The organism is Gammaproteobacteria bacterium (genome assembly GCA_013214945.1).
Taxonomy (GTDB): domain Bacteria; phylum Pseudomonadota; class Gammaproteobacteria; order Enterobacterales; family Psychrobiaceae; genus Psychrobium.
Genome location: JABSRT010000022.1, coordinates 1 through 98174, shown reverse-complemented (window position 1 = coordinate 98174; position 98174 = coordinate 1). Strand labels below are relative to the sequence as shown.

Here is a 98174-nt window from a genome sequence, read left to right as displayed (position 1 = left end):
TCCGATGATTGCAATCATCGGATTTTGATCTCATTTACAAAAAAAGCAAGAAATTTAGTCTTAACTGATCTGCATTAACCGCTAGCCGGTGGTTTTTTTTTGCTAATTTTTAGCCCCGCCATTGCTGTACTAGCCTAAAGTTTGCTAACGTTAATAAAGGATTATACCAATTTGGCAGTCGTTTAACGCCGATGACTGTGAACATAGGAGCGCAATGAAATCGGAGCCAGCCTTAGCTAAAAAACCTAAAATAGCCTTATTACTGAGCGGCGGTGGCGCTCGTGGTGCCTATCAAGTTGGGGTGTTAAAAGCGATCGCCAGTTTTTACCCGCGTAATCATGGCATTCCCTTTCCGATTTTATGTGGCACGTCTGCTGGCGCGATGAATACCACGGCTCTGGGGTGTTACGCCCCCTGTTTTCATCTGGGCGTTAAAAAGCTCGAGTGGATTTGGCGTCATATGCACACCAATCAAATTTATCGCTCCGACCTTAGTCATGTCTCGCGTTATATGTTTAATAACCTCACTAAATGGATCCGCAGTGATTTAAATCGAAACAGGCCTAGCTCATTGCTCGATAACAGCCCCTTACGAGAACTGTTAAGCCAATTCATTCCGTTTGAACGCCTTGAACGTAATATTTCTGCGGGTCATTTGCACGCACTATCTATTACGGCATCGAGCTATCAGACTGGCAACTCGATGTCTTTTTTTCAAGGTCATCCGTCAATCAACGATTGGAAGCGTTCGAAAAGAGAAAGTCTGCGCGGTACTTTGCATTACGATCACCTGATGGCGTCGGCTGCGATCCCATTGCTATTCCCCGCTATTGAGGTTCGTCAAGCCTATTACGGTGACGGCTCAATTCATCAGCTATCACCGCTCAGTCCACCGATTCATTTAGGCGCTGAAAAAATATTATGTATTGGTCTCGCTTCCACGCCAAAACCTTCGTCACATGCCCAACTTCACCACCCTAGCGCTTCTTCCATTGCCGGACATTTACTCGACAGTATCTTTAGTGACACGCTAACCTCGGATCTTGAGCGCTTGTCTCGAATTAATGACACCTTAGAATTGATACCTGCCGCAACGCGAGCACAATTACCGCTGCGAAAAATTGAAACCTTATTGATCAATCCAAGTATCGACATCGATCTGCTCGCACACAAGCATTTTGAACACATGCCGTTGGCGATCCGGTTATTACTAAAATCTATTGGCATCGACAAAACCAGTGAGTCGAGTTTAGTCAGTTACTTGTTATTCGAAAAGTCTTTTTGCTGCGCGCTAATCGACGTTGGTTATCGTGATGGCATGGCTCACAAACAACAATTGCTTAAATTTCTTGAAATAGAAGAACCAAGCCATCGCAGCCATGCCAGAGACTTTAGCCAACAACCATAACCGCGGAAAATTCCTTCTTATTTATTCGTCGACATCTCCTGATCACTGTAATGGCTGGGTTTTACCTGTTAATAACACAAAATCCCCACATTTATTAATGTTGGCATGTGAATTGCTTTATTAATACCATCGGATAGTTAGTCAAAAAAATATTGTTTTTTCTATGCACTAACCTAGTAATAATCCGTACCGTAAATTATGGATGAAACGGTCATTATTAACAGATTGAGAGAGAAGCAATGTCACAGTTATATCGTAAAACTCATCAGGTTAGCCCTTTCGAAGTAAATACAATCACTTCTGAAGCTAGCAACAATGACAAAAAACCACTTCGGCGTAGTGAGGATAAACTGGCATTTCTAGAAAAGCTCAATATGACTATCGAGCTTGAGCCACTATTAGCTACTTACACAGCGGAAGTTAGCCGCCTAATAGCAGTTACCGGCCTAGAATTCGAAAGTCCTAACCACAAGTTGCAATTGAAATACTCTAAAGCTAGCGCCAACAAGCTGACACATCAATTGATCTTTAACAATACAGTACTGGGAAATATTATTTATCTCAGTACGCAGCCACTGAACAACCATCAGCGGCAATTACTTGCCAATGTCGAGCAACAATTGTTGCAGTCGTTGCATAATGTATTGCGTTTTGAACATACCCGAAAAATGAGTATGAGAGATTACTTAACGGGGTTGGGTAATCGTAATTACTTTGAAGAGGCGCTTCGTCATATGACCGCAACAGCCGAAAGGGAAGATCGGTCGTTCACTTTATTATTTATTGATTTAGATAATTTCAAAGCGGTTAACGACGAGTGTGGTCACCTTGCGGGCGACCAAGTCTTAATCGAGTTTTCTCGATTATTAAGATTTGCGGTACGTGATAATGATCATGTCTTTAGATTTGGTGGCGACGAATTTGCCATTTTATTGTCTCACAGTGATCATCTACATCCAGAGTTTGTTGCCCAACGGATAGTAAGCGCAACCGCTACCAGTCAACTTTTGCTTGAGACAAACGTGACAGCGAGTATTGGTTATGCTAATTGGCAGCAAGGTGACAATAGCACCGTATTGACTAATCGCTCAGATAAAGCCTTATACCACGTGAAAGGTGCTGGGAAAAATGGCTACCACGGTGCAGCCTAAACTAACACGACCGTATAACGGGCCGTATTAATCGGATTTTCGCCAGCTGATCATCATGTTTGGTTGATTAATACAGCCCTGATAGCCTTGTTCGACCCACACGCCAAGCGCAGCAACCAATTGCTGGTCGAAAAATACTAATGGAATTTGGGATCGTTGCCAAGTAGGGATACTAAACTCCTGCCACAGCTTTTTTACCGCACGGCGCTTGTCCCGGCCAATAGGCCAAGCTTTATAGCTGCCTACTACACCAAACCGAATTTCAACTTTTAGCGCTTTTGGTGCGATTAATCGAATCACAAATTCCGAATCAGAATCTGTCTCCTTGAGCTCGCTGTGCTGACTAAATTCGAGTTCCCCTAACTGGTTAGGCAAAGAAATCGTCGACTCGCCCCGCCAATTAATAACCTGCTCCGAGATATCAGGTTGAGGCATAACGACCATCATCACTCCCTGAAATCGTCTAATTTGCGCCCCTGAGACTTCGACAATCGGATCGCTGTCTAAGGTGGCAGCTAACATTTGAGCCGTAATTTGTTGTAATTGGGCTTGCGATGGCATCGTTAGTTGATGCTGACGCAGCCAATAACGGATTAAGTTGTTTTGTCTCGCAACCGATAACTGACCAACTACCGCCACTAACAAGCCCCCGGCTCGGGCTTGCGCCTTGTCGTAATCAATCTCAGCCAGCTCGTCGAGCAACTCAATGCTTTGTCCCAGCAAACTAGCACTGCGGGCAAGGTTGTCACTAAAACCTTGCCAACGTTGATTCAATTTAGGCATTATTTGATGGCGTAAATAATTTCGGTCAAAGCGGCAATCGAGGTTGCTATCGTCTTCAATCCAGTTCAACTGGTGACGATGCGCATAACGCTCAATCTCTTTTCGGCCAATACCAAGTAGTGGCCGATTGTGGCTTCCCTGATTAAACGCTAACGAGCTAGGCATTGCAGCTAACCCAAGCACTCCTGCGCCACGTTTTAACGCCAGTAAAACCGTTTCAGCCTGATCGTCAAGATGTTGAGCAGTCACTAAAATGTCATCAGTTGCAACATAATTAGCGAGCGCCTGGTAACGTGCTTGGCGGGCCTGCGCTTCAATATTACTGTCGCTGGCTAGATGGACGGGTTCAAGCGCAAAGGTTATTGCATAATTTGCACATAACTGCTGGCAAAAAAGTCCCCACTTGTCAGCTAGTTTATTTAAGCCATGATCAACATGAACCGCGATAATTTGTTGGTTATCGACCGTTGACTTAGCCAACAAATCAAGCAACACTACAGAATCAACGCCGCCACTTAAGCCGATAACGATACGAGTCGTTGGCTGATAATAGTCGGCGATAAAACGTTCAATTTGAGCTGGAAGGTTCATTATTTTGATCTATAAAAGCGATGAAAGATAATACCAAGATTATAAATTTACTAAATTGGTATAAAAAGTGTTACCAACACTAAATTTATCGTATCAGCAGGTTGTCGGCGCGGTATAGTACAGTATACTGGCGGCAACTAACGTTAACTAATTTTATTGAGATATTTATGAAAATTCAAGATCTAGCGGTTTCAAACAATCTAAAAAAGAAAGTCATGACTACACTAGCTGATGATACCCTGTATATGCAAGAAGAGAATGGCGATTTGGTGATTAACGTCGCTGCTTACCTAGCAAGAAAAACCAACAGCAAAACGGTTACTTTAGAAGATATTCTTGGCAAAGACTTGTTAGACTTTGACGCCGATTATATTGTTCTAAGCTAATCAGCTAAGACCTAACGCAAGCAGTGGCACAATTATCGTCGCGACGATATCCCAAATATCCCATAAACCATCGCTAACCCATGCATCATAGATTTCTTTCATGATGCCAGCGATGGTCGCTGCAATAAGGGCAGGCCAATATCCAGCCAGCCCCACGCAGCTTGCCACTGCTGCTGCAACTAGCCCAATGACTGCGCCGTATATAACATGTGTCACTTTATCAGCATGTTTAAACCCACGCAGTTCGGGTAAATAACCCAAAAAACCAATCTCTATCACTTTGCCTCCAAACTGCTGAGTTTAAGCCATGCTACCAACTAAACAGCCAATGCTCTAATTAACCTGAGTACCGGATAAGCGAATTTACCCAGAATTCAGGTTAATTAGCGGGTGCTTTATACCTCGTACTAAGCAATAACTCCTAGCCAGTATGCCCCACTGTCACGCTTAATAAACCAGCAATAGTTAAGTTTGACTTATCAAGGTCAAAAAAAACCACCCGAAGGTGGTTTTAGCAATCAATAATTAGCGCGGTAACGACTTAACAATAACCAAATGACATTAAACGGTCATAACGCTGATTAAGTAAAGTATCGACATCAAGGCTCTTAAGCTCACTCAATTGCGATAACAATTGCTGCTTAACATTTTGCGCGATAACATCGTAATCACGATGCGCGCCACCCAATGGCTCTTCGATAATACTGTCGATGAGATCTAGCTCTTTTAAGCGCTTAGATGTAATGCCCATCGCTTCAGCGGCCAATGAGGCTTTGTCGGCACTCTTCCATAAAATAGATGCACAGCCTTCCGGAGAAATAACCGAATAAGTGCTGTATTGCAACATGTTAACGCGATCGCCGACCCCGATAGCTAATGCGCCACCTGAACCGCCTTCACCAATCACGGTACAAATCACAGGCACTTTAAGTCCGGCCATTACTTTTAGATTGCGAGCAATCGCTTCAGACTGGCCACGTTCTTCAGCACCAACGCCAGGGTAAGCACCCGGGGTATCGATAAATGTCAGGATCGGCATCTTAAAACGTTCTGCCATCTCCATTAAGCGTAATGCTTTACGGTACCCTTCTGGACGCGGCATACCAAAGTTACGCTTCACTTTTTCAGGTGTTGTACGTCCTTTTTGATGACCAATAACCATCACTGATTGGCCATCGAGGCGAGCGATGCCACCAATAATTGCTTTATCATCCGCAAAAGCACGGTCACCATGCAATTGGTCGAATTCATCAAAAATACGATCGATATAGTCAAATGAATACGGGCGTTGTGGGTGACGGGCTAATTGACTTATCTGCCACGGGCCTAATGACGAAAATATTTTTTGCGCCATGGTGACACTTTTAGCTTCCAGCTTGTCGATCTCTTCAGCCAAATCAATATTTAACGAGCTATTGTTGCTCACGTTGCGAAGCTCATCAATTTGAGCATGTAGCTCAGCAATTGGTTTTTCAAACTCTAAAAAATTCTGACTCATCAGTGATTCTCTTTATTGTATATGGCTAGTCCATTTCAGCTCATTGTAGCTGAATATAAACTGAAATTAGCTAAATTTTAAACGAACTTGCTTGTTACCAAGCAATATTCTCAAATTGTCTAACAGCTCATCATCGGGTGTAACGCGCCATTGGGTGCCTAGTGTTAACTGAGCCGTCGCTTCAGCTCGCGAGTAAAAGACAGTAACTGGCAGCGCACCAAATTGATGAGGCTCTAAGATTTGGGTAAAGCGACCAAAGAATTCATTATTAACTTGATCCTGTGATACTTTTATTTCCAATGCGGTGGCAAAACGTTCTCGTGCCGTAGCAATGTCATAAACTTCTTTGGCGGTCATTCTATTACCCCCGGAAAAATCATCAAAGCTGACCTCTCCCTCTAACACCAATATTTTGTCTTTTTGGAGCAAATCTTGATATTTTTCGAGCGCTTCGCTGTATAACATTACCTCTAAACGACCACTTTTGTCATCTAGCGTCAAAATTCCCATTTTAGAGCCACGTTTAGTGATCATCACGCGAGCCGCAATAACGAGACCTGCCGCCTTAACCATTTTACCGCGCCCCGTTGGCACCACATCTTTAAGTCGACTACGAGTATAGTGTTTTAGCTCAGCCAAATATTGATTAATCGGGTGGCCAGTTAAATATAAACCTAAGGTTTCGCGCTCACCTTCTAGCCAAATTTTATCAGGCCACGGCGGCGCATCGATAAATTGGTGAGTCACTTCGTCATCATGACTGGCCAGTAAACCAAACAAATCATGCTGACCGACCGCGCGATCTTTAGCGTGCTGCTCTGAAGCTTTAACCGCCTCAGGCAACGACGCCATTAACGAGGCGCGATGTGGGCCAAGGTTATCAAGTGCCCCGGCTTTAATCAGCTTTTCGAAAATACGCTTATTAATTTTCTTGGTATTAACTCGACCACAAAAATCGAATAAATCTTTAAACGGGCCACCTTCGGCGCGAGCTTGTAAAATAGCCTCAACCGGCCCCTCACCAACCCCTTTAATCGCGCCAATACCATAGATAATTTCGAGTTTGTCATTGACACTGAATTTATACTGACCGGCATTAACATCGGGCGGATGCAGCACAATTTTCATCCGCTGACATTCGTCAACTAGAGTCACGATTTTATCGGTGTTATCCATATCTGCTGACATTACAGCGGCCATAAAATAAGCACCGTGATGGCATTTCATCCACAGCGTTTGATACGATACTAAGGCATAGGCGGCCGAGTGAGATTTATTAAAGCCATAACCAGCAAATTTCTCTACCAAATCGAAGATTTTCATCGCCAATTCACCATCGATACCGTTATTAATCGCGCCTTCTTCAAAACTCGAACGCTGCTTGGCCATCTCTTCTGGCTTTTTCTTACCCATAGCACGACGCAGCATATCCGCGCCACCTAGGGTATAACCAGAAAGTACCTGAGCAATCTGCATGACCTGCTCTTGATACAAGATAATGCCATAGGTTGGCTCTAAGGTCTCTTTTAACGACTCATGCTGCCATTCGATGTCGGGATAAGATACTTCTTCACGACCGTGCTTACGGTTGATAAAGTTGTCTACCATGCCCGATTGCAATGGCCCCGGTCGAAACAGCGCCACGAGCGCGATAATATCTTCAAAGCTGTCGGGCAACAGCCGACTAATCAGTTCTTTCATGCCGCGCGATTCGAGCTGGAATACCGCGGTGGTTTCACTGCGCTTAAGCATCGAAAAACACGCGGGATCTTCGAGCGGAATCGATTCAATTCTTACGGGTTCGAGCCCTTCTTTGGCCCGTGATTCGTTGAGCGGGTCAAGCGCCCATTTAATGATGGTCAGCGTTCGCAGACCCAAGAAATCAAACTTAACCAAGCCGGCAGTTTCAACATCATTTTTGTCAAACTGAGTAACCGGGTTTTTACCTTCCTCATCACAATAAAGCGGCGCAAAATCGGTAATGGTCGTTGGCGAAATAACGACACCACCGGCGTGTTTACCTGCGTTTCGGGTGGTACCCTCTAAACGCCGCGCCATGTCGATAAGCTCACGAACATCGTCATCGATCTGATACAGCTGGTCAAGTTGTGGCTCAACTTCCCACGCCTTGGTCAGTGTCATGCCCGGCTCTGCCGGAATAAGTTTAGTAATACGCTCGACAAAGCCATATGGGTGACCCATGACACGGCCAACATCTCGTACTACGGCTTTGGCTGCCATCGTACCAAAAGTAATGATTTGCGATACCGCATCACGACCGTATAACTCGGCAACATGGTCGATAACCCGATCGCGGCCTTCCATACAGAAATCGACATCGAAATCGGGCATTGAGACACGTTCTGGGTTAAGAAAACGCTCAAACAGTAAGTCGTATTCCAACGGATCGAGATCGGTGATCTTAAGTGCATAAGCGACTAATGAACCAGCACCCGAACCACGACCGGGGCCAACCGGCACATCGTTATCTTTACTCCACTGAATAAACTCCATTACGATCAGGAAGTAACCAGGGAAACCCATGGTATTAATAACACCAAGTTCAATGTGTAAACGCTCTTCATAAGCCGGTCGTTGCCGCTCACGTTCCTCAAGTTCAGGAAATAGAAAGTTAAGGCGGTCTTCTAAGCCATCAACTGAAACCTTGACTAAAAAGTCTTCTATTTTAAGATCGCCAGTTGGGTAATCTGGTAACACAATTTTATCGAGCTGAACCGTGGAGTTACAGCGTTTGGCTATTTCAACACTGTTCGCTAACGCAGAGGGAATGTCGCTAAACAGCTGACACATCTCTTGCTCGGTTCGTAAATATTGTTGCTCCGAATAACGTTTAGGTCGCCGCGGGTCGGCCAAACCAAAGCCATCGTGAATCGCAACGCGCACTTCATGTGCGTCAAAATCTTTTGCTGCTAAAAATACCACTTCATTGGTCGCAACCACCGGGATACCCGTATCACTGGCTAACGCAACCCCAAGTTGTAAATAGCGTTCTTCATCTTCACGGCCAGTACGCAGCAATTCAATAAAGTAATTTCGCTCAAAATATTGCTGATAAAAAGCTAAACATTCTCGTGCTAACTTATCATTGCCTTTAAGCAAGGCCAGGCCAACATCACCTTCACGTCCGCCAGATAAAATAATTAAACCAGCAGCATGTTCAACTAACCATTGCTTATCAATCACCGCTTTATCAAATAAGCGGCCACGCAAATAGGCCTTTGAAATAAGTAAGGTTAAATTTTTATAACCTTGATTATCGCTACACAAAATGGTCAGGCGCCAAGGTGCTTCGTCAAACTCGTCACTAACTACCCACATATCTGCGCCGATAATGGGTTTAAGGCCATTACTTTGGGCACTGCGGTAATATTTGACTAGACCACAGAAATTGACTAAGTCGGTCAACGCCATCGCAGGTGCGCCTTGCTCGGCGACTTTAGCGACAATTTTACCGACCTTAGCCACGCCGTCGGCCATCGAGTAATCTGAATGTACCCGTAAATGAATAAACTTTGGATCTGTCACTTTACGCCCTTATTTACCATAAGTTATGCCAAACCTAATACTTTTTTGACCGGCTTAAAGCTGCGCCGATGCTGTGGGGTAACACCGTGTAAAGCCAACATTTCAAAATGAAGTTTTGTCGGATAACCTTTATGCTTGGCAAAACCAAATTGCGGGTATTGCTGGTCGAGGATCAACATTTCACGATCACGTGTCACTTTAGCAATAATCGAGGCCGCACTTATTTCTTCAACGCGCGCATCACCTTTTACCACTGCTTGTGAAGCCATGTTGAGTTCTGGGCAGCGATTACCATCAATTAGCACCAACTCAGGCGTGATATGAAGCCCCGCCACTGCCCGCTGCATCGCCAACATCGTAGCATGCAAAATATTAAGCTGGTCAATTTCTTCAGGGTTAGCTCGCCCGACTGCCACACTTAAAGCGTTGGCCATAATCAAGTCAAACAAGGCTTCACGCTTTTTGTCTGATAATTTTTTAGAATCGGCCAATCCGACAATAGGTTTGCTCGGATCAAGAATAACCGCAGCGGTTACCACATCGCCCACCAGTGGCCCACGGCCAACTTCGTCGACTCCGGCAACTAATAGATCAGGGAAAATAAATTCTGGTTCTGTTGGCATTAGCTTCTACTTTTGATTAATTGGCGTTGATGAATCGTGGGTTATTAGCGATAACACCGCATCGGCAGCGCGCTCACTGGCGTTGCATTTTAACTGCTGATGTATTTCGTTAAACTGCGCTGTCAGCGCTTGGTTATCGTCAGCAAGCAACAACTTAACTTCTTTTACGATATTATCAACCGTCGCATCATCTTGAATTAACTCACGCAGCAACGGTTTGCCGGCCAACAAATTAGGCAACGAAAAATGTTCAATTTTCATCAGTGGTTTAAATAACTTATAAGTTAGCCAATTAACTTTATAAGCCACCACCATCGGGCGATTAATCAATAAACCTTCAAGCGTTGCTGTGCCAGACGCCAGTAAAATCACGTCACTTGCGGTCATTACTTCTCGTGATTGGCCATCGATTAGCACGCAGTTAAGGTTTGGTGCAACTCGCTGTTTTATTTCTTCAAACTGCTGGCGTCGCTGTTGATTAACCAATGGAATGAGCAGTGTTAAGCCGCTAAATTGCTCGACTAATTTTTGTGCGGCTAACAAGAATGGTTCAGTTAAATATTTTAACTCACTGCCACGGCTGCCAGGCATCAGCGCTAAATATTGTCCTTCGGTCGGTAAATTCAACTGCTCGCGGGCCGCTGACTTATCATTAACCAGCGGAATTTGGTCAGCTAAAGTATGGCCAACAAAGGTACAAGGAATTGAATGTTCGTCGTAAAAAGCTTTTTCAAATGGCAGCAGTGCCAAGACCATGTTGGTCGCTTTCGCCACTTTAAATATTCGCTTCTGGCGCCACGCCCAAATCGATGGGCTAACGTAATGAACGGTTTTTATGCCCGCTTGTTTAAGTAGCAGTTCTAGGCGCAAATTAAAGTCTGGCGCATCGATGCCAATAAAAAGGTCAGGCGGGTTAGCGATGAAATGTTCGGTCAATTGTTTTTTAATCGATAGTAAGCGCCGTAAGCGAGAAAAAACTTCTACTAAGCCCATCACCGAGAGCTCTTCCATATCAAACAAACTCGTCGCGCCCACAGCCATCATGCGTGGACCGGCGATACCTTCAAAGGTAGCGTTTGGAAAGCGTTTTTTAACCGCGATAATAAAATCGCTACCTAAAATATCGCCGGAGATTTCTCCGGCGACAATACCTATGCGAATAGGTCTTAAATCAATCTGATTCGTAGTTCGTAGTGGATCCAAGGCTGTTCCCTAAGGACTATTTTCTGATGATGAATATCTTAACGAATAATACCGCGAGTCGACTGGTTAATAAAATCAGCCATCACAGTAACACCAACAAACTCAGATTCAGCTAACTCAGCAACTGCGTCAGTTAATGGTAATTGTTGTTTATAGAGCGTTTTAAATGCACGTCGAATGGCCATTATCTCTGGTTTGTCGTAACCACGGCGCTTAAGGCCTTCAACATTAATTCCGCGCGGCTGGCATGGCTGGCCTGAACAAATGATATAAGGCGGCACATCTTGATTAACATAAGAAGTGGCCCCAACAAAGCAATGCGCACCAATTTTAACAAACTGATGAACGCCGGTCATGCCACCAATGATCGCATAATCATCAACCACAACATGGCCTGCAAGGTTAACACTATTGGCCAAAATGCAGTGATCACCAACGATGCAATCGTGGGCCACGTGCGCATTAGCCATCAAGAGGTTATTATTGCCGATGCGCGTGATCGCTTGATCTTGAACTGTGCCACGATGAATGGTGACACCCTCACGAACAATATTATCATTGCCCATGATCAAGTAAGTTTTTTCACCCGCATATTTTTTATCTTGGCACTGCTCACCAATGGATGAAAATTGGAAAAAATGATTGCCCGAGCCAATAGTTGATGGCCCTTTGACGACCACATGTGACTCAATAATACAGTTATCACCAATAACGACGTCGCTACCGATATAACTCCACGGCCCAATAGATACATTGTGACCAATGGTGGCACTAGGGTGAACAAATGCTTGCGGATCAATCACTATTTAGTCCTTTCTTGCACACATAATTTCGGCACTACATACCAACTTTTCATCCACAAAGGCTTCGCAATAAAATTTACCGATGCCTCGACGCTCTTTTAAATACTCAACATGGATATGAATCACATCACCAGGAACCACAGGCAGTTTAAAACGCGCCTTATCTATCCCTGCAAAGTAATACAAGGTATCTTCACTTTTTTCAACTGTTTTAAAGCCAAGGATCCCAGTAGCCTGAGCCATGGCTTCGAGAATAAGTACACCTGGCATAATAGGTTTAATAGGGAAATGACCCTGAAAAAATGGTTCGTTAATCGACACATTTTTAATCGCATGCAGGCTTTTTCCTACTTCAAAACCAATCACTCGATCAATCAGTAGAAATGGGTAACGGTGCGGCAATAGTGCCATTATTTCGTTAATTTCGATTGCTGAAATATCGTTAGACAAAATACTATTCCTGAAAATTAATTAAATACAGCGCTCCCAGTTTAGGAGCAAAGGTAACAGGCAACGATTAGTGACCTAATTATTGCCAGCCATGCTTCGAGCTTTCATTACCTAGTCGGCAGCGCGTTTGCGCAACCAAGGTTAAACTCTCAATCAGCCTCGCTGGGCAATAATGATTGAGCGTTGTCGCTCACGATTATACGCTAATCTTTAAGTTTGGCTTCAAGCACCTTAAGCCGTTTTGACATTTCGTCGAGTTGACGATAACGGGCGGCGTTCTTGCGCCATTCACGATTAGTTTGCGATGGCATTCCTGATGAATATACCCCAGGTTCGGTGATATTCTTAATCACCATTGTCATTCCTGTGATGGTAACCCCATCGCAAATAGTCATATGACCATTAATCGCGCAGGCACCACCAATGATACAGTTTTTACCGATGGTGACACTGCCCGCTAAGACCGTGGTACCTGCTATTGCTGTATTATCGCCAATAATGTCGTTGTGCGCGATCTGAACCTGATTATCAATGATAACACCATTGCCAATCACTGTGTCGTCAAGCGCGCCACGATCAACGGTAGTGCCAGCACCAATCTCAGTATCGTTACCAATGGTGACACCACCCGTTTGGGGAATTTTCAACCACTGGCCATTGTCCGGTGCGTAACCAAAACCATCGCTGCCAATGACACTGGCAGAGTGAAAAATACAACGCTGACCAATAGTGACGCCATGATAAATAGTAACGTTGGCCCATAATTTGGTGCTGGCGCCAATTTTACTATTTTTACCAATAAAACAACCTGGACCAATTTGGCAGTTATCACCAATCTCGGCGCCAGATTCAATCACCGCATTAGCCCCAACAACGACTTGTTGACCTAATATGGCGCTTGGTGAAATCACAGCAGACTCGGCGATTGAGTCTGCTGCATCAGGCGTAGTATCGAGCAATTGAGCTAATTTTGCGTAACCTAAATAGGGGTTACTCATGATTAACGCATTGCCTTGATAATCACCGATGTCTTGTGCACGCACAATAACCGCACTGGCCTGAGTCGTTTGCAACTGACTACGGTACTTAGGGTTTGATAAAAAAGATATTTGTCCGGCACTAGCGGCTTCAAGCGTCGCAATGCTGGTGACAACACATTGGTCATCACCTTGAACATCTGCACCTATTTTATTGCCTAACTCAACTAACGTATAACACTTCATGGGTAATTACTTAGCCTTGCTTACTTTAGCTGCTATTTTAGCTGAAATATCGAATTTTTTATCAATATATGCAACAGCGCCAGATTGTAAAATAACATCGTATTTTTCGGCTTTAGCGATTTCATTAATCGCTTGACGAATTTTTTGCAGTAGTTTGTTTTCTTCTTCGCCTTGACGACGACGCACATCTTCTTGCAGTGCCTTGCCTTTCAGCTTGTATTCGCTTTGCAATGCTTCAGCACTACGCACCAATTCAGTCTTTTGGGCATCATTCATTAACGCGCCATCACGCTTACGCTTTTCTTCAAGTTTAAGTAGTTTAGATTGGATCTTTTTAACTTGATCGTAACGGTCACTAAATTCTTGTTGTAATTGTTGTTGGATAACTTCACGTTGCGGCAATTTTTGGAAAATGCTTTGCATGTGAATTACGCCAATTTTTTGTTCCGCTGCCTGAGCAAGCGAAGCAAACGTAGTTCCAGTCATTAGCGCGCTAACTGTTAAAGCACAAAGTAATTTTTTCAATTGTTTCTCCTAGTTTAATATATTCTAGTTTTTAAATTAGAATGTCGTTCCAATATTGAATGAAAAGACCTCAAGGTTGTCGCCTTCGACTTCCCGAAGTGGTCGCGCTAAGCTAAAGACCATTGGGCCCATCGGTGACAACCATTGCACTGAAATACCATAAGATGCTCGAAATTCAGTCGGATCTGAATAGTCATAAATTTGTTCAGCGCCATCTAAGTTTTTATATTGATCATAGTCAAATGTGGTGTCCCAGACATTACCGGCATCAACAAAAAAGCTGGTTCGCAATGAACTGGCGCTATCATCACTGATAAAAGGTAGCGGCACAAACATTTCTAAGGTCGCTAATGCCATCGCATTGCCGCCAATCGAACTGCTTGCTTGTTCAATTTCAGACGAATCAGTCGATAAGTAAATGGCTCGAGGGCTAACCGTACTTGACTTAAAGCCACGTAAGCTGCCACTGCCGCCGGCTTTAAAATTATCCCAAAATGCAAACAGATGATCGTTATCGCCAGAATTGCCATAACCGTCACCGTAACCTAAGCGTACCCGACTCATCAATGAAAAAGTGTGACTATCATTAAGTGGCAGGTAGTGGCGATTTTCAAAGTTTAATTTAAAGTATTGAATTTCGCTACCCGGCACGGTCATTTTGCCATTTAGGCTAGTTGACATGCCTGAGGTTGGGAACGTGCCGCGGTTAAGGCTGTTACGACGCCAACCGGCACTTATTTCAAAACTATTAAAAGTAATATTACCGCCGGCCGCCTCACCATAGACATTATAAAAATCATCTATTTGTTCATAGGTATTTAAGTCTGAAATCTCGTTATGGCGATAAGCCACCCCAACCGATACTCGGCTTAGTGGGTTAATCGGAAAACCTAAATCAAACCCAATGCCATAAGCATTATTGTCATAATCTTCAAAATCTGTGGTCGACGAATAATCAATCTCTGACCAATAAGCACTGTACGAAGCACTAATGCCATCGTTGGTAAAGTAAGGGTCACGGAAAGACAAGTTTACGCTTTTGGTGGTTTCATCGGTATTTAAGCTAATGCCGACTTTATTGCCCGTGCCAAGGAAGTTGCTTTGCTGTAAGCCAAGTTGCAGACTCAAACCACCTGAGTTACCGTAGCCGATGCCAGCTTGAAAAGAACCAGATGCCTGTTCTAGTAGTGATATTTCGACATCAACCCGATCGTCAAAACCAGCGACCGGAATTATCTCACTTTCAACTTTTTCGAAATAACCAAGACGATTTAGATAAGTTTTAGAGCTATCTATCAAGCGATTATTTAACCAACTGCCTTCAAGCTGACGCATCTCGCGGCGCAGTACCTGATCTTCAGTATTGGTATTACCTTTAAAACGAATTTCATTTACATAAACCCGTTTACCCGGCTCAATATTAATATTAAGCACAACTTCTTGAGTTTCATCATCGATTTGCGGATAGGTCGACACCTTAGGGTAAGCATAACCAAAACGACCAAGGTAGCGTGCGATCATTTCTTCACTAAAGGTAACTTGGGCACCGTTATACACATTGCCCAGCTTCAACGGCACAGTTAGCTCTAAGACTGAGCGGTATTTTTCAATATCACCAACCAGGTTAACCCCTGCAATTTTGTAGACCTGCCCCTCATCAACATTAAGGGTAATATACAGGCCTTGTTTGTCAGGCGACATCGACACTTGCGTGCTATCAACATTAAAGCGGATATAACCGCGGTCTTTATAAAAGCTTTCTAAGGTTTCAATATCACCTTGGAGTTTTTGCTTTTGATAATTACGGTCACCAAACAGGCTCCACCAAGGTACTGTATCGGTTAATTCAAATTGCTCTTTAAGTTCTTCGTCACTAAAGGTAGTATTGCCAACCAAGTTAATTTGCTTAATTTCAGCGGCATCACCTTCGGTAAACTTAAAGGTTAAGCCAACCCGGTTGCGCGGCTGTGCTGTGATTACGGCTTCAACTTTAGCCGAGTACTTACCGACACTGTAGTAAAAATCTTCCAGCCCTTTAGCGATTTCAGTTAATTTAGTACGATCGAGCGTTTCACCAAGACTAACTCCAGAGCCCGTTAAGCTTTCTGATAATTGCTCGTCTTTTAAATCGTTGTTGCCTTCAAAATCAATACTAGCAATCGTGGCGCGCTCTTTGACTTTAATCAATAACAGGCCGTTGTCGTTAAAGACCTCAATATCTTCAAAATTACTCGAACGGTATAGATTTTTTATTAAACGGGCCACTGCAACATCATCAATCGTATCACCAACTTTTACTGGCAGATTTAACAACGCAGCACCTAGTGCAACCCGTTGTAACCCTTCAATACGTATGTCGGAAACAACAAAGGGGGCGGCGGCCAATGAGGTATAGCTAGTGCCTAACAAGGCAATCGGAGCCAAAAGCTTAAAGAACTTCATCATGCTGTATCTTATTATCCTTTTCGTTCGACAGCTGTCACAGTCGAGTAAAATCATTAAAAATTGCAATGCTCATTAACATGAACAACAAACCGGCCCCAATCTGAAACCCAAGCTGTTGAATACGTTCTGGCACTGATTTTCCCGTCAAAACTTCAACAAAATAATACATCAAGTGACCACCATCAAGTACCGGCAAAGGTAACAAATTGATAATGCCCAAATTAATACTAATTAGTGCTAAGAAACTTAAAAAAGCCACTAAACCGTAATTGGCACTTTGACCTGCGCCTTGCGCTATCGATATCGGTCCGCTTAGGTTTTTTACTGATAAGTCACCAGTAACCAACTTACCTATCATGCTAAAACTTAATGAAATCAGCTGGCCAGTTTTATCTAACGCTAAGCCCAACGCATCAATTGGCCCATATTGCAGTGTAAGTTTCATACTCTCAGGCCAAGGTGTCGCTGTCGGACTAAGCCCAGCAAACCCACTGACAGAGCCGTCTTTATTGGTGCGAATTGCAGGGGTCAATGACGTAGTATATTGTTGAGCCCCTCTTCGATAGGTCAAAGCTAAAGAAGTTCCACCACTTTGTTTGACTATTTCAACAAAGTCTTGCCACTGAGCTATTTTCAGACCATTAACGTTCAATAATTGGTCTCCCACTTGCAAGCCGGCACGCTGCGCAGCCGAGTTGTCGGTGATAGCACTGAGAATTAACTCAATTGGCGGGTAATAGGGTTTTATCCCAATTGAGCTTAATGAACTTTGCTGCTGGGGATCAAATAGCCACTGGCTAATATCGAGATTTTTGCCGATGACATGACTCGACGACGCTGTAATCACTTCTACTGACAGTTTTTCATCGCCAAGCGCGCCAACAAAAGCCAAATTAACATCTTGCCAATCAAGTATTTTCTGGCCATTAATCGTTGTTATTTGCTGCCCAGGGCTTAAACCAGCGTCGTCAGCAATTGATTGTACGGTGACCTGACCAATCACGGGTTTAACCGTATTAACTCCAATTAAATACATTAACCAGAACGCAAAAATAGCAAAGATAAAATTGGCAATTGGCCCAGCAGCAACAATAGCGATGCGCTGCCATACTGATTTACGGTTAAAAGCGCCATCAAGTTGCTCCGTCGGGACAGGTCCCATCCGCTCATCGAGCATTTTGACATAACCACCTAAAGGAATCGCGGCAATGACATATTCGGTTCCGTCTTTAGCCGTGCGACGCCACAACGCTTTACCAAATCCAATTGAAAATCGTTCAACCACCACGCCACAACGGCGGGCAACCCAAAAGTGACCAAATTCATGGACGGCTACCAGCAGGCCTAACGCCACAACAAAGGAGGCGAGATTCCACATAAAGGTCATTAGCATTAATACATTCTCTTAATATGACGTTGTTGCTTAATTATATTTTGTGCCGAGTTACGCGCTTGACGGTCCACCTCAAGTATCAACTCCAAGCTAGAAGCTTGTGTCGTACTTAATGACGACAATACTTGTTCATTGACTATCGCAATATCGGTGAATTTTATTTGCTGATTTAAAAAAGCAGCAACCGCAACTTCATTAGCAGCATTTAAGGCCGTAGTAGCACCTTGCCCTTGATAACAGGCATCAATGGCCAGTTTTAGACAAGGAAACCGCTGATAATCGACTGGATTAAATTCTAAATTTGATAACGCCGGAAAATTAAGTGGTTTAACCCCACAAGTAATCCGCTCGGGATAAGACAATGCATAAGCAATAGGTGTGCGCATGTCAGGTTGGCCCATTTGAGAAATGACCGAGCCATCAATATATTGCACCATCGAATGAACGACGCTTTGCGGGTGAATAACCACTTCGATTTGATCTTGATTGGTATCAAACAGCCAACGGGCTTCGATGTACTCGAGCCCCTTGTTCATCATGGTCGCCGAGTCGACTGATATTTTTTGGCCCATCGACCAATTAGGGTGTTTGCATGCTTGGGCTGGCGTTACTTTGCTTAACTCGCTCAGAGGGGTCTTTAAAAACGGCCCACCAGAGCCCGTTAAAATGAGGTGATTAACACCTAATTCATTCAACGGACAATAACCAATTTTTTGTTGCGCACTGACAGGTAAGCACTGAAAAATCGCGTTATGCTCACTGTCGACCGGCATCAGAATTGCCTTAGATGCACGCAAAGCATCAATAAATAGCTGCCCTGTCATGACCAGCGCTTCTTTGTTCGCCAGCAAAACTCGTTTATCTGCTTTGATCGCGGCTAATGTTGGCAGCAGTCCTGCGGCGCCGACAATTGCAGCCATCACAATGTCGGTACGCTCATCACAACTGATATCGGCTAACGCTTGCTCGCCACTGAGCACGATAACGCTATCATTGTTATCAAGTTGCTTTATGAGCGTTTTCGCAGCATCAGGATCAGACATCACGGCATATTGCGGTGAGAATTCACGACAAATTGCCAGCATAGCAGTGACATTGCGATGCCCTGAAACGCCAAAGAGTTTAAATTGTTCAGGATGACGTCGTAACACATCAAGGGTGCTAGCGCCAATCGAGCCAGTCGCCCCCAAAATGGTAACTTGCTGCAAATTCATTAAGCCACCAATACCATGTAACATAATGCAAACACTGGTACCGCCGCAGTTAAGCTGTCAATACGGTCTAAAATCCCACCATGACCCGGCAAAATTGTGCCGCTGTCTTTAATGCCAGCACTGCGCTTATACATGCTTTCACTAAGATCGCCAAAGACCGATGCCAAGCTTGTTATTATGACCAACAGTAATAATGACACAGGCTCAATATGATAAAAATAGCTATTGGCAATCATCGAGGCTAGCAACGCGGTCACCATGCCACCGGCTGAACCTTCGATTGTTTTGCCAGGGCTAACTTTTGGCATTAATTTGTGACGGCCAAATTTTCGGCCAACAAAATAAGCGCCAACATCGGCTCCCCAAACAATCACAAATACCGCTAACACTAAGATAGCGCCTTGGTTCTGGTCATTATCATAACCAAACGCACGAATAGCCATTATTCCGACCCAGAAAGGCACCAAGGTAAGTTGACCAAATAGCGCTTTAACAAAATCGTTATCTGCCCAACGTCCTTCCCCTTTAGGGTATTTAAATACCATCAATATACTGCAGGCCCACCACAGCGCGCCAATCAGTAAAACGGCTAAATACAGAGGGTGCAATTGACTGCTACGCCAAATTTCTTCGGTCGGCACAACAACAGCCAAACTGAGCAGCGTTAGCGCTAATGAGACGGTAAAAATACTTCTGCTTAATGTATCATTTGGGCGTGACTCAAGTGGTTGATTCGATTTAGCGGCGACAAAAGCGCCCCATTCCCATGCGCCAATTAATGAAACCACACCGACCATTAGGCCAAACCAAAATAGCGGCAGTAAAAAAACACCAGCTAGCGCTAATGGCGCCAATACCAATGCCGTTAAAATACGTTGTTTTAACAAACTTATTTCCTTTAGTTATTATTATCAGTCTGCAGTATTTGCTCACCGGTACAGCCATAACGGCGTTCGGTTTTAACATATTCAGTCAGTGCTCTCGCGAATTGTTCCTGACCAAAATCAGGCCATAAACACTCGGAAAAATACAATTCAGTATACGCACATTGCCACAGCAAAAAATTACTAATACGGCAATCACCACCAGTCCGGATCAAAAGATCCAATTCAGGTAAGTGAGCCATTGAAATATGCTGACCAATCAGTTCTTCTGTAACTTGCTCGGGCTCAAGCAGACCTTGTTTTACTTTGTCAGCGACAATTCGACACGCTTGGCTGATGTCCCAACGGCCACCATAATTAGCCGCAATATTAAGTACCAAGCCAGTATTATTAGCCGTACGTAATTCAGCATTTGCAATTTTATCTTGGAGTTTTTGACTAAAGCGGGAGGTATCACCAATTATTTGTAACTTAACATTGTTACGATCGAGGCGCTTAACCTCTCTTGAGAGTACCGTAAAAAAAAGCTCCATTAACAACGAGACTTCAGCTTGAGGACGTTGCCAATTTTCGCTACTAAAAGCAAATAACGTTAGGGCTTCTATTTTAAGTTCACTGGCAAACTTCACTGCGTCACGCACTTTATCGACACCAGCCTTATGACCGATGACTCTCATTTTTCCTTGCCGCTGAGCCCACCGCCCATTGCCATCCATAATAATTGCAACATGACGTGGCAGGCAATCACTTGCCGATAATACCTTTTTTAGCTCTGCGATCATTGAGACTCCGTCTACTTATAATTTCAATCTACAACTAACAACGTTGTCATCGGATTATTCGCAGTAATTCAATTGAGTGATGGTTAGCATACACGATGCGAGCCATCCGATAAACTCATCCAGTATTGCCTGTCGATAAACAACACCGCTGGTATGCTTGGCGTTGAAGTTGGTGAGAAATAGTAGGTTTGAGTCCCTAAGAATTGGGGAATAAAGCCTATATATTAACTATCTAAAAAACAACGCGCTTAGGAGTATACACTCGCTAAGCGCGCTAACTCTAGTGATTATGCACAATTTCGGCGATAATCACGTTTAACATGTCAAAAAACAGTCAGTTGAATTAAACTTCCATCAATTCTTTTTCTTTTTCCGCTAATAAATCGTCCATTTCTTTAACGTATTTATTAGTCAGTTGCTGAATATTCTCTTCCCCTTTACGGGCGTCATCTTCACCAACTTCTTTTTCTTTTTCAAGTTCTTTAATATCGCCATTGGCATCACGACGAATATTACGAATTGCAACACGTCCTTGCTCCGTTTCACCGCGCACAACTTTGATTAAGTCTTTACGACGCTCTTCCGTTAGTGGTGGTAATGGAATGCGAATAAGTGCGCCAGCAGAGTTAGGGTTTAGCCCTAAATCAGAACTCATGATCGCTTTTTCAACAGCTGCAATCATTGAGCTATCAAACACAGTAATTGTTAGCGTACGCGCATCACCAACACCGACATTACCAACTTGGTTCAGCGGCGTATCACTTCCGTAATATGGCACCATTATTGAATCTAAAAGGCTTGGGTGCGCACGACCAGTACGAATTTTTTTCATTTGATTTTTTAGTGCTTCAACACTTTTAGCCATGCGTGCTGCTGCATCATCTTTGATTTCGTTAATCACAATTTTTTCCCGTTAATTTTGTCTATATTGAATTAGGCTGGTTGGGCACAAATTAAAGTACCGACTTCTTCACCCATAATCACACTGCGTAGTGCACCAGGTTTGTTCATATTAAATACTCTAATTGGCATTTTATGATCACGTGCCAAGGTAAAGGCACTTAAATCCATTACCTTTAATTCTTTGTCAAGCACTGTAGCATAGTCAATGGTTTTATACATTTCTGCATCAGGGTTTTTAACTGGGTCTTCAGAATAAACACCATCAACTTTTGTGCCTTTTAACACCACGTCAGCTTCAATTTCAATGCCGCGTAAACAGGCAGCAGAATCAGTGGTAAAAAACGGATTACCAGTACCTGCAGCAAAAATTACCACCCGGCCACGTTTAAGTGAGCTAATCGCATCGGCCCAATTGTATGAATCACAAACACCTTTTAAGTCAACTGCAGACATTAAACGAGCATTAACATAAGCGCGGTGCAGTGCGTCGCGCATCGCTAATCCATTCATTACCGTGGCCAACATACCCATTTGGTCACCAACGACACGATTCATGCCGGCATTAGCCAAACCTTCACCGCGAAAAATATTACCGCCACCAATCACAATACCAACTTGCACACCTAGCTCAATCAGTTCTTTAATTTCCTGAGCCATGCGATCAAGTACTTTAGGATCAATACCAAAGCCCTGCTCACCTACCAGTGCTTCACCACTTAATTTTAAAAGAATACGACGATATACAGGTTTTGGATTTGCAGTCATTACAGGTACCTTAGAATTGTTACTGAACTAAAATCTAAAAGCCACAGCGATGGCACTTAGATTTTAACTCATTGGTTTAAACAAACTGGCTTAAAAAAGACCGCAGTTGATCAAAATCCAAACTGCGGCCTTCTAAATACTTAATGCGATGCATTAAGTAAGAAATTACTTCTTAAGTGCAGCGATAGTCGCTTCAACTTCAGCCGCAAAATCTTCTTCTTTCTTCTCGATGCCTTCACCTAGTTCAAAACGTAGGAAACCAGTTACGTCAGCGCTGCTTGCTTTAAGCAAATCGCCAACTAGCTGTGAAGGATCTTTGATGAATGGTTGACCTGTTAAGCTAATTTCGCCAGTGAATTTCTTCATGCGACCAGCAACCATCTTTTCAGCGATTTCTTGTGGCTTACCAGACTCAACTGCGATTTCGATTTGAAGCTTACGCTCACGTTCAACAACGTCTGCAGAAACTTCAGAAGGCTTAGTGTACTGTGGGTTAGCAGCAGCAACGTGCATCGCAACGTCTTTTGCTAATGCTTCATCGCCGCCAACTAGGTTAGCGATTGCGCCAATCTTGCCACCGTGTACGTATGCTGCTAGGTTGTCGCCTTCGATTGATACAACACGACGTACAGTCATGTTTTCACCGATTTTAGCTACAAGTAAAGCACGAGTCGCTTCAACAGTGTTATCACCTAGTGATAACTCGTTTAATACAGCAACATCGTTCGCTTTAACAGCGTGAGCTGCAGCAACAATTTCGTTACCTAAGGCTAGGAAGCTTTTGTCCATGCCTACAAAGTCTGTTTCACAGTTGAATTCAAGCATAGTAGCTACGCCGTCTGCAACTTTAGTGAAGATTGCGCCTTCAGCTGCAATACGACCAGCTTTTTTAGCGGCTTTTGCTTGACCATTTTTACGCATAAGATCGATTGCTGCTTCGATATCACCGTTTGTTTCAGTCAATGCTTTTTTACAATCCATCATGCCCGCAGCTGTGCGGTCACGTAGTTCTTTTACTTGCTTAGCTGTAATTGCCATGTTAACAATCCTTAATCATTTTAAAAAAGGTATCAGCGCCTTAATTCAAATTATTTGAATAAACCCCTGACACCTCAAAGATAGGTATTTAAGTGACTAGCACTTAAATGCTGAATTACTCAGCTTCAACGAAACCATCTGTTTCTGCTTGAGCAGCAACAGTGTTGTTACGACCTTCGTTAACCGCTTCAGCAACAGTTTTAACATAAAGCTGAATAGCGCGAATCGCATCATCGTTACCAGGGATTACATAGTCAATACCATCTGGGTTAGAGTTAGTATCAACGATAGCTACCACTGGGATACCTAGGTTGTTAGCTTCTTTAACAGCAATGTGCTCGTGATCAGCATCGATGATGAAGATTACATCTGGAAGACCAGACATGTTCTTGATACCACCTAGAGATTTCTCTAGCTTTTCCATTTCACGAGTATTCATTAACGCTTCTTTCTTAACTAGCTTATCGAAAGTACCGTCTTGTGATTGTGCTTCAAGATCTTTTAGACGCTTGATTGATTGACGAACTGTTTTCCAGTTAGTCAACATTCCGCCTAACCAACGATGGTTTACGTAGAACTGGTCACATGAAAGTGCCGCTTCTTTGATCGCATCACCAGCAGCGCGTTTAGTACCAACGAAAAGGATTTTGCCTTTCTTTGATGCCGCGTTCGCTAGCACAGCAAGTGCTTCGTCGAACATTGGAACAGTTTTTTCTAAGTTGATGATATGTACTTTATTACGAGCACCAAAGATGAACTGCTTCATCTTTGGGTTCCAGTAACGGGTTTGGTGACCGAAGTGAGCACCAGCTTGTAACAAATCGCGCATTGAAATTTTAGCCATTATATAATTCCTCTTGGGGTTAGGCCTCCACGTATCCTAATTTTCGAACAACCAGCCAATATTGACTTAGTAGCACCCCGAAAATAGTTATAAATACGTGTGTGATTTAGATTAAATAAAAATTTTATTTGGTTCTTTCATCCAACACCATTAAAATCAATGGTCATTGTTAATCGCTTGCTCAAATCCACCGATAGAAGTTAAGATTTGCTGCGACGAATGAAATCCCCGGCGCGCTTTATACCAAAAAAGCTGACAAAATACAAGTTTTAGATAACTTAGCGCCAATAAAAATAGAGAAAAAATTAATGAGTATTACGATAAAAACCAGTGAAGAAATTGAGAAAATGCGCGTTGCAGGTCGACTAGCGGCTGAGGTCCTTGAAATGATCGTGCCGTTTATTAAAAAAGGCGTCACGACCAATGAGCTGGATCAAATTTGTCATCAGCATATTGTCGAGCAGCAGCAGGCTATTCCTGCGCCCCTTAATTATCATGGCTTTCCAAAATCGATTTGTACTTCGGTCAACCATGTAATTTGTCATGGCATCCCGAGCGATAAAAAACTCAAAGAAGGTGACATTGTCAATGTCGACATTACCGTGATCAAAGATGGCTATCATGGTGATACCAGCGCAATGTTTACGGTTGGTAAAGCAAGCATTTTGGCCAGTCGACTCATCTCGACCACCCAAGAAAGTCTGTATTTGGCGATTAAAATGGTCAAACCAGGCGCGCGCTTAGGCGATATCGGTGCTGCCATTCAGCAATTTGCTGAAGGTTACAACTATTCAATCGTGCGTGAGTATTGTGGCCATGGCATCGGTAAAGAATTCCATGAAGACCCTCAAGTAATGCATTATGGCAAAGTAGGCACTGGTGAAGTATTAAAAGAAGGCATGTGTTTCACCATTGAGCCAATGGTAAATGCGGGTAAACGTCACAGTAAAATGGCCAATAACGATGGCTGGACGGTTGTAACCAAAGATCGCAGCCTGTCAGCACAGTGGGAGCATACCTTACTCGTTACCGCTACTGGGGTTGAAGTATTAACCTTGCGTAATGACGAAGAGTTACCACGGATAATAGAACACTCATAACCTCAAGCTAATCCTGTCGTGAACCGCCTTTAGCGCGGTCGCGACGGGATCAAGCGAGACGCTGTATTAAATCATCTGATTATTTAGAGAGAGACTGATGGCGCCACCTGATAATACTGTTACTGCACCAACGCAAATTTCGCAATTAAAACAACACTTGGCCGATGCGGCAAGCGTTTGTTTTGTTAAATTTCAAGATCAAGGGGATATTCGCCAGCTGCTGCATTCACGCTGCCGGACTGTCGACCAGCTGTTGCAACAATTATGGCAGCAGTTTGACCTCAACCAACAAGATATTGCGCTGATCGCCGTTGGTGGTTATGGCCGTGGCGAACTTCATCCGCACTCCGATATAGATTTATTACTGTTGTCTAAAAAACCGCTCAAGCAATGCCAGCAAGAAGCGATCGGTCAATTCATCACCCTGCTGTGGGACATTAAACTCGATATTGGTCATAGCGTTCGTACCCTCACAGATACCATTGCACTGGGTAAAGAAGACATCACGGTGGCAACTAACTTGATGGAATCGCGGCTACTCGGTGGCTGCGATTTATTATATCAGCAACTGCTAACCGCAATAGAGAAACCAAACTTCTGGCCCAGCAGTGAATTTTATCTGGCCAAGCGTGAAGAACAAGTCTCACGACACCAGTCCAATAACGCCTTTGATTTAGAGCCTAATATTAAAACCTGCCCTGGCGGCTTACGTGATATTCAAACTATTGGCTGGATTGCTAAGCGTCATTTTAAAACAATGTTAGTCGAGCAACTAGTTACTCATGGTTTTTTGTCGGAAGAAGAGCTGGCTGAATTATTTTGCTGTCAAGATTTTTTATGGCGCTTACGATTTGCGTTGCACCAAGTTGCAGGGCGTGGTGAAGACAAATTACTGTTTAATTACCAAGCCGACGTCGCATTAGCTTTAGGGTATTGCGATAAAGATCAGCTCGCGGTCGAACAAATGATGAAGCAGTACTACCAAACTGTCCGTCAGGTCGGTGAGTTATGTGACATGCTGTTACAATTATTTAAACGCGCATTTCTCGGTAAGATTAAAGATCTTCAAGTTTTCGATATCGACAGCCATTATCAACGCCGTGACCGTTTTCTCGAAGCAAAATCTGATCATATATTTGATCAACCCGAGCAATTAATTTTACTCTATCTTAATGTCGCAAACGAGCCTGAAATTACGGGGATTTACGCGCCAACCCTACGACTATTACGCCGAGCTCGCAATGGTTTAGATCAACCACTGAGTACGCTGGAACCCTGCCGTCGTGCTTTTATGGAGCTGTTAAAGCACCCCAATGGGATCAAAGCATTTTCAATGATGCACAAACACGGAATTTTAGGCAGCTATCTACCCGCTTGGCAAAATATTACCGGTCAAATGCAGTTTGATTTATTTCATGCATACACCGTTGATGAGCATACCCACCGCTTGTTACTTAATATTGGTCGGTTTTCGATGCCTGAGCACAAAACTGAATTTCCATTGTGCAGCGTATTAATAAAAACAATTGCCAAAAAAGGCCTGTTGGTTCTAGCGGGTATATTTCATGATATTGGCAAAGGGCGTGGCGGCGACCACAGCAAATTAGGGCGCCAAGACGCGCTCGATTTTGGTAAAAGTCATAACTTAAATCAACACGATAGTAATTTAGTCGCTTGGCTGGTTGAAAATCATTTGTTGATGTCAATTACCGCTCAACGCCGCGACATTCATGATATCGATGTTATCAATACTTTTGCCGAAAAAGTCAGAGACGAAACCCACCTAGCCTACCTGTATTGCTTAACCGTGGCTGATATTTGTGCCACCAATAACAATTTATGGAATAGTTGGAAAGGTTCTTTATTACGCGAACTGTATTTTTATACCCTGCGGGCGTTAAGACGAGGAAAAGTCACAGAAGTTGATGCCGATGGCCGGATAAACGAGTATAAAGCCAAAGCATTGCAACTGATTGCTAACAATGTAAACTGCGCAGCCTCCACTGAGCAAATTACCGATTTATGGGAGACTTTTCAACCAGATTACTTCCTGCGCCACTCACCGAAATTGTTAGCGGGTCATTGCGAAAAGATTTTTTCGACCACAGTAAAGAAACCGCCATTAATTTCGCTGATTAATTATAATAATCAGTCCAGCAGTGAATTATTTATTTATACTCCTGATAAACCTCATTTATTTACGACCGTGATGCGCGTATTGGGCAGCAAAAATGTCCAAATCAATGATGCCTTTATTATGGTTTCGGATAAAGGGTTTGCGCTAGACACTTTTACCATTTCAGAATTTGACGGCAGCGCGATCATCGATACCCGACGGATCAACTCGATTGTACAAACATTAAGCAAGCGGCTAGCCAGTGAAAACGTAAAAATCAGGACACCGCGACGGATATCGAGACAGGTTCAGCATTTTCATGTGCCGACTCAAGTTAATTTTATTCAAAATCAACCAACTGATACGACAGCCTTCGAATTAGTCGCCCGTGATATACCCGGCTTGCTTGCTAATCTCGGTGACGTATTTTACAAAAATAAAATTTTATTGCTCAGCGCTAAGATCACCACCATTGGCGAACGGGTTGAAGACTTTTTTATTATATCAACAACGCAAGGTACTGCTTTGACATTAGAGCAGCAAGATTCATTGCAACACGCATTAATTAAAGCGATTGAGAAACTCAATCAATAAGGGGATTTAATGAGTACATTACAACAAGTCATCGAACATGGCTTTGAGACCAAAGATCAATATACCAGTGCCACAGCCAGCACCGAACTAAAGCAAGCTGTTACTCAAGTGATGGCGATGCTAGATAGTGGTGAAGCACGTGTTGCCGAAAAGATTAGCGGTGAATGGGTTGTTCATCAGTGGCTTAAAAAAGCCGTGTTATTGTTTTTTAAATTACACGACAACATCATTATCGATGGTCAAGAAACTAAGTATTATGACAAGGTACCGCTAAAATTTGCAAACTACACCAGCGAGATGTTTGCCGAACAAGGTATCCGCGTCGTGCCGCCGGCAACAGTGCGCCAAGGTTGTTACGTCGCAAAGAATGTTGTGCTAATGCCATCATATACCAACATTGGTGCTTACATTGATGAAGGTACTATGGTTGATACTTGGGCTACTGTCGGCTCTTGTGCTCAAATAGGTAAAAATGTTCACTTATCAGGTGGCGTTGGCATTGGTGGCGTTTTAGAACCACTGCAAGCAAACCCTACCATTATCGAAGACAATTGCTTCATCGGCGCCCGTTCTGAAATTGTTGAAGGCGTTATTGTTGAAGAAGGCTCGGTGATTTCAATGGGTGTATATATCAGCCAAAGCACCCGAATTTTTGATCGCGAAACTGGTACAATTTACTACGGTAGAGTACCTGCAGGCTCAGTAGTTGTTTCTGGAACTTTACCTTCAAAATGTGGCACTTACAACCTTTATGCCGCTATTATTGTTAAGAAAGTAGATGCTAAAACACTCGCAAAAGTTGGGGTTAATGCCCTACTGCGCGGCGTAGAATAGTCCGATATTACTTGTCTCTACCATGTAAAGCAGCTTGGTTAAACTAAGCTGCTTTAAAATAAGCCGAAATTGTGTTTCACATCACAACAATTTAATGGGATATTGATAGAATCAAATGGATAATCAATATTTTATAAGGCTAATTATGACCCATACTAACCAATTACAGACATTTAAAATCATTTGTCCCCATTGCGGCGATAAACAATTACGCACGACTCAGTGGTTACTTGCACAGCAGCATATCAAATGTAGTTGCGGCCAAGAGACTTTATCAACTGAATTAATTACTGAAGCGGTCAACGACTTAAAATAACATAGCGGTTCAATGTCACATTAACTCTATTGCCGTAGCACCGACACCGGATCCTGATGGATCAAGATATCAGATTGTGGAAACTGGGCCAGTAACCTCGTCTCGACATCTTCGGCTACTCGATGAGCCTCTATTAACAGCAATTCATCCGCAAGCTCCAAATGTAATTGAATAAAACGGGTCTCTCCCGATCTTCGCGTGCGCAACTGATGAATGCCCATCACTTGATCTACTTTTAAAGCGATCGACTCAATTTGTATTAATTCATTTTCAGGCAGCTGATGATCAAGCAATGACTGAATCGCGCCTTGCCCGATGTTAAACGCGCCATACATGATAAAAAAACCGACCCCGATCCCAAAAATAACATCAGCCATTGGCCAACCTAAATGGCTTAGCAATAACGCCAGCATAATTGCGCCATTCATTAACAAATCAGATTGATAGTGTAATGAATCTGCCTCGATTGCTTGCGAACCAGTTTCGCGCACCACTTTCTTTTGATACAGCACCAGCACACCAGTAAGCGCGATAGCAAACAGACTGACCCAAATACCTAACTCAGGTTGCACCAACGGCTGCGGATGGAAGAAACGCTCAATGCCCGATAACACCAAAAACAGCGCTGATGCCCCGATAAACGCCGATTGAGCTAATGCTGCTAGCGCCTCGGCTTTTCCATGGCCAAAACTATGCTCATAGTCCGCAGGCTGCAACGAATAGCGCAAGATAAAGAAACTAGCCAGCGATGCACCAAGATCTAACAACGAATCAACCAGTGAGGCTAACAGAGCTACTGAACCGGTTTGCCACCAGGCTAATAATTTAATCAGCAACAAGATACTAGCCACTGCCATCGCAGCGCTAGCAGCACGTTTTACCGCGGTTGCATATTGTTGAGTCATCGGATCACCTTTGAGATTATCTAGCAAGATTAGATAACTCAAAATATTAACTTAGTTTGCTATAAAATCAACTAGATAGAACATATTAATATTCGCGCATTGCTTTTTTAACCTTACTAGCCATACTTAAGGTTGGATAAAAAGATACGGACGGTCTTTTTGGTCCATCGACATGACACTCACCAAATAGCATGGAGCACCAAATGACCCGAACAGCCCTAGCCATAACAGGCTTTCTTTTTAGTGTGCCATTAGTTTTCACTTGTCAAGCTGAGCAAAAAATCCAAAATCAGATCATTACTGCGTTAAATATTCAAACAACTCAACACCGGATTGATTATCTTAATCAAATAAACACCGACCGCGCTTGGACCAAGCTTAAACTAAAAACGCTGCTAAAGCGTGGTCAGTCTCACCCGCTTATTCCCCAGATAACTCAGCGCCTAACCGTGTTACAAGATTTAGATGTCGAATTGGATTTACCGCCGATAAAGCAAGACAACCTTTACAGCCACCGCCTAAAATGGGCGGTTATTTCGTTTCAAAAACGCCACGGCTTAAAACCCGATGGCATCATTGGTCGCAGGACCATCGCTTGGTTAAATGTATCACCAAAACGTCGAGCAGAGCTGCTAAACCGTAATATGGAACGCCAACATCACTTTTTTGCTAACGTCAGTGACAGCTATTTGTTAGTTAATATTCCACAATTTCAGCTGAGTTTGATTGAACAGGGTCAAAAAGTATTAAACTCGCGGGTAATTGTTGGTAAAAAAAAACGCCCAACACCTGAAATTCAAGCTCAAATAAAAAATGTCGTGCTTAACCCAGCATGGAACGTGCCTCGTACTATTATTGACAAAGATATCCTGCCTAAAATTCGCGATAATAATAATTATTTGGCTGAGAGAAATTACGAAGTATATGATTATTCTGGCAATCAGCTCGAACTGAAAAATTTTGACTGGTCAAATCTCGCTACCGGACAATTTCCCTATCGATTACGCCAAAAACCAGGGCCGACTAATGCGTTAGGGCGAGTCAAATTTTATTTTGATAACGACCAAGCAATTTATTTGCATGACACGCAAAATAAACGACTATTTAATCGGTATGAACGGGCATTTTCATCCGGTTGCGTCCGGGTAGAAAAAGCCGATGAACTGGCTAATTGGTTTGGAGAACAACGCGTGATTAGTAAAAAACATTGGCGCAAAGCAAAAAAAGATCCCTACCTTAATCAATGGTTAAGATTAAATGAACCGCTGCCTGTGCACCTAGTCTATTGGACCGCGTGGTTAGATAAAAGCAACAACGCCCAATTTAGAACCGACATTTATAAAAAAGACCGCGAACAATACGAAGTCCACAATCATAATGCAACGAAAATAGTGGATAAAAAGACCACAGCCCCAGCTGAAAACATTGCGATCTCGCTCAAAAGTTAAACAACAAAAACTTGACTCTATACCCTATAAAAAGATACTGTTCGCTCGTTTTTTGATCGATTATTAGGGTTAGTTGTAAGATGTCTCAAACTTGTACTGTACGAAGAAATTTTCTCAAGAGCCTATGTGGTGTCGTTGCTACAAGCGTCGTTCCGGTTAGCTTACATGCCAAAGAATTCAACATGGGCACTCGATCTCTGAGCCTGTTTAACCGTCATACCAGTGAGCGCGAGCATGGTGAATTTTGGATTAATGGTGATTATCAAAATGATACTCTATTGAGTTTTAATCAAATTTTACGAGATCACCGCCGTAATGTTGCTGCACCAATGGACAAACGCTTATTTGATTTATTATTCCAATTGCAAAAGACCATTGATAATAAGTCTGAGATCCACATTATTTCAGGTTACCGCTCACCACTCACTAATGCGATGCTCGCCTCAAAAAGTCACAAAGTAGCCAAGAAAAGCTATCATATGCGTGGCATGGCGATGGATATAGCGATACCGGATGTCAACCTAGCATTATTAAAAGACGCGGCCCGTAGCCTCAAGCTCGGCGGTGTCGGTTACTACCCGAAATCGGGATTTATTCATGTTGATACCGGTCCAGTCAGAAGTTGGTAGTTGGTAGTTGGTAGTTGGTAGTTGGTAGTTGGTAGTTGAAAATACTGTCGTGAAATGACTAAAGTTGCACCATTTCTTATGCTCATCAGTATAAAGCGTACATCGTAGTTGCGATTTTCACCATGGGCTTTTAAAATAGCCCTTTAATCTTTTGGGAACTTATCCATGTCTTCAGACAGAAATGGCACGTCATTAAATTATAAACGTGAGGAACAAGGTTATCGCGACAAAGCCTTAAAACTATTCCCGTGGCTGTGTGGTCGTTGTACCCGTGAATTTGTTTATTCTAATTTGCGTGAATTGACCGTGCATCATATGGACCATGATCATAGTAATAATCCACAAGATGGTAGCAATTGGGAACTATTGTGCCTTTATTGTCATGACAATGAGCACGCAAAATATACCGAACATGATCAACACCCGACTCGGGTTGACGCTGGTGATAATAATCAGGATACCGCAACTTATAACCCGTTTGCCGATTTACAGGCGCTGTTAAAGAAATAACACCGATAACGCCAATCTCAATTGCTACTCTCATACCTGTGAGCAGTAATTGCTTTGACCAAAATATTACGACTTAAACAGCAAACTTTGATCGAGCAAGTAATGCTCAAACAGAGGTAGGCAAGCACTGCCTACCACGCGCGGATCGTGATTAATAGTCGCCTCTTTGACGCTAGGTACGACAATACCTTGCAGGTCTATCTCTTGTACTGCTTGGGCGATAGCGGCAACAATTTTTCCTCTAATATTCGCTGGAAAAGCACCGTCAATCACCACATGTTTAAAGTCGATCACACTACAGCTCGACACTATAGCGATGGCTATATATTTAGCAATATAGTCGATCCAGTGCTGGATATGCGTTTCATGCTGGCGCCAATCGTTCAAGCTCTGCCATAAAAATTCAGGTGAGATATCCGCCTTTTTTAACTGCTTTTCAAGTAAAGCAACTGAAGCATGATCGATTAACTGTGCGAGTTTGCCGTCAGGGCCAATAATTGGCATCGAGCCAATGGCGCCAGCATTGCCTTGAGGGCCAGAGAAAATTGAGTGGTTAAGCACCAGCCCGCCACCAATAAAAAATCCGATAAATATGTAACTAAAATCGGTTAATTGCGAGCCAAGGCCAAAAATTAACTCAGCACCACACGCTGCTGTTGTATCGTTTTGTATCGTAATCGGGTAAGTGCAGAATTTACCAATTTCATCGGCTAAATCAATTTGATGCCAGGAATCGATATCTTGTTGTGGCGCCCCGATTTCTTCCGACCAGTTCCACAATTCATCAGGCATGGCTATACCTAAGCCGAGAATCTTTTTTCTTTGATCGGTGCTTAAATACGCGATTATATCCGGCAGCTTTTTTTGAGCAAAGGCAATGATATTTTCAGTAACAGGGTAAAGATAAGTAATAAATTTTGAACAACGAATATCACCGCTAAAATCCATCAGTACAATTTCAGCTCGGCGTCGGCCAATCTTCAGGCCCAAGGTAAAAACACCGTCCGGGTTAAGTGCCATTGGCACCGACGGTTGACCGACCTTACCCTTTAAAGATTTTCCACGTAGCAACAGACCCTCTTGCTCGAGACCCCGCATAATCACCGACATTGACTGGGCTGACAAACCAGTAAGCTTTGCTAGTTCCGCTTTAGCTAGTGGCCCATGGCGGCGTATAAGGGAAAGTATCGCGCGTTCATTGTATCGACGAAGCGTCGATTGATTAGCCCCACCACCCTGTTTTATATATTTAATTTTTCGTCTCACTTCTCAGCCCACTTTATTATGGCGCTTATATTAACACCCGAAGTAATTTCAGCGACCAACAGATTGATTAATTGATCACCGATTTGTAGTTATTAAACTACCAGAATTAATTAATAAATCAATTTGATTTATTAATTGACATCATGCTTTTCTAGCGGTAATTTTAACCACAGCGTTTAGGACGTTCAAAAAAAACGCAGTAACCACACTGAGTACCAGAATGATTTCAATTGAACTATGCCAATGCAGGTTCAACATAAATAACTAATCAAATGTAGGGAACAAGATGAAAAAAACAATTATTGCATCTATGGTCGGCGCTATTACATTAACCAGTATTTTAAGCTTCAATGCTCAAGCAGGTATCGGCGCTTGTCTTATCACTAAAACTGATACCAACCCTTTCTTTTTGAAAATGAAAGAAGGTGCTAAAGCTAAAGCGGCTGAGCTTGGTATCGACCTTAAGACATACGCAGGGAAAATTGATGGTGATTCTGAATCTCAGGTTGCTGCGATTGAAACTTGTATTGCCGATGGCGCTAAAGGCATTCTGCTAACGGCCTCTGATACAAGCGGCATTGTTCCTGCAGTTAAGCAGGCGCGCGACGCTGGCATTTTGGTTATTGCCCTAGATACACCACTTGATCCGGTTAGCGCTGCTGATGCAACGTTTGCTACTGATAACTTTTTAGCCGGTGAGCTAATCGGTCAATGGGCTGCCGCTGCACTTGGCGACAAAGCTAAAACAGCTAAAATCGCGATGCTTGATTTAGCAGTAAGTCAGCCGTCAGTAGGTGTTTTGCGCGACCAAGGTTTCTTAAAAGGTTTCGGTATTGATTTGGGCGATCCAAATAAATGGGGCGATGAAACTGACCCACGAATTATCGGTCATGAAGTAACAGCTGGTAACGAAGAAGGTGGCCGTAAAGCGATGGAAAACTTACTTGCGCTCGATTCTGGCATCAACGTGGTGTACACCATTAACGAGCCTGCTGCAGCGGGTGCTTACCAGACGCTAAAAGCTTTCGGTAAAGAAAAGGATGTTTTAGTGGTATCTGTCGATGGCGGTTGCCCTGGTATTCAAAACGTGGTTGACGGTGTCATCGGCGCAACAGCACAACAGTATCCATTATTAATGGCTTCTAAAGGTATCCAAGCAATAGCAACTTGGGCCAAAGATGGCACTAAGCCAGCGAATACACCTGGCAAAGCTTTCTTTGATACCGGTGTCAACTTAGTAACGGACCAAACCGCCGCTGGTGTTCAATCAATGGACACCAAACAAGGACTAGCGCGCTGTTGGGGCTAATTTAGCCTAACTTATCCTAAACAGAAAGCAAGCTCTCTGTTTAGGATAGTAACTATTGGGTGGCGCACGCTACTACCCTTTAGCTGATTGAACCATTAGATTACTGAAATTAATTAGTTTATAGAATTAAGCGAGAATCTCCATGACTGAACCAACCGCGATCTCAACTGACCAGACGTCGCTCAAGCTTGGCGCTAATGAAAAAGTTGCCAATTTCGACAACGACAACCGCAGTTTTATCAATAAAATACAACACACATTACACCGTACCCCATCGCTAGTCCCGCTCGTGGTACTGATGTTATCTTTACTCGTCTTTGGCATCCTGTTAGGCGGTAAATTTTTCTCGCCATTTGCTTTAACCTTGATATTACAACAAGTAGCAATCGTCGGTATCGTTGGCGCTGCGCAAAGCTTAGTCATTCTAACCGCAGGTATCGATTTATCGGTCGGCGCTATTATGGTGCTCTCTTCAGTCATTATGGGACAAATGACATTCCGCTATGGCCTGCCCGCAGAAGCCGCGATAGGAATTGGCCTTGCTTGTGGTACTTTACTCGGCTACATCAACGGCTGGCTCGTCGCCGTAATGCGTCTGCCCCCTTTCATTGTCACCTTAGGTGTCTGGCAAATCGTATTAGCGACTAACTTTTTGTACTCTGGTAACGAAACAATTCGTAGCCAAGACATAGAGAAAACAGCACCCTTGTTCCATTTCTTTGGCGAAAAAATAAATATTGGTGGAGCTATATTTACCTATGGCGTTATCGCTTTTGTCTTAATAGTCGTCATTTTAACCTATGTGCTAAATAACACAGCTTGGGGTCGACACGTTTACGCCGTAGGTGATGATCCGGAAGCGGCAGAACTAGCTGGCGTTGAAACTAAAAAAGTGTTGATCTCGGTCTACATGCTCGCTGGGTTTATCTGTGCCTTTGCAGGCTGGGCGCTAATCGGGCGCATCGGTTCTATCTCACCGACTTCAGGTCAGTTAGCTAATATTGAATCCATTACTGCCGTGGTAATCGGCGGCATCTCGCTCTTTGGCGGTCGCGGCTCGATTATGGGCATGCTGTTCGGCGCACTAATTGTCGGCGTATTCTCACTAGGACTTCGTCTGATGGGTGCTGATCCGCAGTGGACTTATCTGCTTATCGGGGTATTAATCATTAGTGCAGTAGCAATAGATCAATGGATTAGGAAGATTTCATCATGAGTAAGCCTGTTTTAAGTGTTCGTAATTTAGTTAAACGCTACGGCAGAGTAACTGCCTTAGATCACTGTGACTTTGACCTATACCCAGGAGAAGTCCTCGCGGTGATAGGTGATAATGGTGCAGGTAAATCGTCCTTAATTAAAACGTTATCAGGCGCAGTCCAACCTGATTCCGGTGATATATTTTTAGATGGTGAAAAGGTTAACTTTGCCACTCCTTTAGCCGCACAAAATGCTGGCATCGATACGGTATATCAAACATTAGCACTGTCGCCATCATTGTCGATTGCCGATAACATGTTCTTGGGTCGCGAACTGCGCAAGCCCGGTATACTCGGTACAGTATTTCGTCAATTAGACCGCCCTAGAATGCAGCAAATAGCCCGTGATAAACTGACTGAACTTGGCTTGATGACGATTCAAAACATCAACCAAACTGTTGAAACACTCTCTGGTGGCCAGCGCCAGGGGATCTCGGTTGCTCGAGCGGCGGCTTTTGGATCTAAAGTAATCATCATGGATGAACCAACGGCCGCACTTGGGGTAAAAGAGTCTCAACGGGTATTAGATCTGATTGTCGAGGTAAAATCAAAAGGCATTCCTATTGTGCTTATCTCTCACAATATGCCGCATGTCTTCGAAGTTGCAGATCGTATTCACGTCCACCGTTTAGGTCGTCGCCTGTGTACCTTAAACCCTAAGGAGCACACGATGGAAGAGGCTGTCGCTTATATGACTGGTGCTAAAGAGCCTCATCCGTCACTAACATAAACGTTATCAGCCAGCTAGCCGTTACTAAGCTGCTAGCTGGCTTTTTGGTGCCCTGTTGCGCTTTTAACGACTAAATTATAAGTGAACTATGAATCATCAGCGCTATGACAAGTTAGAACAACTCGCTAACCGCATCATAAAAGATGCAGCCAACAAGTCTCGTTACCTCTTCGCCATTGCCGGCGCGCCCGGTTCTGGTAAATCGACCCTAGTGCAATCACTACAACTACTGTTACAGACCAAGCATCAATTGAGTTGCCAAATCGTTGCAATGGACGGTTTCCACTTAGATAATGAGACTTTACAGCAACAAGGCTTGCTGGCGGTAAAAGGCTCACCACAAACCTTTAATTTAACGGCATTAGAACAGCTATTAGCCAAGGTAAAGCTCAATCAAGCAACAGTGCTCGCCCCAATCTTTAACCGAGATATCGACGCAGTCGTCAACGATGCAATTGCAATAAGCAATGACACTAAAATTATTTTGATCGAAGGAAACTATTTGCTATTAAAGCAGCTGGGGTGGCAAAGACTCGCGCAGTATTTTGATGCCAGCGTCTTGTTAGACGTACCAATTGAAGTTTTACGACAACGATTAATCACACGTTGGCTCGATCAAGGCTTCGACCTCAAAGGTGCTACCACCAAAGCAGATTCTAATGACATACCCAATGCACAGCTGGTGATAGATCACTCAGATACTCGGAACATAATCAGCAATCAATAAACAATAATCTATTAGTAGACTAGCAACCTTTTCGTTGGTATTAGCGACCAATACGCACTAACTCACTCTCGATTAAGTGCTTTATTTTATAAACTGCCTGTTCACCTGCCAAGATAGACTCTGAGGCCCGGTTAAACTCCATTGAACCAATATGAGCCACTTGAGGCTGGATTAGTACTTCTGGTGGGTCGCCTGCTAAACGCGATTTTTTTTGTCGGTATTCTAAAATTTCCAGTGCACTGGTCATTACCGCAAACATGTTGAGTTCACTGCGGTTACTGCGAACAAACCGCTTGGTAAAATCATTGAAGTAATCACGAGACTGATTAATTAAGTGATTAAAATGACTGCGCTCATTGTCTGATTTAAGCGCATTTTTACCACTGCGCATCACTGGATGGCTATCAGTAACAACCTCGGGATAACCATATAAATCAACAGCTATAACAACGTCTGCTCCTAACGCCCGACAAACATTAATCGGAATAGGGTTAACCACCGCGCCATCAATAAAATAACGCTCTCCTAAACGCACAGGTGCTAACAAGCCGGGGATAGCGCAAGAAGCGCGTACCACATCTTGCAAACAACCACGTTTTAACCACACTTCGTTACCGCCGTACAAATCTGTTGCCACCGCGATAAACGGCAACTCGAGATCTTCAACATTTATATCACCAATCATCGATTTGGCTTGCTCAAACACTTTCTCACCAGACATCAAGCCACCGCGCCGTAAGCTTATATCGAGCATGCTAACCAGATCCCAGCTCGAAAAGCCATTAACCCATTGTTCTAGCTCTGCTAAGTTATCAGTCGCGTAAGCTGCACCAACAAATGCGCCAACTGAACAACCGGCGACGACATCGGGTTTAACCCCTAATTGGGCCAACGCTTTAAGCACCCCAATATGAGCCCAGCCTTTGGCTGAGCCACTGCCTAATGCAATGCCTATTTTTGCCATATTGTGATCTTAAGTTTCAGCATATTTATCACCATAACCTTAATATATACAATAAAATTGTCGACAGTAATAACGAACCACCCACGATTATCAATCTAATCGTGGGTGTGACTGTTAATCTGGTTTTTTGTATAGCTCAATAATGCTTGAAAAATCTTGGCTGCCGGCACCACTGCGTGCATGTAAAGCAAATAAACTCCTTGCTAACGTCCCGAGTGGTGTACTCGATTGTGATAGTTGAGCTGCCTCAGACGCTAAGCCTAAATCTTTAAGCATTAAGTCGACCATAAAGCCACCTTGATAATCATTACTAGCAGGTGCGTGTTCCATCACCCCAGGTACCGGATTGTATAACTCTAAACACCAGTTTTTACCTGAGCTTTTGACCATGATATCGGACAATATTTTAGGGTCTAAACCATTGTCGATGCCCATTTGCAAAGCTTCTGAGGTGCCTGCCATTAAAATGGATAACAACATATTGTTACATATTTTAGCGACCTGACCCGCGCCAACTGCGCCAGCATGGAAAATGTTTTTTCCCATGTCATTTAATACCACTTGGGCGTGGTCAAAATGATCAACTTCGCCGCCACAAATAAAGCTTAAAGTACCTGCTACGGCCCCACCAACGCCACCAGAAACAGGCGCATCAATAAATGGAATACCACGCTCTTGCGCGTCTTGCGCTACCAATCTCGCTGTCGCTGCATCAATCGTACTCGAATCGATCATCAGGGTGTTATGATCAACCACGCTCAATAAACCCTGCTCGCCTAAATAAAGTCCAACCACATGCTTGCCAGCAGGCAGCATAGTGATTACAAACTGCTTATCAATTGCCGCATCATTAGCGCTTGATGCTGCCACCGCGCCATGCTCAACCACACTGGCCATTGCACTGGTGCTTAAGTCAAAAACCTCGACTTGATGCCCAGCTTTCACTAAATTGATTGCCATTGGGCCACCCATGTTGCCTAGGCCAATAAATCCAACTTTTGCCATGATATTCTCCTTGTTATAATGCGTTTAGTGGATGATCTTCATCACTCCAAATCGGGCTAAATAATTGGTCAATAATCTCATTGTCGACGTCAGCGACCGTATTAAAACGCCACGCGGGTTGATTGTCTTTTTCAATCAGTAAAGCGCGGACACCTTCTGCAAACTCGCCCAGTTGACCACAGCGCACCGACAGTGACAATTCAAGCTGAAAACATTGCGCTAATGTCAGTTTTTTGCCAATGCTAAGCTGCCGCGCCACAATATGTGCCGAAATAGCACTGCCACGGCTTAGTGATTTTTGGGCTTTAAGCAGCCACTTGTCTGGGGTCTCTAATTCGGTAATTGCCTGTACGACATCAAGCAGCTGATCGCTGCTTAATATCTCGGTTAATGTACTTCGATGCGCCTCAATATTGCCCACCGGTATCTCAGCGATAACACGAGCACTGAGCTGAGTTAATAATGCGGTCACTATTGTCGCGGCATCGCCGCTAAAATCATGCTCGGTCATCAATTGAATTAACTGACTTTTTTGCTGATGTAATAAAAAGTGATCAGCGAGCTGTACTTCGAGACAATCTGCCGCATTGATTTGAGCTGCCGTCAGCCCCAGAAAGAGCCCTAGCTGGTCTGGCATTCTATTTAAAAAATAGGTGCCGCCAACATCAGGATATAAACCAATGCTTACTTCTGGCATCGCAACTCGTGAATTTTCAGTGACTACCCGATGGCTAGCACCTGCCATTAAGCCTAGTCCGCCGCCCATTACAAAGCCATTGCCCCATACAATAATGGGTTTGCTATAGGTATGAATGAGATAATCGAGTTGATATTCCTTGGTGAAAAAGTCTTCGACATAGGGCACGGCACAACCTGGCTTCGCCGCCATTTCATGGTACATTTGAACAATGTCGCCACCGGCACAAAAGGCTTTGTCTCCAGCGCTATCGAGTAAAATAGCAACGACTGACGGGTCTTGTTGCCACGCGACTAACTGCGGTAATAACGAATCAACCATCGCTTGGCTTAAAGCATTAAGTGACTTTTCACTGTTAAGCGTTGCCTGAATAAAGGTTTTATCATCCGCTATCCGGTGGTGAGTATAAATTACGGCGCAATTATTAGTCATTAGCCATTAATCCATTGTGGTTTACGTTTCTCAAGGAATGCCGCCACCCCTTCTTGTTGATCTTTTGTATCAAAAAGCGCGACAAATCTCTCGCGTTCTAGCGGCAAGGCACTATTAATTGAGCCATCTCGCCCCTGCTGAATCAATGTTTTACATGCACTAACGCTCGACGGTGATTGGTTTGCTACTTTTTTTGCTAAGGCTAAAGCAGCCGTTAATGACTCACCTTTAGCAACAACCTCTTCGACTAAACCAATTTGCTCTGCTTTGTCAGCGCTAATGCGTTCTCCACATAAAATCATTCGCTTAGCCCAACCTTCTCCCACCAGTAAGCTCAAGTTTTGAGTGCCACCAGCACAAGGCAATAAACCCACACTCGCTTCCGGTAATGCCAGTTGTGCTTGTTGCTCTGCAATTCTAATATCACAAGCCAGTGCAACTTCTAAACCACCACCCATCGCATAACCATTAATTGCAGCAATCGACACCCCGTTAAAATTAGCCAGGGTTTCAAATGCCTCACCAAAAATACGTGACATATCTGATGCGACTCCCTTATCACCATCAGCAAATAAATTCAAATCGGCCCCGGCAGAAAAGAATTTTTCACCAGCACCCGTTAGCACCAGTGCATAAATGTTTTTATCGGCGTTAAGTTCGACAACAATATCTCGTAGTTGTGCCAAACTAGCGGCGGTCCAGGTATTAGCCGGCGGGTTAGCAATAGTAATTAATGCGGTATGCTCTTGATATTCGACTTTTAATAAATCTGTCACGATAACTTCCTTCAATTGTGATAGTAATCCCGATACAACCGGGATTGTTATTATTTATAAAATAGCGCTGGCGTCTTGATCTAACAAACGACGAGCAATAATCACCCGCATAATTTCGTTGGTGCCCTCGAGTATTTGGTGCACTCGTACATCACGAAAGTAACGCTCTAAAGGATATTCTTTAATGTAACCATAACCGCCGTGAATTTGCAGTGCTTGGTCACAGACCGAAAAACCAACATCGGTGGCAAAGCGTTTCGCCATCGCGCAATATGCGGTTTTTTCCGGATCATTTTGATCTAATTTAAACGCAGCTAATCGTACCAGCTGACGTGCTGCAACGAGCTCGGTGGCCATATCAGCTAGCTTAAATTGCAAGCCCTGAAATTGAGCCAACTCTTTACCAAATTGTTTGCGGTCGTGCATATAGCTTGTTGCTGCATCGAGCGCCGCTTGCGCTGTACCGATTGAACAAGTGGCAATATTAATGCGACCACCATCAAGACCAGACATTGCTAAGGTAAACCCTTGGCCTTCTTTGCCCAATAAATGATCGACCGGGATTCTTACATTATCAAAGGTAATAGTCCGAGTTGGCTGGGCATTCCAACCTAATTTTTCTTCCGCTTTACCGTAACTCACGCCAGGGGCATCAGCGGGGATCACGAGCGCCGAAATTCCTTTAGCCCCAGCTTGACCAGTTCGTACCATCACAACAAGTACTTGGGTCGCCCCAGCGCCAGAGATAAACACCTTGGCACCGTTAATAATATAATAATCGCCTTCGCGTGTTGCTGTCGTTGTTAGTGATGCGGCATCAGATCCCGCCCCGGGTTCGGTCAAGCAATATGAAGCCAATTGCGTTCCAGTGGTTAATCCCGGGCACCAGGTTTGTTTTATCTGCTCGGTGCCCCAAGTCGCGACCATCCAAGTAGCCATGTTATGGATAGTCAACATGGCTGTCGTCGCGGTGCATCCCGTGGCTAACTGCTCAAAAACTATCGATGCATCTAACCGTGACAACCCCAAACCACCAGCCTCTTCGGGCGTGTACAGTGCACAAAAGCCAAGTTCTCCGGCTTGCTTCATCACGTCTATTGGAAAGAAATGATCGCGATCCCATGCGGCGGCATGAGGGGCTAATTCATTATCAGCAAACTGTTTTGCTGTTTCACTAAACATGATTTGATCTTGGCTTAAATTAAAATTCATTAATGTTCCCCTTGCTTCTCTTACACAACTTGCTTTGAACAACTTTGTATTAAACAGCTGTATTGAATAACGGTATTGAACAATTCAGCTTTCACTGCTTATCGTCATACAACTACAGCGCACAGCAGTGTCGTTACAGCATTTCAACCGCAATCGCTGTCGCTTCGCCACCGCCAATACACAAACTAGCAATGCCCTTAGTTAAACCGCGCGCTTTAAGCGCATGCAATAACGTGACAATAATCCGCGAGCCACTCGAGCCCAACGGGTGGCCTAACGCACAGGCACCACCATTAACATTAACCTTAGCGTGATCAATAGCCAGTCCTTTCATACCCAGCATCGTCACCATGGCAAAGGCTTCGTTAATTTCGAATAAATCGACATCAGCGACCGACCAACTTGCTTTAGCTAACAACGCGGTCATGGCACCAATTGGGGCGACGGTAAACTCACTCGGTTGTTGGGCATGCGTTGCATGAGCGACAATTTTCGCCATTGGGGTTAAACCCCGCTGAGTTGCTTCGCTTAGCCGCATAATTAACAAGGCCGATGCACCATCGGAAATAGAACTTGAGTTTGCCGCGGTGATCGTGCCTTCTTTTGCAAACGCAGGACGGAGCGAGCCGATTTTATCGATACGGGCATTGCCCGGCTGTTCGTCGGTATCGACCACGATATCGCCACGGCGATTAGTCACCGTTACCTGAGCGATTTCATCGACAAACGCTCCCGAGCCAATCGCGTCATTGGCACGGTTAAGCGAGCTTATTGCAAACTCATCCATTTGCTGACGAGTAAAACCTTCACTGTCGGCCGTTTCTTGGGCGAACGTGCCCATTGAACGAGCAGTGTATGCATCTTCGAGTCCGTCGAGAAACATATGATCTTTAACTTCACCATGACCCATTCTATAACCGCTGCGTGCCTTAGGCAGTAGGTAAGGTGATTGACTCATATTTTCCATGCCACCAGCAATAACGACTTTAGCACTACCTGCTAGCACAAAGTCATGCGCCATCATTACCGCTTTCATGCCCGAACCACAGACCTTATTGATTGTGGTACAAGCGGTACTTTTGGCTAAGTTGGCTTTCAACGCTGCTTGGCGGGCTGGCGCTTGACCCAGCCCAGCGGGTAAGACACAGCCCATAATAACCTCATCAATCTGATCGTTGCTCAAGCCGGTGTTGACAACCAACTGCGCAATAGCAACGCTGCCAAGTTCAGGGGCACTGACACTGCTGAAGCAACCGCCAAATCCGCCCATTGGGGTACGGGCTGCAGCAACAATAACAATAGGATCGAGATTGGTCATAAGATCACTCCATAAATTAATTTATCCGAAAAGGATAACATCTAACCTACTTATACCTTCCGTTTACGCCAACGTAAAGAAAAAGCCACTATAATCGCCAAAATAAACAATCGTTATTCAAATCTTTCGAATATCCAACTATGCACTATAGTTTGTAGTTATTAATAGCTGTACAAAAGTAGTAACTTGGCTCGTGCTGTAATCGAAAAGTTACTACCATAAGGAATAATATGGATCCAATTAATCGAAGAGATGGCGTTAGAGTAGCCGTTAATAGAGATATTAAAGCCGTTATTTTAGATACTAAAATACCTTGTGAAGTATTCTCAATCAATCTGGCAGGGTTACGGTTAAGTCATAAAATAACCAGCGAACTACCGAACTTAGCCGTTGAGTTATCCCATCGAAATGGCAGTGTCGTTATTATTGAGTGCCAAGTGGTCAAAATTGAATCTGACAGCTCTATTTTAAAGTTTTCACCGTTAACTGAAACCCAACATACTGTTTTACATAGTATGTTGCAACTGCAGCAAGCGTGTTTACCGGGAAAAAAATAAGCGGCGACTGTTTGAAATTGCAACAGAACATTAGTTATGTTCATGCTGACTTATAGCCTAATAACAGCGCTGATGTTATTTTTATCACTGAGCTAACTTATTGATTGCTTTTTATTTATCGAAAGCTAATAATGCTGCCACTGATAAAGGCAAACCATCCGAAAGGTTGGGACGCAAAGCCACCGGTCTAATGAATCAATTAACTTAATTCAACGATAGCGGGGTTACCAAAAGATCCAAAATACACTCGTATTTTGTCCTGGTGCGTTGTCTTCCTCAGTTTTTAGGTTGGTTATAAGAACTTGTTTGGGGATTAGATAAAATGGTACAACAACGGCGTAACTGTACAAAAAAATTGAAGCGATTAAAGCTCGGTATTGCCGTTTCTTTGGCACTCGTATTAACGAATTGTGACAGCGATTCAGCCGCAATAAACTCTTTTTCGAGTCAAGCGGGCGATGGCCAGCTTAAAGGCGCTTTAGTCTGTTTAGATATTAACAATAATGCTTTGCGTGACAGCAATGAACCTTGCGCGATGACAGATGACCATGGCGCTTATCAATTTAGTCAGCTAGACCCTAGCATCGATTTATCGAAAGTACAGCTGTTGGTCAAAGCGATGCCTGGTCAAAATCAGGATGAGGATTCACACCACTGGGTTGCCTTAGCAGAACCGTCTGACACAGAGCCTAAACAGCCGCCAAAAATTATTGCCGATTCAACCAATACCAAACTATTGCAAGGGAATAGTTACTTAATTAACGATGACGAAGAAACGCTGTTAGTTAATTTTTCTGCTGACTCAATACTTGAGGTAATGAATATAAAGTATCAGTTCGATCATCAAAGTTCTGATCGGCAACAAGCGCAATGGACCATTGATAAAGATAAAAATTTGCTGATCGTTTTTGACGATCAATGGTTTACTCTCAAACTGACCAAAGGATTAGGTACTGATACTATCTTCGCCATCGAGCAAGACGAAAACGGCATGCAACGTGACACGGTGCTTAATCTGATAACACCCATCACAGTAACGTCACCAGCACTGCTGCAACCGTTATTACTGACCCGCGATGAGCAATGCAGCCTAACCATGACACTTAATGATCTCGCGCAGCAACAAGGCTCGGTGATAGTTGACGCGACCCATTGTAGCGACATCAGTCAAGAAATGGCGGCCGATATCTTTGAAACTAGCTGGTTTGGTGATGAAACAAAAAAACTGACCTTAGAAATAGCCTCTCCCGCTAATAACTACGCGCCGACAACACTGCTATTTTCTGACTTAACGCTAGCTAAGCAGCCATATGTCTTAATGACTTTCGAACATTTCGCCCCCGATTCAAGCCAAGACTCGTTACTCGATTTTGTATTATGGAAAAAAGAGTCTGCTGGTGTGCAATTCACTAACCCTAAACAAGCCATCAGATTGTAGTCGTGGCTATTTAAACGATTTATTACCACGTAAAAAGCCAGCATTTAATCAATGCTGGCTTTTTATCGTTCACGAGATATTTTACTTAGTTACTTACCATGTTTGATTTCTTTGTAATATTTAATCAAATTAAAGGTCGATGAGTCGTGTTTTGCTATCTCGCTGTCTTGATGCAATTCCTGATTAATTTTAGCGGCCAGACCTTTGCCAAGCTCAACGCCCCACTGATCAAAAGAACAAATTTGTAAAATAATGCCCTGAACAAAAATCTTTTGCTCATATAATGCAATAATTCGGCCCAAGCTATGCGGATCAACCCGATCGAGCAAAATGGTGTTGGTCGGGCGATTACCCTGATGGACCTTATGCGGTGCTAACTGATCAATATAGGCTGGCGTACGTCCTTTAGCTTTTAAGTCTTCTCGAACATGCTTTTCATTAACACCACTCATTAGTGCCTCGGTCTGAGCAAAGAAGTTGCTCATTAAGGTATCGTGGTGGCTGCCAATTGGGGTTGAACTTTCAATTGAACCAATAAAGTCGGCTGGTATAATGTTTTTGCTCTGATGTAAATACTGATAAAAGGCATGCTGACCATCAATGCCCAATCCGCCCCAGATAGAAGGCACTGTTTGGTAGTTTATATTCTGACCTTCCCAGTTAACTGACTTACCGTTAGACTCCATCTCTGCTTGTTGCAGATAAGCTGCCAGCATATGCAGCGTTTGATCATAGGGTAAAATGGCTTGTGATTGCGAGCCTAAAAAAGTGGTATTCCATAAACTGATTAACGCCAGAATCACTGGCGCATTTTGCTCTAAAGGTGCATCACAAAAATGCTGATCCATTTGATTGGCACCGTCGAGCAATTGCAAAAACTTTTCAAATCCCATATCTAACGCAATGGGCAAACCAATCGCTGACCACAAAGAGAATCGGCCACCAACCCAATCCCACATCGAAAAGATGTTCTCGGCATCAATACCAAACTTAACGGCATTTTCGACATTGGCGGTTACCGCGACAAAATGGTGCTTGGTGGCATCATCATCAAACGAAGCAGCCCTTAGCCAGTTTTTAGCGGTATTAGCATTAGTAATAGTCTCGGTGGTGGTAAATGTTTTAGACGAAATAACAAACAATACCGTTGCCGGATCTAATGGCCGCAGCACTTCAGCAATTTGGGCAGCGTCGACATTAGAAACATAATGTACCCTAACGCTATTATCGCTATAATGTTTTAACGCTTCGGTGACCATTTGCGGCCCAAGGTTCGAACCGCCGACACCAATATTAACCACATCAGAAATTCGCTTGCCCGAATAACCTAACCATTGCCCTTGTCGGACCTGCTTAACAAAAGCTTCCATCTTATCAAGCTGGCCAGAAATAGCGTCGGTAACATTCTCGCCATCAACAATTAGTTCTTTGCCTGAACGATCGCGCAATGCGGTATGCAACACCGCACGGTTTTCGGTCATATTAATCTTTTCACCGGCAAACATCTTGTCACGCCATTGTTCAACATCGCACTCTTTAGCCAGCTTAATCAAGCCTGTTAAGGTTTGCTCGGTCACCAGATTTTTTGAATAATCTAATAACAGCTGTGGTAGTTTGAGGGAAAATTTATCAAATCTTGCTGGATCATCAGCAAAAAGATTATTTAGGTGGCACTGCTTCATCTCTTTAGCGTGCTCGGTCAAAAACTGCCAGCTTGCTAATTCGTCACGATTTTTCATTGGTTGACCTACATTAATAGAGTTACAATAAGACACTTAAGCTCTCATACTAAGTGAAATACCTAAACCATGACAACCGATTTATGTAATAAAATTACAAAAAATAGTCATTTGGCCATCAAATGCGTCAATTAACTGTTTTTTTATTACGCCACGGTCAAACGACTCATAATCAGCATTTACTCGGCCGCACTGACGTTCCATTATCAGCGATAGGCTGGCAACAAATGAGTGACGCATTAACTACATCGTTGCACTTTGATCAAATTATTACATCACCGCTAATTCGTTGTCATGACTTTGCCACTGAATATGCAAAATCAAACGCTTGCCCTTTATTAATTGAGCCGATGTTGCAAGAACTCGATTTTGGGATCTGGGATGGCCATACTCACGATGCCCTTTGGCAGCAACCTAATGCTCAGCTCGAGGCCTTTTATCGCGATCCTTGGCAACAGACCCCACCTAACGGTGAGGCAGTCGCAGATTTTTGCCAACGCCTCGATAGTGCTTGGCAATCGTTACTGCAACAATCAGGCTCAAGCCTCGTTATTTGCCATGGCGGCGTTATTCGATATTTTATCGCCAAAATATTAGGGATGCCCTTGCCCGGCACTCGTCATTTAACCGCACTTGATATTCCCCATGCTGCGCTGATTAAAATTAGCATCACAGTCGATGATGATAATGTAGTGTGGCCAACTATTCATTGGTCAGTGCATTAATAATTGAACTTAACTCATCAAAGTAAATGCTGTTATTTGTCGCTGGTTGCATATTCTTTTTACTCAGTAGATTAAAGCCCAACCTCCTTAATCACTAGGCTTTGAGACATAAGACTGATACTCTTAGCCATTACAATTTTGTTGGTCGCACCGGCTCCGTTTTGCTACGGCAATGCCTAGCAACAACGAATAGCTAATATCATTGCTAAGCATAGGGATTTGTAATAAAGCGGCTTAGTTAAGCGCGAGATCCCATACTTAAACCGACGGGTTGGCGATTATACTGCCACATACCAGTTTGTGCGGTAAAGTGATCCTTTGCTTACTTTATTGGTATTGGTTCACCAAAAATTATTTACACATAAAGAAATAACACTTGGCATGATTAGTCTGTTCTTGCTGCCTATTTCTCTTATCCATATTTTAGCCACTAAGTACCACACTGTGAGATATTATGTTTTCAATTGAGCCGCTAGCCACTGATAATTTATCTAAAATTGAGCACCAGATAAATACAAAAACCAAACCATTAGGGTCACTGGGCAAGCTAGAATCATTAGCACAACAACTGGCGCTAATTTTAGGCGGTGACACACCTGTGTTAACCAAACCAACGCAACTTATCTTTGCTGGTGACCATGGCGTGGCAGAGTTTGGTATTTCCATTGCGAGCAGCGAAGTTACAGGCCAGATGATCAGCAACTTTTGTGCCGGTGGCGCTGCGATCAATGTATTTTGTCGTCAATCGAAAATGGATTTAAAAATTATTGATTGTGGCACCGAGTTTGAACAAGTTGAACATCCACTATTAGTCAAACAGCGTTTAGGTGATTGCACTGAACCGTTTAACCTAACGCCAGCAATGTCCGATGAGGATGTAATGGTTGGATTAGATTTTGGCGCTAAAATCGCTAATCAGCAATTGAATAATGGCGTTAACATCATCGGCATCGGTGAAATGGGCATCGGTAATACCACATCAGCTTCGGCAATCATGATCGCATTAACAGATCTTGATCTTGAATACTGTGTTGGCCGTGGCACAGGCGTTAACAACGATTGCCTTGCCCGCAAGAAAGAAATTATTCACACTGCCTTATTGTTACACAGCGATAGTTTAACGTCTCCCATTGCGATTATGGCCGCCGTAGGTGGTTTTGAAATAGTGCAAATGACTGGGGCAATTCTAGCCATTGCTCAAGCCAAAAAAGTTATCCTAATTGACGGTTTCATTTCCAGTGTTGCCGCCCTGCTCGCGGTAAGAATGTACCCCGCCGCGCGAGATTACATGATCTTTAGCCATTGCTCTAAAGAGCTTGGTCATCATTTGTTGTTAAAAGAACTGCAAGCCGATCCGCTGCTCAATCTTGATTTGCGTCTTGGTGAGGGCTCAGGTTGTCCGCTCGCACTGCCGCTATTGCAAAGCGCGTTGGCTTTTTATAACGAAATGGCCAGTTTTGAACAAGCTGATGTTACCGACGTAATATAAAATATGAAAATCAAAGCGCTACTATGCCAGCAATGGACGTTGTGGCTAGTTGCCTTAAGCTTTATGACCCGAATTCCGGTGCCAACATTTAAAAACTTCGAAGCTCGCTGGCTTAATCAAGCAAACAGTTACTATGGCGTGGTTGGTCTGCTCGTTGGCTGTCTTAGTGGCTTAGTATTATTGAGCGCAGGTCTGATATTACCCGCGAGCATCGCCATTATTTTGGCCATGATCGCCAGCATTATGTTAACAGGTGGCTTTCACGAAGATGGTCTGGCCGACACCTTTGACGGCTTTGGCGGTGGTTGGACTGTTGCTAAAAAACTCGCCATCATGAAAGATTCTCGCCTGGGCACCTACGGCGCATTAGCTTTAGCGCTGGCCTTATTGCTGAAATTTTTCTTATTGCTCGAGCTCAGTCACCTTAGCTCCGTCTTAACGGGTGTCGCGCAGGCCTTAATCATTGGTCACTGTCTTAGCCGTGTCATGGCCGTTAGTTTGATGTATGACCAACCTTATGTCAGAGACGACGACTCAAGCAAAATTAAACCGCTGACCGAGCAGCTAACCTCGTTGCAATTGGCGATTTTATTGCTAACTGCGACCCTGCCGTTGCTCTTTTTATCACTTAATTTAGCCCTATTGATGATAGTAAGTGTTTGGCTGCTGCGGGGGTTGTTAATTCGCTGGTACCGTCAGCAAATTGGTGGCTATACTGGTGACTTGCTTGGCTGCGCTCAACAACTTTGTGAGCTGTTGTGTTATCTCATTTTACTTGTAGCTTGGCGTTAATTACCTAGCTATTCGCTAATTAATACCAAACTAATACCAAACAAGTCACAAAATTTTAGCAAACAAATACCAAGCTAACTCTAAAGTATGATTAATCAGGAATAACTATGTCGCAAGATAACCAACAACGTCATCAGGCACGCCAACAAAAACTCCAGCAAAGTGTTAACGAAAAAATTGCTAAAGCGGATCAAGAGCAAGGCATTTTTATGATCTTGACCGGTAATGGCAAAGGCAAAACAACCGCTGGCTTTGGTACGGTATTGCGTTGTGTTGGCCATGATCAACGCGCCAGTGTCGTGCAGTTTATCAAAGGCCAATGGCCTTGTGGCGAGCGCAATATATTAGAAAAACTCGGGGTTGAATTTCATGTCATGGCCACAGGTTTTACTTGGGATACTCAAGATAAAGCTGGCGACACCCAAGCAGCTCAATTAGCGTGGCAACATGCGACACGCATGCTGAGCGACCCGAGCATTGATCTGGTGCTGCTCGACGAAATCACCTACATGCTGAGTTACCATTATATTGATGTTGATAGCGTTGTTAAAGCAATTTTAAATCGGCCAGCGTCTCAGCATGTCATCATAACAGGGCGCGCTTGTCACCGCGCCCTACTCGAGATTGCAGATACTATTAGTGAAGTGAAACCCACTAAACATGCATTCGACAATGGCATTAAAGCCCAAGTTGGTTTTGACTACTAATGCCTGCTATCTAGTCTTTACCCTATTATCCTCGACTATTGTTGCAGCCATAACACGCAACAATAGCGGACAGCCGTTAGTTACCTAAACCACTGTAACCCCAACCGAATCAATCAATTAGTATTAGTTAATTCTTTATTTTTCATACTGTGTACAATAGAGCTTATCTTAAGTAATGGATGAGCATGTTATGGCCCAAGTATTAAGCCAACTATTAGATTTATTAAGCTTAGAGAAAATTGAAGATGGCATTTACCGAGGCAACAGCCAAGATTTAGGTTTTGGTCGGGTCTATGGCGGTCAAGTTATTGGCCAAGCACTAAGCGCTGCCAAACAGACTCTTGACGAGCAGTGGGCAATTAATTCGTTTCATTGTTATTTTTTACGGATGGGTGATTCAGCCAAACCCATTGTTTATGATGTCGAGTCAATTCGTGATGGCCGCTCCATCGCAACGCGCCGAATTAAAGCGATTCAGTATGGCAAGCCTATTTTCTACCTGACTGCCTCGTTTAATTTACCCGACCAAGCATTTGACCATCAGGCCCCCATGCCTGAGGTGGCTCCACCTGAAGGGCTAATGTCTGAAGTTGAAATAGCACGTAAATTTGAGCATTTGATTCCAGAGCCCGTCCGTGCTCAATTTACCTCTGATAAGCCAATCGAAATCCGCCCAGTTGAACCCGTTAACATTGCCAATCCGCAAAAAATGGCACCAGTGCGTCATGTTTGGATGCGTGCCAATGGTCAACTACCTGACGATTTACGAGTTCATAAAAGTTTGCTTGCTTATGCGTCTGACTTTTCGATGTTAGCCGTTGCCGCACAGCCCCACGGTGTTTCTTTCATGACGCCAAAGTTGCAAATGGCCACCATCGACCACAGCATGTGGTTTCATCGTGATTTTCGGTTCGCCGACTGGTTGCTCTATCAAATTGAAAGCCCGAGTGCCAGTGGTGGTCGCGGTTTTGTTACTGGCCGGATCTATGATCGCCAAGGCCGTTTGGTTGCCAGCACCGCTCAAGAAGGCGTATTACGCTGGTCAAAAAAATAACGGGTACTCATTTATAACCTCTCGCTGTAGGCGCTAACACTATGCTCAAAAAATCTTGGCAAAATGAACAAACATTTTTAATCATTGCCACCATTATTACCGCACTGTGCTTCTCAGCTTGGGGCGCGCTGTTAAATAATTTTGCGATTGAGCAAGTCAATTTTGGCGGCGCGCAAATCGGATTATTGCAAAGCCTGCGTGAAATACCTGGATTTTTAGCCTTTACCGCCATCTTTTTATTGCTGGCGATGACCGAGCAAACCTTAATTTTATTAGCCTTGTGTTTACTTAGCATTGGCGTAGCAATTACCGGTCTTTTCCCCTTTGAATATGGGTTATATGCGACGACTGTTTTAATGTCGATTGGTTTTCATTATTTTGAAACCATCAATAATTCATTAACGTTACAATGGATTGATAAAGAAAAAACCCCGTCATTTTTAGGTAAAATGATTGCGATAAAATCAATGACCTCGCTGGCGACTTACGCCGCTATCTGGTTGGCTGTTTCAGTCTTAGCTTGGCAGTTTTCCACCATCTATTTGGTCTTTGGTTTACTGGGCTTGGCCCTCGTACTATCGCTCGTGCTGGTGATGCCAACGTTTAATAATCGAGTCAGCCAACATAAAAAACTCTTGGTACGAAAAAAATATTGGCTTTACTACTTATTGGTCTTTTTAAGTGGCGCTCGCCGTCAAATCTTTGTCGTATTTGCTGGTTTCATGATGGTTGAGAAGTTTGGCTATGATGCATCTGACATGGCGTTACTTTTTATTGCCAACCACTTGGCCAGTCTTTATTTCGCGCCAAAGCTTGGGTCGTTAATTGAAAGAATTGGTGAAAAACGAACGCTGACTTTCGAATACATTGGTTTAATTTTGGTCTTTAGTGGTTACGCTCTGGTAGAAAATCAATATATTGCCAGTGGCCTCTATGTTATCGATCACCTATTTTTTGCCATGGCAATTGCCCTAAAAACCTACTTTCAAAAAATAGCTGATCCGCGAGATATAGCGGCAACCTCAGGGGTTAGTTTTACCATTAACCATATTGCAGCCGTGGTGATCCCCGCCTTTTTTGGGGTGATTTGGCTAACCAATCCATCATTGGTCTTTATAACTGGCGCTGCCATTGCGGTTTGTTCACTGGTATTAGCCCAGCTAATTCATATTCCAGACCTTAGCGCAGCTAAGGCTGAGCCAGCCAAGCAATAAAGAGATTTAATCTAATAGAATCGACGCCAGTTTACGGCTGGCACCGATTAAATTACGCTAAGATGTTATCGGGCAAATAGCTCCACTTTACTGTGACCATTGCCTTGTGCGGTGATTTGAACGCGTGTGCCAACTCGCTCGACCAAGCCTTGAACATGTGAAATTAAGCCAATTTGACGACCACTGGCTTGCAAAGAATCAAGGCAACTTAACGCAATTTCTAAGGTGTCGGGATCTAACGTACCAAAACCTTCATCAATAAATAATGTTTTAATATGCGTTTGCAAGCTGGTAATCGAGCCAAGTCCCAATGCTAGCGCCAATGACACTAAGAAAGTTTCACCACCAGAAAGACTCTCGACCGAACGCACATCGTCACCCATGTCTTGATCAATCACTTGCAAGTCTAGCTCAGCGCCAGGCACCCGCTGCAGTTGATAACGCGGGGCCAATTCTTTAAGGTGATGATTGGCCGACACCAACATTTGTTCCAAGGTTAAGCTTTGGGCGAAAGTTCGAAACTTAGAACCATCGGCCGACCCAATTAACTCTCTCATCTCGATCCATAAATGCGCATCATTGCGCTGTAACTCTATTTCTTGTTGTAACTCACCATGGCGGATCATCGCTAGATTATGGCGTTCAAGGCCGCTGCGTAATTCAAATTGCTGCTGCTCTTGTTGTTTTATCGCCGCCTCAATGGACAATTTAAGCATGTTACGCTGCTCTGAACTACTTTGGGCTGGCTCAGGGGCAAGTTGCGGTAAAGCGCCAAGTAACTGTTGGTGATGACTTGCTAATTCATCCCTAAGCTGAACAACGCTGCGTTGCTGCTCGGCTAATATGGCTTGGTATTGGTGATGCTGCTGCAGTACTTGCGCCTGATGTTGGCGCTGCTCAATAATCCACTGGTGATCATAAGTGAGCAGTTCGACCAACTGTTCATGACTTAAAACCAGTTGATGAAGCCATTGCTGCCATAGCTCGGTTAGTTGCGATAATTTCGCGGCTAAATCTTGTGCTTGCTCGCTTATTTGCTGCTGTTGATTTTGAATCACTAACAACTGATTTTTAGCTGTTACTAGCGCTTGCTCAGCATTATGAAATGCGGTATTTAATTGATCGAAATGGCTCATCAATTCGGTTTTTAATTGCTTAGGATCTTGGCCCTGACAGACACTTTCAATTTCTTGCTGCCATTGGTTAATCTGTTGCTGTGCTTGCGTTAACTGCTGTTTTAACGGCTGCAACACACTTTCAAAATGGTTAAACTCTTGCGTTAGGGCAATGTGCTGTTGTTCAAGCTCACTTTGTTCGGTATTTAATTGACTTTGATAATTCGATTTTTCAATGAACTGCTCGATATCAGTCGCTAATTTTTTCTTAAATGATTCGAGCTGCTCAGGTTGCTGCAATAACTGCGACCAATTAGCTTGCGGGTACAGCTCGGTTAATTGATTAACTCGCGCTTGCATTTGCCCGTTAAGCTGGTCTTGATATTGACTATTTAGCGCCAGATCATTGTTACAGCTTTGCAACTGCTGCTGACACTGCTCGATACTTTGATTAACCAGGTCAATTTGGTGCTGTGATTCAAGCAACTGCTGCTCAAGCGCCCGCCGTTGCTCGGCGGTTTCAAGCAACGCCTGATGCTGTTGCTTATCATGGGCTAATTGCTGCTGTACCCTCGCCATATCATGTTCAATTTGAGCCAGCAATTGCGGCGTTATCGGCTGTTTTGAGAGCGCTTGCAACAAGCCATTAAGTTCATCAACCTCGGCGGTAATAGTACTCTGTTGTTCATTAAGCTGGTTGCCTACGGCTTCGAGCTGCGATAAAGCACTGGTTAGCTCATGGCTTTGCTGTTGTAACTGTTTATAACGCTCGCTTAGCTGATCAACCAAACGTTCTCCTAAATTGACTTCACCAGCATATGGATGCTCGGTACTGCCACATAAAGCACAAGCTTGGTGCGGCACCAATTGCGAGCGATGTTCTGATAATGACATGATCTGTTGCGCATTTAACAACGCATGCTCGGCTTCTTGCAAGGCCGGTAACAGCTGCTCTCGTTGCTGACGGCGAGCATGATAATCAATTTTAGTTTGCTCTAATTGAGCGGTGGTTTCTTGATAATGTTGTTGCTTAACCGTGACCATTGATTGGTATTGCAATGCCTGAGTAACCTGCTGCTGGCTAGTCGCTAACTGCGCCAGTTGCTGCTGATGGTGTTCCAGTTGTTGCTCAAGCGCTGCGATTGCCGGCTCAGACGAAGCCAAGCCATAAGCCTGAATTTGCTGCTGGTAGCCTTGCTGATGTGCACTTAGCTGTTGCAGTTGTTGATTAAACTGCTGAAATTGCTGCTGTGTATCGGTGGCCGTGGTTTTAATGTTGGCCATTTGCTGGGCATATTGCGCAAAGTTAGTCGCCGCCTGCTGATGGTCATTAATGCCTTGCTCTAACAGCGTAATTTGGTTAACGACCCCAGAAATATGCTGTTGCTGAGCCAAGTCAATTGCTAATTTATTGAGTAACGTCGCCTGACGTTGCTGATTGGCCTCATTGCCAGTCAGTCGCCGCGTAATGGCGTGTTGCTGCTGCTCGGTGTCCGTGAGTTGCTGATGTTTTTCATGATAGATTTGCTGCAAGTTGTTCATTTCGAGCTGGCGCATCACCGCCGATTCTAACAAGGGTAATTGTTGTTCAAGGGCTACGCCTGCTTGCCCCTTGGCATTGCTTAATTGACTAACCTGTTGCGATATTTCGGTAACGTTGGTCTGCCCACTGCGTAAGGTGCCATCTAGCGCTTCTAGCTGCTCATATTGTTGGCGTTGTTGCAATTTGGTGGCATTAATTTGTTCGTCCACCGTGCGCGCGCGCTGCGCGTGCTCAACCTGTTCAATTTTTTGCGCCAGCGGCTGCTGACTCGCTAAGGTTTGCTCGGCAATAACACACTGCTCGGTTGTATCAACTAACTGCAGCTCAATCTGCTTACTTTTGGTTAAACACTGTTCCAGCCACTGCAATTGACTGGCTTGGTTGTTCATGCCCGACATCGACTCATTAATCTGACCCAGCTGAGCAATTAATTGCTGCTGCTCTTGACTCGATAACAAGGTCACTTCACCTTGACGCTCGGTCAACAACGTCAGTTGCTGCTCTTCTTCTTTAGCCCGAACAAAAGCGAGTTTAGACAGCGCTGAATACAACTTGGTCCCGGTGATCCTTTCTAATAACTCAGATCGCTCTTTCGCAGGTGCTTTTAAAAACGCGGCAAAGTCACCTTGCGCCAATAATACCGAACGACGAAATTGATCGTAATTAAGCCCAATCAACTGTTCGATGGCTGCCAGTACCTCGGTTTTTTTAGTCGCAATCACCTTATCATTTGCCAGTGCAGTCAAACTCATTTCTTGAGCTTGGATTCGGCCAGTGGCGCTATTTCGTGCGCGTTTAACCGACCATCGAGCACAAAATTGGCGTTGGTCTTCAAGCTCGAATATCACTTCACTAAAAGCACTCGCTGCGCCTCGGGTTAAAATATGACGAACATCGTTACTTTTTAACCGTTCACTCTCTTGGCTTTGACTATGGCCAATAGCCGGGCCGCGACGCGCACTGCTAAAACGGGGCATCGCGTCAAATAAACTTAAGCAAATGGCATCAAGCAAGGTACTTTTACCCGAGCCAGTATTGCCACAAATTGCAAATAAACCAGCGTCAGCCAAAATGCCACTGGCAAAATTGATATCAAAAGGGGCCGCTAAGCTCGCCAGGTTTTGACCTTTAAGACTAATAATTTTCATCGATGTTTAATGATCTTGTTGTTGATAGCTGGTTAATAATTCACTAAAAGCCTGAGTATACTTGGCCGGCGGTTTATCATTAAATTGAGCTTGATATTTGAGTGAAAAAACTTGTTCCGGTTCCAGCTGATTTAACATCTCATCGGGAAAATTGGTGTTATTTTCACTGACATTGAGATAACTGGTGGTTATTTTGACCAAACGCACCGCTTTATCGGCAATAACCTCGGCAATCTTGTCACGCAGCATGGCTTGCGGTTGCTCAAGTAATACCAGAACTTCAAGCAAGGGTTGTTGTTCAAGCGGTTGGTCTATCACCGTTAAGTCTTCTAATAGACTTAACACTTGCGACAAAGGCAATGGCGTTGCTGGCACCTTTATCAACTCGACCCGTCTTGGCACTAGCAATGGGTCAACGCGTAATAGCTCACCATCTTTAAATTCAAGCAACTTAACTTGATGCTTATAGTCAATCTCGGCCAGCGACATCGCAATGGGCGAACCACAATAATAAACAGCCTGGCCACCTAACTGCTGCGGGCGATGCAAATGCCCTAAACCAGCGTAATCATACCCCTGAGTTAGCATGTCGATTGGTAAAGCATGCTGATTACCACCTAAAATACGTCGCTCTGACATTTCGCTAATCTGGCTCGAGACCATATAAGCATGACCTAGCGCAATGCTAGCTTGAGTAGGCTGGTTTAGCTCGGTGATTTTAGCCGCCAACTGCTGATAAATTCGCTCGACTCCGGCAATTAGTTTATCAGGAACCTCATCGTCAAAGGAGCCAAGTTCAAGATCGCCTGCACGCAAAAATGGCACCGCGGCAACGCGGGCAGCGACAACGCCCTCTTTATTGGTGAGTTCAACAATCAGCTTATCAAAATCAAGCTGATTGTTTTCCAAACGCGGTAACGAACCAATTAAATGAATATCAAACGCCTTAAACAATTGGTCGGGGGCATCGAGCTTGCTTGGTGAATCATGATTGCCAGCGACCAAAACTAAGTCTAATTGCGGTAATTGCTGTTTGACCCTGGCTAAAAAACGATACAACAATTGCCAAGCCCAAGCCGGCGGATTAGCACTGTCAAAAATGTCACCGGCCACTAGTAAGGCATCAATTTTTTGTTGAACTAACTGCTCAAATAACCAATCGAGAAACTGCTGTTGCTCGAACTGACGAGAGATCCCCAGTAACTGATGACCAAGGTGCCAATCTGAGGTGTGAATAATGCGCATATCGCTCCAAGCTGCAACGGCATGACGTTGCTATTTTTTAGGTTATAAACTATGTTTAATGCAAATTATTGCACACCCTAAATTGTGATAGAAGCGGGAGACAAACACAATGCAGATGGTAAGTATTTCTCATAAACTTCTTACCAAGGTATTAACCTCATTCGTGATCTTGACCTTTTTTATCTTTATTATCCAATTGGTTTTAGGTTATTTCACTGTTCGCTATGAGATAGAGCAAGAGTTAAAACAATTGCACTCCACCATCAACTCTAGTCTTAGTCAGGCGATTTGGGAATTAAACGATAACCAGTTAGTGGCCATCGGTTACAGCTTGTCTTTAATGCCAACCATTAAAGCAATTATTATTCACGATGAAAGCGCCAAAGTCATCTATCAAGGTGGCCAATTGATCAACCAAATAAATCAAACGAACGAACAAACGCCTCGCTCACCGACAGACACTACCAGCTACGATAACGGCTCGTTATTTGGCTTTACCTCAACCCTTAGTTTTAATTTGGCCAATAATGCCCAACTCAATACCACTTATCGGGTCGGTGCTTTGAGCTTGTACTCGAGCAACACCACAGTGATCACCCGAGTTATTACCCAAGCTATCATTCCGACCGTTGGCATGATGGTGGGCATGGCATTGCTCATTTATCTCGTTAATCGACTTTTTAACCGATTATTAACCACGCCGCTAGAGAAATTAAGCCAAGATATTAGTCGCTTGGATCTCGATAAATTACACCAATCAAAATTAAATGTCTCATCAACCCAAAATGATGAACTGAGTTTATTGGCCAATTCATTTAATTTAATGTTGGTTAAACTTGAGGAGTATCAAGACCACTTAAAACAGACTCAGCAAGAACTGATCGACGCCAATTTTCAACTTGATCAGCAAAACCTATCACTGGAACAAGAAGTCACTCGAAAAACGGCAAGTTTAAGTCAAATTATCAGTGAATTAGCCCAGCAAAAAGAAGATCTAGAACAAAGCAAAGATGAATTAAAGGCCTCACTAAAGCAGTTAGAAGATACTAAAGATCAATTAGTCGAATCAGAAAAAATGGCATCTTTGGGCAGCTTGGTCGCCGGTATTGCCCATGAAATAAATACCCCAATTGGCATCGGTGTCACGGCGGTTAGTTATTTGGCTGATGCGATTAGCGAACTCGATCTCGCTGTTACCAACAAATTACTAACCAACAAACAAATGAACGAATTTCTCAAAACAGCGAAAGACAGCTCAAAGCTAGTTGTGGCCAACTTACAAAAAGCCTCTAAATTGATTCAAAGTTTCAAAGAAGTTGCGGTTGACCAAACCAGTGAAGCGTATCGTACCATCCATTTACCCGCTTATTTGCAAGAAGTAATCCAGTCATTACAACCGATATTAAGACCAACTCAGCATAAAATTATCGTCAATTGCGATGAAGTAGTCGCAATAAATTGCCAAGCAGGTTCATTGGCGCAAATATTTACCAACCTAATTTTAAATTCATTGACCCATGCTTTTGAAGGTATAAGCAAAGGCCAAATAGTGTTTAATATTTCGCAAACTAGTGATTTAATTACCATTGATTATCACGATACTGGCAACGGTATTTCCCAAAAACATTTAGATTCCTTATTTGAACCCTTTTTCACCACCAAACGAGGTCAAGGCGGCAGCGGACTAGGCACTCATATCGTCTATAATTTGGTGACTCAATCGCTTCATGGCACTATCGTTGCTGCATGCAAGCCTGACCAAGGTTTAAGTTATAGTATTCGCTTGCCACAGACTAAGCCAAAATAACCTTAGCGGCCTATCATTGTTGCGCTTAGCACTAATTTTAAATACACTCTGATTTTACTAATTTCATAGTGACTATTATGTGGTTCAAAAACCTGATTATTTATCGTTTATCCAATCCTATTGATTTAAGCCCAGAGCAACTAGAAACACGACTTGAAGAGTTTGCTTTTCATCCCTGCGGTTCTCAGGATCTAAGCAAATATGGTTGGGCCAAACCTATGGGTAAAATTGGCAGCTCATTACTGCATGTCACTAACGGCAACATCATGGTATGTGCGCGTAAAGAAGACAAGATGTTACCCGCATCAGTGATCAAAGAAGCACTCGACGAAAAAGTCGAACAAATCGAACAAGAAACAGGCCGCCCGGTTAAAAAGAAAGAAAAAGACGCAATGAAGGAAGAAATTGTTCATACCTTATTGCCGCGCGCCTTTAGTCGAATTGGTTCTACCTTTGCTTATATCGCACCGGCACAAGGGCTAATTTTCGTCAATGCCTCAAGCCATAACAAAGCCGAAGATTTACTCGCTCTGCTTAGAAAATCGATTGGCTCATTAGCGGTATTACCGGTCCAAAGTAAAAACCCGCTTGATGTCACAATGACCCAATGGCTAACCGATAACTCTGCCATTGCGCCATTTGAGTTACTTGAAGAAGCTGAGTTAAAAAGCCCACTTGAAAATGGCGCGGTGATCCGCTGCAAAAATCAAGAATTGATCTGCGATGAAATAAAAGCCCATATTGAAAACGGTATGTTTGCAGTAAAAATCGCAATGAACTATAGCCAGTCATTAAGCTTTGTATTAAATGAAGACTTAACGATTAAACGGGTAAAATTTAGCGATGTAGTTTCTGAGCAACAAGAAGATCAAGACAAAGCCGATAAAGCCGCATGTTTTGACGCTGATTTCGCCATTATGGCGGGTGAGTTTGAACATTTTATCCCCGCGTTATTTGATTTACTCGGTGGTGAAGAACGCACAGCTTAGATCAGCTATTTATCTAACAACTCAAGCCTAAGCTAGCCAAAATACGGTTGGTTTAGGCTTCGTATTCTGTATAATGTTTTCGCGTCGCACAACAAGGTGTGAGTGGAAATGAAGCTATTGCTTTTTAAAAAGAATGTAACTATCTTAGGGGTTATGCCTTAAATATTATGTCTTAACCATCTCGCCATATCATTAATTGACGGATATGTATTTCAGCATTAGACCTAAAAGACTTCATCGGCGCTGCGTGACGATAGAGTCACTTCGATCTCATCCCTAATTTTTAAATGGAAACGTTATTACCAATGCCTGATAAAATAGCTGAGCGGAAAAAACGAATTGCAACAAGCCGCAATAATGAGCAACAAGCTCCGTTATTGAAGTATCAAGGCGTGCTTGGTCATGTAATTAGCGACTTACAACAACTAAGCCACATTTCTGACGACCTTCAGCAGCAATTAGCGCCAATCCCTGAGCAATTTAAAGCATTAACAAATACTAATGACCAGCTCGATTCACTGGTTGAAGTCTTAAATTTATATCAATCTGCGGTTACTGAACTTGATAATGCACTGGGTTTAATGCACGAAAATAACGACCAGTTAATAAAAGATTACGTTGAGCAATTAACCAGTATCGCCAATGACTTCCATCTGACTCCGGCACTGCAAGGTGAGTTAGATAACATCTATTTACAGCTGACAGCTATCACATCAACAAATAGTCTTTTTGATAGTTTTCAAGAAATTATTAAGTTACTAATCTTAAATAACAAGGGTGAAAAAGAAGCGTCAAAATTCTTTTTAGAAGCCTTAAATAGCGCCCTACTCGATGTTAAAAATATTGTCGCTAACGGCTCATCATTAACGAAAGTCTCATCTCAAGATCGAAAATCATGGGACAGTGCATTAAAGTCTCGGATCAAGAAAATTTGTGTCTTGACCAAAAGCGAACTCAGCCCCGCGCCCCAGTCACCAATAATTAATGAACTGGCTCATATGTTGGCGGCGCTTAAAATAAAAGAAAAATTCGATAACAAAGAAGCGCAACAATTATTAAGTAATTTTGCACAAATGGAACAACAATTAAAAGCTGTTGAAGCCGAAGCGCAAGGTTATAAAACCAGACTCGAGCAACAAGAAGTGCTGAGCATGCAAGATAGTTTAACTAAACTACCTAATCGTGCTGCGCTTGATAAGCGATTTGAAACCGAGTTTAATCATGTCAAAAACAGTGGTATGTTGCTATGGGTCGTTGTTGCTGATCTTGATTTCTTCAAAAGAATCAATGATAGCTATGGCCATTCGGCTGGTGATAAAACCTTGCAAGTCATTTCCTCGGTGCTAAGCAGTTCGTTACGTAATAGTGAATTTGTTGCCCGATTTGGCGGTGAGGAATTTGTTATTTTAGTGCCTGAAATCAACAAAACGACCTTAAGCAATATGCTGAATCGAGTTAGAAATAAAGTTAAGTCAGTGCCGTTTAAGTTTAAAGACGATAATGTTCAAATCACCGTTTCAATGGGCGCTACCCAAGTAAAGCTGAGCGATCCTAGCGAGTTATTTGCTTTTGAGCGTGCCGATCGGGCATTATATAAGGCGAAAGCTCGAGGTAGAGACCAAATAGTTATCGATTAATAATTTATTACCGATTAGCAATATTCAACCAAAAAGCAGGAGGCTTTATGATTGTAAAAATCAGCCCCAGAGGGAGTTTAGAGCAACTATCACAACTTGAAGCAGAGCAACTAAAACAACACGCCAATAGTCATCTGTATCAACTCTTTCGCAAGTGCGCCTTAGCAGTATTGTGCTCTGGCATTCAAACGGATGACGGCCAAGAAATTTTAACCACTTACCACAGCTTCGACATTAATGTCTTAATTCGCGAGCGCGGTGTGCAACTCGAGTTAATTAACCCACCGGAACTCGCTTTTGTTGATGGTGAGATTATCACCGGTATTCAAGAACATCTATTTTCGACCCTGCGCGATATTATTTATCTCAATGATTATTTTAAGCAACCCTTGCTTACTGACAATCCTGATGGCGATTTTATCACCGACAGTGTCTTTCATGCCATGCGTAACGCCAAAACCATTACTCAAGCGATCGATCCAAATATTGTGGTGTGCTGGGGCGGTCATTCAATTAATGATACCGAGTACCAATATACCCGAGACGTTGGTTACGCATTAGGCTTGCGCAAACTTAATATTTGTACCGGCTGTGGTCCTGGCGCGATGGAAGGCCCAATGAAAGGTGCAACTATCGGCCATGCCAAGCAGCGGGTTGAACAGCGCCGCTATATTGGGCTGACCGAGCCTTCAATTATCGCAGCAGAACCGCCGAATCAACTGGTCAACGAATTAGTTATCTTGCCAGATATTGAAAAACGGCTTGAAGCCTTTGTCAGAGTTGGCCATGGCATTGTCATTTTCCCAGGCGGTGCTGGCACTGCTGAAGAGTTATTATATATCTTAGGAATTTTACTCGACCCTGCCAATGCACAACACCCATTTCCGTTAGTATTAACAGGTCCAGAGCAAAGCAGAGAATATTTTGAAGTTGTGGATCAGTTTATTGCTAATACACTGGGATCACAGGCACAGCAATTGTATCAAATTATAATCAATGACCCGCAGCAAGTCGGCCAAGTCATGAAGCAAGGACTGCAAAAGGTTCGAGATTATCGTAAACAGTCTGAAGATTCCTACCAATTCAATTGGTCATTGTCGATCCCGGTCGAATTTCAGCGTCCTTTTGAACCAACCCATGCTAATATGGCGCAATTAAACCTTAGCAGTAATCAGCAGCCCCAAGCCTTAGCTGCTAATTTACGCCGCGCTTTTTCAGGCATAGTAGCAGGCAATGTTAAATTTGACAGCATTAAAGCAATTGAACAGCTTGGTCCGTATTCTCTGAGTGGCGACCCGCAATTAATGGAAAAAATGGATGTCTTATTACAACGTTTCGTCGAGCAACAACGCATGAAATTACCCGGTACTCAATATATCCCATGTTATAAAATTATTAATAATGAATAAACCAGCAACACCTCACCTCGTCATCATTGATGCCCTAAATCTTATTCGCCGAATTGATGGGGCATTACGAGGCTTTTCGGCTCAGGCAACCCTAGATACTGCGCAACTTATCTCATTAACCAACCAAGCAGTCACTCGCTTGGCCAGAGGCCACTGCCCGAGCCACATTGTGGCTGTATTTGATGGCGACGGTAATAATTGGCGTAAAAAACACTACCCGGCTTATAAAGAAAACCGTAAACCTATGGCTGATGATTTAGCGCTGCAACTCGAGCCCATTCGCCAGCAGTGGCGTCAGTTAGGGGTCAGTTCATTACTAACTGACCATGATGAAGCCGATGATCTTATCGCCACGTTAAGTATAAAAATGCTCAATGCCGGCGGTCAGGTTACCGTGATCTCAACCGATCAAGGATTTTATCAACTGCTGCCATTGGGACTAAAAATTTGGGATCACTTTTCAAGTCAGTGGGTAGACGAAAAAACAGTCTCACAAAAGTATGGCATCAAATCAGAACAACTACTTGATTACTGGTCGATTGTTGGTCAAAGCGGCAACAAGATCCCAGGGGTGAGTGGTTTAGGCCCGAAAGCAGCGCTGAAGATATTAAGCCAATACGATAATTTAAAACTCGCCTTTGCTGCCACTCCTACCGCGACCGAAAAGCCACTGATAAAATTACAACAAAACAAAGACCAAGCACGATTAAGTTATAAACTCGTCAAGCTAAGAACTGACTTAGAGCTGGCTATAAATTTAAAAAGCATTCGATATCAGCCCGCTGGCGCCGATGTTCAAAGACCAAGCGAAGAGACTCATGAGCCGCGATAAATCACTGCTAACTTGTGTGTTTGAGCACCGTCAACATTTAAATAATACCATTGACGCCGCTATCTCGGGGCTGTCACTAGCGAGTGCCAATCAACTCAAAGCCCAAGTTTTAATCATTTCGCAATGGTTATGGGAATTATCGCCCAGCAATAGCGACCTAGTCAGTTCGTTATCCTTATATCACCCAGATAAGTACTCAGACTTATCTAATCGTGCATTTTGCAGCGCAATATTAACCAGCCGGTTATGTCACCAACTGAACTGGCATGGTCTGAGTGCCAAGGCGCTGATTAGTTGTGCGTTGACCATGGATATCGGCTTAGGTTTTACGGTGCCGGCACTGGTAAATCAACCAATTAAAGTCAATAAGTTAACTAAGCAACAGCTTCAGCATTATCGTAATCATCCGCTAACCAGTGCGAGTTACTTGCACAAATATAATATCATTAGTAAAGCTTACCTTAAGTATGTCATTGAGCATCAAGAATTATTAAACGGTCGGGGTTTCCCTAAAGGCTTACGCCATCATCAAATATCCACGCCGAGTAAAATGCTGTCTCTGGTGGCCAAATTTAGTGAGTTAATCAATCTGGGGCATCATCAGTCTGGTAGCAATTTACGCCAAATATTGAATATGTTAGCCCAAAGTGATGCCTTATATTGCCCGCAACTACTGCGCTTACTGGCGACAATTATTAATCAACCTAAACCAGCGATGATTATTACCTATAGCGGGCAACAGCAAGGCCTCGTAATCAACCAAAATCTAGAGAGCGATACTTTATCGGTGCTTGAACTGGTAAATCATGAGCAGCAAGGGCTATTTTTCGGCCAGAGTATTAACCAGGTAAAGTTGTCCGCTGTCAGCCAACTAACAACGAACAATGCGCTATATAACGAAACAATTTTTACTCAGCATTGGGCTCAAATAAGCGATGAACAGGTCGCAGATCGCAGCAGTTGTGGTTCGCGCCTAAAACCACAATCGGCGTTAGCGCAGCTGCGTAATCACCTCAGTAGCTCACCACCCGATAAACAAAAGATTGAAGATTTAATTAATCAACAAACTGAAATTGGTCAGCAATTGATTAACCAATTAAGTCAACAGCACCCAAATCGCCAATTCAATAGCAGTTTTCATGCCCTAAAAATGGCGGGGTTCGAGCAGTCCAATGCACTGATTGGCCAATTAGGTTTAGTGCAACAGTTAAATAATTATGACTTTCCTGTCCGCACTATGCTCAGTGCCAAAGTAAACTGTGTCATGGCTATTTGCCGCCTGACCACCACATTTACTAGTTGTGTTTTACCGCATCAAGCAGCAATGTTTGCCTTAATAAACCTGGCTCCACTGTATTTTGAACGGCGCGTTATCGAGATGCCAGCGCGCCCGGCAATCAAATTGGACAACCTGCTATTAAACCAAGGTTATAGCTTAATGGCATTAACGGCCACCAGCCAACAAACCAAAATTAGTGCCAGTTTAGCCCAGCATTGGGACAATCGTGCATTAACCCACAATTCATTAGCGCTGTTAGCGAATCCAGAGCCGAACTCAAACTTATACCAACAAGAAATTATCAAGATTTTCCAATTAGCGTTGTGTTTAACTCACCATATATTTCATGGCATCAGTGTCGACGCGCCCAAACTGAACCGACACGCCAAACCTTTATTTAAGCAATTGAAACTGGTTAATCAAGATATCAAACAATTGGTCGATGGCGCGCTAGAACAAGCCCCCTACTGCACGCTTTAACGAAGCCAATTACTATGGCAACACCTTATTGCTATCACGCTGCGCGACGGCTTCTTGTAATTGGGCAAGGGCTTGCTCATTGCCCTGATAACGATGTGATGCGCCGTGTTGATAGTGATAACTAAAGACGTCAAACCACAAATCTAAAATTGCGCCATTATCATTTTCACCGAAACTATTTAATACCTGCGCTGCAACTTCGGCTGTGGCCATCTGACCGTCAGCTATCGCTTTGCGTACTCGATAGCGGTCACTGTGACTTGAGGTATTGATCGATAACAGCGGTAAATTACTCAAATATGGGCTGCGTCGAAACATTTTTTTTGCTTCGCGCCAAGTGCCATCAAGCAAGATAAACAGGGGGCGCTTGTTTGCGGCGAGCTTAGGAACCTGATTAACAACTTGTTGTTCTGGATGGGCATATTCTTGCGGAAAAACCACAAAAGCTTGGTATTGAGGATCATTGATCAACGCTAGTAACGCGGGATCAACCTCGGTTCTCTGCCAGATAAACGCATGAGTATCGTCAATTAAATCGGCAATTAAGCGCCCTGTATTACTAGGTTTTAATACTTCGTCGTCCCACATTAACAACAGAAATGCCGCCTGGCTGTGACAAGTTGGACAATGTGGGCAAATACAATGCTTGCGTGAAATTCGACAGTTAGGACAACGATCAGTTTTGTAACCTCGTCCTTTAAATGGTCGGGTGCTAATACTTTCCCGATATTGATGTAAACGCTGAACCGCGTGCATAAACTACCTTAATACGACAATAAAAATCGCCGCATTATACCTATTACCCAAGCTTTTGTTTAGGAGCTACACCAACTGATTTATTAATAATCCTTTGCGTTCTTGATCATTACGTTGGGTAATCAACGCCGCTTGCAATAATAAGTCATTTTTTTGCTGCTCACTGGTCGCGCTGGCGTAGTCGGTATCTTGAATCCGCGAACGTGAAGCACTGCTATTATCACGGGTCACTTGGTAAGTACTTATCTCGCTCGCAAGGGCGTTGGTGTCTGCGCCATTACTTGTTGCTTGCTCGCCAATGGCACTTAATACCTGCTCAATCGCTGCTTGTGTTGCAGCAGGGTCGCCAGCGTCTAAACCTGCGATAAAGTTTGATTGGCCCAGCGCTTGCTCAGCAATCGCATTAATTTCGCCAGTCAGTTGGTCTAATTCACCCTGAATCGCACCATTACTGCCGAGCGGACTGCCCGATTGAATGGATAGCTCATTAGCGCGCTGCAAGCTTTGGGTTATTGAACTATATTGGGCATCTGCAACATTATTTAAATTAACTTGATCGCGCGCATTGTCCGCTAATTGGCTTAGCCCTGATATTTGCGATGACAAACGATTAGCTATCTGTAAACCAGCGGCATCATCGCTGGCTTTATTGATCTTTAAGCCAGAGCTAAGCTGCTCAGTTTTATCATCGCGTTCCTTTTGGATACGCTCAATGAAACTAAGTGAAGTTGTCGATTGATTAATAGAAATCATTTGTCGCTCCTGCCTAAAGTTTGACCACTAATATTAAAGATTTAATTAGTAACAGTACATCAGGGTAAAGTATTAGTTTAATTTCCCTCTAGTCTGTTAACAACTCAATTCCATCAAGGTAATATCATCTAATGGCACCACAGGACCACAAAATTGCTGCATCGATTGATACACCATATCAATCTCGCCCTCTTGTGCTAATAACGTCGCTATCACCCGCTCAAGCCGAAGTTGACCATATTCCTCTTGATTGCAATTCATCGCTTCAGTGACGCCATCAGAGTAACAATAAACACGGTCGCCCTCTTGCATTGACAATTCGATCGGAGGTAATAACTCTTTATTAACGATGCCCAAGGCAAAGTACGTTGATGAGACACGTTGCACTAACTCATCGTGGCGGTAAATTAAGATGTCAGGCATGCCACAACTCCAAATATGCAGTCGATTATCAACCGGCTCAATTTCAATAAATATTGCGGCTAAGAATAAATCTGCTGGTAGTTTGTCAAAGACATGGCGATTGACTTCGTTAACAATATCTTTGAGAGTTATGCCTTTTTGAGTCATCGCATAAAATGTATCTGAAATCACTGGCCCACCAATCGCGGCAGTGATGCCATGCCCCGTAAAATCTCCTAACATAATGTGCTGGCTACCATCCGGGCGATGAGCACTTAGCAGCATATCTCCCGCCGTTTGCTCAACCGGTGACTGCATAAATCGGATATTGTGCGGATTAAAATTATTAGTTGAGCGCATTTTCAAAATAATATTTTCAATCACTCGGCGTTCTTCTTCAAGTTTTTTCCTCGAGGCGACTAATTCATTTTGCAAAATCAACATGCGACTGCCGACATTGAGCCTAGCTTTTAATTCGGCACTGTCAAAGGGTTTACAGATGTAATCATTAGCCCCTGCCGCTAAGCCATTAACGACGTTTTCAGAATCATTTTTAGCCGTTAACAAAATAATATAAGGTGGACTAGCTGCCAGCTGCTCTCTGATTCTTTGGCATAAGCCTAAACCATCTAATCCTGGCATCATCCAATCAACAAGTAATAAACTAGGCGCATTACTTTGTTGTAAAATATTCCATGCGTCTTCACCGTCAACGGCCTCTACTGGTTGATAACCCCACTTTTTAGTAACGGCCATCAGCATCTTACGTGATATAAAGTCATCATCAGCTATCAGCAGCTTCATGCTAATACTCCCTCTAATTCTTGCTGCAATAAAGTATACTGACGTTTTAAATCAGCCATAATCGGCAACACTGTCGCCAATTCTCCCGCTGCGGCAGCATGCTCTAATACTCGCGCGATTTCACTAAATCGAACCGCTGATACATTAGCGGCACTGCCGGTAATTAAATGCGCTTGCTCGGTGACAGCGATTAAATTATCGTTGCCAAAATGCCTCGACAATTTAATCATCTGACATTGAATGTCGAGCTGAAAAGCGCCTAATACTTCTTTGACTAACGACTGGTCGCCTAGTAAACGGATCGACAATTTGTCCAAGTCCAAGACAATAGGATCGGACGTTGTGCAATCTGCTACCGCTAAATTTGGTTCAAAATCACCGAAATTTTGCATCTCACATACAGCATGAGGTAACCAAGTACTTAGCATTTGTGCCACTACTTTGACATTAAGTGGTTTACTCAAATAATCATTCATACCAACGGCTAAGCATTTTTCTTTATCGCCATTTAAAGCGTTAGCGGTCATCGCAATTATCGGCACTTGGCTATTAGACATCTGTGATTGCGATTGACGAATGATATTAGTCGCTTGATAGCCGTCCATTTCAGGCATTAAACAGTCCATAAACACCAAGCTATAATCCATGACCTGCAACGCCGTAATAGCTTCCTGACCGTTTGCAACAACAGTCACAGTCACCCCTAACTTTTCTAACATTTTCGTCGCGACTAATTGGTTGGTTAAATTGTCTTCTACCACCAGCACATCGACGTTAAACTTCTGGTATTGCTCAAAACTGGGGGTGATCAACGAGTGATTGATAATGCCAATATCTTGGTTAACCACCTCGACTAACGTTCGATGTAAACTCGACTGTGCTACCGGTTTGGCGATGCAACCACTAAAACCCATTGCTTGCAATTTTTGGGCATCGTTATATTGCCCAATCGAGTTAAGTAACACTAAATGAATATCGGTGAGCTTGAGCGATTGTCTTATTTGCCGACATAATTGAGTGCCATTCATCGGTGGCATGTGATAATCGAGCAAAGCTAACGTAAAAGGTTGCTGTTGCCCTGCCGCAGCTTTGAGTAAACCTAACGCTTCGTCGCCACTCGCTGCAACTTGATGTTCGACCCGCCATAACGTTAAAAGTTGAATCAGCAGCTCACGATTAGTTTGGTTATCGTCAACCACCAGTACTTTTTGATCAGTTAAATCGCCAATTAACTCAGGTAACGGCAGGGTTGCAATCGACTCTAAGCAGAGGCTAAAACCAAATGTAGCACCATGGTTTAATTCACTTTCAACCCAAATTTCACCGCCCATCAATTCCACCAGTCGTTTCGAGATAGCAAGCCCTAATCCCGTGCCACCATACTGGCGAGCGATCGAGTTATCGGCTTGCATAAATTTAGAGAATATCTTGCGCTGTTGTTCTGCTCCAATACCTATTCCGGTGTCTTTAATTTCGAACGTTAAACGCGTGCGATTATTGCTCTGAGCATCCATCGTAATAAACACGGCGACTTGACCTTCACGGGTAAACTTAACGGCGTTGCCAATTAAATTGGTAAGTATTTGGCCTATTCGGCCTGGGTCGGCCTTAAATCTCTGGTTGATCACTGGATTTGCCGGAAAAATTAACTCTAGTCCTTTTTCTTCAGCCTGAAACTGCATCGCATTGCTTAACTGCTCAAGCAGTAAACCTAAATCAAATTCAATCGGCTCTAATTCAAGCACATCGGCTTCAATTTTTGAAAAATCTAAAATATCGTTAAGAATTTCAAGTAAAGAACCCGCGCTGTGCGCAATGGTTTGCATAAATTTATATTGCTGATTATCAAGCGGGGTATCGAGTAACAAATTGCTCATGCCAATAACTCCACTAATTGGCGTTCTTATTTCATGACTCATGTTGGCTAAAAATAAAGACTTGGCAGCATTGGCTTGTTCGGCTTCTTTGGTTGCCAATACCAGTTCTTGGGTCCTTTCAGAAATTTTAAGCTCGAGTTGTTCTTTATGCTGTGACAACTTGCTGGACAATTGTTGATTGTCCAGCAAACTATTTTTTAACACGATAGCTACTTGCGCTAGATTGCCGATTTCATTTTTTTGATCGGCATAAGGAATGTCGATGCTGATTTTCCCGGCAACGATATCACTCATCGCGGTTGTCATTTGATTGAGCTGATTAACTAAGCGACGGCTAAATACAAAGTAAAGTACCGATAACATCACTCCGGTAAATAAAAAAATGAAAAAGCAGGAGGCCCATAATAACATCGTCGCACGCTGGCGAGCCTGGTTCGTTTCACGTAATGCCCGTTGACTGATTAGTTGTTGAAACTGCTTAATTGGCTCCATGATTTTACTTTTGTTTCGATCATAAATATGATCAAACATCAGGTGTTGTGCTCGCTCAAGTTCACCAGCGGCAACCGCCTCAAAAGCTTCTTTTTCAATTGAAATCAATGCATCAGAGTTGGCTTTCGCCAGTTCAATTAACTTAAGTTCATTAACTGGTGCTCGCAGTTCTCGCAAACGTTGCACCACCTTATCGCGACTTCTCGTTTGGTTTACTTCGCGCCAATAAGCCGCTAAGTGTTGTTTATCACCAAATTGCGTATAACGTCGAGCCTCTCTAGTCAATAAATCACTGGCACTTGCTAACTGATTACCCAACGCCGACAATTCAACTTGTCGGTCGTTATAATGGCGTTCGTCATCAATGCTATTCATCATAAATAGCATTAACAATATCGACATGTTGCCTAATAAAAAACAGACAATAATAGTATTTCGGGTAATTATCGATATTTTCATTTGCTTCCTCGTAATATCCTTTTACGACTTAAAACAATAATGACCACAGGCATCATGCCTATATCTAACATATAGCCAACAAGTTGCCATATAGTTGACTAAGTTACCAATAATATCTTAAGGGATTTGTGGCTTGCTGCGATAAAATCAGTCACCGATCCAAATCAGACTTTTAAATAAAAAAAACTAGCCCAGTATCCTGCCGATTAGGCCAGCCAAATAATATGCCACAGCCCACTTGCAATATCTTTGCTTGCTCAACCGAAATTCAATCTATACTCAAGGTGATAACTCAATATAACAAGAGCAATTACAGGTGAGATCATGAGTACTCTCAATGTACCCAAGCTAGTATCGGGGCTTGCACTTTCAGGCTCAGTACGTTCAAAATCAGTACGTTCAATCCCTGTGATTTCAAAGTCAGTACTTTCAATATTGCTGCTTACAATCTCGTTGCTGCTAACCCCGAGCATCACTCAGGCACAAGAATGTAATCACCGTGGGGTGTTAGATGATAAGTATTGTGATCACAACAAAGATTTAGTCGCCGACTCACCAACAGACTCTGCTCAATGGGCAGATCCAAATCCTCTGATCTTTACCTATACGCCGGTTGAAAACCCAGCGATTTATAAAGCCGCCTTTGTCGAATTTCAAAATTATTTAAGTAAATTAACCGGTAAAAAAGTAGTTTATTATACGGTGCACTCTAATGCGGCTCAAATTGAAGCGATTCGCTCGGGTCGTTTACACATTGCTGGCTTTTCAACTGGCACAACGGGTTATGCAGTTAACCTCGGTGGTTTTGTACCCTTTGTCGCCAGAGGTACCGCTGATAATTTTCATGGCTATAACTTAATTACTGTCGTTAAGAGCGCTAGCGCGATCAAAGCGATGACAGATTTAAACGGTAAAATAGTCGCTCATACATCAACATCGTCAAATTCGGGCAACTTGGCTCCCCGGGCCATTTTTCCATATCTTGGCATCACCCCAGGCCAAGATTACACCGTAAAATATTCAGGCAAACATGATAAATCAATTATGGGAGTACTCGCTGGTCACTACGATGCAGCTCCTGTCGCCTCAGATGTCTTTGAACGCATGATAAATGCCGGTCTAATTAAAGCCGATGATTTTAGGATCATTTACACCAGCCCACGTTTCCCAACGTCCGCATTTGGTTATGCTCACGATCTAAACCCTAAATTAGTTGAAAAGATTAAACTCGCTTTTACTAGCTTTCGTTTCTCGGCCCAAATGTCTGAAACTTTCGGCGGTGCTGATCGATTTTATCCCGTCACGTACCAAAAGGATTGGGCTGTTATCCGAGATATAGCCCACTCAACCGGGGTCGCTTACACTAAGAACGGCTTAAAGAAACTTGCTAAAAATGACGCGATAAAAGCCGCTAAAAAGCGTGCGAACGCACTCACTACGTCACCATGAAATTTATTTTATTAGCAGGTCGCCATTCCTCGTTTTATCAGCTGATTATTTCCTTTCACGTACTACCACCGTCATCGTCAATACTCGATTAATCTCGTAATCACCAAAGTAGTAGAGCTATTAAACGCCGCTGCAGATATACTAACAATTTTGCCTAACTTGATGTTTAAGGGACAATTTATGGCTTATCTACTACTGGCACTGACCACATTATTCTGGGCGGGAAATTTTGTGCTCGCTCGCATGTTTCACCTTGATATTCCACCAGTTACCATGGCCACGTTACGCTGGAGTTTGGCTTGGTTGTTGATTGCTCCTTTTGTTATTCCCAAAATAATCGCGCAATGGTCAGTAATCCGCCAACATTATAAAATATTACTGGCCTTATCGATTATTGGCGTCGCGAGTTTTAACACCTTAATATATTGTGGGCTTCAATTAACAACCGCCACTAATGGCACCTTGTTGCAATCTGCTATTCCAATCATGATCTTGATTTTATCGGCCACGGTGTTAAGAGAAAACATCAGTAAACGCCAATGGACTGGCGTTGGCATTTCAACCCTCGGGGTGCTCCTGCTAATCAGCAAAGGCGATTTTAGCAATTTATTGGCATTACAGATAAACGATGGCGATTTGTGGATCCTAGCAGCTGTTTTGTGCTGGGCGGTATATTCCATTTTATTACGCTGGCGCCCACAGGAAATTGATGGTTTTACCCTGTTTGGTATTACCGTTACCGTAACTGTTGTGGTGTTATGGCCGCTGGCCTTGCTGGAATTGCAAACGGCACCAGCCATTCAATTTAGTATCAGCTCGGCAGCAACAATAGGCTATATGGCGATATTCCCTTCGATTTTAGCTTATTTATTTTGGAATCGGGGCATCGCTGAGCTTGGTGCAGCTAAAGCAGGACTTTTTATTCATTTAATGCCGATGTACGGAATCATCCTTAGCGCGACCTTTCTTAATGAACGGGTGGAGTATTTTCATCTACTGGGAATTTTATTGATTTTTTCTGGTATTTACTTAGCTGTTATTACCAAAGGTTTTTTTCGCACCCTGCTAAGGCAATAACAAAAAACAGGCTAACTCGTTCGGTAAAAAAGCCCAAAAACCAGCACTTAATTGACAGGTTTTTGGGCCTTTATTGGTAAGCCACTCAATAATGTTTTGTTTGTTATTTTATGACTTCGCTAATCGATTTAGCTAAGTAGTCGACATTGTTTCGGCTAATTCCAGCAATGCTAATTCGTGATGAATCAACCATATAAATACTGTAATCATTCATTAGTCGTGCAACCTGCTCTGGTGTTATGCCCAAAAATGAAAACATGCCCGATTGACGAGTAATAAAGCTAAAGTCGCGTTCAACGCCATTGGCAATGAGTTTATCCACCAGCATTTGACGATTAAAGGCTATGCGTTCCCGCATTACCGCTAATTCGTTATGCCATTGCCCAGTTAATTCATCTGAACTCAAAATAGTATTAACTAATGCCGCGCCGTGCGCTGGCGGCATCGAGTAAATACCTCGCACAACAGCAAGTGCGACTGAAAATGAAATATCGGCCCGCACGCTATCTTTGGCTACCAGCGTAAAAGCGCCAATACGTTCACGGTACAGGCCAAAATTCTTTGAACACGAGCTGCACAGTAATACTTCAGGCAACTCATTGGCCATTAGACGTGGACCATAGGCATCGAGTTCTAAACCTTGACCAAAACCTTGATATGCCATATCAATTAACGGCGTAAAACCTTGTTGCTTGGCCAGCGCTGTAACCTGCTGCCATTGCTCTTGAGTTAAGTCCATGCCACTAGGGTTATGACAACAAGCGTGCAGTAACACAACATCACCGGGACCAACTTGTGACAATGTCGCCATCATTGCAGAAAAGTCTAACGTCTTAGTTTCATAATCGTAATATGGATAAGATGCTACTTTAACGCCAGCCGCATTGAATAAGCTCTGGTGATTAGCCCACGTTGGGTTACTGACCCAAATAGTTGCATCACTTTTACAGGCCTTAATAAACTCGGCTGCAACGCGCAGCGCCCCAGTACCGCCAGGGGTTGACAAGGTACGGCTACGGTTTTGCTCAAGAACTTGATGCTCACCGAATATAAGCGAGCTCATTTGGCGATTAAAACCAGCGTCTCCCGCGGGGCCGATATATACTTTCGATGTTTCAGTATCGGTTCTAAATTGTTCAGCGGTTTTAACACACTGCAAAATAGGAGTATGACCAGACTCATCTTTATAAACCCCAACCCCTAGGTCGACTTTATTCGGATTACTGTCTTGATTACATGCAGTGATCAAACCAAGGATCGGATCTGCGGGTAAAGCATTAAGATGTTCAAACATGATTCACTGTTACCTTATCGAAATTTTATATAATGCCAATCCCATTAATTAAGTGATCACCGGTGCTTGATCATAAATTTAATGTAATTGTTGAAATTAGGATGACGCTCAAAGTTAGTATCAAACGTTACCAATGTTTTACAATGTTAGTAACGTTCGATACTAAAGTCAATGACAATGGCGCCATCGCTATTGTAATATAATCATTTGGTTCAACTGAGTGTATGTTAAATGGCTATCAATGATGAAGTACTATTAGATCTTAATGGTTTTTTCCCTTACCAGTTTTCGATCTTGGCTCAACAAATGAGTGAGTTTATTGCCCAAATATACAAAAAATATGACTTGTCAAAAATTCAATGGCGTATTTTAGCGACCGTCGGCCAGCACAGTGAAATATCAGCGCGTGATATCTGCCTATTTACTCGACTCGATAAAATGCAAGTGAGCCGAGCCATTAGCAAACTAATGGCGTCAGGTGTGCTGTCACAACATACCAGCGATACTGACCGTCGCACCAATCGATTAAACCTCACAACTAAAGGTAAAGCTTTGTACCAAGAGATTATACCTTTAGTGCAAGCACAAGAATTACGATTGCTCGAGGGGTTAACGACGTCAGAGCGCCTGCAATTAAAAAGCTTAACCCTGAAGTTAAGTGGCTTGCTCGAACCGACGAGTAAATAAGCTTATTCAACCTGAATTTTTAGCAGGTCAAATAAAATGAATACAAATATTATTAACTTCCAGTGACGAAACTTTAGTGATTATCACGAGTTCTCTGCTCCAAGCAGAACTCAAGTACCTCCGTCCGTGGAGGCAACGTAGATAGGCGCTAAAATAGCGTTATTGGGCGTCGGCTTGTTGGTCGGGATGCGCCTTAGCAAACGCTGCAATACGCTGGCACTGCCGATCAATTTCACTCAGAATGGGGTAAGCACTCATGTCGATATGAAAGCGTTTGGCGTTAAATATTTGCGGAATTAAACACACATCAGCGAGCGATGGCAGCTCACCAAAACAAAACGTTGATTGCACAGTACGTGCGGCTAATTGCGCTTCTAATGCGGTGAACGTGGTGTTAACCCAATGCTGATACCATTGTAATTTCTTATCTTCATCAACCGCCATCTCAGCTACTAAGTACTTTAATACCCGCAGATTGTTAACCGGAGCTGTTTCACAGGCAATCGCTAATGCAAACGCTCTAATTTCGCTGCGCTGCGCGGCATTACCATAAATAAGTTGATGCGTTTGAAAATAAGCCTCATCAAGGTATTCACAAATAGCCAAAGACTGCGTCAGCTTAACGCCGTTATCATCGATCGCCGGTACTAATTGCTGAGCATTACGTTGTGTGTGTGACGCCGAGCATTGTTCACCAGTGACTAAGTTAATGGCTATTTGCTGGTAAGGTATTTGTTTTAAATTGAGCGCAATTCTAACGCGGTATGACGCGGATGAACGGCAGTAATCATATAAAATCATAGGAGCTATCTCATTGATTGAATTATAACACTTTAACAAAAACAGGTCCCGATGAAAAACACCGAGACCTGTTGATAATGACAGCTACTTAAAGGCGGAGCTTACTCGGATTTAGTGACTGTCTGATCAATTTGACCAAAAATTGATTTATTTTGTTGGTCAAACATTTCAATCTTAATTGAATCACCAAAATCCATAAACGCAGTACTCGGCTTGCCTTGTTCAATGGTTTCAATCATTCGAACTTCAGCGATACAGCTGTAACCAACCCCACCGTCTAGCACAGATTTACCCGGGCCATCATTGAGTTTGTTCGATACGGTACCAGAACCAATAATGGTGCCAGCAGCTAACGGACGGGTTTTAGCGGCGTGAGCAATTAATTCACCAAAATGGAAAGTCATGTCAATGCCAGCATCTGGCTTGCCAAACAGCTCGCCATTAAAATGAGACTGTAATGGCAATGATAACTTACCACCTTGCCATGTTTCGCCTAACTCTTGTGGCGTGACACAAACAGGACTAAAGGCACTCGATGGTTTTGACTGGAAAAAACCAAAACCTTTAGCTAATTCTCCAGGAATTAAACCTCGTAGCGAGACGTCATTTACTAACATCACCAAACGAACATAGTTCAGTGCGTCATCGGCATCGACGCCCATCGGAACATCATCGGTGATCACGGCTATTTCAGCTTCAAAATCAATGCCAAACCCTTCGCTTTGCGGCATTACAATCGGATCATGAGGCGCTAAAAATGTGTCTGAACCACCTTGATACATCAATGGTTCGGTCCAAAAAGTCGCTGGCATTTCAGCATTACGTGCTTTGCGCACTAACTCAACATGGTTAACATAAGCGCTGCCATCGGCCCATTGATATGCCCGTGGTAATGGTGAAGCACAAGCGGTTTGGTCAAATGTTTCACCGGCTATTACGCCAGACTCTAACGCTTGAGAACGAGCGTTTAACAAGGGTTCAATCGCTGCCCAGTCGTCTAATGCTGCTTGCATTGTCGGCGCAATGTCTTGCGCTGAAACCATGGTGGTTAAATCACTTTTAACCACATATAACGCGCCGTCTCGACCTGCCTTAATGCTTGCAAGTTTCATATTTTTTCTCCTGTAGAATGTGATGCACTCGGGAAATCGTCGCCATTATGTAACCAAGCAGCGTGCTGAGGGGCTTTTTTTGTTATAGCCCATTCGTCCAACATCGCTGGTGCCACACGTTTTAGTTCATCTAACATACCAGGTTTTGCCGTGTTAACCGCCAATTCAATGCGGTGACCGTTAGGATCAAAGAAGTAAATTGATTTAAAAATGGTGTGATCGGTCGGGCCAAGCACGCTTAACCCCGCCGCAATCAATTTGTCTTTGGCCGCTAATAGTTCATCCATCGTGCCAACTTCAAACGCAATATGCTGGACCCACTCCGGCGTATTAAGATCTTTGCCCATCGCTTGAGAATTAGGAATTTCAAAAAAGGCTAAGACATTGCCCTGACCTGCATCTAAAAAAACATGCATATAAGGATCAGGCTCTTTGGTCGATGGCACTTCGTTTTCTGCAATCGCCAATAAAAAATCCATATCGAGTAAATCACGATAAAAATTTACCGTGGTTTTAGCATCTTTACAACGGTAAGCGACATGATGAATTCGTTGAATATTCATGTGTTATCCCCTAGGCTGTTTTACCAATAATACCACGCTCAATTTGGTCACGTTCAATCGATTCAAACAAGGCTTTAAAGTTGCCCTCACCAAAACCGTCGTCTTTTTTACGTTGAATAAACTCAAAAAATATTGGACCCAGCAAGGTATCTGAGAATATTTGCAATAGTAGCTTGGTTTCTCCACCTTCGGTGGTGCCGTCCAGCAAAATGCCACGTGATTGTAGTTCGCCAATAGGTTCGCCATGCCCAGGCAAACGCTGATCGAGCATTTGATAATAGGTTTCTGGAGGCGCGGTCATGAACTTTATGCCCTTAGTTTTGAGACGATCCCAACAAGCGAACAAATCATCACAAGCAAAGGCAATATGCTGAATACCCTCACCGTTGTATTTCATTAAGAACTCTTCAATTTGGCCACCGCTGCCAGCTTCTTCATTAAGCGGGATACGGATTTTGCCATCGGGCGCTGTTAATGCTTTTGATAACAACCCAGTGTATTCACCTTTAATGTCGAAATAGCGAATTTCGCGGAAGTTAAACAGATCTTCATAATAGTTAGCCCAATGATCCATTCTGCCACGGTACACGTTATGCGTAAGGTGATCTAAGGTATGAAAACCACAGCCTTCTGGATTCTTGTCAACGCCATCGATCCAAATAAAGTCGATGTCATAAATTGACTTACCTTCTTCATAACGATCAATAAGGTAGAGGGTTGCACCGCCAATGCCTTTAATCGCCGGTAAGCGTAATTCCATGATGCCAGTGTCAATATGAACCGGTTGAGCGCCTTTTTCTAACGCACTGGTGTAAGCAAACTCAGCGTCTTTAACACGAAAAGCCATGCCACAAGCAGAGGCGCCATGCTCTTGTGCATAATAAGCGGCGTGGCTTTTTGGCTCATAATTAGTAATAAAGTTAATATTTCCCTGACGCCATAATTCAACGGCTTTAGAACGATGTTTGGCCACTAAGCTAAAACCCATCAGTTCAAAAACCGGCTCGAGAATACCTCGTTCCAACGCGGTAAATTCAACGAATTCAAAACCATCTAATCCCATCGGATTTTCAAATAAATCTGCCATTCCATTCTCCTAATGCTTAATTAAATTAGTAACAGACGTTACTTATGCACCCAACATTAGTATCATAAGTTACTAATGTCAAGGTTGCTTCAATAAATATCCCACAACAATAACAATCTATTTATTAGATTGAGTTAAGTCAAACATAATTCTTTTATTATATCGTCTTTTGAGTAAAGATGATCGGGTTTACGTTGACGTAAACATGTGAATTCAACAATAAATAATAAGCAGCTAAGCGGAAACCTATTACCAATATTATAAAAAACAGCGATTAATCGTTATCTACAGCAGGTAAACGGCCCGACATTAGCTAACTAAAAAATAAAAATTAAGGAAAGATTTATGTCTGATTTAACAGTGGCTGGCAGCGTGCCCGTCGATAGCGTTGCAACAGGTAAAAAACGGATCCAGTGGTCGAGCCGAATGGCGTTTATTCTGGCGGCGGCAGGTTCAGCCGTTGGCCTGGGTAATATTTGGAAATTTCCCTATATCACTGGTGAAAATGGTGGTGGCGCTTTTGTTTTAGTTTACTTAGCCTGTATTTTATTGATCGGCATTCCCGTGATGATGGCCGAAATTATGATTGGTCGCCGCGCCCAGAAAAATCCCGCAGATGCGATGGCAGCTTTAGCGCTAGAAGCCAAGGCCAGTAAGTTTTGGAAGGGTGTTGGCTGGATGGGCGTTATTACCGGTTTTTTAATTTTAAGCTTCTACACCGTGATTGCAGGCTGGGCCGTTTCTTATATTTTCACCTCAGGCAGCGGTGCTTTTACTGATATAACACCCGATCAAGCCGGTGCCATGTTTGGAGATATGTTAGCCGATCCTATTCGTTTGCTCTCTTGGAGCACTCTAGTGGTTATCATGACAATGTATATCGTGGGTCGAGGCGTTAACGCTGGTTTAGAAAAAGCCGTTAACTATTTGATGCCGGGCTTGTTGATTCTTATTTTGATCATGGTCGGTTACGCTATGAGCACAGGCCACTTCATTGAAGGTGTTGAGTTTTTGTTTGCACCTGATTTTAGCAAACTGAGCACCGAAAGCGTGTTAGTCGCGTTAGGTCATGCATTTTTCACCTTAAGCTTAGCGTCTGGCGCGATCATGACATACGGCTCTTATTTACCGAAAGACACGTCAATTGTAAAAACATCAATCGCAGTTGCGATAGTAGATACCGTGGTTGCCCTCCTCGCTGGCATGGCAATTTTCCCAATCGTGTTCGCTTACGGATTAGAGCCGGGCGCAGGTCCAGGTCTAATCTTCGTGACCTTGCCTATCGCCTTTGGTCAAATGCCTTTTGGTATCGTATTTGGCACCCTGTTCTTTGTGATGTTGTCTATCGCAGCACTAACCTCGGCAATATCTTTAATTGAACCGGCCGTTTCTTGGTTAACCGAAAAATGTAAATACTCACGCCTTAAAGCCTGTGTTACTTCGGGTTTTGTATTATGGATCTTAGGTGTCGGTACCGTGTTCTCATTTAATATCTGGGAACAACACAAAATATTCGGCAAGAACTTCTTTGAGCTTATCGACTTCTTAACCGCAAACCTAATGATGCCATTAGGCGGTTTATTAGTCGCAATTTTCTCAGCATGGGTAATCAACAGCAAAGTTGCCGAACAGGAATTAGGACTGGGCAAAGGTATATGCTTTAAGTTATGGCAATTGACCATGCGTTATCTGACTCCAATCGGGATCGTGGTGGTATTCCTTAACGCACTTGGTGTAATTTCGTTGTAATTTTAATTCAGGATAAATGACCCGTTTCCCAAACGGGTCACTTATCTCTGTATCTAACATGTTATTTTTCTAAACAATATGTCTTATAACAGTTATTAAGACTGTTCTTAACAAGAGCTACTGTAAATATATGGTTACGGAGCAAGTCTTTGAGCTTAGTTTAATTAAGCGACTAAAACTTGATTACTTTGCACGCTAAAATAACATGATACAACACGTTGAAAGCACATCTTTGGTTAATTTATAAGTTAGTTTTTTCGTTATTTAAGCTTTCAAATTCATAATGATTTAAGGGTTAACATGTCAAAGTCATCTCAATACATTTCTAAACAGTCCGATGAAAATGGTTTCATCAATTGGAGCGATCAAGAAAATAAGATCTGGTCCCAATTAATCACCCGCCAACTTGAATGCATTAAAGGCAAAGCTTGTGATGAGTACCTGCAAGGGCTCGAAAAACTGCAATTACCAATCGATCGTATTCCGCAACTTGAAGATGTCAGCAAGGTATTACGTGCCACTACAGGTTGGGAATGTGCGCCAGTATCAGCCTTGATCAGCTTCGATAAGTTTTTCGCACTGTTAGCCGATAAAAAATTTCCGGTCGCTACTTTTATTCGTAGCAGCGAAGACTTTGATTACCTGACCGAGCCAGATATTTTTCATGAGATATTTGGCCACTGTGGCATGTTAACCAACCAAGCCTTTGCTGATTTCACCCATAAATACGGCCAAATTGGCTTGCAAGCCAATAAACAAGATCGTGTTTACTTAGCTCGACTATACTGGTTTACTGTCGAATTTGGCTTGATGAAAGTTAACGAAAAAATTAAGATTTATGGCGGTGGCATCTTATCAAGTCCAGGGGAAACCCAGTATGTTTACTCGGGCCAACCACAAATAATCGAGCTCGATGTGCTCAACGTCTTTCGCACGCCGTATCGGATTGATATTATTCAACCCATTTACCACACGATCAACTCCATTGATGATCTCTTTGATATATCAAATATGGATTTATTGTCATTAGTCGAAAAAGCCAAAAAACTTGGGTTGCATCAACCGCTGTTTAAGGCAAAAAAAACGACTCAACAACCACTCGCAAGTTAAAGGATAAATAATGTCTAATTTAAGTGCACAACAATGTGAGGCCTGTCAGGCAGATGCCCCTCAAGTTTCAGATCAAGAGTTAGCCGAACTAATAAAAATGATCCCTGACTGGGTCCCTGTGGTACGCGATGGCGTTATGCAACTAGAGCGTGAATTCAAATTTAAAAACTTTAAACTCGCCTTAGCGTTTACCAATAAAGTTGGCGAGCTTGCTGAAGCTGAATTTCATCACCCGGGCATCTTAACTGAATGGGGCAAAGTAACAGTAACTTACTGGACTCATGCGATTAAAGGCTTACATAAAAATGACTTTATTTGCGCGGCGAAAACAGATGATTTGTTAAAAGATTAAGTGATAACACACGGTTGAAAAATTCCATTTGGAGTTTTATCAACCGTTGCTTATTAACCCAGCTTTAGATCAATATTTGTCTATATTAAGTGGATGTTTTCTATACCTTAATGAAATTGGTGAATCAAGATATCAATACCAGCAAGACGAAGACTACATGTTAAAACAAGCTCTTATCACAGAAAAGAACAACTTATCTCCCGCACAAAATCAACAGCTATCCGAAATTTTCTACCAGGTGTTTGAATCACTTGCTATCCAGCGCCTTTATGATTTAACGCCAGTCCTGGCAGCAATATTTATCTGCCACTGAAATTAAACGTGTTAATGCGCTAGATACTAACTATTAAAAACATAACCGACGAGCCGTGTTATCAAACCGAGTGAGTTGAATGCACCCAGCTCTCATTGCTAGCTAATCATAAAATTTTTGGTGCATCCATCAAGCGCATAATTTGAGTCGAACGCTTAAAACCCACTACCGACTTATTAGACAACTCCCTCAGACTGCTAAGTCGCACGTCATATTGGCGATAAACGACCAAGACATTATCCGCCCATTTACAATGCCGTTAAACTTTTTTCGCTAAATGCCCCCAAGCGCGTATAAGTATTTGAGAAATTTAAAACCTCTTTAACTGGCATAATTTCAGCGCTAGCAACGGCCAGAAAATCTCCGAGGTAGCACATCAACAATAAAAAAGTTTATCCCACACTTGCAATACGAACGAGATCGATTATCATTCGCATTGCATTGTTGTGCACATCACTCATTACACATAACTAAGGACATTGACTATGAGCTTTATCGTTGGGCTAAGAAATTTATTTTTAAAAGTACTATACCGGATCTTTCGTCCGGTAATATTTTTAATGGATCCTGAACAAGCACACTATAGCCTGAAGAAGATTGGGGTGTTTTTAGGAAGCAACCCCTTGACTAGGCAACTAACGTCATTGTTATTTAACTACGAGCACAAAAGCTTAAATATTGAAGTCGATGGCATCAAATATCGCAATCCGCTGGGTCTGTCAGCAGGGTTCGATAAAGACGGTGAGTTAACAAAAATCTATCCCGCGCTGGGGTTTGGCTTGGCTGAACTTGGGTCATTCACCGGTGAAGTGTGCCCAGGTAATCCAGGTAAACGCTTATTTAGAATGGTAAAGTCAAAATCTATTGTTGTTTGGTACGGACTAAACAATCTCGGTGCAGAGAAAATTTCAACGCGCTTAACCGATGTTAATTTTGGACAGTTACGGGTTGGTATTAACGCGGCTAAATCAAATGTATCACCCGACTTTGTCCTAGAAGAATCAATTCGTGATTACCTTAAAACGCTGACCTTGTTTAAAGATATCGGAGATTATTTCACCATAAACATTAGCTGCCCTAATACTCAAGATGGTGAACCCTTTGTTAATGAGAAAAATTTGTCTACATTGCTTAACGCGGTCAATGAGCGAATTCGCCCAATATCTAGTAAGCCTATTTATGTCAAACTCGCAGCAGATCTCACTATTGATGAAATTAATGTCATCATTGACGGTTGTATTGAGCACAAAATGGATGGTGTTGTATTAACTAACCTTGCCAAACCAGAAACAAATCAAGAACATATTGCAGCTGAATACCCCTCTAATCTTGGCGTATTACCTCAAGGTAAAGGCGCAATGAGTGGACTGCCGCTGCAACGCATTTCGACCAGCGTTATCCGTCATGTTTATCGTCGTACTCGGGGTGAATTAACTATTATCGGGGTTGGCGGCATCTTTACCGCAAAAGATGCTTACGAAAAAATAACCTCAGGAGCCAGTATTTTACATATGATCACGACATTAATTTTCGATGGTCCGCAAAATATTAGCGAAATTAACCGCGGCTTGGTTCTGTTATTAAAAGAAGATGGCTTCACCACATTAGAACAAGCGGTAGGTTCTAGAAATCCGTTACCGGCATTAGAGCTCACTACACCGGAAGAACTAACGCCATCCGAGCAACATTCTGGCGAGGTTGCCTAATATGTTTGAGCAAGTAGCAACTCACTTGCCCGTTGAGATATGCAGTGAATTTCGCCTCGCGTTAATGCGCGGGGCATGGAGCAACGGCTTAAGATTAACCGAACAGCAAAGGCGTACTTGTGAGCAAGCCCTGTTTTATCAAGAGGGTAATCAACAAGCTCAATTCCATTAATACCAAAAGCCAGTTAACCATAATGAAGTGACACCCAATAGTTAACTGGCTTTTACTTACCTTCCGATTTATGTTAAAAGTCTATTTACCCAATTATTGATACGACCATTTTCCAGCTATCCATGCTGAGTTGAATATAGTAAATTTCCTTAGTGCAACGACAGGGAGACTCCTTTTATTTATCAAAAATGATAATCAAAGTAATGATACAGCTGTCATTTCTAATCACTGTTTCAGACCTTTATTAGATTTACTTTTGCAAAACCATAAAAATAATTAAGAGCCAACGTGAAGTTTTACAAATAACGACTAAAATTCAATGTAATTAATGATGAGTGAGTTTATATGAATATACTAAGAAAATTTAGCATTCAACAACGCCTTGCTATTATGGTCGCCCTGATCATTTTGGGATTAATTCTGCAAAGTAGTAGTAACCTTTATAGTCAATATCAATCTCTGAATGGCCAACAATATGAAAAAGTTAAACAACTGGTACAAAATAGTCACAGCATATTAAATCACTTTTATCAGCTCCAGCAACAAGGGAAATTGACTGAGCAAGCGGCAAAGGAAAAGGCATTACTCGTTATTCAAGATATCCGTTATGACAAAACCAATTATTTTTGGATTAACAACGACGAACCAAGAGTAATCATGCATCCAATTAAACCCTCACTTAACGGCAAATCTGTTGCTAATGTTAAAGATCCCGATGGCGTGGCGATTTTCGTTGAAATGGTCAAAGTCGTGCGTGCAGAAGGCGAAGGCTTTGTACATTATAAATGGCCAAAACCTGGTGCCGATGCCCCGGTTGATAAAATAGCTTTTGTTAAAGGTTTTAGCCCCTGGCAGTGGATAATTGGTTCCGGGATCTATATTGATAATGTCGATGTCATCTTTAAAAAACAACGTGACTCGTTAATCATTGAAACCTTAATAGCCGCAGCCTTAACCATTCTTTTAAGTTACGTTATTGGAAAAAGTATTATTACTCCGACGAGGGCCGCGAGTGATTTAATGAAAGATATTGCTCAAGGTGATGGTGACCTTACCAAAAAACTCGACGCGAATGCCAACGACGAAGTGTCGCGGCTTTCTTATTACTTTAATTTGTTTACTGAAAAAATGCGCAGCTCGCTAATCGAAGTTTCCCAAAACTCTGCAGAAGTAAGGGCACAAGCTGATTTTTTATCTCAAACAAGTCAAACGAGTAATGATTTCATCCAGTTACAGCGTGACAATACGACTCAAGTAGCGACGGCCATGGAGCAAATGACGTCAAATATTCGAGAAGTCAGTAGCAGTGCCGACGCCGCCAATCAGGCCGCTAATCAAGCATTGATAAACACCACCGATGGCAAAGAGATTATTTCCACGACTATCGAACAAATAGAGTCCCTTTCAACTAACATTAACGAAGTAAGTCGAGTAATCAGCAACTTAGCTACTGAAACTGATAATATCGGCGCAGTACTTGATGTCATCAGAGGCATTGCAGAGCAAACCAATTTACTCGCGCTAAATGCCGCTATCGAAGCGGCAAGGGCTGGTGAACAAGGACGAGGTTTTGCGGTCGTCGCCGATGAAGTGAGAACATTAGCGAGTCGAACCGGCAAAAGTACCGATGAAATACAACAAATGATTTTGCGCTTACAGGCTGGCGCTCAAGAAGCAGTTGCCGCAGTAAATACCAGTAAAAGTATTTCCAATAGCACGGTTGAACAAGCTGCAAAAGCGGATACCTCGCTTAACGAAATAGACCGTTTAATTAGTAATATATCTGAAATGAGTAACCACATCGCACGTGCTACCGAACAACAAACCCAAGCAGCAGATGAAGTAAATTTACGAATTAATGAATTAGCTGCGATGACCGATGAGTCGGTAACAAATACTGAAAATCTCGCCACCGCCAGCCAAGAGCTCAAGAGCAGCAGTACAAAAATGTCTGCGGTGGTTGACCGTTTTAAACTATAACCCATCAATAGTCTGAGCTGGTGAATCTAGAGGATGTAATATTTCTCTAGATTCACCTTAGGTTTAATGAGCATTCCCCACCTAATTTACATTCGTTATGCTTAATATAAAGTAAATCAATAGCTCAACTCGATTACACCTTCACTATATTTAGCAATGCGTTAGTCAATTTAAAAAAGTTAATGCGCCATTAAAATTGGCAATTTTGTCTTGGCCAGCATATGGCTAGTTACCCCACCAAAGATCTGCTCATGTAAGCGGCGATGGGTAAATGCCCCAGTGATCAGTAAATCAGCAGCATGACTGTGCGCAAAACTTAAAAATGCCTCAGCGGTTGATTGTTTACTGGTATCAAATGTTAAAAACTGACTATCAATGCCGTGTCGTAACAGATATTGGACCACGTCGTTACCATTGGGATTATTATTAACCCGCTTAGCACTAGTCGCAATAATCACTTTTTGCGCAGATTTTAATAACGGTAAACTAAAAGATAACGTCCTTGCCGCTTCGGTACTCGCATTCCAACCGACAACCACGGTATTTGGATTAAATGTGGTTAGGGCTCTTGGCACTAATAATATGGGCTTACCACTGCGCATCACCGACGCTTCAAACGTCGAAGTGGACTTACCGTCTTTCGATTGCGGGATAATAATTAAGTCGGCGACTTTTCCTTTTTCAGCCACTATTTCACTGCGTAAACCACTGAGCTCGTGCCAAGCGGCGGTGGCGGTGGCAGAAAACTCGCCGCTAGCGTTATATTCAATCGATTGCGCAACACACAAATCGATAAATTTCTTTTTTAAATCAACCGATTCAGACTGAGAAAACTTTCCAGCAAAACTGGCTAATTCCCGCACCAGCTTCACCGGCAGCCCCAATTGATCATTGGGTAAAAAAGTACGCGGGTCAATCTGTGAATGTAAAACATCGAGGTGGGCATTGAAATACTTGGCAATGGCCAACCCGCCAGTTAGACGCTCAGTCACATGGCCGCTAGTTGATAGCGGCATTAAGATGAGTTTAGGTGAAATCATTTTGTTATCCTTTTCAAACTAGAAATGGCTTAGCAGGCAACACCTTATAAAAGATGCTACCCGCTAAAATTGTTTAACGAATTAACGCTAAAATGATGGGAAGTTGATTGCTTCTTGCAGATAACCTGTCGGTAGTTCCAATACCATCACATGAGACAGCGTGAGTAAAAATGTTAACGCACTGGTCGTTAATACCAAGGTTCTGGTGATTGACGCTCGAGCCTTAATCAATAAAAACAACACGAAGAAAACGCTGATTGAAAATACATAACCAATTAAAAAACAGCCAGCAACCAAACCGCATAACCAATAAACGTAATGCCACAAGCCGGTGATGCTTAAGTTGTTAACGTAACCCGCTTCGACTTCATTATCGAAATTGACCGCATCATCAACTTGGTTATTGACCAACTTGAACACGATGACGAGTGACAGCAGCAACATTAATCCACAGACCACCGCAGGGAAAACCCCACCGAGGAATGACTGCTGAAAAGCGTCGTATAAACCATAAGCGAACACAAAACTGACCGCACCAGCAAAATACACTTGAGGCTGTAAATTAGTTGCTTTTAGACGTCTTGGCTCAGTCGCTTCATGCTCTGCGCTTTCCTTGCTTTCTTTAATTGCGTGGCGTGCGGCAAAAAATATCGACAATACGATTAACGCACCAATAATTAACACACCAGGTTTTAATAAAAAGCCAATACCATCAAACTGAATCGCTTGATATAAATAGGTTTCCATTCCACCAGCCAACACAAAGCCGATTAAAAATGCCGGACGCGGCCACCCAAAGCGTTTCATTAAGACACCCAGCACCCCAATACCTAGCAAGGCCATTAAGTCGCCTAAGTCACGAGTTGCTTGGAACGCGGCAAAAAAGATAACCATTATCATAAATGGTGCCATTAAGGCGTATGGAATAGTGGTAATTTTTGCGACCCATTTAGAAATAAGTAAACAGGCACCCGCGCCAATCACATTAGCCAGCGCCAACGACCAAACGATGGTATAGGTAACATCGAGATCGGTCGTAATCATTGCCGGACCAGGTTCTAGTCCAATCAGCACCATGCCACCTAAAAACACTGCCATGCTGCCAGAGCCTGGTATGCCAAATAACAAGGTTGGAATTAAACCACCGCCCTCTTTCGCATTATTCGATGCTTCGGGTGCGATAACGCCACGGACGTCCCCTTTGCCAAACTCACTCGTATCTTTAGAGGTTTGAACCGCGTGTCCGTAGGCAATCCAGTCAACGACACTACCACCTAAACCAGGTAATGCGCCGACAATACAACCTATTACGGCACAACGAACAGCTAACCATTTGTGCTTCACTAAATCTTTAAGTCCATCGAGCCAACCTGTGCCCAAAGATGAGGCTTCGGAAATTGAACGATTTTGACGTAATAAATCAATAATTTCAGGTAACGCGAAAATGCCTAAACCAACGACCACCAATGGAATGCCATCCATTAAGTATGAATTATCAAAGGCCATGCGGTATTCACCCGTCGCAGGTGCGCCACCTAATGTGCCCAGTACCAGCCCCAAACCACAGGCGCTAAGTCCTTTGATTAAACTGTTACCAGCAAGTACCCCAACCATGCTTAGACCTAACAGCGTTAGCATAAACAATTCTGCCGAGCCAAACGCCAAAATAACTGGCCGCGCAATTAGTACAAACAGAGTTAAAATAGCGGCGCCGAATAAGCCACCAAAAAGGGACGATGCAAATGCTGCAGATAAAGCGCGGGCGGCTTGGCCTTTCTTCGACATTGGGAAACCATCAAGCACGGTTGCCTGTGAGCCACTTGAGCCCGGAATGCCCATTAAGACCGAGGTGAAAGTGTCAGACGTTGGAATAACGGCAACTAAGCCGATTAACATCGCTAACGCAGAAATCGGCTCCATACCGTATAGAAACGGTAACAGTAGCGATAAACCAGCAATGCCACCAAGCCCGGGAAAAATACCAATGATCAGGCCTAAAAACACGCCGCCACTAAGATACATTAAATGGGTCGGGGTAAGAATAGTTTGCAATGCTACTAAAAATGCATCAAGCATACTGTTCTCCTTATTAGAATAATTTAGCTCGTTAAAGCGCCAATTTTGTTACAAATATATGCCGTCAACTAATGAGAGTGAAGTTTGGTCTAAAGTCATTAACGACGGCATTGTTACTGCAGAGTTATTGCGATAAGCAATTAAAATCTTGCGTTATATTTTTCAGTTAAGAAGTTTCTAACCCAGTCTTTATCTTCATCAGAAATGCTCAACGCGGCATTTAATACCTTCATGGCGTCTTGATGAACTAATTGAGGATACTGTCCTAACACAGCTTCAGATTCTTGCTTAAAGCCTTCTTTAGAAATAACTTTTGCTGCAGCATTACGCCATGCTTCAATAATCTCTGGCGAGGTTTTACTGGGTAAGAAAATACCTTTTTGGGCGGAAAAACCTGCAATAAAGAAGGTTTTCCATACACCGTACTCTTTGCTTAAAACTAGGGACAGCCATAACTAAATAAGCATTTAACTAGGGACAGCCATAACTAAATCGTTGATAAAAATAATTTCAAGATGCTACCAAACTGTCAAAAGTAGCTCGAATCGAATACGGCCGAACGTATTGGTCTATAATTTTATCGACATAAGTTGATTGATTAGAGTTTTGTTAGAATTTAGACGTACTGGTGCCTGAGCTTATCTCATATTATCGATTTTATCGTTGTAATGGTATCGATACTCGATTGATTAGCTCGGGTGTTTACACCAGCTTCTACCGTGGTGATGTGCAAAGTCGCGCAGATGTTCAGTAGTACCCGCGAAGCTACCATATTGCCGTCTAAAATGTTTGACAGCCGTTAGCCAATCATCTTCATCAATACCTAGGGTTGTTAGTATTTGGGGCTCACCTGAATCGACATAGCTTGATTTATTAGGATCAACATGGCGGCTGCTCCAATCAACCAATTCAAAATAATCGCTATAACTAAATGGAATGGCTTGGGTGTTATCAGTGCCAGAAAACGGCAGTAAGGTCTTCGGCTGTTCAGGCACGGATATATCACTATTGTTCTTGGTTATCTGTTTTTGATGGGATTTATATTGCGCAATACGCTTTTGAATCGAGGTGAAATGACTTTCCGATAAGTTGGGGGCGACCCCTGCTCGGATAGGGTTTAAATCTACATAAGCCATGCAGCTAAGTAAGGCAATATCATCAAGCAGCGCTTGTGATTTAAAGCGGCCCTCCCAAAAACGCCCGGTACACTTATCTTCTTTATTGGCTTGCCGTGCAATGTGTTCATTGAGACATTTCATGTACCAAGATATGTCGTAAAGCCTTGCTCGCCAAAGCGCTACTAACTTTTCGACGGCCTCCAAGTGACTTGGACTAATTGTTTCCTCAGTTAAATAACGGTCAACTAACAAATGGCCATTAAACAAACGGTACCAACGTTCTATTACCTCATCCATTGTCCATGTATCAGCAGCTACTTTATCGACCTGAAGCACCAGATGATAGTGATTGCTCATTACAGCATAAGCGGCAATATTAATTGAAAAAACATCAGATAACATTGTAAAGCGCTCGACTAGCCATTGCCTGCGATGGTCAAAGTTTTTACCGCTAACCTTATCATCGCCACATAAGTAACTGCGGCGTACACAGCGGTTGATAACGTGATAAAAACTGGTGGCGGTTAAATCAATTTGAGAATGTCTTGCGCGGGTCATGGCTCACCTCAACTAGTAGAATGTAGCACTGGAGAGTATAGGCCATGACAATGAAAAGACCCCTAATATAGCTAGATTGCCTTTAAATCAATTACATAGTTATGTGTGTCCCAATAGTTTCACTTGGAGAGTATAGGCCATGACAATGAAAAGGCCCCTAATATAGCTAGATAGCCTTTAAATCAATTACATAATTATGTGTGTCCCAATAGTTCACTTCCCAATAATTCACTTAAGTGTTCTTTATAACGTTTAATATCACTATCAATACTTGGGTTTTTAATAACATCATTACTCATGAATGTTGCCAGTGGTGTCATCCCTAAAAATTGATGTGCTTTATGCATTGCGACATAAACGCCATCAACACCTACTCCGTCGAAGAACTGAGTTGGATCGGTAAATGCTTCCGCCGGGGCGTTCCAAGTAACTGACAGCATGTATTCTTTACCCTGTAATAAACCACCAGAGCCATATTTATGTGCTGAATTTTCACGCGATCGCCCATCACTTTGATACAAACGGCCATGCCCAATAGTGAAAACTTCATCAATGTATTTTTTAACGGTCCATGGCGCTCCCATCCACCAAGCCGGTGTTTGTTGAATGATGACATCAGCCCAAACCCACTTGTCTATTTCAGCGTCAACATCGTAACCTTCATCAATAACAGTTACTTGAACCTCATGACCTAAGCTCAGTAAATGTTGCTGGGCAACATTTGTCATCGTGTCATTAAGTTCACCTTTTGAATGGCCAAAACTTTTACCGCCGTTTAAAATTAATATTTTTTTCATGATTATATACCTTGTTGCAATTAAATTGATTGATCCCAAGCTGGTGCTAGACCTTCTGGGTTTACTTCTCGACTGTTCGCATCTAGCTGATCAATTTTCATTAATTGCTGGTCGCTTAACGTGATGTACTGGGCTTGTAAGTTACTGGCTAAGTTTGCTCTTTTTGTTGAAGATGGGATCACGGCATAACCTTTAGCAAGTGCCCAAGCTAAAATAACTTGGGCTGGTGTTTGCTGGTTAGTTTTCGCAATTGCTCGTATAACTGGCTCTTGCAATGCTTTGCCATAGGCAAGCGTCATATAAGAGGTCACTTTAATACCTTGCTGACCCATAAATTCTACTAACTGACGGTTTTGCAAATAAGGGCTTAATTCGATTTGATTCGTTTCAATGTTTTCAGCACCCACAACAGCGATTGCTTGTTTTAATAGGTCAATATTAAAATTAGAAACCCCTATTTTTTTAGTCAGGCCTAAGGTCTTTGCTTCAAGTAATGCCGTCATATACTCTTCAAGTTGAATCGGACTAGAAGGAGCTGGCCAGTGAATTAATGTCAAATCAACGGCATCAACATTTAATTTATTTAAGCTGTCCTTTAAACTTGGTATTAACGTTTCTTTTGATAAGTTATCAACCCAAATTTTGGTGGTTAAATAAATATCATCAGCAGCAACAGCGCTATTTTTAATCGCAATTCCTACTTCTTTTTCATTATCGTATATTTGCGCTGTATCTATCGCTCGATAACCCAATTCTAGTGCGTTCGTAACAGAGTGAATAACCGTGTCACCCTGTAATCTAAAAGTACCTAGGCCAAATGCTGGAACTGTCATAATCTATTTTCCTAAACTTTATCTATAAATGTGTCGATTGATTTGACAGGATTATAGAGCAAGCTATGATTGACAAAAAGTCACTAAAGATCAAAATACATTTGCACAAGGATCAACAATGAAAGTCACGATTAACGAACTTTATACGTTCATAAACATTGTCGATAAAGGCACAATAAGTCTGGCCTCAGAAGAGTTAGAAATCACCGTATCAGCAGCTAGCCGTTCATTATCAAGATTAGAAAAAAAATTAAACACCACGTTATTTAGGCGTAATACCCGGCGTTTAGAGCTGACTGAAGAAGGGGGAAAGTATTTATCGCGAGTGCGTAATATTTTATACGATCTTGAAGAAGCTGAAGATATGCTATTACAGCGCAAGGATATACCATCGGGTAAACTACGCATTAATGCGGCAACCCCATTTATGCTTAATGTTATTGTGCCAATAATCGATAAATACAGTAAAGCCTATCCTCATGTCGACATCGAGTTAGTGAACAATGAAAATTTAATCGATTTATTAGAGCAGCGAACAGATATTGCAATTCGGGTCGGACAATTAAAAGATTCGTCATTAAGTGCAACACCGCTAGGCTTGACCAAAATCCGTATTGTTGCCAGTCCTAAATATTTAAAAAAATACGGCACGCCCAAAAAAGTTGAAGATTTAAATGACCATTATTTATTAGGCTTTAGTGGCTTCGAAAGTTTAAACGACTGGCCTATTTACGATCAATTTAACAACTTGCTACATATTCAACCAAATATAAAAGCAGACAGTGGTGAAACATTAAGGCAGCTTGCTTTATGCGACTCGGGTATTGTTTGTTTATCAGATTTTGTTATTAGTAAAGATTTACAAGCGGGTCGTTTGGTTCAGCTATTTGTCAACTCGACATTAAACATTGAAAAACCAATTAACATTGTTTATTACCGCAATAGAGAGTTATCGAAACGAGTAAGCTCATTTATAGAGTTTATGAAGTTAGAAGTTAAATTGTAAGAGAAACAAGAAGTGAAATTATAACTTATCGACCACAAGCGGCGGCGATGATTGGCAAACACTCATCGCCCAACTCTTTAACCTTCTTTTATCACCAGCGCATCTAGCCAATCCATAAAAAGCTGAACCCGTTTTGGCACCTGTCTTCTTGAGGGATAAAGCATTGACACCGGCATGCTCTGATATACATAGTCATCTAGCACACTCACCAGTTCACCCGCTAAAATCGCTTTATCAACGCTTATTTTTGGCACTTGGATGATCCCTAAACCCGCCTCACAGGCAGTAAGGTAAGCTTCTGTGGTATTAACAGAAACTGAACTTGCCATTGCGACTTGCTGCGGATTGCCGTGTTGATCTTGATAGTCAAACGTCGCCAGTCTGCTGCCAAGCGTAGCGTTGTAGTCGATCAAAAGGTGATGTTGTAAATCTTCAAGTTTTTGTGGCATGCCATACTTTTTAATGTAGCTGGGGCTGACACAATTTAACATGCTAAATTGGGTCAGTTTACGACATATCAATGCACTATCATTAAGCTCGCCCACTCTAACCACAAAATCAACTTGCTGCTTAATTAAGTCAACTTGATAGTCATTACTGCTTAGCTTTAACGTAACGTTTGGGTATGTTTGTCGCCATTGCTCTAGGTGAGGCAAGACAAAATTACACAAAAAACGTCCGGGCATGTCCACTTTTATACTGCCCTTTATTTCATCGCCACCTTGTTGAAACTGGCTTTCGAGCAAATCTAAATCGTGCAAAATAGCTCGGCATTTAGGTAAAAACTGTTCACCGTCGTCAGTTAATGTGACACGGCGAGTACTGCGCTGAAACAAGCGCGTGCCTAGGCTTTTTTCCAGTAGCTGAACCGACTGTGACACGGCTGATTTTGGCAAACCTAATTGCTCGGCGCTTTTGGTAAAACTTCCGGTTTGCGCCACCACTAAAAAACGCTGCATCGCCTCAAATTTATTCATTAGCTCTTTTATCTGCCGTTCATTGTTCATAAAATATGAACAAACCTAACACTTTCACCATGTTTATCAACTGTAATACTTTATCTAAACTAGCCTCAATTCACCAACTACAGGAAGATAAAATGACAAAGTTAGTTCTCATTACCGGCGGCAGCCGAGGTTTAGGTAAAAACACAGCGCTGACATTAGCCGAAAAAGGCCTAGATGTAATTATCACCTATCAATCAAATTTTGATGCAGCTGAGCAAGTAGTTAAACAAATCCAGCAAATGGGGCGCAAAGCATTTGCACTGCATTTGGATCTTAGTTGCCACACTAGCTTCGCACAATTTAATCAAGATTTAGTGGCATTGCTCGACACCGAGTTTGCACGGGTTAATTTTGATTATCTGCTAAACAACGCAGGCATGGGAATCCATGCATCGTTTGAGCAGACCAGTGAAGCGCAGTTTGACGCATTAATGAATGTGCATGTAAAAGGGACTTTCTTTCTGACGCAGCAATTGCTGCCGCTGATAAAAGACGGTGGCAGCATTGTCAATATATCGACCGGATTGACCCGTTTTAGTTTACCGGGCTACTGCGCATACGCCATGATGAAAGGTGCATTAGAAGTGATGACGCGTTACTTAGCGCAAGAGCTAGGGCCGCACCAAATTCGGGTAAACACCTTGGCACCCGGTGCAATAGAAACCGACTTTGGCGGGGGTGCAGTACGTGACAATCCTGATCTAAATGCGCTTATTGCCAGTAAAACAGCGCTCGGTAGAGCTGGCTTACCCGATGACATCGGCCGCGCTATCAGTCTATTACTGTCTGAAGATGCCACTTGGATAACCGCACAACGTATTGAAGCCTCAGGCGGAATGTTTGTATAAATCGTTGATTTTTCAAACCCAGTAAATAAGTTAATTTAGATACTTTTTATCTTATTGGTTGTGTCACCGCTTATTTAGGCACAACTAATATTAAA

Annotated in this window: 85 protein-coding genes and 1 riboswitch; of the genes, 40 read left to right on the top strand and 45 right to left on the bottom strand. The window is 43.0% G+C overall.

What is annotated here, in order from left to right; all coding sequences use genetic code 11:
* Nucleotides 1-214: 214 nt before the first annotated feature.
* Entirely contained in the window at nucleotides 215-1408 is a 1194-nt protein-coding gene (locus HRU23_16105; protein ID NRA55663.1) for a patatin-like phospholipase family protein, read from the top strand.
* A gap of 239 nt (nucleotides 1409-1647) precedes the next feature.
* On the top strand, nucleotides 1648-2559 hold the full coding sequence (locus HRU23_16100; GenBank protein ID NRA55662.1) for a GGDEF domain-containing protein: 912 nt from the start codon (nucleotides 1648-1650) through the stop codon (nucleotides 2557-2559).
* Between the two features lie 27 nt (nucleotides 2560-2586).
* Here HRU23_16100 and tilS read toward each other — a convergent pair whose 3' ends face one another.
* Entirely contained in the window at nucleotides 2587-3933 is a 1347-nt protein-coding gene (gene tilS, locus HRU23_16095; protein ID NRA55661.1) for a tRNA lysidine(34) synthetase TilS, read from the bottom strand.
* 167 nt (nucleotides 3934-4100) lie between these two features.
* Here tilS and HRU23_16090 point away from each other — a divergent pair, with 167 nt between their 5' ends.
* Nucleotides 4101-4319: a hypothetical protein gene (locus HRU23_16090; protein ID NRA55660.1), complete on the top strand. Its 219-nt coding sequence runs from the start codon at nucleotides 4101-4103 to the stop codon at nucleotides 4317-4319.
* Here HRU23_16090 and HRU23_16085 read toward each other — a convergent pair whose 3' ends face one another.
* The 18 genes from HRU23_16085 to rpsB form a co-directional block, all read right to left on the bottom strand.
* Nucleotides 4320-4598 carry a hypothetical protein gene (locus tag HRU23_16085; protein NRA55659.1) on the bottom strand — a complete coding sequence of 93 codons (279 nt, stop codon included), beginning with the start codon at nucleotides 4596-4598 and terminating at the stop codon, nucleotides 4320-4322.
* 262 nt (nucleotides 4599-4860) lie between these two features.
* Nucleotides 4861-5817, bottom strand: coding sequence for an acetyl-CoA carboxylase carboxyl transferase subunit alpha (gene accA / locus HRU23_16080; GenBank protein NRA55658.1), 957 nt, complete (start codon nucleotides 5815-5817; stop codon nucleotides 4861-4863).
* 66 nt (nucleotides 5818-5883) lie between these two features.
* Nucleotides 5884-9363, bottom strand: coding sequence for a DNA polymerase III subunit alpha (gene dnaE / locus HRU23_16075; protein NRA55657.1), 3480 nt, complete (start codon nucleotides 9361-9363; stop codon nucleotides 5884-5886).
* A 23-nt stretch (nucleotides 9364-9386) separates the two neighbouring features.
* Nucleotides 9387-9986, bottom strand: a complete 600-nt coding sequence (gene rnhB, locus HRU23_16070) for a ribonuclease HII (protein ID NRA55656.1) — start codon at nucleotides 9984-9986, stop codon at nucleotides 9387-9389.
* A 6-nt stretch (nucleotides 9987-9992) separates the two neighbouring features.
* Nucleotides 9993-11162 (bottom strand): lipid-A-disaccharide synthase, encoded by a 1170-nt coding sequence (lpxB, locus tag HRU23_16065; GenBank protein ID NRA55655.1) that lies wholly within the window; start codon nucleotides 11160-11162, stop codon nucleotides 9993-9995.
* Nucleotides 11163-11227: 65 nt separating this feature from the next.
* Nucleotides 11228-11992, bottom strand: coding sequence for an acyl-ACP--UDP-N-acetylglucosamine O-acyltransferase (gene lpxA / locus HRU23_16060; protein ID NRA55654.1), 765 nt, complete (start codon nucleotides 11990-11992; stop codon nucleotides 11228-11230).
* 3 nt (nucleotides 11993-11995) lie between these two features.
* Entirely contained in the window at nucleotides 11996-12442 is a 447-nt protein-coding gene (gene fabZ, locus HRU23_16055) for a 3-hydroxyacyl-ACP dehydratase FabZ (GenBank protein ID NRA55653.1), read from the bottom strand.
* A 203-nt stretch (nucleotides 12443-12645) separates the two neighbouring features.
* Nucleotides 12646-13665: a UDP-3-O-(3-hydroxymyristoyl)glucosamine N-acyltransferase gene (gene lpxD, locus HRU23_16050; protein ID NRA55652.1), complete on the bottom strand. Its 1020-nt coding sequence runs from the start codon at nucleotides 13663-13665 to the stop codon at nucleotides 12646-12648.
* A 6-nt stretch (nucleotides 13666-13671) separates the two neighbouring features.
* The gene (locus HRU23_16045; GenBank protein NRA55651.1) at nucleotides 13672-14151 is read right to left on the bottom strand and encodes an OmpH family outer membrane protein; all 480 of its coding nucleotides are present in this window, start codon (nucleotides 14149-14151) and stop codon (nucleotides 13672-13674) included.
* A 75-nt stretch (nucleotides 14152-14226) separates the two neighbouring features.
* The gene (gene bamA / locus HRU23_16040) at nucleotides 14227-16632 is read right to left on the bottom strand and encodes an outer membrane protein assembly factor BamA (GenBank protein NRA55650.1); all 2406 of its coding nucleotides are present in this window, start codon (nucleotides 16630-16632) and stop codon (nucleotides 14227-14229) included.
* Between the two features lie 37 nt (nucleotides 16633-16669).
* The gene (gene rseP / locus HRU23_16035; protein ID NRA55649.1) at nucleotides 16670-18022 is read right to left on the bottom strand and encodes a sigma E protease regulator RseP; all 1353 of its coding nucleotides are present in this window, start codon (nucleotides 18020-18022) and stop codon (nucleotides 16670-16672) included.
* A 5-nt stretch (nucleotides 18023-18027) separates the two neighbouring features.
* Nucleotides 18028-19236 (bottom strand): 1-deoxy-D-xylulose-5-phosphate reductoisomerase, encoded by a 1209-nt coding sequence (ispC, locus tag HRU23_16030; protein ID NRA55648.1) that lies wholly within the window; start codon nucleotides 19234-19236, stop codon nucleotides 18028-18030.
* Between the two features lie 5 nt (nucleotides 19237-19241).
* Complete coding sequence (locus tag HRU23_16025) at nucleotides 19242-20129, bottom strand: phosphatidate cytidylyltransferase (GenBank protein ID NRA55647.1); 888 nt, start codon at nucleotides 20127-20129, stop codon at nucleotides 19242-19244.
* 11 nt (nucleotides 20130-20140) lie between these two features.
* A complete protein-coding gene (gene uppS, locus HRU23_16020) occupies nucleotides 20141-20908 on the bottom strand; it encodes a di-trans,poly-cis-decaprenylcistransferase (protein NRA55646.1) in 768 nt (255 codons plus the stop codon).
* Between the two features lie 343 nt (nucleotides 20909-21251).
* Nucleotides 21252-21809, bottom strand: coding sequence for a ribosome recycling factor (frr, locus tag HRU23_16015; GenBank protein NRA55645.1), 558 nt, complete (start codon nucleotides 21807-21809; stop codon nucleotides 21252-21254).
* Nucleotides 21810-21841: 32 nt separating this feature from the next.
* Nucleotides 21842-22576 (bottom strand): UMP kinase, encoded by a 735-nt coding sequence (gene pyrH / locus HRU23_16010; GenBank protein NRA55644.1) that lies wholly within the window; start codon nucleotides 22574-22576, stop codon nucleotides 21842-21844.
* A gap of 165 nt (nucleotides 22577-22741) precedes the next feature.
* Entirely contained in the window at nucleotides 22742-23614 is an 873-nt protein-coding gene (tsf, locus tag HRU23_16005) for an elongation factor Ts (GenBank protein NRA55643.1), read from the bottom strand.
* A 115-nt stretch (nucleotides 23615-23729) separates the two neighbouring features.
* Nucleotides 23730-24458 (bottom strand): 30S ribosomal protein S2, encoded by a 729-nt coding sequence (rpsB, locus tag HRU23_16000; GenBank protein NRA55642.1) that lies wholly within the window; start codon nucleotides 24456-24458, stop codon nucleotides 23730-23732.
* A 308-nt stretch (nucleotides 24459-24766) separates the two neighbouring features.
* Between rpsB and map the strand changes: the two genes are divergently transcribed.
* The 4 genes from map to HRU23_15980 all read left to right on the top strand — a co-directional run bounded on the left by map (nucleotide 24767) and on the right by HRU23_15980 (nucleotide 29418).
* Entirely contained in the window at nucleotides 24767-25558 is a 792-nt protein-coding gene (gene map, locus HRU23_15995) for a type I methionyl aminopeptidase (protein NRA55641.1), read from the top strand.
* Nucleotides 25559-25655: 97 nt separating this feature from the next.
* Entirely contained in the window at nucleotides 25656-28268 is a 2613-nt protein-coding gene (gene glnD / locus HRU23_15990; GenBank protein ID NRA55640.1) for a [protein-PII] uridylyltransferase, read from the top strand.
* Nucleotides 28269-28277: 9 nt separating this feature from the next.
* The gene (gene dapD / locus HRU23_15985; GenBank protein ID NRA55639.1) at nucleotides 28278-29102 is read left to right on the top strand and encodes a 2,3,4,5-tetrahydropyridine-2,6-dicarboxylate N-succinyltransferase; all 825 of its coding nucleotides are present in this window, start codon (nucleotides 28278-28280) and stop codon (nucleotides 29100-29102) included.
* 145 nt (nucleotides 29103-29247) lie between these two features.
* Nucleotides 29248-29418: a hypothetical protein gene (locus HRU23_15980; GenBank protein ID NRA55638.1), complete on the top strand. Its 171-nt coding sequence runs from the start codon at nucleotides 29248-29250 to the stop codon at nucleotides 29416-29418.
* A gap of 26 nt (nucleotides 29419-29444) precedes the next feature.
* On the opposite strand, the gene HRU23_15975 is transcribed toward HRU23_15980, so the two are convergent.
* Entirely contained in the window at nucleotides 29445-30323 is an 879-nt protein-coding gene (locus HRU23_15975) for a cation diffusion facilitator family transporter (GenBank protein ID NRA55637.1), read from the bottom strand.
* Nucleotides 30324-30526: 203 nt separating this feature from the next.
* On the opposite strand from HRU23_15975, the gene HRU23_15970 reads away from it, so the two are divergent.
* The 3 genes from HRU23_15970 (at nucleotide 30527) to HRU23_15960 (ending at nucleotide 32910) form a co-directional block, all read left to right on the top strand.
* Nucleotides 30527-31771 (top strand): L,D-transpeptidase family protein, encoded by a 1245-nt coding sequence (locus HRU23_15970; GenBank protein ID NRA55636.1) that lies wholly within the window; start codon nucleotides 30527-30529, stop codon nucleotides 31769-31771.
* Between the two features lie 80 nt (nucleotides 31772-31851).
* Complete coding sequence (locus HRU23_15965) at nucleotides 31852-32400, top strand: DUF882 domain-containing protein (GenBank protein ID NRA55635.1); 549 nt, start codon at nucleotides 31852-31854, stop codon at nucleotides 32398-32400.
* A 165-nt stretch (nucleotides 32401-32565) separates the two neighbouring features.
* On the top strand, nucleotides 32566-32910 hold the full coding sequence (locus HRU23_15960; GenBank protein NRA55634.1) for an HNH nuclease family protein: 345 nt from the start codon (nucleotides 32566-32568) through the stop codon (nucleotides 32908-32910).
* 66 nt (nucleotides 32911-32976) lie between these two features.
* Here the strand turns inward: HRU23_15960 and HRU23_15955 are convergent, their stop codons facing one another.
* Nucleotides 32977-34176: an ROK family transcriptional regulator gene (locus tag HRU23_15955; GenBank protein ID NRA55633.1), complete on the bottom strand. Its 1200-nt coding sequence runs from the start codon at nucleotides 34174-34176 to the stop codon at nucleotides 32977-32979.
* Between the two features lie 286 nt (nucleotides 34177-34462).
* Here HRU23_15955 and HRU23_15950 point away from each other — a divergent pair, with 286 nt between their 5' ends.
* From HRU23_15950 to HRU23_15935, 4 genes are all read left to right on the top strand, one after another.
* Nucleotides 34463-35485: a sugar ABC transporter substrate-binding protein gene (locus HRU23_15950; GenBank protein ID NRA55632.1), complete on the top strand. Its 1023-nt coding sequence runs from the start codon at nucleotides 34463-34465 to the stop codon at nucleotides 35483-35485.
* A gap of 142 nt (nucleotides 35486-35627) precedes the next feature.
* Complete coding sequence (locus HRU23_15945; GenBank protein NRA55631.1) at nucleotides 35628-36701, top strand: ABC transporter permease; 1074 nt, start codon at nucleotides 35628-35630, stop codon at nucleotides 36699-36701.
* The gene (locus HRU23_15940; protein ID NRA55630.1) at nucleotides 36698-37471 is read left to right on the top strand and encodes a sugar ABC transporter ATP-binding protein; all 774 of its coding nucleotides are present in this window, start codon (nucleotides 36698-36700) and stop codon (nucleotides 37469-37471) included. Before HRU23_15945 ends, HRU23_15940 begins: the two co-directional genes overlap by 4 nt.
* An 88-nt stretch (nucleotides 37472-37559) precedes the next feature.
* Nucleotides 37560-38198 (top strand): nucleoside/nucleotide kinase family protein, encoded by a 639-nt coding sequence (locus tag HRU23_15935; GenBank protein NRA55629.1) that lies wholly within the window; start codon nucleotides 37560-37562, stop codon nucleotides 38196-38198.
* Nucleotides 38199-38238: 40 nt separating this feature from the next.
* Here the strand turns inward: HRU23_15935 and rssA are convergent, their stop codons facing one another.
* The 6 genes from rssA to HRU23_15905 form a co-directional block, all read right to left on the bottom strand.
* Nucleotides 38239-39162 (bottom strand): patatin-like phospholipase RssA, encoded by a 924-nt coding sequence (rssA, locus tag HRU23_15930; protein ID NRA55628.1) that lies wholly within the window; start codon nucleotides 39160-39162, stop codon nucleotides 38239-38241.
* 114 nt (nucleotides 39163-39276) lie between these two features.
* Nucleotides 39277-40167, bottom strand: coding sequence for a 3-hydroxyisobutyrate dehydrogenase (gene mmsB / locus HRU23_15925; GenBank protein ID NRA55627.1), 891 nt, complete (start codon nucleotides 40165-40167; stop codon nucleotides 39277-39279).
* Between the two features lie 13 nt (nucleotides 40168-40180).
* On the bottom strand, nucleotides 40181-41296 hold the full coding sequence (locus HRU23_15920; protein ID NRA55626.1) for an enoyl-CoA hydratase/isomerase family protein: 1116 nt from the start codon (nucleotides 41294-41296) through the stop codon (nucleotides 40181-40183).
* Nucleotides 41296-42072: an enoyl-CoA hydratase gene (locus tag HRU23_15915; protein NRA55625.1), complete on the bottom strand. Its 777-nt coding sequence runs from the start codon at nucleotides 42070-42072 to the stop codon at nucleotides 41296-41298. The genes HRU23_15920 and HRU23_15915 overlap by 1 nt, the downstream gene beginning before the upstream one ends.
* Nucleotides 42073-42126: 54 nt before the next feature.
* On the bottom strand, nucleotides 42127-43284 hold the full coding sequence (locus tag HRU23_15910; GenBank protein NRA55624.1) for an acyl-CoA dehydrogenase family protein: 1158 nt from the start codon (nucleotides 43282-43284) through the stop codon (nucleotides 42127-42129).
* A gap of 133 nt (nucleotides 43285-43417) precedes the next feature.
* On the bottom strand, nucleotides 43418-44602 hold the full coding sequence (locus tag HRU23_15905; GenBank protein NRA55623.1) for an acetyl-CoA C-acyltransferase: 1185 nt from the start codon (nucleotides 44600-44602) through the stop codon (nucleotides 43418-43420).
* 230 nt (nucleotides 44603-44832) lie between these two features.
* Here HRU23_15905 and HRU23_15900 point away from each other — a divergent pair, with 230 nt between their 5' ends.
* Nucleotides 44833-45159, top strand: a complete 327-nt coding sequence (locus tag HRU23_15900; protein ID NRA55622.1) for a PilZ domain-containing protein — start codon at nucleotides 44833-44835, stop codon at nucleotides 45157-45159.
* A gap of 138 nt (nucleotides 45160-45297) precedes the next feature.
* Nucleotides 45298-45391, top strand: a riboswitch (cyclic di-GMP riboswitch).
* 90 nt (nucleotides 45392-45481) lie between these two features.
* Nucleotides 45482-46597 carry a hypothetical protein gene (locus HRU23_15895; GenBank protein NRA55621.1) on the top strand — a complete coding sequence of 372 codons (1116 nt, stop codon included), beginning with the start codon at nucleotides 45482-45484 and terminating at the stop codon, nucleotides 46595-46597.
* A gap of 89 nt (nucleotides 46598-46686) precedes the next feature.
* Here the strand turns inward: HRU23_15895 and pgi are convergent, their stop codons facing one another.
* Nucleotides 46687-48336 (bottom strand): glucose-6-phosphate isomerase, encoded by a 1650-nt coding sequence (gene pgi, locus HRU23_15890; GenBank protein ID NRA55620.1) that lies wholly within the window; start codon nucleotides 48334-48336, stop codon nucleotides 46687-46689.
* 122 nt (nucleotides 48337-48458) lie between these two features.
* Between pgi and HRU23_15885 the strand changes: the two genes are divergently transcribed.
* The 6 genes from HRU23_15885 (at nucleotide 48459) to HRU23_15860 (ending at nucleotide 54317) form a co-directional block, all read left to right on the top strand.
* Complete coding sequence (locus tag HRU23_15885; GenBank protein ID NRA55619.1) at nucleotides 48459-49061, top strand: histidine phosphatase family protein; 603 nt, start codon at nucleotides 48459-48461, stop codon at nucleotides 49059-49061.
* Nucleotides 49062-49515: 454 nt separating this feature from the next.
* Nucleotides 49516-50550, top strand: a complete 1035-nt coding sequence (gene cobT, locus HRU23_15880; protein ID NRA55618.1) for a nicotinate-nucleotide--dimethylbenzimidazole phosphoribosyltransferase — start codon at nucleotides 49516-49518, stop codon at nucleotides 50548-50550.
* Between the two features lie 3 nt (nucleotides 50551-50553).
* Complete coding sequence (locus tag HRU23_15875; GenBank protein NRA55617.1) at nucleotides 50554-51342, top strand: adenosylcobinamide-GDP ribazoletransferase; 789 nt, start codon at nucleotides 50554-50556, stop codon at nucleotides 51340-51342.
* Between the two features lie 107 nt (nucleotides 51343-51449).
* Nucleotides 51450-52049 (top strand): cob(I)yrinic acid a,c-diamide adenosyltransferase, encoded by a 600-nt coding sequence (gene cobO, locus HRU23_15870; protein ID NRA55616.1) that lies wholly within the window; start codon nucleotides 51450-51452, stop codon nucleotides 52047-52049.
* A 190-nt stretch (nucleotides 52050-52239) separates the two neighbouring features.
* Complete coding sequence (gene tesB, locus HRU23_15865) at nucleotides 52240-53103, top strand: acyl-CoA thioesterase II (GenBank protein ID NRA55615.1); 864 nt, start codon at nucleotides 52240-52242, stop codon at nucleotides 53101-53103.
* Between the two features lie 41 nt (nucleotides 53104-53144).
* Nucleotides 53145-54317, top strand: a complete 1173-nt coding sequence (locus HRU23_15860) for an MFS transporter (protein ID NRA55614.1) — start codon at nucleotides 53145-53147, stop codon at nucleotides 54315-54317.
* A 65-nt stretch (nucleotides 54318-54382) separates the two neighbouring features.
* On the opposite strand, the gene HRU23_15855 is transcribed toward HRU23_15860, so the two are convergent.
* Both HRU23_15855 and HRU23_15850 read right to left on the bottom strand, forming a co-directional pair.
* Nucleotides 54383-58123, bottom strand: a complete 3741-nt coding sequence (locus tag HRU23_15855) for a hypothetical protein (GenBank protein ID NRA55613.1) — start codon at nucleotides 58121-58123, stop codon at nucleotides 54383-54385.
* A 6-nt stretch (nucleotides 58124-58129) separates the two neighbouring features.
* Nucleotides 58130-59368: an exonuclease SbcCD subunit D C-terminal domain-containing protein gene (locus tag HRU23_15850; protein ID NRA55612.1), complete on the bottom strand. Its 1239-nt coding sequence runs from the start codon at nucleotides 59366-59368 to the stop codon at nucleotides 58130-58132.
* Between the two features lie 109 nt (nucleotides 59369-59477).
* Between HRU23_15850 and HRU23_15845 the strand changes: the two genes are divergently transcribed.
* The 6 genes from HRU23_15845 (at nucleotide 59478) to HRU23_15820 (ending at nucleotide 67801) form a co-directional block, all read left to right on the top strand.
* Complete coding sequence (locus HRU23_15845) at nucleotides 59478-61175, top strand: sensor histidine kinase (GenBank protein ID NRA55611.1); 1698 nt, start codon at nucleotides 59478-59480, stop codon at nucleotides 61173-61175.
* Nucleotides 61176-61252: 77 nt separating this feature from the next.
* Nucleotides 61253-62164, top strand: coding sequence for a recombination-associated protein RdgC (gene rdgC, locus HRU23_15840; protein ID NRA55610.1), 912 nt, complete (start codon nucleotides 61253-61255; stop codon nucleotides 62162-62164).
* A 305-nt stretch (nucleotides 62165-62469) separates the two neighbouring features.
* Nucleotides 62470-63801: a GGDEF domain-containing protein gene (locus HRU23_15835; GenBank protein ID NRA55609.1), complete on the top strand. Its 1332-nt coding sequence runs from the start codon at nucleotides 62470-62472 to the stop codon at nucleotides 63799-63801.
* Nucleotides 63802-63848: 47 nt separating this feature from the next.
* Nucleotides 63849-65210 carry an LOG family protein gene (locus tag HRU23_15830; GenBank protein ID NRA55608.1) on the top strand — a complete coding sequence of 454 codons (1362 nt, stop codon included), beginning with the start codon at nucleotides 63849-63851 and terminating at the stop codon, nucleotides 65208-65210.
* Nucleotides 65203-66042: a flap endonuclease Xni gene (xni, locus tag HRU23_15825; GenBank protein ID NRA55607.1), complete on the top strand. Its 840-nt coding sequence runs from the start codon at nucleotides 65203-65205 to the stop codon at nucleotides 66040-66042. Before HRU23_15830 ends, xni begins: the two co-directional genes overlap by 8 nt.
* The gene (locus tag HRU23_15820; protein ID NRA55606.1) at nucleotides 66029-67801 is read left to right on the top strand and encodes a hypothetical protein; all 1773 of its coding nucleotides are present in this window, start codon (nucleotides 66029-66031) and stop codon (nucleotides 67799-67801) included. The genes xni and HRU23_15820 overlap by 14 nt, the downstream gene beginning before the upstream one ends.
* A gap of 12 nt (nucleotides 67802-67813) precedes the next feature.
* On the opposite strand, the gene HRU23_15815 is transcribed toward HRU23_15820, so the two are convergent.
* The 4 genes from HRU23_15815 to HRU23_15800 all read right to left on the bottom strand — a co-directional run bounded on the left by HRU23_15815 (nucleotide 67814) and on the right by HRU23_15800 (nucleotide 73344).
* Entirely contained in the window at nucleotides 67814-68557 is a 744-nt protein-coding gene (locus HRU23_15815) for a DTW domain-containing protein (protein NRA55605.1), read from the bottom strand.
* Nucleotides 68558-68623: 66 nt separating this feature from the next.
* Nucleotides 68624-69310: a flagellin gene (locus HRU23_15810; GenBank protein NRA55604.1), complete on the bottom strand. Its 687-nt coding sequence runs from the start codon at nucleotides 69308-69310 to the stop codon at nucleotides 68624-68626.
* A 96-nt stretch (nucleotides 69311-69406) separates the two neighbouring features.
* Nucleotides 69407-70516 (bottom strand): SpoIIE family protein phosphatase, encoded by a 1110-nt coding sequence (locus HRU23_15805; protein ID NRA55603.1) that lies wholly within the window; start codon nucleotides 70514-70516, stop codon nucleotides 69407-69409.
* Nucleotides 70513-73344 carry a response regulator gene (locus HRU23_15800; protein NRA55602.1) on the bottom strand — a complete coding sequence of 944 codons (2832 nt, stop codon included), beginning with the start codon at nucleotides 73342-73344 and terminating at the stop codon, nucleotides 70513-70515. The genes HRU23_15805 and HRU23_15800 overlap by 4 nt, the downstream gene beginning before the upstream one ends.
* Before the next feature lie 324 nt (nucleotides 73345-73668).
* On the opposite strand from HRU23_15800, the gene phnD reads away from it, so the two are divergent.
* Together phnD and HRU23_15790 are read left to right on the top strand one after the other, a co-directional pair.
* Entirely contained in the window at nucleotides 73669-74793 is a 1125-nt protein-coding gene (phnD, locus tag HRU23_15795; GenBank protein NRA55601.1) for a phosphate/phosphite/phosphonate ABC transporter substrate-binding protein, read from the top strand.
* Nucleotides 74794-74973: 180 nt separating this feature from the next.
* Nucleotides 74974-75870, top strand: a complete 897-nt coding sequence (locus HRU23_15790; GenBank protein NRA55600.1) for a DMT family transporter — start codon at nucleotides 74974-74976, stop codon at nucleotides 75868-75870.
* A gap of 103 nt (nucleotides 75871-75973) precedes the next feature.
* Here HRU23_15790 and HRU23_15785 read toward each other — a convergent pair whose 3' ends face one another.
* Nucleotides 75974-77164, bottom strand: a complete 1191-nt coding sequence (locus HRU23_15785; GenBank protein NRA55599.1) for an aspartate/tyrosine/aromatic aminotransferase — start codon at nucleotides 77162-77164, stop codon at nucleotides 75974-75976.
* Nucleotides 77165-77395: 231 nt separating this feature from the next.
* On the opposite strand from HRU23_15785, the gene HRU23_15780 reads away from it, so the two are divergent.
* On the top strand, nucleotides 77396-77851 hold the full coding sequence (locus HRU23_15780; GenBank protein ID NRA55598.1) for a winged helix-turn-helix transcriptional regulator: 456 nt from the start codon (nucleotides 77396-77398) through the stop codon (nucleotides 77849-77851).
* A gap of 159 nt (nucleotides 77852-78010) precedes the next feature.
* Here HRU23_15780 and maiA read toward each other — a convergent pair whose 3' ends face one another.
* The 4 genes from maiA to hppD form a co-directional block, all read right to left on the bottom strand.
* Complete coding sequence (gene maiA, locus HRU23_15775) at nucleotides 78011-78652, bottom strand: maleylacetoacetate isomerase (GenBank protein NRA55597.1); 642 nt, start codon at nucleotides 78650-78652, stop codon at nucleotides 78011-78013.
* Nucleotides 78653-78753: 101 nt separating this feature from the next.
* Nucleotides 78754-79764: a fumarylacetoacetate hydrolase family protein gene (locus HRU23_15770; GenBank protein NRA55596.1), complete on the bottom strand. Its 1011-nt coding sequence runs from the start codon at nucleotides 79762-79764 to the stop codon at nucleotides 78754-78756.
* Entirely contained in the window at nucleotides 79761-80327 is a 567-nt protein-coding gene (locus HRU23_15765; GenBank protein NRA55595.1) for a VOC family protein, read from the bottom strand. The genes HRU23_15770 and HRU23_15765 overlap by 4 nt, the downstream gene beginning before the upstream one ends.
* A gap of 10 nt (nucleotides 80328-80337) precedes the next feature.
* Nucleotides 80338-81414: a 4-hydroxyphenylpyruvate dioxygenase gene (gene hppD, locus HRU23_15760; protein ID NRA55594.1), complete on the bottom strand. Its 1077-nt coding sequence runs from the start codon at nucleotides 81412-81414 to the stop codon at nucleotides 80338-80340.
* Nucleotides 81415-81759: 345 nt separating this feature from the next.
* On the opposite strand from hppD, the gene HRU23_15755 reads away from it, so the two are divergent.
* The 7 genes from HRU23_15755 (at nucleotide 81760) to HRU23_15725 (ending at nucleotide 88796) form a co-directional block, all read left to right on the top strand.
* Entirely contained in the window at nucleotides 81760-83163 is a 1404-nt protein-coding gene (locus HRU23_15755; GenBank protein ID NRA55593.1) for a sodium-dependent transporter, read from the top strand.
* A gap of 300 nt (nucleotides 83164-83463) precedes the next feature.
* Entirely contained in the window at nucleotides 83464-84273 is an 810-nt protein-coding gene (locus HRU23_15750; protein NRA55592.1) for a phenylalanine 4-monooxygenase, read from the top strand.
* Nucleotides 84274-84283: 10 nt separating this feature from the next.
* Nucleotides 84284-84625: a 4a-hydroxytetrahydrobiopterin dehydratase gene (locus tag HRU23_15745; GenBank protein ID NRA55591.1), complete on the top strand. Its 342-nt coding sequence runs from the start codon at nucleotides 84284-84286 to the stop codon at nucleotides 84623-84625.
* Between the two features lie 46 nt (nucleotides 84626-84671).
* Nucleotides 84672-84938 carry a hypothetical protein gene (locus tag HRU23_15740; GenBank protein ID NRA55590.1) on the top strand — a complete coding sequence of 89 codons (267 nt, stop codon included), beginning with the start codon at nucleotides 84672-84674 and terminating at the stop codon, nucleotides 84936-84938.
* Nucleotides 84939-85423: 485 nt separating this feature from the next.
* Entirely contained in the window at nucleotides 85424-86644 is a 1221-nt protein-coding gene (locus HRU23_15735; protein NRA55589.1) for a quinone-dependent dihydroorotate dehydrogenase, read from the top strand.
* Nucleotide 86645: 1 nt separating this feature from the next.
* A complete protein-coding gene (locus tag HRU23_15730; protein ID NRA55588.1) occupies nucleotides 86646-86816 on the top strand; it encodes a DUF1315 family protein in 171 nt (56 codons plus the stop codon).
* Nucleotides 86817-87161: 345 nt separating this feature from the next.
* Nucleotides 87162-88796, top strand: a complete 1635-nt coding sequence (locus tag HRU23_15725) for a methyl-accepting chemotaxis protein (GenBank protein NRA55587.1) — start codon at nucleotides 87162-87164, stop codon at nucleotides 88794-88796.
* Between the two features lie 179 nt (nucleotides 88797-88975).
* Here the strand turns inward: HRU23_15725 and HRU23_15720 are convergent, their stop codons facing one another.
* The 5 genes from HRU23_15720 to dkgB all read right to left on the bottom strand — a co-directional run bounded on the left by HRU23_15720 (nucleotide 88976) and on the right by dkgB (nucleotide 95218).
* On the bottom strand, nucleotides 88976-89836 hold the full coding sequence (locus HRU23_15720) for a universal stress protein (protein NRA55586.1): 861 nt from the start codon (nucleotides 89834-89836) through the stop codon (nucleotides 88976-88978).
* An 87-nt stretch (nucleotides 89837-89923) separates the two neighbouring features.
* A complete protein-coding gene (locus HRU23_15715; protein ID NRA55585.1) occupies nucleotides 89924-91912 on the bottom strand; it encodes a tripartite tricarboxylate transporter permease in 1989 nt (662 codons plus the stop codon).
* A gap of 689 nt (nucleotides 91913-92601) precedes the next feature.
* Nucleotides 92602-93588, bottom strand: coding sequence for a transposase (locus tag HRU23_15710; GenBank protein ID NRA55584.1), 987 nt, complete (start codon nucleotides 93586-93588; stop codon nucleotides 92602-92604).
* A gap of 194 nt (nucleotides 93589-93782) precedes the next feature.
* Nucleotides 93783-94385 carry an NAD(P)H-dependent oxidoreductase gene (locus tag HRU23_15705; GenBank protein ID NRA55583.1) on the bottom strand — a complete coding sequence of 201 codons (603 nt, stop codon included), beginning with the start codon at nucleotides 94383-94385 and terminating at the stop codon, nucleotides 93783-93785.
* Nucleotides 94386-94405: 20 nt separating this feature from the next.
* Nucleotides 94406-95218: a 2,5-didehydrogluconate reductase DkgB gene (dkgB, locus tag HRU23_15700; GenBank protein NRA55582.1), complete on the bottom strand. Its 813-nt coding sequence runs from the start codon at nucleotides 95216-95218 to the stop codon at nucleotides 94406-94408.
* Nucleotides 95219-95336: 118 nt separating this feature from the next.
* On the opposite strand from dkgB, the gene HRU23_15695 reads away from it, so the two are divergent.
* Nucleotides 95337-96224 (top strand): LysR family transcriptional regulator, encoded by an 888-nt coding sequence (locus HRU23_15695; protein ID NRA55581.1) that lies wholly within the window; start codon nucleotides 95337-95339, stop codon nucleotides 96222-96224.
* Between the two features lie 77 nt (nucleotides 96225-96301).
* On the opposite strand, the gene HRU23_15690 is transcribed toward HRU23_15695, so the two are convergent.
* Entirely contained in the window at nucleotides 96302-97201 is a 900-nt protein-coding gene (locus HRU23_15690; protein ID NRA55580.1) for a LysR family transcriptional regulator, read from the bottom strand.
* Nucleotides 97202-97323: 122 nt separating this feature from the next.
* On the opposite strand from HRU23_15690, the gene HRU23_15685 reads away from it, so the two are divergent.
* Complete coding sequence (locus HRU23_15685) at nucleotides 97324-98079, top strand: SDR family oxidoreductase (protein ID NRA55579.1); 756 nt, start codon at nucleotides 97324-97326, stop codon at nucleotides 98077-98079.
* Nucleotides 98080-98174: the final 95 nt, after the last annotated feature.

Coding starts and splice junctions, on each gene's coding strand:
- HRU23_16105 (NRA55663.1), top strand. CDS start 215: ATGAAATCGGAGCCAGCCTTAGCTAAAAAACCTAAAATAGCCTTATTA.
- HRU23_16100 (NRA55662.1), top strand. CDS start 1,648: ATGTCACAGTTATATCGTAAAACTCATCAGGTTAGCCCTTTCGAAGTA.
- tilS (NRA55661.1), bottom strand. CDS start 3,933: ATGAACCTTCCAGCTCAAATTGAACGTTTTATCGCCGACTATTATCAG.
- HRU23_16090 (NRA55660.1), top strand. CDS start 4,101: ATGAAAATTCAAGATCTAGCGGTTTCAAACAATCTAAAAAAGAAAGTC.
- accA (NRA55658.1), bottom strand. CDS start 5,817: ATGAGTCAGAATTTTTTAGAGTTTGAAAAACCAATTGCTGAGCTACAT.
- rnhB (NRA55656.1), bottom strand. CDS start 9,986: ATGCCAACAGAACCAGAATTTATTTTCCCTGATCTATTAGTTGCCGGA.
- lpxD (NRA55652.1), bottom strand. CDS start 13,665: ATGAAGTGTTATACGTTAGTTGAGTTAGGCAATAAAATAGGTGCAGAT.
- HRU23_16045 (NRA55651.1), bottom strand. CDS start 14,151: ATGACTGGAACTACGTTTGCTTCGCTTGCTCAGGCAGCGGAACAAAAA.
- bamA (NRA55650.1), bottom strand. CDS start 16,632: ATGAAGTTCTTTAAGCTTTTGGCTCCGATTGCCTTGTTAGGCACTAGC.
- rseP (NRA55649.1), bottom strand. CDS start 18,022: ATGACCTTTATGTGGAATCTCGCCTCCTTTGTTGTGGCGTTAGGCCTG.
- uppS (NRA55646.1), bottom strand. CDS start 20,908: ATGATCGCAGAGCTAAAAAAGGTATTATCGGCAAGTGATTGCCTGCCA.
- pyrH (NRA55644.1), bottom strand. CDS start 22,576: ATGACTGCAAATCCAAAACCTGTATATCGTCGTATTCTTTTAAAATTA.
- tsf (NRA55643.1), bottom strand. CDS start 23,614: ATGGCAATTACAGCTAAGCAAGTAAAAGAACTACGTGACCGCACAGCT.
- rpsB (NRA55642.1), bottom strand. CDS start 24,458: ATGGCTAAAATTTCAATGCGCGATTTGTTACAAGCTGGTGCTCACTTC.
- map (NRA55641.1), top strand. CDS start 24,767: ATGAGTATTACGATAAAAACCAGTGAAGAAATTGAGAAAATGCGCGTT.
- glnD (NRA55640.1), top strand. CDS start 25,656: ATGGCGCCACCTGATAATACTGTTACTGCACCAACGCAAATTTCGCAA.
- dapD (NRA55639.1), top strand. CDS start 28,278: ATGAGTACATTACAACAAGTCATCGAACATGGCTTTGAGACCAAAGAT.
- HRU23_15980 (NRA55638.1), top strand. CDS start 29,248: ATGACCCATACTAACCAATTACAGACATTTAAAATCATTTGTCCCCAT.
- HRU23_15975 (NRA55637.1), bottom strand. CDS start 30,323: ATGACTCAACAATATGCAACCGCGGTAAAACGTGCTGCTAGCGCTGCG.
- HRU23_15970 (NRA55636.1), top strand. CDS start 30,527: ATGACCCGAACAGCCCTAGCCATAACAGGCTTTCTTTTTAGTGTGCCA.
- HRU23_15965 (NRA55635.1), top strand. CDS start 31,852: ATGTCTCAAACTTGTACTGTACGAAGAAATTTTCTCAAGAGCCTATGT.
- HRU23_15960 (NRA55634.1), top strand. CDS start 32,566: ATGTCTTCAGACAGAAATGGCACGTCATTAAATTATAAACGTGAGGAA.
- HRU23_15950 (NRA55632.1), top strand. CDS start 34,463: ATGAAAAAAACAATTATTGCATCTATGGTCGGCGCTATTACATTAACC.
- HRU23_15945 (NRA55631.1), top strand. CDS start 35,628: ATGACTGAACCAACCGCGATCTCAACTGACCAGACGTCGCTCAAGCTT.
- HRU23_15940 (NRA55630.1), top strand. CDS start 36,698: ATGAGTAAGCCTGTTTTAAGTGTTCGTAATTTAGTTAAACGCTACGGC.
- HRU23_15935 (NRA55629.1), top strand. CDS start 37,560: ATGAATCATCAGCGCTATGACAAGTTAGAACAACTCGCTAACCGCATC.
- rssA (NRA55628.1), bottom strand. CDS start 39,162: ATGGCAAAAATAGGCATTGCATTAGGCAGTGGCTCAGCCAAAGGCTGG.
- mmsB (NRA55627.1), bottom strand. CDS start 40,167: ATGGCAAAAGTTGGATTTATTGGCCTAGGCAACATGGGTGGCCCAATG.
- HRU23_15920 (NRA55626.1), bottom strand. CDS start 41,296: ATGACTAATAATTGCGCCGTAATTTATACTCACCACCGGATAGCGGAT.
- HRU23_15910 (NRA55624.1), bottom strand. CDS start 43,284: ATGAATTTTAATTTAAGCCAAGATCAAATCATGTTTAGTGAAACAGCA.
- HRU23_15905 (NRA55623.1), bottom strand. CDS start 44,602: ATGACCAATCTCGATCCTATTGTTATTGTTGCTGCAGCCCGTACCCCA.
- HRU23_15900 (NRA55622.1), top strand. CDS start 44,833: ATGGATCCAATTAATCGAAGAGATGGCGTTAGAGTAGCCGTTAATAGA.
- HRU23_15895 (NRA55621.1), top strand. CDS start 45,482: ATGGTACAACAACGGCGTAACTGTACAAAAAAATTGAAGCGATTAAAG.
- pgi (NRA55620.1), bottom strand. CDS start 48,336: ATGAAAAATCGTGACGAATTAGCAAGCTGGCAGTTTTTGACCGAGCAC.
- HRU23_15885 (NRA55619.1), top strand. CDS start 48,459: ATGCGTCAATTAACTGTTTTTTTATTACGCCACGGTCAAACGACTCAT.
- cobT (NRA55618.1), top strand. CDS start 49,516: ATGTTTTCAATTGAGCCGCTAGCCACTGATAATTTATCTAAAATTGAG.
- HRU23_15875 (NRA55617.1), top strand. CDS start 50,554: ATGAAAATCAAAGCGCTACTATGCCAGCAATGGACGTTGTGGCTAGTT.
- cobO (NRA55616.1), top strand. CDS start 51,450: ATGTCGCAAGATAACCAACAACGTCATCAGGCACGCCAACAAAAACTC.
- tesB (NRA55615.1), top strand. CDS start 52,240: ATGGCCCAAGTATTAAGCCAACTATTAGATTTATTAAGCTTAGAGAAA.
- HRU23_15860 (NRA55614.1), top strand. CDS start 53,145: ATGCTCAAAAAATCTTGGCAAAATGAACAAACATTTTTAATCATTGCC.
- HRU23_15855 (NRA55613.1), bottom strand. CDS start 58,123: ATGAAAATTATTAGTCTTAAAGGTCAAAACCTGGCGAGCTTAGCGGCC.
- HRU23_15850 (NRA55612.1), bottom strand. CDS start 59,368: ATGCGCATTATTCACACCTCAGATTGGCACCTTGGTCATCAGTTACTG.
- HRU23_15845 (NRA55611.1), top strand. CDS start 59,478: ATGCAGATGGTAAGTATTTCTCATAAACTTCTTACCAAGGTATTAACC.
- rdgC (NRA55610.1), top strand. CDS start 61,253: ATGTGGTTCAAAAACCTGATTATTTATCGTTTATCCAATCCTATTGAT.
- HRU23_15835 (NRA55609.1), top strand. CDS start 62,470: ATGCCTGATAAAATAGCTGAGCGGAAAAAACGAATTGCAACAAGCCGC.
- HRU23_15830 (NRA55608.1), top strand. CDS start 63,849: ATGATTGTAAAAATCAGCCCCAGAGGGAGTTTAGAGCAACTATCACAA.
- xni (NRA55607.1), top strand. CDS start 65,203: ATGAATAAACCAGCAACACCTCACCTCGTCATCATTGATGCCCTAAAT.
- HRU23_15820 (NRA55606.1), top strand. CDS start 66,029: ATGAGCCGCGATAAATCACTGCTAACTTGTGTGTTTGAGCACCGTCAA.
- HRU23_15815 (NRA55605.1), bottom strand. CDS start 68,557: ATGCACGCGGTTCAGCGTTTACATCAATATCGGGAAAGTATTAGCACC.
- HRU23_15810 (NRA55604.1), bottom strand. CDS start 69,310: ATGATTTCTATTAATCAATCGACAACTTCACTTAGTTTCATTGAGCGT.
- HRU23_15805 (NRA55603.1), bottom strand. CDS start 70,516: ATGAAGCTGCTGATAGCTGATGATGACTTTATATCACGTAAGATGCTG.
- HRU23_15800 (NRA55602.1), bottom strand. CDS start 73,344: ATGAAAATATCGATAATTACCCGAAATACTATTATTGTCTGTTTTTTA.
- phnD (NRA55601.1), top strand. CDS start 73,669: ATGAGTACTCTCAATGTACCCAAGCTAGTATCGGGGCTTGCACTTTCA.
- HRU23_15790 (NRA55600.1), top strand. CDS start 74,974: ATGGCTTATCTACTACTGGCACTGACCACATTATTCTGGGCGGGAAAT.
- HRU23_15785 (NRA55599.1), bottom strand. CDS start 77,164: ATGTTTGAACATCTTAATGCTTTACCCGCAGATCCGATCCTTGGTTTG.
- HRU23_15780 (NRA55598.1), top strand. CDS start 77,396: ATGGCTATCAATGATGAAGTACTATTAGATCTTAATGGTTTTTTCCCT.
- maiA (NRA55597.1), bottom strand. CDS start 78,652: ATGATTTTATATGATTACTGCCGTTCATCCGCGTCATACCGCGTTAGA.
- HRU23_15770 (NRA55596.1), bottom strand. CDS start 79,764: ATGAAACTTGCAAGCATTAAGGCAGGTCGAGACGGCGCGTTATATGTG.
- HRU23_15765 (NRA55595.1), bottom strand. CDS start 80,327: ATGAATATTCAACGAATTCATCATGTCGCTTACCGTTGTAAAGATGCT.
- hppD (NRA55594.1), bottom strand. CDS start 81,414: ATGGCAGATTTATTTGAAAATCCGATGGGATTAGATGGTTTTGAATTC.
- HRU23_15755 (NRA55593.1), top strand. CDS start 81,760: ATGTCTGATTTAACAGTGGCTGGCAGCGTGCCCGTCGATAGCGTTGCA.
- HRU23_15750 (NRA55592.1), top strand. CDS start 83,464: ATGTCAAAGTCATCTCAATACATTTCTAAACAGTCCGATGAAAATGGT.
- HRU23_15745 (NRA55591.1), top strand. CDS start 84,284: ATGTCTAATTTAAGTGCACAACAATGTGAGGCCTGTCAGGCAGATGCC.
- HRU23_15735 (NRA55589.1), top strand. CDS start 85,424: ATGAGCTTTATCGTTGGGCTAAGAAATTTATTTTTAAAAGTACTATAC.
- HRU23_15730 (NRA55588.1), top strand. CDS start 86,646: ATGTTTGAGCAAGTAGCAACTCACTTGCCCGTTGAGATATGCAGTGAA.
- HRU23_15725 (NRA55587.1), top strand. CDS start 87,162: ATGAATATACTAAGAAAATTTAGCATTCAACAACGCCTTGCTATTATG.
- HRU23_15720 (NRA55586.1), bottom strand. CDS start 89,836: ATGATTTCACCTAAACTCATCTTAATGCCGCTATCAACTAGCGGCCAT.
- HRU23_15715 (NRA55585.1), bottom strand. CDS start 91,912: ATGCTTGATGCATTTTTAGTAGCATTGCAAACTATTCTTACCCCGACC.
- HRU23_15710 (NRA55584.1), bottom strand. CDS start 93,588: ATGACCCGCGCAAGACATTCTCAAATTGATTTAACCGCCACCAGTTTT.
- HRU23_15705 (NRA55583.1), bottom strand. CDS start 94,385: ATGAAAAAAATATTAATTTTAAACGGCGGTAAAAGTTTTGGCCATTCA.
- dkgB (NRA55582.1), bottom strand. CDS start 95,218: ATGACAGTTCCAGCATTTGGCCTAGGTACTTTTAGATTACAGGGTGAC.
- HRU23_15695 (NRA55581.1), top strand. CDS start 95,337: ATGAAAGTCACGATTAACGAACTTTATACGTTCATAAACATTGTCGAT.
- HRU23_15690 (NRA55580.1), bottom strand. CDS start 97,201: ATGAATAAATTTGAGGCGATGCAGCGTTTTTTAGTGGTGGCGCAAACC.
- HRU23_15685 (NRA55579.1), top strand. CDS start 97,324: ATGACAAAGTTAGTTCTCATTACCGGCGGCAGCCGAGGTTTAGGTAAA.